General features: G+C 52.5%; 115 protein-coding genes and 8 pseudogenes (1 of these 123 only partly in view). 57 read left to right on the top strand and 66 right to left on the bottom strand.

Going from position 1 to position 112,872, the window contains the following annotated elements; genetic code table 11:
* The 3 genes from QZ280_RS08040 to QZ280_RS08030 all read left to right on the top strand — a co-directional run.
* Positions 1-685 carry the 3' portion of a PfkB family carbohydrate kinase gene (locus QZ280_RS08040; RefSeq protein WP_293442368.1) on the top strand. 209 nt of this gene lie to the left of the window's left edge, so the window shows 685 of its 894 coding nt (coding positions 210-894); the start codon falls outside the window, past its left edge; it ends in the stop codon at positions 683-685.
* Complete coding sequence (locus QZ280_RS08035) at positions 682-1,602, top strand: pseudouridine-5'-phosphate glycosidase (protein ID WP_293442365.1); 921 nt, start codon at positions 682-684, stop codon at positions 1,600-1,602. The genes QZ280_RS08040 and QZ280_RS08035 overlap by 4 nt, the downstream gene beginning before the upstream one ends.
* Before the next feature lie 69 nt (positions 1,603-1,671).
* Complete coding sequence (locus tag QZ280_RS08030; protein WP_293442362.1) at positions 1,672-2,346, top strand: DUF502 domain-containing protein; 675 nt, start codon at positions 1,672-1,674, stop codon at positions 2,344-2,346.
* 3 nt (positions 2,347-2,349) lie between these two features.
* Here the strand turns inward: QZ280_RS08030 and QZ280_RS08025 are convergent.
* Both QZ280_RS08025 and QZ280_RS08020 read right to left on the bottom strand, forming a co-directional pair.
* A pseudogene (locus QZ280_RS08025) lies at positions 2,350-3,348 on the bottom strand (patatin-like phospholipase family protein).
* A gap of 15 nt (positions 3,349-3,363) precedes the next feature.
* A pseudogene (locus QZ280_RS08020) lies at positions 3,364-4,847 on the bottom strand (helicase HerA-like domain-containing protein).
* 600 nt (positions 4,848-5,447) lie between these two features.
* On the opposite strand from QZ280_RS08020, the gene QZ280_RS08015 reads away from it, so the two are divergent.
* Positions 5,448-6,059 carry an invasion associated locus B family protein gene (locus QZ280_RS08015; RefSeq protein ID WP_293442359.1) on the top strand — a complete coding sequence of 204 codons (612 nt, stop codon included), beginning with the start codon at positions 5,448-5,450 and terminating at the stop codon, positions 6,057-6,059.
* A 55-nt stretch (positions 6,060-6,114) separates the two neighbouring features.
* On the opposite strand, the gene QZ280_RS08010 is transcribed toward QZ280_RS08015, so the two are convergent.
* The 4 genes from QZ280_RS08010 to QZ280_RS07995 form a co-directional block, all read right to left on the bottom strand.
* The gene (locus QZ280_RS08010; RefSeq protein ID WP_293442356.1) at positions 6,115-7,326 is read right to left on the bottom strand and encodes a beta-ketoacyl-[acyl-carrier-protein] synthase family protein; all 1,212 of its coding nucleotides are present in this window, start codon (positions 7,324-7,326) and stop codon (positions 6,115-6,117) included.
* Positions 7,323-7,580 carry a phosphopantetheine-binding protein gene (locus QZ280_RS08005; protein WP_293442353.1) on the bottom strand — a complete coding sequence of 86 codons (258 nt, stop codon included), beginning with the start codon at positions 7,578-7,580 and terminating at the stop codon, positions 7,323-7,325. Before QZ280_RS08005 ends, QZ280_RS08010 begins: the two co-directional genes overlap by 4 nt.
* Before the next feature lie 36 nt (positions 7,581-7,616).
* A complete protein-coding gene (gene lpxD, locus QZ280_RS08000) occupies positions 7,617-8,708 on the bottom strand; it encodes a UDP-3-O-(3-hydroxymyristoyl)glucosamine N-acyltransferase (RefSeq protein WP_293442350.1) in 1,092 nt (363 codons plus the stop codon).
* Positions 8,709-8,847: 139 nt separating this feature from the next.
* A complete protein-coding gene (locus tag QZ280_RS07995; RefSeq protein ID WP_293442473.1) occupies positions 8,848-10,458 on the bottom strand; it encodes a L,D-transpeptidase family protein in 1,611 nt (536 codons plus the stop codon).
* A gap of 356 nt (positions 10,459-10,814) precedes the next feature.
* Between QZ280_RS07995 and QZ280_RS07990 the strand changes: the two genes are divergently transcribed.
* On the top strand, positions 10,815-11,384 hold the full coding sequence (locus tag QZ280_RS07990) for a DUF882 domain-containing protein (RefSeq protein WP_293442347.1): 570 nt from the start codon (positions 10,815-10,817) through the stop codon (positions 11,382-11,384).
* Between the two features lie 59 nt (positions 11,385-11,443).
* On the opposite strand, the gene QZ280_RS07985 is transcribed toward QZ280_RS07990, so the two are convergent.
* A complete protein-coding gene (locus QZ280_RS07985; protein WP_293442344.1) occupies positions 11,444-12,193 on the bottom strand; it encodes a DUF3445 domain-containing protein in 750 nt (249 codons plus the stop codon).
* Positions 12,194-12,329: 136 nt separating this feature from the next.
* Here QZ280_RS07985 and dddP point away from each other — a divergent pair, with 136 nt between their 5' ends.
* On the top strand, positions 12,330-13,670 hold the full coding sequence (dddP, locus tag QZ280_RS07980) for a dimethylsulfonioproprionate lyase DddP (RefSeq protein WP_293442341.1): 1,341 nt from the start codon (positions 12,330-12,332) through the stop codon (positions 13,668-13,670).
* A 95-nt stretch (positions 13,671-13,765) separates the two neighbouring features.
* A pseudogene (locus QZ280_RS07975) lies at positions 13,766-14,970 on the top strand (alpha/beta fold hydrolase).
* 60 nt (positions 14,971-15,030) lie between these two features.
* On the opposite strand, the gene QZ280_RS07970 reads toward QZ280_RS07975, so the two are convergent.
* The 3 genes from QZ280_RS07970 to QZ280_RS07960 all read right to left on the bottom strand — a co-directional run bounded on the left by QZ280_RS07970 (position 15,031) and on the right by QZ280_RS07960 (position 16,472).
* Complete coding sequence (locus tag QZ280_RS07970) at positions 15,031-15,630, bottom strand: biotin transporter BioY (RefSeq protein WP_293442339.1); 600 nt, start codon at positions 15,628-15,630, stop codon at positions 15,031-15,033.
* A gap of 78 nt (positions 15,631-15,708) precedes the next feature.
* Positions 15,709-16,125: a DUF6314 family protein gene (locus QZ280_RS07965; RefSeq protein WP_293442336.1), complete on the bottom strand. Its 417-nt coding sequence runs from the start codon at positions 16,123-16,125 to the stop codon at positions 15,709-15,711.
* Positions 16,122-16,472, bottom strand: coding sequence for a hypothetical protein (locus tag QZ280_RS07960; protein WP_293442334.1), 351 nt, complete (start codon positions 16,470-16,472; stop codon positions 16,122-16,124). Before QZ280_RS07960 ends, QZ280_RS07965 begins: the two co-directional genes overlap by 4 nt.
* An 84-nt stretch (positions 16,473-16,556) precedes the next feature.
* On the opposite strand from QZ280_RS07960, the gene purB reads away from it, so the two are divergent.
* The 6 genes from purB to QZ280_RS07930 all read left to right on the top strand — a co-directional run bounded on the left by purB (position 16,557) and on the right by QZ280_RS07930 (position 20,274).
* Positions 16,557-17,858 carry an adenylosuccinate lyase gene (purB, locus tag QZ280_RS07955; RefSeq protein ID WP_293442331.1) on the top strand — a complete coding sequence of 434 codons (1,302 nt, stop codon included), beginning with the start codon at positions 16,557-16,559 and terminating at the stop codon, positions 17,856-17,858.
* Positions 17,859-17,904: 46 nt separating this feature from the next.
* The gene (locus QZ280_RS07950) at positions 17,905-18,081 is read left to right on the top strand and encodes a hypothetical protein (RefSeq protein ID WP_365734394.1); all 177 of its coding nucleotides are present in this window, start codon (positions 17,905-17,907) and stop codon (positions 18,079-18,081) included.
* A 68-nt stretch (positions 18,082-18,149) separates the two neighbouring features.
* Entirely contained in the window at positions 18,150-18,458 is a 309-nt protein-coding gene (locus tag QZ280_RS07945; RefSeq protein ID WP_293442470.1) for an SH3-like domain-containing protein, read from the top strand.
* Positions 18,433-18,750, top strand: a complete 318-nt coding sequence (locus QZ280_RS07940; protein WP_293442325.1) for an SH3-like domain-containing protein — start codon at positions 18,433-18,435, stop codon at positions 18,748-18,750. The genes QZ280_RS07945 and QZ280_RS07940 overlap by 26 nt, the downstream gene beginning before the upstream one ends.
* Entirely contained in the window at positions 18,740-19,381 is a 642-nt protein-coding gene (gene nthA / locus QZ280_RS07935) for a nitrile hydratase subunit alpha (RefSeq protein ID WP_293442322.1), read from the top strand. Before QZ280_RS07940 ends, nthA begins: the two co-directional genes overlap by 11 nt.
* Before the next feature lie 32 nt (positions 19,382-19,413).
* Positions 19,414-20,274, top strand: coding sequence for a lysophospholipid acyltransferase family protein (locus QZ280_RS07930; protein ID WP_293442319.1), 861 nt, complete (start codon positions 19,414-19,416; stop codon positions 20,272-20,274).
* Here QZ280_RS07930 and QZ280_RS07925 read toward each other — a convergent pair.
* Positions 20,271-20,960, bottom strand: coding sequence for a DUF1223 domain-containing protein (locus QZ280_RS07925; protein WP_293442316.1), 690 nt, complete (start codon positions 20,958-20,960; stop codon positions 20,271-20,273). The genes QZ280_RS07930 and QZ280_RS07925 overlap by 4 nt on opposite strands.
* Positions 20,961-21,184: 224 nt before the next feature.
* Here QZ280_RS07925 and acnA point away from each other — a divergent pair.
* Positions 21,185-23,835: pseudogene (acnA, locus tag QZ280_RS07920) on the top strand (aconitate hydratase AcnA).
* A 115-nt stretch (positions 23,836-23,950) separates the two neighbouring features.
* On the opposite strand, the gene QZ280_RS07915 reads toward acnA, so the two are convergent.
* The 14 genes from QZ280_RS07915 to QZ280_RS07850 all read right to left on the bottom strand — a co-directional run bounded on the left by QZ280_RS07915 (position 23,951) and on the right by QZ280_RS07850 (position 34,647).
* Positions 23,951-24,490, bottom strand: coding sequence for a DsbE family thiol:disulfide interchange protein (locus tag QZ280_RS07915; protein ID WP_293442313.1), 540 nt, complete (start codon positions 24,488-24,490; stop codon positions 23,951-23,953).
* On the bottom strand, positions 24,483-24,635 hold the full coding sequence (gene ccmD, locus QZ280_RS07910) for a heme exporter protein CcmD (protein ID WP_293442311.1): 153 nt from the start codon (positions 24,633-24,635) through the stop codon (positions 24,483-24,485). Before ccmD ends, QZ280_RS07915 begins: the two co-directional genes overlap by 8 nt.
* Positions 24,632-25,360, bottom strand: a complete 729-nt coding sequence (locus QZ280_RS07905) for a heme ABC transporter permease (RefSeq protein ID WP_293442308.1) — start codon at positions 25,358-25,360, stop codon at positions 24,632-24,634. Before QZ280_RS07905 ends, ccmD begins: the two co-directional genes overlap by 4 nt.
* Before the next feature lie 41 nt (positions 25,361-25,401).
* Positions 25,402-26,058, bottom strand: a complete 657-nt coding sequence (gene ccmB, locus QZ280_RS07900) for a heme exporter protein CcmB (RefSeq protein ID WP_293442305.1) — start codon at positions 26,056-26,058, stop codon at positions 25,402-25,404.
* Positions 26,055-26,672 carry a heme ABC exporter ATP-binding protein CcmA gene (ccmA, locus tag QZ280_RS07895; RefSeq protein ID WP_293442302.1) on the bottom strand — a complete coding sequence of 206 codons (618 nt, stop codon included), beginning with the start codon at positions 26,670-26,672 and terminating at the stop codon, positions 26,055-26,057. The genes ccmB and ccmA overlap by 4 nt, the downstream gene beginning before the upstream one ends.
* Entirely contained in the window at positions 26,672-27,031 is a 360-nt protein-coding gene (locus QZ280_RS07890) for an Mth938-like domain-containing protein (RefSeq protein ID WP_293442299.1), read from the bottom strand. Before QZ280_RS07890 ends, ccmA begins: the two co-directional genes overlap by 1 nt.
* Before the next feature lie 6 nt (positions 27,032-27,037).
* A complete protein-coding gene (locus tag QZ280_RS07885) occupies positions 27,038-27,790 on the bottom strand; it encodes a sulfite exporter TauE/SafE family protein (protein WP_293442296.1) in 753 nt (250 codons plus the stop codon).
* Complete coding sequence (gene secF, locus QZ280_RS07880) at positions 27,783-28,754, bottom strand: protein translocase subunit SecF (protein WP_293442293.1); 972 nt, start codon at positions 28,752-28,754, stop codon at positions 27,783-27,785. Before secF ends, QZ280_RS07885 begins: the two co-directional genes overlap by 8 nt.
* A 1-nt stretch (position 28,755) precedes the next feature.
* A complete protein-coding gene (gene secD / locus QZ280_RS07875) occupies positions 28,756-30,417 on the bottom strand; it encodes a protein translocase subunit SecD (protein ID WP_293442289.1) in 1,662 nt (553 codons plus the stop codon).
* Positions 30,418-30,457: 40 nt separating this feature from the next.
* Positions 30,458-30,745, bottom strand: a complete 288-nt coding sequence (gene yajC / locus QZ280_RS07870; protein ID WP_009830964.1) for a preprotein translocase subunit YajC — start codon at positions 30,743-30,745, stop codon at positions 30,458-30,460.
* A gap of 325 nt (positions 30,746-31,070) precedes the next feature.
* A complete protein-coding gene (locus QZ280_RS07865; RefSeq protein ID WP_293442285.1) occupies positions 31,071-31,763 on the bottom strand; it encodes a nitroreductase family protein in 693 nt (230 codons plus the stop codon).
* 3 nt (positions 31,764-31,766) lie between these two features.
* Positions 31,767-32,525, bottom strand: a complete 759-nt coding sequence (locus QZ280_RS07860) for an aspartate/glutamate racemase family protein (protein ID WP_293442282.1) — start codon at positions 32,523-32,525, stop codon at positions 31,767-31,769.
* Positions 32,522-33,661, bottom strand: a complete 1,140-nt coding sequence (locus tag QZ280_RS07855) for a Xaa-Pro peptidase family protein (RefSeq protein ID WP_293442280.1) — start codon at positions 33,659-33,661, stop codon at positions 32,522-32,524. Before QZ280_RS07855 ends, QZ280_RS07860 begins: the two co-directional genes overlap by 4 nt.
* Positions 33,661-34,647 (bottom strand): pyridoxal-phosphate dependent enzyme, encoded by a 987-nt coding sequence (locus QZ280_RS07850; protein ID WP_293442277.1) that lies wholly within the window; start codon positions 34,645-34,647, stop codon positions 33,661-33,663. Before QZ280_RS07850 ends, QZ280_RS07855 begins: the two co-directional genes overlap by 1 nt.
* 141 nt (positions 34,648-34,788) lie before the next feature.
* Between QZ280_RS07850 and purL the strand changes: the two genes are divergently transcribed.
* The 3 genes from purL (at position 34,789) to grxD (ending at position 37,813) form a co-directional block, all read left to right on the top strand.
* Positions 34,789-36,948, top strand: a complete 2,160-nt coding sequence (gene purL / locus QZ280_RS07845; protein ID WP_293442274.1) for a phosphoribosylformylglycinamidine synthase subunit PurL — start codon at positions 34,789-34,791, stop codon at positions 36,946-36,948.
* Between the two features lie 66 nt (positions 36,949-37,014).
* Positions 37,015-37,251: a BolA/IbaG family iron-sulfur metabolism protein gene (locus QZ280_RS07840; protein ID WP_293442271.1), complete on the top strand. Its 237-nt coding sequence runs from the start codon at positions 37,015-37,017 to the stop codon at positions 37,249-37,251.
* A 199-nt stretch (positions 37,252-37,450) separates the two neighbouring features.
* A complete protein-coding gene (grxD, locus tag QZ280_RS07835) occupies positions 37,451-37,813 on the top strand; it encodes a Grx4 family monothiol glutaredoxin (protein ID WP_293442269.1) in 363 nt (120 codons plus the stop codon).
* On the opposite strand, the gene QZ280_RS07830 is transcribed toward grxD, so the two are convergent.
* From QZ280_RS07830 to QZ280_RS07820, 3 genes are all read right to left on the bottom strand, one after another.
* Positions 37,810-38,655 carry a lysophospholipid acyltransferase family protein gene (locus tag QZ280_RS07830; RefSeq protein WP_293442266.1) on the bottom strand — a complete coding sequence of 282 codons (846 nt, stop codon included), beginning with the start codon at positions 38,653-38,655 and terminating at the stop codon, positions 37,810-37,812. The two genes, grxD and QZ280_RS07830, sit on opposite strands and share 4 nt — an antisense overlap.
* Complete coding sequence (locus tag QZ280_RS07825) at positions 38,652-39,422, bottom strand: GNAT family N-acetyltransferase (protein WP_293442263.1); 771 nt, start codon at positions 39,420-39,422, stop codon at positions 38,652-38,654. The genes QZ280_RS07830 and QZ280_RS07825 overlap by 4 nt, the downstream gene beginning before the upstream one ends.
* A gap of 151 nt (positions 39,423-39,573) precedes the next feature.
* Positions 39,574-39,759, bottom strand: coding sequence for a DUF3553 domain-containing protein (locus tag QZ280_RS07820; protein ID WP_293442260.1), 186 nt, complete (start codon positions 39,757-39,759; stop codon positions 39,574-39,576).
* A 131-nt stretch (positions 39,760-39,890) separates the two neighbouring features.
* Between QZ280_RS07820 and QZ280_RS07815 the strand changes: the two genes are divergently transcribed.
* Positions 39,891-40,196 carry a histidine phosphotransferase family protein gene (locus QZ280_RS07815; RefSeq protein ID WP_293442257.1) on the top strand — a complete coding sequence of 102 codons (306 nt, stop codon included), beginning with the start codon at positions 39,891-39,893 and terminating at the stop codon, positions 40,194-40,196.
* A 210-nt stretch (positions 40,197-40,406) separates the two neighbouring features.
* On the opposite strand, the gene QZ280_RS07810 is transcribed toward QZ280_RS07815, so the two are convergent.
* The 10 genes from QZ280_RS07810 to QZ280_RS07765 form a co-directional block, all read right to left on the bottom strand.
* Positions 40,407-41,672, bottom strand: coding sequence for a glutamate-5-semialdehyde dehydrogenase (locus QZ280_RS07810; RefSeq protein WP_293442254.1), 1,266 nt, complete (start codon positions 41,670-41,672; stop codon positions 40,407-40,409).
* A 15-nt stretch (positions 41,673-41,687) separates the two neighbouring features.
* Positions 41,688-42,788: a glutamate 5-kinase gene (proB, locus tag QZ280_RS07805; RefSeq protein ID WP_293442251.1), complete on the bottom strand. Its 1,101-nt coding sequence runs from the start codon at positions 42,786-42,788 to the stop codon at positions 41,688-41,690.
* A complete protein-coding gene (gene obgE, locus QZ280_RS07800) occupies positions 42,776-43,813 on the bottom strand; it encodes a GTPase ObgE (RefSeq protein ID WP_293442248.1) in 1,038 nt (345 codons plus the stop codon). The genes proB and obgE overlap by 13 nt, the downstream gene beginning before the upstream one ends.
* A 38-nt stretch (positions 43,814-43,851) precedes the next feature.
* A complete protein-coding gene (locus tag QZ280_RS07795) occupies positions 43,852-44,391 on the bottom strand; it encodes a GNAT family protein (protein ID WP_293442245.1) in 540 nt (179 codons plus the stop codon).
* On the bottom strand, positions 44,388-44,990 hold the full coding sequence (locus QZ280_RS07790) for a LysE family translocator (protein WP_293442242.1): 603 nt from the start codon (positions 44,988-44,990) through the stop codon (positions 44,388-44,390). Before QZ280_RS07790 ends, QZ280_RS07795 begins: the two co-directional genes overlap by 4 nt.
* Positions 44,987-45,493, bottom strand: a complete 507-nt coding sequence (locus QZ280_RS07785; protein WP_293442239.1) for a GNAT family N-acetyltransferase — start codon at positions 45,491-45,493, stop codon at positions 44,987-44,989. Before QZ280_RS07785 ends, QZ280_RS07790 begins: the two co-directional genes overlap by 4 nt.
* 74 nt (positions 45,494-45,567) lie before the next feature.
* Positions 45,568-45,837 carry a 50S ribosomal protein L27 gene (rpmA, locus tag QZ280_RS07780; RefSeq protein WP_293442237.1) on the bottom strand — a complete coding sequence of 90 codons (270 nt, stop codon included), beginning with the start codon at positions 45,835-45,837 and terminating at the stop codon, positions 45,568-45,570.
* An 11-nt stretch (positions 45,838-45,848) separates the two neighbouring features.
* A complete protein-coding gene (locus QZ280_RS07775; RefSeq protein ID WP_293442234.1) occupies positions 45,849-46,460 on the bottom strand; it encodes a 50S ribosomal protein L21 in 612 nt (203 codons plus the stop codon).
* A 513-nt stretch (positions 46,461-46,973) separates the two neighbouring features.
* Positions 46,974-47,375 carry a cell division protein ZapA gene (locus QZ280_RS07770; RefSeq protein WP_293442231.1) on the bottom strand — a complete coding sequence of 134 codons (402 nt, stop codon included), beginning with the start codon at positions 47,373-47,375 and terminating at the stop codon, positions 46,974-46,976.
* A complete protein-coding gene (locus QZ280_RS07765) occupies positions 47,368-47,925 on the bottom strand; it encodes a hypothetical protein (RefSeq protein WP_293442228.1) in 558 nt (185 codons plus the stop codon). The genes QZ280_RS07770 and QZ280_RS07765 overlap by 8 nt, the downstream gene beginning before the upstream one ends.
* A gap of 203 nt (positions 47,926-48,128) precedes the next feature.
* Between QZ280_RS07765 and tkt the strand changes: the two genes are divergently transcribed.
* From tkt to gap (QZ280_RS07740), 5 genes are all read left to right on the top strand, one after another.
* Entirely contained in the window at positions 48,129-50,153 is a 2,025-nt protein-coding gene (tkt, locus tag QZ280_RS07760) for a transketolase (protein ID WP_293442226.1), read from the top strand.
* Positions 50,154-50,189: 36 nt separating this feature from the next.
* Positions 50,190-51,293, top strand: coding sequence for a class I SAM-dependent RNA methyltransferase (locus QZ280_RS07755; RefSeq protein WP_293442223.1), 1,104 nt, complete (start codon positions 50,190-50,192; stop codon positions 51,291-51,293).
* Between the two features lie 275 nt (positions 51,294-51,568).
* Entirely contained in the window at positions 51,569-52,573 is a 1,005-nt protein-coding gene (gap, locus tag QZ280_RS07750) for a type I glyceraldehyde-3-phosphate dehydrogenase (RefSeq protein WP_293442220.1), read from the top strand.
* Between the two features lie 85 nt (positions 52,574-52,658).
* A complete protein-coding gene (locus tag QZ280_RS07745) occupies positions 52,659-52,802 on the top strand; it encodes a hypothetical protein (RefSeq protein ID WP_009828314.1) in 144 nt (47 codons plus the stop codon).
* Positions 52,803-52,896: 94 nt separating this feature from the next.
* Positions 52,897-53,898: a type I glyceraldehyde-3-phosphate dehydrogenase gene (gene gap / locus QZ280_RS07740; RefSeq protein ID WP_293442212.1), complete on the top strand. Its 1,002-nt coding sequence runs from the start codon at positions 52,897-52,899 to the stop codon at positions 53,896-53,898.
* A gap of 48 nt (positions 53,899-53,946) precedes the next feature.
* Here gap (QZ280_RS07740) and QZ280_RS07735 read toward each other — a convergent pair whose 3' ends face one another.
* Positions 53,947-54,936, bottom strand: a complete 990-nt coding sequence (locus tag QZ280_RS07735; protein WP_293442209.1) for a glyceraldehyde 3-phosphate dehydrogenase NAD-binding domain-containing protein — start codon at positions 54,934-54,936, stop codon at positions 53,947-53,949.
* A gap of 176 nt (positions 54,937-55,112) precedes the next feature.
* On the opposite strand from QZ280_RS07735, the gene QZ280_RS07730 reads away from it, so the two are divergent.
* From QZ280_RS07730 to QZ280_RS07720, 3 genes are read left to right on the top strand one after another with little or no spacing between them, the layout of a single operon-like run.
* Complete coding sequence (locus tag QZ280_RS07730) at positions 55,113-56,273, top strand: acyl-CoA dehydrogenase family protein (protein ID WP_293442206.1); 1,161 nt, start codon at positions 55,113-55,115, stop codon at positions 56,271-56,273.
* A gap of 3 nt (positions 56,274-56,276) precedes the next feature.
* Positions 56,277-58,319 carry an acetate--CoA ligase family protein gene (locus QZ280_RS07725; protein ID WP_293442204.1) on the top strand — a complete coding sequence of 681 codons (2,043 nt, stop codon included), beginning with the start codon at positions 56,277-56,279 and terminating at the stop codon, positions 58,317-58,319.
* Complete coding sequence (locus QZ280_RS07720; RefSeq protein ID WP_293442201.1) at positions 58,316-59,101, top strand: carnitinyl-CoA dehydratase; 786 nt, start codon at positions 58,316-58,318, stop codon at positions 59,099-59,101. Before QZ280_RS07725 ends, QZ280_RS07720 begins: the two co-directional genes overlap by 4 nt.
* Positions 59,102-59,284: 183 nt before the next feature.
* On the opposite strand, the pseudogene QZ280_RS07715 reads toward QZ280_RS07720, so the two are convergent.
* A pseudogene (locus QZ280_RS07715) lies at positions 59,285-59,389 on the bottom strand (IS5/IS1182 family transposase); the annotation flags it as partial.
* A 344-nt stretch (positions 59,390-59,733) separates the two neighbouring features.
* Between QZ280_RS07715 and QZ280_RS07710 the strand changes: the two are divergent.
* The 3 genes from QZ280_RS07710 to QZ280_RS07700 all read left to right on the top strand — a co-directional run bounded on the left by QZ280_RS07710 (position 59,734) and on the right by QZ280_RS07700 (position 62,767).
* Entirely contained in the window at positions 59,734-60,135 is a 402-nt protein-coding gene (locus QZ280_RS07710; RefSeq protein ID WP_293442199.1) for a hypothetical protein, read from the top strand.
* 637 nt (positions 60,136-60,772) lie between these two features.
* Positions 60,773-61,729 carry a LysR family transcriptional regulator gene (locus QZ280_RS07705; protein ID WP_293442196.1) on the top strand — a complete coding sequence of 319 codons (957 nt, stop codon included), beginning with the start codon at positions 60,773-60,775 and terminating at the stop codon, positions 61,727-61,729.
* Between the two features lie 33 nt (positions 61,730-61,762).
* Complete coding sequence (locus QZ280_RS07700; protein WP_293442193.1) at positions 61,763-62,767, top strand: Gfo/Idh/MocA family oxidoreductase; 1,005 nt, start codon at positions 61,763-61,765, stop codon at positions 62,765-62,767.
* Here the strand turns inward: QZ280_RS07700 and QZ280_RS07695 are convergent.
* Complete coding sequence (locus QZ280_RS07695; RefSeq protein ID WP_293442190.1) at positions 62,764-63,207, bottom strand: hypothetical protein; 444 nt, start codon at positions 63,205-63,207, stop codon at positions 62,764-62,766. The two genes, QZ280_RS07700 and QZ280_RS07695, sit on opposite strands and share 4 nt — an antisense overlap.
* 120 nt (positions 63,208-63,327) lie before the next feature.
* Between QZ280_RS07695 and QZ280_RS07690 the strand changes: the two genes are divergently transcribed.
* Positions 63,328-63,966: a glutathione S-transferase family protein gene (locus QZ280_RS07690; RefSeq protein WP_293442187.1), complete on the top strand. Its 639-nt coding sequence runs from the start codon at positions 63,328-63,330 to the stop codon at positions 63,964-63,966.
* Entirely contained in the window at positions 63,963-64,844 is an 882-nt protein-coding gene (locus QZ280_RS07685) for an MBL fold metallo-hydrolase (RefSeq protein WP_293442184.1), read from the top strand. Before QZ280_RS07690 ends, QZ280_RS07685 begins: the two co-directional genes overlap by 4 nt.
* Here the strand turns inward: QZ280_RS07685 and QZ280_RS07680 are convergent, their stop codons facing one another.
* Together QZ280_RS07680 and QZ280_RS07675 are read right to left on the bottom strand one after the other, a co-directional pair.
* The gene (locus QZ280_RS07680; protein ID WP_293442181.1) at positions 64,845-65,453 is read right to left on the bottom strand and encodes a glutathione S-transferase family protein; all 609 of its coding nucleotides are present in this window, start codon (positions 65,451-65,453) and stop codon (positions 64,845-64,847) included. It lies immediately after the preceding gene.
* Positions 65,450-66,406 carry a cyclase family protein gene (locus QZ280_RS07675; RefSeq protein WP_293442178.1) on the bottom strand — a complete coding sequence of 319 codons (957 nt, stop codon included), beginning with the start codon at positions 66,404-66,406 and terminating at the stop codon, positions 65,450-65,452. The genes QZ280_RS07680 and QZ280_RS07675 overlap by 4 nt, the downstream gene beginning before the upstream one ends.
* A gap of 132 nt (positions 66,407-66,538) precedes the next feature.
* Here QZ280_RS07675 and QZ280_RS07670 point away from each other — a divergent pair, with 132 nt between their 5' ends.
* Complete coding sequence (locus tag QZ280_RS07670) at positions 66,539-67,030, top strand: OsmC family protein (RefSeq protein WP_293442176.1); 492 nt, start codon at positions 66,539-66,541, stop codon at positions 67,028-67,030.
* Positions 67,031-67,039: 9 nt separating this feature from the next.
* Complete coding sequence (locus tag QZ280_RS07665; RefSeq protein ID WP_293442173.1) at positions 67,040-67,696, top strand: TetR/AcrR family transcriptional regulator; 657 nt, start codon at positions 67,040-67,042, stop codon at positions 67,694-67,696.
* Here the strand turns inward: QZ280_RS07665 and QZ280_RS07660 are convergent.
* Positions 67,693-68,214 carry a peroxiredoxin-like family protein gene (locus QZ280_RS07660; protein ID WP_293442169.1) on the bottom strand — a complete coding sequence of 174 codons (522 nt, stop codon included), beginning with the start codon at positions 68,212-68,214 and terminating at the stop codon, positions 67,693-67,695. The genes QZ280_RS07665 and QZ280_RS07660 overlap by 4 nt on opposite strands.
* 99 nt (positions 68,215-68,313) lie before the next feature.
* On the opposite strand from QZ280_RS07660, the gene QZ280_RS07655 reads away from it, so the two are divergent.
* Genes QZ280_RS07655 through QZ280_RS07645 form a run of 3 tightly spaced genes read left to right on the top strand, consistent with a single transcriptional unit; the run spans position 68,314 to position 71,983 of the window.
* Positions 68,314-69,135 (top strand): xanthine dehydrogenase family protein subunit M, encoded by an 822-nt coding sequence (locus QZ280_RS07655; protein ID WP_293442166.1) that lies wholly within the window; start codon positions 68,314-68,316, stop codon positions 69,133-69,135.
* Complete coding sequence (locus tag QZ280_RS07650; RefSeq protein ID WP_293442163.1) at positions 69,132-69,608, top strand: (2Fe-2S)-binding protein; 477 nt, start codon at positions 69,132-69,134, stop codon at positions 69,606-69,608. The genes QZ280_RS07655 and QZ280_RS07650 overlap by 4 nt, the downstream gene beginning before the upstream one ends.
* Positions 69,605-71,983 carry a xanthine dehydrogenase family protein molybdopterin-binding subunit gene (locus tag QZ280_RS07645; RefSeq protein WP_293442160.1) on the top strand — a complete coding sequence of 793 codons (2,379 nt, stop codon included), beginning with the start codon at positions 69,605-69,607 and terminating at the stop codon, positions 71,981-71,983. The genes QZ280_RS07650 and QZ280_RS07645 overlap by 4 nt, the downstream gene beginning before the upstream one ends.
* Positions 71,984-72,053: 70 nt before the next feature.
* Here the strand turns inward: QZ280_RS07645 and QZ280_RS07640 are convergent, their stop codons facing one another.
* Positions 72,054-73,121, bottom strand: coding sequence for a C4-dicarboxylate TRAP transporter substrate-binding protein (locus QZ280_RS07640; protein ID WP_293442157.1), 1,068 nt, complete (start codon positions 73,119-73,121; stop codon positions 72,054-72,056).
* 262 nt (positions 73,122-73,383) lie between these two features.
* Between QZ280_RS07640 and QZ280_RS07635 the strand changes: the two genes are divergently transcribed.
* The 6 genes from QZ280_RS07635 to QZ280_RS07610 all read left to right on the top strand — a co-directional run bounded on the left by QZ280_RS07635 (position 73,384) and on the right by QZ280_RS07610 (position 79,309).
* Positions 73,384-73,878, top strand: a complete 495-nt coding sequence (locus QZ280_RS07635) for a TRAP transporter small permease (RefSeq protein ID WP_293442154.1) — start codon at positions 73,384-73,386, stop codon at positions 73,876-73,878.
* Positions 73,879-73,889: 11 nt separating this feature from the next.
* Positions 73,890-75,209, top strand: a complete 1,320-nt coding sequence (locus QZ280_RS07630; RefSeq protein WP_293442151.1) for a TRAP transporter large permease — start codon at positions 73,890-73,892, stop codon at positions 75,207-75,209.
* 84 nt (positions 75,210-75,293) lie between these two features.
* Positions 75,294-76,385 carry an LLM class flavin-dependent oxidoreductase gene (locus QZ280_RS07625; RefSeq protein WP_293442148.1) on the top strand — a complete coding sequence of 364 codons (1,092 nt, stop codon included), beginning with the start codon at positions 75,294-75,296 and terminating at the stop codon, positions 76,383-76,385.
* On the top strand, positions 76,385-77,182 hold the full coding sequence (locus tag QZ280_RS07620) for an alpha/beta fold hydrolase (RefSeq protein WP_293442145.1): 798 nt from the start codon (positions 76,385-76,387) through the stop codon (positions 77,180-77,182). Before QZ280_RS07625 ends, QZ280_RS07620 begins: the two co-directional genes overlap by 1 nt.
* Positions 77,182-78,063, top strand: a complete 882-nt coding sequence (locus QZ280_RS07615; protein WP_293442142.1) for a polysaccharide deacetylase family protein — start codon at positions 77,182-77,184, stop codon at positions 78,061-78,063. Before QZ280_RS07620 ends, QZ280_RS07615 begins: the two co-directional genes overlap by 1 nt.
* A 73-nt stretch (positions 78,064-78,136) precedes the next feature.
* Positions 78,137-79,309 (top strand): FAD-dependent monooxygenase, encoded by a 1,173-nt coding sequence (locus QZ280_RS07610; RefSeq protein ID WP_293442139.1) that lies wholly within the window; start codon positions 78,137-78,139, stop codon positions 79,307-79,309.
* On the opposite strand, the gene QZ280_RS07605 is transcribed toward QZ280_RS07610, so the two are convergent.
* Together QZ280_RS07605 and QZ280_RS07600 are read right to left on the bottom strand one after the other, a co-directional pair.
* Entirely contained in the window at positions 79,306-79,833 is a 528-nt protein-coding gene (locus QZ280_RS07605; protein WP_293442136.1) for a carboxymuconolactone decarboxylase family protein, read from the bottom strand. The two genes, QZ280_RS07610 and QZ280_RS07605, sit on opposite strands and share 4 nt — an antisense overlap.
* A 47-nt stretch (positions 79,834-79,880) precedes the next feature.
* Positions 79,881-80,372 (bottom strand): flavin reductase family protein, encoded by a 492-nt coding sequence (locus tag QZ280_RS07600; protein ID WP_293442133.1) that lies wholly within the window; start codon positions 80,370-80,372, stop codon positions 79,881-79,883.
* Positions 80,373-80,598: 226 nt separating this feature from the next.
* Between QZ280_RS07600 and QZ280_RS07595 the strand changes: the two genes are divergently transcribed.
* The gene (locus tag QZ280_RS07595; protein ID WP_293442130.1) at positions 80,599-81,219 is read left to right on the top strand and encodes a glutathione S-transferase family protein; all 621 of its coding nucleotides are present in this window, start codon (positions 80,599-80,601) and stop codon (positions 81,217-81,219) included.
* Positions 81,220-81,613: 394 nt separating this feature from the next.
* On the opposite strand, the gene QZ280_RS07590 is transcribed toward QZ280_RS07595, so the two are convergent.
* The 3 genes from QZ280_RS07590 to QZ280_RS07580 form a co-directional block, all read right to left on the bottom strand.
* Positions 81,614-83,125, bottom strand: coding sequence for a tripartite tricarboxylate transporter permease (locus QZ280_RS07590; RefSeq protein ID WP_293442127.1), 1,512 nt, complete (start codon positions 83,123-83,125; stop codon positions 81,614-81,616).
* A gap of 1 nt (position 83,126) precedes the next feature.
* Positions 83,127-83,609 carry a tripartite tricarboxylate transporter TctB family protein gene (locus QZ280_RS07585; RefSeq protein ID WP_293442124.1) on the bottom strand — a complete coding sequence of 161 codons (483 nt, stop codon included), beginning with the start codon at positions 83,607-83,609 and terminating at the stop codon, positions 83,127-83,129.
* Between the two features lie 62 nt (positions 83,610-83,671).
* On the bottom strand, positions 83,672-84,658 hold the full coding sequence (locus QZ280_RS07580; RefSeq protein WP_293442121.1) for a tripartite tricarboxylate transporter substrate-binding protein: 987 nt from the start codon (positions 84,656-84,658) through the stop codon (positions 83,672-83,674).
* Between the two features lie 107 nt (positions 84,659-84,765).
* Here QZ280_RS07580 and QZ280_RS07575 point away from each other — a divergent pair, with 107 nt between their 5' ends.
* Genes QZ280_RS07575 through QZ280_RS07565 form a run of 3 tightly spaced genes read left to right on the top strand, consistent with a single transcriptional unit; the run spans position 84,766 to position 87,774 of the window.
* Positions 84,766-85,434: a response regulator transcription factor gene (locus QZ280_RS07575; RefSeq protein ID WP_293442119.1), complete on the top strand. Its 669-nt coding sequence runs from the start codon at positions 84,766-84,768 to the stop codon at positions 85,432-85,434.
* Positions 85,424-86,788 carry a sensor histidine kinase gene (locus tag QZ280_RS07570; protein WP_293442116.1) on the top strand — a complete coding sequence of 455 codons (1,365 nt, stop codon included), beginning with the start codon at positions 85,424-85,426 and terminating at the stop codon, positions 86,786-86,788. The genes QZ280_RS07575 and QZ280_RS07570 overlap by 11 nt, the downstream gene beginning before the upstream one ends.
* The gene (locus tag QZ280_RS07565) at positions 86,767-87,774 is read left to right on the top strand and encodes an extracellular solute-binding protein (protein WP_293442113.1); all 1,008 of its coding nucleotides are present in this window, start codon (positions 86,767-86,769) and stop codon (positions 87,772-87,774) included. Before QZ280_RS07570 ends, QZ280_RS07565 begins: the two co-directional genes overlap by 22 nt.
* 386 nt (positions 87,775-88,160) lie before the next feature.
* Here the strand turns inward: QZ280_RS07565 and QZ280_RS07560 are convergent, their stop codons facing one another.
* Positions 88,161-89,123 carry an alpha/beta hydrolase gene (locus QZ280_RS07560; protein WP_293442110.1) on the bottom strand — a complete coding sequence of 321 codons (963 nt, stop codon included), beginning with the start codon at positions 89,121-89,123 and terminating at the stop codon, positions 88,161-88,163.
* Positions 89,124-89,217: 94 nt separating this feature from the next.
* Here QZ280_RS07560 and QZ280_RS07555 point away from each other — a divergent pair, with 94 nt between their 5' ends.
* Complete coding sequence (locus tag QZ280_RS07555; protein WP_293442107.1) at positions 89,218-89,850, top strand: TetR/AcrR family transcriptional regulator; 633 nt, start codon at positions 89,218-89,220, stop codon at positions 89,848-89,850.
* A gap of 13 nt (positions 89,851-89,863) precedes the next feature.
* On the opposite strand, the pseudogene QZ280_RS07550 reads toward QZ280_RS07555, so the two are convergent.
* From QZ280_RS07550 to QZ280_RS07540, 3 genes and pseudogenes are all read right to left on the bottom strand, one after another.
* Positions 89,864-90,489: pseudogene (locus QZ280_RS07550) on the bottom strand (DsbA family oxidoreductase); the annotation flags it as partial.
* 177 nt (positions 90,490-90,666) lie between these two features.
* Positions 90,667-90,885, bottom strand: coding sequence for a hypothetical protein (locus tag QZ280_RS07545; RefSeq protein ID WP_293442104.1), 219 nt, complete (start codon positions 90,883-90,885; stop codon positions 90,667-90,669).
* A gap of 350 nt (positions 90,886-91,235) precedes the next feature.
* Positions 91,236-91,373 carry a hypothetical protein gene (locus tag QZ280_RS07540; protein ID WP_293442101.1) on the bottom strand — a complete coding sequence of 46 codons (138 nt, stop codon included), beginning with the start codon at positions 91,371-91,373 and terminating at the stop codon, positions 91,236-91,238.
* Between the two features lie 373 nt (positions 91,374-91,746).
* Here QZ280_RS07540 and QZ280_RS07535 point away from each other — a divergent pair, with 373 nt between their 5' ends.
* Complete coding sequence (locus QZ280_RS07535; protein ID WP_293442098.1) at positions 91,747-91,950, top strand: hypothetical protein; 204 nt, start codon at positions 91,747-91,749, stop codon at positions 91,948-91,950.
* A gap of 420 nt (positions 91,951-92,370) precedes the next feature.
* Here QZ280_RS07535 and QZ280_RS07530 read toward each other — a convergent pair.
* From QZ280_RS07530 to QZ280_RS07500, 8 genes and pseudogenes are all read right to left on the bottom strand, one after another.
* Positions 92,371-92,544, bottom strand: a pseudogene (locus QZ280_RS07530) (IS3 family transposase); the annotation flags it as partial.
* Positions 92,545-92,553: 9 nt separating this feature from the next.
* Positions 92,554-92,841, bottom strand: a pseudogene (locus tag QZ280_RS07525) (transposase); the annotation flags it as partial.
* The gene (locus QZ280_RS16305) at positions 92,786-93,226 is read right to left on the bottom strand and encodes an integrase core domain-containing protein (RefSeq protein ID WP_365734378.1); all 441 of its coding nucleotides are present in this window, start codon (positions 93,224-93,226) and stop codon (positions 92,786-92,788) included. The pseudogene QZ280_RS07525 and the gene QZ280_RS16305, both read right to left, overlap by 56 nt.
* Complete coding sequence (locus QZ280_RS07520) at positions 93,108-93,599, bottom strand: DDE-type integrase/transposase/recombinase (RefSeq protein ID WP_293442095.1); 492 nt, start codon at positions 93,597-93,599, stop codon at positions 93,108-93,110. The genes QZ280_RS16305 and QZ280_RS07520 overlap by 119 nt, the downstream gene beginning before the upstream one ends.
* A gap of 177 nt (positions 93,600-93,776) precedes the next feature.
* Complete coding sequence (locus QZ280_RS07515) at positions 93,777-94,031, bottom strand: transposase (RefSeq protein WP_293442468.1); 255 nt, start codon at positions 94,029-94,031, stop codon at positions 93,777-93,779.
* Between the two features lie 152 nt (positions 94,032-94,183).
* Complete coding sequence (locus QZ280_RS07510; protein WP_293442092.1) at positions 94,184-95,050, bottom strand: DMT family transporter; 867 nt, start codon at positions 95,048-95,050, stop codon at positions 94,184-94,186.
* A gap of 97 nt (positions 95,051-95,147) precedes the next feature.
* A complete protein-coding gene (locus QZ280_RS07505) occupies positions 95,148-96,047 on the bottom strand; it encodes a GTP-binding protein (protein WP_293442089.1) in 900 nt (299 codons plus the stop codon).
* Positions 96,040-97,680 carry an amidohydrolase gene (locus tag QZ280_RS07500; RefSeq protein WP_293442086.1) on the bottom strand — a complete coding sequence of 547 codons (1,641 nt, stop codon included), beginning with the start codon at positions 97,678-97,680 and terminating at the stop codon, positions 96,040-96,042. The genes QZ280_RS07505 and QZ280_RS07500 overlap by 8 nt, the downstream gene beginning before the upstream one ends.
* Before the next feature lie 203 nt (positions 97,681-97,883).
* Here QZ280_RS07500 and QZ280_RS07495 point away from each other — a divergent pair, with 203 nt between their 5' ends.
* The 6 genes from QZ280_RS07495 to QZ280_RS16300 all read left to right on the top strand — a co-directional run bounded on the left by QZ280_RS07495 (position 97,884) and on the right by QZ280_RS16300 (position 104,021).
* The gene (locus QZ280_RS07495) at positions 97,884-99,455 is read left to right on the top strand and encodes an ABC transporter substrate-binding protein (RefSeq protein WP_293442083.1); all 1,572 of its coding nucleotides are present in this window, start codon (positions 97,884-97,886) and stop codon (positions 99,453-99,455) included.
* Positions 99,456-99,543: 88 nt separating this feature from the next.
* Positions 99,544-100,521 (top strand): ABC transporter permease, encoded by a 978-nt coding sequence (locus QZ280_RS07490; RefSeq protein ID WP_293442080.1) that lies wholly within the window; start codon positions 99,544-99,546, stop codon positions 100,519-100,521.
* A complete protein-coding gene (locus QZ280_RS07485) occupies positions 100,518-101,396 on the top strand; it encodes an ABC transporter permease (RefSeq protein ID WP_293442077.1) in 879 nt (292 codons plus the stop codon). The genes QZ280_RS07490 and QZ280_RS07485 overlap by 4 nt, the downstream gene beginning before the upstream one ends.
* Positions 101,396-102,379: an ABC transporter ATP-binding protein gene (locus tag QZ280_RS07480; RefSeq protein ID WP_293442074.1), complete on the top strand. Its 984-nt coding sequence runs from the start codon at positions 101,396-101,398 to the stop codon at positions 102,377-102,379. Before QZ280_RS07485 ends, QZ280_RS07480 begins: the two co-directional genes overlap by 1 nt.
* A 1-nt stretch (position 102,380) precedes the next feature.
* Positions 102,381-103,352 (top strand): ABC transporter ATP-binding protein, encoded by a 972-nt coding sequence (locus QZ280_RS07475; RefSeq protein WP_293442071.1) that lies wholly within the window; start codon positions 102,381-102,383, stop codon positions 103,350-103,352.
* A gap of 297 nt (positions 103,353-103,649) precedes the next feature.
* Positions 103,650-104,021, top strand: a complete 372-nt coding sequence (locus QZ280_RS16300; protein WP_365734405.1) for a helix-turn-helix transcriptional regulator — start codon at positions 103,650-103,652, stop codon at positions 104,019-104,021.
* Positions 104,022-104,212: 191 nt separating this feature from the next.
* Here QZ280_RS16300 and QZ280_RS07470 read toward each other — a convergent pair whose 3' ends face one another.
* Entirely contained in the window at positions 104,213-104,458 is a 246-nt protein-coding gene (locus QZ280_RS07470; protein ID WP_293442069.1) for a hypothetical protein, read from the bottom strand.
* A gap of 223 nt (positions 104,459-104,681) precedes the next feature.
* On the opposite strand from QZ280_RS07470, the gene QZ280_RS07465 reads away from it, so the two are divergent.
* Positions 104,682-105,455 (top strand): SDR family oxidoreductase, encoded by a 774-nt coding sequence (locus QZ280_RS07465; RefSeq protein WP_293442066.1) that lies wholly within the window; start codon positions 104,682-104,684, stop codon positions 105,453-105,455.
* On the opposite strand, the gene QZ280_RS07460 is transcribed toward QZ280_RS07465, so the two are convergent.
* Positions 105,428-108,211 (bottom strand): AMP-binding protein, encoded by a 2,784-nt coding sequence (locus QZ280_RS07460; RefSeq protein WP_293442063.1) that lies wholly within the window; start codon positions 108,209-108,211, stop codon positions 105,428-105,430. The genes QZ280_RS07465 and QZ280_RS07460 overlap by 28 nt on opposite strands.
* A 252-nt stretch (positions 108,212-108,463) precedes the next feature.
* Here QZ280_RS07460 and QZ280_RS07455 point away from each other — a divergent pair, with 252 nt between their 5' ends.
* Both QZ280_RS07455 and QZ280_RS07450 read left to right on the top strand, forming a co-directional pair.
* Positions 108,464-109,762 carry an enolase C-terminal domain-like protein gene (locus QZ280_RS07455; protein ID WP_293442060.1) on the top strand — a complete coding sequence of 433 codons (1,299 nt, stop codon included), beginning with the start codon at positions 108,464-108,466 and terminating at the stop codon, positions 109,760-109,762.
* A gap of 1,136 nt (positions 109,763-110,898) precedes the next feature.
* Positions 110,899-111,531 carry a TetR/AcrR family transcriptional regulator gene (locus QZ280_RS07450; RefSeq protein ID WP_293442057.1) on the top strand — a complete coding sequence of 211 codons (633 nt, stop codon included), beginning with the start codon at positions 110,899-110,901 and terminating at the stop codon, positions 111,529-111,531.
* Here QZ280_RS07450 and QZ280_RS07445 read toward each other — a convergent pair.
* Both QZ280_RS07445 and QZ280_RS07440 read right to left on the bottom strand, forming a co-directional pair.
* Positions 111,528-112,172, bottom strand: a complete 645-nt coding sequence (locus tag QZ280_RS07445; protein WP_293442054.1) for a DsbA family oxidoreductase — start codon at positions 112,170-112,172, stop codon at positions 111,528-111,530. The two genes, QZ280_RS07450 and QZ280_RS07445, sit on opposite strands and share 4 nt — an antisense overlap.
* 17 nt (positions 112,173-112,189) lie before the next feature.
* On the bottom strand, positions 112,190-112,872 hold a 683-nt coding region (locus QZ280_RS07440; RefSeq protein WP_293442051.1), incomplete at its 5' end, for a DJ-1/PfpI family protein.

Raw genomic sequence — 112,872 nt, 5'->3', positions numbered from 1 at the left:
ACAGCTTATCTCTGAGGCATCTGGTCTTGGCTTGATTTGCACCCATATCTACCGCTCTGACGATTTGCCAACAGACCGATATATGGCTGTCGAGGGTGCGAATGGGATGATTGCCGCCATCGCAGATGCGCATTCGTTGGAAGCGGCGGGAGAAAAGATCCTGACCCCGTTGCACGATGGCACGCTTGGCAATGCAGATGCGCCTTACTCCGGGATGATAGCTCTTGATGGAAATCTGACGCTGGCCCTCTTGAGCAAGATCGCGAGTGATCCATTGTTCGCAGCAGCAGACTTGCGTGTTGCGCCTGCGTCTCCTGGCAAGGCCGAACGTTTACGCCCCTTTCTCGATCAAAGTCGTGCAACGATTTACGTGAACCTCGAGGAAGCGGAATTGCTGTGTCAAAGCGGTTTCGAGACCGCGACAGAGGCAGCAACCGCTTTGGTCACACGCGGGGCCGTGCGTGCCTTGGTTACTGATGGCGGCAAGCTTGCCGCAGAGGCAGATTCAAGTGGTGTACGCCACGCCTGCCCGCCTCAAGTTTTGATCGCGCGCGTTACGGGTGCAGGCGACACATTTATGGCCGCTCACATGAACGCAGAGCTGCGTGGCACCTCACCAAAAGATGCGCTAGAGCAGGCTTTACAAGCCGCTGCGCGCTACGTCTCAGGAGAAACAGCACATTGACCCAATCGCCCTTTGTCCGCTCACCCTCTGTCCAAGCCGCATTTGACGCCGGCACACCAATCGTGGCGCTTGAATCCACGATCATTACCCATGGCATGCCCTATCCGCAAAACCTTGAAATGGCGCGTAAAGTCGAAGCAACCGTGCGCGCAGGTGGCGCGGAACCTGCAACAATCGCGGTGATCGACGGCACCCTATTCGTTGGTTTAGAGGATGCACAATTGGAAACGCTGGCGCAAACCAAGGAGGCCGCAAAGCTGAGCCGCGCTGATATGGCCGTGTGCTTGGCAACGAGTGGCACCGGTACAACAACTGTGGCCGCGACGATGATTGCGGCGAGCTTGGCGGGCATTTCGGTCTTTGCCACAGGTGGCATTGGCGGGGTGCATCGCGGTGCAGAAGAAAGCTTTGATATCTCCGCTGATTTGCAAGAGTTGGCGCAAACCGCCGTGACTGTTGTGGCCGCGGGCGCAAAAGCGATTTTGGATGTCTCGAAAACCCTGGAAGTGCTCGAAACTTTGGGCGTACCAGTCATCGCCTACGGTCAAGACTGGGTACCCGGTTTTTGGTCAGCGCAAAGCATACATAAAGCGCCTTTGCGCCTCAACAGCGCATCCGAAATCGCAAAAGCGCATCTTACACGTGCAGCGCTTAGCTTGCCGGGCGGGCAATTGATTGGCAATCCAATTCCTCAGGACGCAGAAATTCCGCGCGCTGAAATGGAGCCTGTGATTGAGCGCGCACTACAAGACGCCGAAACCCATGGAATCATCGGAAAATCCGTCACGCCCTACCTGTTGCAACGAGTGTTCGAGCTGACTGAGGGCCGATCCCTGAGCGCGAATATTGCACTAGTGCTCAACAATGCAGCAGTTGCCACCCAAATTGCATGCGAAATGAAGAACAATCAGCCCTAAGACCACCCTCGCCCATTGCCCAAACGTCGATACACGCTTATTTAATCGTCAGATTCGTTTGGAATATTTATGAACACCCCCTTTGACGAAAAACCCCGCCGTCCCGGCCTTTTCGCATCTTTGCGCGCCAGCTTTCTGACGGGTTTAATTGTTATTGCGCCGGTTGGTCTTACGATCTGGCTGATCTGGTCGGTGATTGGCTGGATTGACAGCGTTGTTCTGCCGCTGGTCCCTTATGATTTCCAACCTGAAGAATACATCGGCATCAATCTGCGCGGCATCGGCGTTATCATCTTTTTGCTCTTCACGATTATTGTGGGATGGTTGGCCAAAGGTTTGTTGGGGCGCTCCCTGATCCGTGTAGCCGAGAACGTTGTACAGAACGTGCCAGTCGTGCGCTCGATCTATTCGGGCGTGAAACAGATCGCAGAAACCGTCTTTGCCCAGTCGGAGCGATCTTTTGAAAAGGCGTGCTTGTTTGAATATCCACGCAAGGGCATTTGGGCGATTGGATTTATCTCAACTACGGCCAAAGGCGAAGTTGCAGATCGAGCGAGCACCAGTGGGGACTTGGTCAGCGTGTTCGTTCCAACAACGCCAAACCCGACCTCCGGATTCTTACTATTTTTCCCCCGCGAAGACATTATGGAGCTGGAAATGAGCGTAGAAGATGCGGCGAAACTCGTGATTTCCGCTGGTCTGGTCTATCCGAACCCCAAAGATACGAGTCAGCCCAAGTCGTAACGACTAGCTAAACATCGCCTGCAAATCGACACTGCTGCGTTTGCCAACATCGGAGCAATGCGTGTCGAGAAAACTATCAGCGGCCGCTTGCCCTGCGCTTTTAAGCGCCGCCAAAACCGACGGGATTGCGACTGTTTTCGTGGCGACTGATGGTTAATTCATCAGCGTATCATCCGCAATCATATATACATTCACCCGCTTCATTGCACCTTGTTCTATCGGGCCTTCGCTGATCAGGCGTTGCACAAAAGAAATCGTTCGCAATTCGCGCAAGAGCGATGTGTTAAAGCCAATCTCATTAATCCTGTTCTGGATTTCTTGCGGTGTGCGTCGCACCTCATTGCGTTTCAACAGATTGATGTTGAAAGTCAAAATATTCTATGAATAGTATTTTTCAAACAGCCGTGGATTGCCCGTGTAACCGCCATCCCAATAGGGCTCGCCATCTATTTCAACGGTTCGAAACAGTGTCAGAAGACAGGCGGAGGCGAGCAAAGCATCAGGGCCAATCTCAGCACCTTGGAACACTTTCAACTTGCTGCTGCGCACGTTGGTGGAGCCGATGAACAAATCCGGTCCTTCAGGTGCGCAGACGTCACCATAATCCAAACCATCCACAATGGATTACAGCGGATGATTATAAAACAGTCCCGACGAATAGCGGATGTCATCCGATTAAACACATCCGCAAAAGCGTAGACAGGCGAAAGTTCCAATGCACGGCTCAACATCGCAGGTGAATACAGTTCTTGCTCGAACCATTGCCCCATACCTGCACTAGAGCTGCAAGCAACCTCAGCCCACAGCGCATCAAGGGAGGCGCACGCACCCTCAGAAGCGCCAGCCAGCATTCCTGACTTCAAGTCGGCCGCATTCAGCGCCCCCGCAGAGGTGCCGGAAGTGACGGCAATCTCAAGATATTCGTCCTGCAACAGACGATCGAGCACACCCCAAGTTAACGCCCCATGCGCCTCCCCCTTGCAAGGCGAGGTTAATACGCAGCTTTGTTGTGTTGGCTTATCTCGTTTTAAACAGGCCGCCCAGGCTGTCACGCACAATGCGTCGTCCTGTGGTGCCCTCAAGTTCTTTGATCACGAATTTCGCCATGGCACTGCCGAAACTATCGCTCTTGGCGCGCCCGCGACTTGTCGAGCGAGTCAGGCGGGTGCCATTGTATCGACGCGCGGATTTGTATTCAGGTTTCGCGATTTACATTCCTTCCTCTTTCGCTTCAGTCTATGCCGCAGCTTTCGCGGTCACGTCCGCACGCCCGCGCAGAATTTCATAGGCGGATTGACGATCTTCTTTAGCTTCATATTTGTCTGCAATATGCGATTTAGCGACAACTACAGCGCGCTCTGACTGCGAAATCGGCGCGAGTTTAGAGCTGGGTGGCCGGATCAGCGTGCGCTCCAATCCCCGGAATAACCTTCTTTTACACCATCGAGGTCACTGCCCCTCCCACGCCAACTTCGCGAATGGCGTCAGCGGTATTAAACAAAGGGTTGTCACGATAGGTTTCAGCCGCCTGCATGAATTGAGGGCGATCACGCGCCGTAACGCGCGCAATGCATGTTGAATGCGGTTGCCCAACTGACCAAGAATATCTTCAGGCACATCAGACGGGTTCTGCGTGACGAAATAGATGCCCACCCCTTTAGAGCGGATCAAACGTGCAACTTGCTCGACCTTATCAACCAAAGGCTTTGGCGGGCAATCAAGCAGCAAATGCGCTTCTTCAAAGAAGAAGAAAAGCTTGGCTTTGTCAGGAACACCAATTTCTGGTGATTCTTCAAATAATTCTGACAAGAGCCACAACAAGAACGTCGCATAAAGACGCGGCGGGCCCATCAACTTCTCAGAGGCCAGAATGTTAATCCATCCCCGCCCATCTGCGGTCGTGCTAATGATGTCGCTCAGCGCAAGCGCGGGTTCGCCAAACAGCTCTGCACCGCCTTGGTTTTCAAACACCAGAAAACGACGTCGAATAGCGCCGATAAAGCTCGCCAACACATTATCATAGCGCAGCGTCAGTTCTTCGCGCTGCTCGCCCAACCACACCAATAAAGCTTGCAAGTCTTTGAGATCAAGCAGTGGCATGCCTTGCTCGTCCGCGACGCGAAAGGCATTATAGACCACACCCTCTTGCGGTTCGCTGAGTTCGAGAAGACTCCAGACCAACAGCAGGCCCATTTCCGCAATCGTTGTACGTACGGGATGGCCTTGTTGGCCGAATAGATTCCAGAAGGTGACCGGAAAATTTGATAAAGGTAGTCGCTAAACCCGATCTTTTCCGCGCGTAACGTGAACGCCTCATGCAGATTGAAAGTATCGGTCCCTGCATGTGCGAGGCCAGATACAACGCCTTTAACCTCAGTTAGGAACACGGGCACCTCGGCGTTCGAAAAATTTTCTGCGAAAACCTAAAGCGTTACTGTCTTGCCCGTGTCCGTGGCACCAGAGATCAAATCGTGTCGATTGGCATATTCCAAGCTAAGCAATTGCTTTTCCGTTTAGCCCAGGCCGCCGCCACCAACAAAAATATGATGGTCCATTGCGTTTTCCTGCGAGCTACTAAAATTTTACTCTTTCTACCGTGTAGAAACGGAATGTTAATTTAATCATGTCAGAGTGCAATCGTCCGCAGCCTGTTGTTCATGTTGAGCGGACAGACTTCCTCCTTGTCAGACTGACCGCGTCCATTGTGGCGCGGTCTTTTTAATATAAACTCCCGCCTAAGAAGCGGGAACGTCAGCTTTGCAAACAAAGGTCGTGTTTACACACCGACGACATGCGACATTTTGTCGATTTCCTGTTGACGCTACTACCCCCCAGCCATAAGCTGTCCTCAATAAGTCGGTCAGTCCGACAGGGAGAAGAATAAGAAAGGAAGACCCGGAGAGGTCTTCCTTTTTTGTGTTCAATTGCGAGGCTGGATCGACCAATAATTGCACAGCCTGAGCGCTTGCTCCCACTTGCCAACCGCGCTGCTTTCGGCAAAATAAGCGCAAATTCGCTACTTAGATGGCCGCCAGGCACTGACAGTTCAATGTGCACGTGTTAGGCAATCAAAAAATACTAACCAACTCAGGATTGTTTTTATGATCACTCGTCTTTCTACCTTCGCTTTTGTCGCGTGTTTAGTCCTCTCAAATGGTGCATATGCCCAGAAAACAACGACCGAGGAAGAAACACCATTAACTGTGCCTTCTTCCGAGGGTGATTTGAATTTGGGTGAAGACACGTCCACGCCGCAGATAGGCCAGACCTACATCCGCGAGATTGAGCAAGATTGGGAGATCCAATGCATGCGTATCGAGAACGGCGAAAACGAGCCGTGCCAGATGTATCAGCTTTTGCAGAATGAAGCGGGCGACCCTGTCGCTGAGGTGAGCCTGTTCAAGCTCCCACAGGGTGGTCAAGCAGTAGCTGGTGCAACTGTGGTTGTTCCTTTGGAAACAGCCTTGCAAGCTCAGCTGCGCATCGCCGTTGATGGTGCGCAAAGCAAGCGCTACCCCTATTCTTTGTGCAATCAAGTCGGCTGTTTCGCGCGGATCGGATTGACCGAGAGCGATCTCAATGGCTTCAAAAAGGGCGCAAAAGCTGTCGTCACGATCGTTCCTTTTGTAGCACAGGATCAGCAGATCCAACTTGAGATGTCATTAAAAGGCTTCACTGCCAGCTACGACAAAACCACAGTTGCAGCGCAGTAATAGCGCCTCAGAAATCATCTCGAAAACGCGTCCTTCGCGGGCGCGTTTTTTGTGGTTAGTTGAATCTGCGCAATGCGAGGACGGCGTTCAATCCGCCAAACGCAAACGCATTACTGAGCGCCACATCAACAGATGTTTCGCGCGCAACGTTTGGAACTACATCAAGCGCGCATTCAGGATCAGCTTCCTCATACCCAATGGTCGGCGCAATAATCCCGTCGCGCACCGCCATGATACAGGCCAGCAGCTCAACCGCGCCTGTACCGCCAATCAAATGTCCGTGCATGGACTTGGTTGAACTGATCATCAAATCATCCGCGTGTGGGCCAAACACATCCGCCACGGCTGCGCATTCGGTTTTGTCGTTCGCCGCCGTGCCGGTGCCGTGAGCATTGATATACCCGACCTCTGATCGATCAATTCCCGCATCACTCAAGGCACCAGAAATCGCGCGTGCAGCCCCCTGCTTGGAAGGCATGACGATATCCGCCGCATCGGAGGACATTGCAAAACCCGCAACTTCGCAAAGGATCTCCGCACCGCGCGCTTTCGCGTGCTCCATGTCCTCAAACACAAAGATCCCTGCACCCTCACCCTGAACCATGCCATTGCGATTTGCGCTGAACGGACGACACGCGTCTTTCGACATGACGCGCAGTCCTTCCCAGGCTTTCACACCGCCAAAGCACAACATGCTCTCGGATCCACCGGTAATCATCACATCGGCCATACCCGTGCGGATCATCAAGAACGCTTGCGACATAGCATGGTTTGACGACGCGCAGGCGGTCGAAACAGTAAAGCTCGGCCCCTTTAGATTATGCTGCATCGAGACATGACTACAGGCCGCGTTGTTCATCAACTTTGGCACAACGAACGGATGCACACGGTTTTTACCGTCCTCATAGACGGAGCGGTAATTGTCGTCCCATGTGCTTACCCCACCACCAGCGGTACCAAGTACTACACCAGAGCGCACCGATAAACTGCCAGTAAATTCCAGTCCGGACTGCGCCACTGCTTCCTGCGCGGCGCACAGTGTGAACTGCGTGAAGCGGTCATAAAGCGTCATTTGCTGGCGATTAAAGATGCCTTCGGCCTCAAATCCTTTGACCTGCCCGCCAATCTGGATCGAGAGCCGCTCAACATCGCGAAACTCAAGCGGGCCAATGCCGCATTGGCCTTCGCGCATGGCCTCCATTGTCGCGGCCGCACTTTGGCCAAGCGCATTGATTGCGCCAGCGCCTGTTATAACGACCCGTCTCACGATTTTAAGGCGATTAGGCGCTCAATCCCTGCCACGATAGTATCGACGTTAGAGATATCAAAATCGCTATCATCAGGGGCGTTGGCATTAAACGGGATGGTCAGATCGAACTCTTCCTCAATCGCGAAGATGCTCTCCACCAGACCAAGGCTATCAATCCCAAGGCTCTCCAAAGTGCTTTCCCCCTTCACATCGCTGACCTCAAGCATGGCTTGCTCTGCTATAATGCTGAAAACTCTGTCACGAATGCTCATGGCCGTATCCTTTGTGCCAAATGCGTTGGTGTAGATTTAATCGCTGCCGGAAGTCTTGGAAACACCCTTTTGCAGACCTGCGACATCGGCGAAGAGACGCGGCAAGCGGCGCAAGAGTTTATGAATTTCGATTTGCTTGTCCATTTTGACCGCAGGATAGCCCAGCATCACGCGTCCCGCTGGCACGTTAGAGAGCACTTTGGTTGCCCCGCCCGTGATCACATTGTCACCCACAAACACGTTATCACTGACCCCCGTCTGACCACCAAGAACAACGTTGTTGCCAATTCGCGTAGAGCCGGCGACGCCCACTTGCGCGCAAATCATGCAGTCATTTCCGATGGTGACGTTATGGCCAATCTGTGCGAGGTTATCAAACTTGCAACCGTTGCCGATCACCGTATCGCGTACATTACCGCGATCCACGCAGGCGTTTGCACCCAATTCCACATCATCACCAATCCGCACAGAGCCCAGAGAATGAATGCGCACCCAGCTTTGCACGTTTAGATCACCTTGATCGCCAAGACTGCCCCTAACCCGCTCAACCGCGCCTTCTTCGGGGGTGACAAACGAAAACCCGTCGCCACCCACAACCGCACAGGGCTGCGCAATAAAGCGCGCGCCGATCCGCACGCGCGCGGCAATCTTGACGCCCTCACGCAGGAGTGCGTTTTCGCCGATCTGCGCGTCACGCCCTACAAAAACCTGTGCACCAATCCGACTTCCTGCACCGATGGACGCGCCCGCCTCAATCACGCTCAACGCGCCAATGCTTACGTTTTCCCCTAGCACCGCACTCTGATCAACAACCGCAGAAGGATGCACGCCCGCAGGCTCACTTGGTGCCGGGTCCATCATCGCGCTGAGACCTGCCATGGCAAATCGTGGACGTGGTGCGAGAATGGCTGCCTTCAAACCAAAACCTTGCCAATCCGCATCCGCGCACATCATCGCAGCCAGTGCGTGGCCATCCGGCAGCGTCTTGGCGAATTCGGGCTTCATCGCAAGGGCAAGCTGATCCGCATTTGCTTGCGCAGGCTCCGCGACGGAAGTTATGCTCAGCGACACATCTCCTACAGCAGTTGCATCCAAGGCCTGTGCGATTTGCGCAATCGTAAATGTCATCTGTGCCCTCACCCAATTCTTTCAAATGATGTAGGCGAAATCATAGGGCGAGGCAAACAGGCCAAGCAAAACACTGCTCCCAAGAATTGAAACAGCCGAGGTATCTCCGGCTTTCCCTTCATATTATATGCTTTGTAGATTAGCCGCCAACCGCGCGCAATTGCACGCCTGCTTTTGCCAACGCCGAAAAGATCTTCGCATCGCGCCCATAGATATCGCGACGGAAATTCGCAGAGCCATTCGCTGTCACAAACGCTGTACGATAGACAATGTGAACTGGAACAGGGTCATTCAGATCCACGCGGGTCTCAGCGCCCGTCGAAAGCTTGGACTGGAAGAGGCCTTTGGGATCACTCGTTTGCTTGGCCAATAGCGCATAGGCAAACTCAAACGGTTGATGCAGTCGGATACACCCGTGAGAGTAGGCACGCACTTCGCGGCTGAACAGGTTTTTCGCAGGCGTATCATGCAAATAGATGTTGTGACGGTTCGGGAACATGAACTTCACAAGTCCAAGTGCATTGCTATTACTTGGTGGTTGCTTGATGCTAAACGGGAAGGTTTCCGCAGAATATTCGCCAAAGTTTGCCGCAGAACGTGAAACGGTTAGACCACGACTATCAACAATGCGCAAATGGCCAACCGCGTTTGGGTCCTTCTTCAAAAGCGGCAAATACTCTTTGGTTGCAATGGAGCGCGGGACGTTCCATGTTGGGTTAATCACCAAGAACTCCATCACGTCGGAGAATTCAGGGCTACGGCGATCGCTTTGGTTCTTGCCAATAACGGAACGTGTTTTGAACGTCTCTTTACCATGATCAATGATCGCTGCGGAAAAATCGGTCAGATTGACCCAAACATGACGCTTGCCACGGGGACGGTTCATCCAACGCTCACGTTCCATTGCGACCATGATCGCCTGAAGATGCGATTCAATCGGGCGGTTGATTTCGCCCATTGTGCGGGGACCAGCCACCCCATCAGGGTTCAAACCACGTGAGAGTTGAAATTGCTGAATCGCAGATTGCATCGCTGCATCATAGGTTTGTGAGGAAGAGCGCTTCAAATAGCCCATCGCCTGCAAACGGTTACGCAAAATGACCACCGCGTTGCCTGATTGATCGGGTTTCAAAGACTTCGCGGAGACCTTTTGCCCCCAACCGCCTTTGGCTAACTGCCGCTCCATCATCAGCTTTGTCTTCATCAAACGCGCATATTCAGGCGCTTTTGGTGCCAGAGCTTGGAAGAACCGTTTAGGCGATGATTTGGTGAAATTCGTAAGGTAAGACACACGATCGCGCAGCGGCACTTGGCGTACGATTTCACGATCCACTTTGGACGGGGTCAAAACACCAGTCTGAAGATCGCGGGAATATTGAAGGAAAATCCGGCTCATCTCGACCTCTACAGCGCCACGGTCGCGTGGGCTGCGCGCTTGTTTGAGCAAAGTTTGCAGCTGCTGGGGATTATATCGGCTGACCGGCAAACCATGATCAGCCGCATTGCTGACAGCATTCAACAGTGCCTCGCGACGCTTGCGATCCTTGCCACTGCGCCCCGTCCAAATCGATTTGTACTTATTCGCCTGATAAAACGCGGCAATACCTTTGTCTTTGGCCGCGGCTTCAGCGACCGCTTGTTTAAAGGCCGCAACCTGAGCGTCCGCAGGTGTTGCGACAAAGTTAGTAAGCGTAAGTGCGATCGCCGCAAGCAATGCGCGACCTGAAAAAACTCTTTGGCTGCGAGGCATCTGCATCGTTGTCCCCCGAAAAATATACTGAACATGACGCCCGGTCAGAGCGCGTATAATCATGTGCCGTAGTCCCGCATCAACACCATATCTGTCCATTCACATTTGCGATGGGACGCACAAAATCCGCTGTGTGGTGCACCTCTGCACCGCCAATTAAGACAGAGCCGCCGAGATAAGTGATATATTTACAAAATTGAGCAAAAAAATGCCGAAATTGGTTGTCAATTTGCACTCCGAAAAATCGAGTCTTGGTTGGCGATTCGAAACGTGCCATAAGGCGGCAACTGCGGGGATAAATAGGCAGAGTATCCGTAACATCGGGTGCGAACAGGTAAGAACGGGACGAAATAGTTATGGCAAACGAATTGAGTACCGGCGTCACGCGCCGCGGTCTGCTTCGTGCATTTGCAGCCACAGCAGTTGTTGCAACTCCGACCTACGGCAATGCCGCTGGCTTTTTACGGGGAGGCGGCGATATTCGTCGGATCAAGATGTATTCTGGCCGAACAGGCGAGCGCATCGACATGATTTATTGGGTCGAAGGCAAGTATATCAAAGAAGCAGTCCAGGAAGTGCACCACTTCATGCGCGATTGGCGCACCAATGACGTGAAATTCATCGATCTGCGCACAATTGATGTGATGGCAGCGGCCCACAACCTGCTGGATTCGAATGAGCCTTACTTGCTGCTCTCTGGCTATCGCAGCCCAAAAACAAACAATATGCTGCGGTCTCGTTCCAAGGGTGTTGCGAAAAACTCCTTGCATATGAAGGGCCAAGCCGCTGATTTGCGTTTGTCCTCACGGTCGGTGAGCCAAGTGTCCCGCGCTGCGGCCGCGTGTAAAGGTGGCGGTGTTGGTCGCTACTCAGGATCCAATTTTGTTCACATGGATTGCGGACCAGTCCGCGTTTGGGGCCGCTAAACCCGCCTCTTCATTCAATAAACGATTCAAGCTCGGTCAAATGACTGGGCTTTTTTAGTTCAAGAACTTTCGCCGATCTCACGCTGATCAATCACATAGGTGTGGATCGAAAAAATGACCGCCTTCGAATTTGGCAATCTCACCAACACTTGACGCTCTGAACGCAGGAAATCATTTACTGTGCTGGGATCGTACTCGCTGTAGTCCTTCTCCAAACGCGGCTGATACAATGTCGCACCGGAATAGGCACGATTGAAGCGCCACAAAGGCCGCCCCACCTGTACGCCATCAAACAAGCGCTGCACGCGGCGGCGTACGTTTTCGTCATATTCATCAACGGGTTGGTGAATACGTCCCATCGGTTTTCCGATCTTCTCGCTCAGCGTCCAATGCGCGGGAAAGCATAGGATCGCGGCACTTAGGATATGCTCGTCTGACCCATCCGGTCGCTCCAAAATGCAGATGTCCTCTTGGATCAAATGGCCAATCACGATCAACGGCTCGCCGTTCAGATCAACACTTCGCCCATCAGGGCAAAGCATGTGATCGCCGACGCGCGTGAACCCCTCAAGGGTTTGAACCTGCGCAATAATCGCCTCAAACGCCTCATCAACAGCCGGCTCGCTGCTGTCAATCGTTGCGTGCACGTCGCCGCGCTGCTCGCCTATCAGCCTTATCCGCTCACGCATTTGCGCAGCATAGGCGGCATCAACACGCAACCAATCGCTCATCTCCAGCGGCTGTATCCCCGGCAAAGCGCGCATCACCTGCATCTCTTCAGGCAGATCTTTTTGGCAAATCTCGCTCATACCAATCCTGTTAGCAAAGCCGCCCCGCCCCGTCACCTGCCGAGTGGTGTTCAAAAACGACGCTTTCCAACGTCGCAGGCATGCATGCCAGCCGCCGAAACCCTTCGCATGATGAAGCGAACCGGAGGGCCAACACTTGAACCAGCACTACCGCGACGCGCGCAAGATTGATCCAAACCAAGGCGCGACCCTTGGCGATGGCACCCCCAATGACAACAACCGAATCGAAATTGGCCCAACGCAATTAGCCTTTGATGAATGGCGCGCGGCAGGGTTGGAGCTGCCCAATCTCGCACGCATGCGGGAGTATCGCTGGAAACGTCTAACTCAACATATCGTGGATCGCGGCTATGGCGGGCTGTTGATGTTTGACCCGCTCAACATTCGCTACGCCACCGACAGCACAAATATGCAGCTTTGGAACACCCACAACCCATTTCGCGCAGTGCTGCTTTGTGCAGATGGCTATATGGTGATTTGGGACTACAAAAACTCGCCTTTCCTCAGCGAATTCAATCCGTTGGTGCGTGAGCAACGCTCTGGTGCTGATTTGTTTTACTTTGATCGCGGTGACAAAGTGGATGTCGCAGCCGACGTTCTATCCAACGAAATTCGTGTGCTAATAGAAGAGCATGGCGGCAACAACAAACGCCTTGCCGTAGATAAGATCATGCTGCACGGCTTGCGCAGCCTTGAAGCGCAAGGCTTTGAGATCATGAATGGCGAGGAGGTTACCGAAAAGTCCCGCGCGATCAAAGGTCCAGATGAAATTCTCGCGATGCGTTGTGCCAATCATGCCTGTGAAACCGCCTGCGTCGAAATGGAGACCTTCGCGCGCGAAAATGTTCCCAATGGTACAACGTCAGAAGATGACATCTGGGCAGTCTTGCATGCAGAAAACATCAAACGCGGCGGTGAATGGATCGAAACCCGCCTGCTCGCCTCTGGTCAGCGCACGAATCCGTGGTTCCAAGAATGCGGCCCACGTATCACACAAAACAATGAGATCATCGCTTTTGATACGGATTTGATTGGTTCATACGGGATCTGCATCGATATCTCGCGCACATGGTGGATCGGTGATCAAAAGCCGCGCCAAGACATGATCGACTGCATGCGCCACTCGCATGACTTTATCATGCACAATATGTCCCGGCTCAAGCCCGGTGTAATGATCCCCGATCTGATTGATCAATGTATGGAACACCCTGCCAAATACAAAGCCCAGCAATATGGTTGCATGATGCATGGGGTTGGCCTGTGTGATGAATGGCCGCTGATTGCCCATAAAGATCACTATGTTCCGGGATCTTTCGAGTACCCGCTCAAAGCCGGCATGGTGCTTTGCGTTGAGGCGGCATGTGGTGAAGTTGGTGGCGATTTTTCGGTCAAGCTGGAGGATCAGGTGCTGATCACCGAAGATGGATTTGAGAATTTGACCAGATATCCTTTCGATCCGGTCTTGATGGGCGAATAACGCGTTCGATCACCTCCGCGCGACACTGTTGTAACACATTTTTCCTTTGGCACACAAAAGCCCCACCCTAGGAGCCAGCACTAGGATTCTGCCCCATGCCCACTGAACGCCTGACCTTCCCCGGCCATTCCGGCCACGACCTTGCCGCGCGGCTTGATATGCCGGACGGGCCCCATTTGGCGACCGCGCTGTTTGCCCATTGCTTTACATGTTCGAAAGATATTCCCGCCGCGCGCCGCATCGCACGGCGTCTTGCAAATTAGGGCATCGCCGTTTTGCGTTTTGATTTCACAGGTTTGGGCCATTCCCAGGGGGAGTTCGCCAACACGACTTTCTCCTCAAACGTGAATGACTTGAAAGCGGCCTCAGCCATGCTTGCACAGCGTGGCATGTCCCCAAGCCTGCTCATCGGGCACTCGCTGGGCGGGGCTGCAGTGCTGAAACTCGCGCCAGAGCTTGAAGGGATCAAGGCCGTCGTCACCCTTGGTGCGCCTTATAATCCATGGCACGTGACCCATAATTTTGGTGGTGCTTTGGATGAAATCGCAGCCAATGGCAAAGCAAGCGTGAATCTTGGTGTGCGCCCCGTTACTATCGGGCAAAGTTTTGTTGAGGATGTGAGCGCCGCGAATTTGAGGGATGCCATCACCGCTTCAAAAGCCGCGTTGCTAGTGATGCATGCACCGCTTGATACGCTTGTTGGCGTCGAAAATGCGACAAATATCTTTGTTGCTGCTCAGCATCCCAAAAGCTTTGTGACGCTAGATGATGCGGATCATCTCATAACCAACCCCGACGACGCCTGTTATGCTGCAAGTGTGATTGCGTCCTGGAGCACACGCTATCTTAAGCTGGCGCGTCCTGCGCCGCCGATCGGCACACCCGAAGGGGTCGTGCGCGTGCGAGCGGCCGATCCCCGCGGATTTTTGCAAGATGTCTATGGCGGCTCAAACCACCACACGCTTGCCGATGGGCCACTTGCCTATGGCGGAACCAATCGCGGTATGTCGCCTTATGGGTTCTTATCGGCGGCCCTTGGAGCATGCACATCCATGACGTCTCGCATGTATGCTCGCGCAAAGGATGACCATTGAAAGACGTGTCTGTCGATGTAAGCCACGACAAAGTACACGCGCAAGACAGCGGGACTTTGGACAAGTTAGATGCGTTCAAGCGAGTGATCACGCTTACCGGCACTCTGGACGATGCTCAACGCAAACGATCGCTAGAGATCGCAGATAAATGCGCTGTTCACAAAACATTAGAGCGTAGCTCTGAAGTGGTGACTGAACTTTCTTAAAAAGATAAAGGGCGCTGCAATCCCTGCAACGCCCTTTCCAGATTACTTTAAGGGGATAGCTTAACCGCGTGCACGGCCTACCATTTTCCATGCCAATGGCAGGATAATCCCGGCCATTACTAACTTTAGAACATCGCCCAGCAAGAAAGGTGTCAAACCCCACTGTAAGATCGGCTTGTCCCAGCCATAAAGCATGCCCAGCCAGATCAGGCCCGGCACATAGATCAAGACGTTGCCCAGCAACATCGCACCCGCCATTTTAGGCGCGGAGCGATCCCAACCAGCGCGGGCCAATGTACCAAGCGCAAGAACCGCCAGAACGTAGCCAACAAGATAGCCGCCTGTGCCGCCCATCATGTAGGTCAGGCCAAAGTTCTCTGCGGACGAGCCTGCAAAAATGTCAAAGCCAAGCGCACCGATCAACATGTAGCCAAGAATAGTCACAAGACCCAAACGCGCCCCGTAGGCCGCGCCCATCGTGAGTACTGCGAAGGTGCCCATGGTCATCGGGACCGGAAACATCGGAACTTTGATTTTCGCGGCAATCGCGAGGAAAGCGATGCCCGCCATGACCAAAACGGCCTTCTTCAAAAGCAGCTGCGTGCCCTCTTGTGGCGCGAGCACCTCGCTTAAAACTTTGTTGTTCAGAGACACGTTCATCTTTTTCTCCAGTCAAATTGAGTTGCAGCATATGTTCTTGGCTCTTCGCCAAGTGCAAGTGCAAAACCTCTTTTCGATCTATTGTGCCAAAGAATACTGCGTCTTCAAGACGTATTTCTTTTTTGGCCCGACCACGGACCAGGTTGAGCGCCAGCGCGGCCAGTCGGAGAAATCATAGGCAACGTCATATTGGTCAGGATCACACCAATGCGCGGCTTGCGCCGTTGCTTGCAATTCCAACCGATGGAAAAACCGCCCGTCTTCAAAAAAGAGATCAACGCTGGATTCTTGTGCGCGCCAAAGATAGCGGCGCTCTGCAACCATCGGCTTGGCACCTTGCATCTGCAAGTGCCCAGTCTCCGCATAAAGCCAGCAATCGCCCTGGTTTGATATCTCAGCACGGCCTGAAAACGTCGCCGTTTGATATGTCAACGCATCCTCAATGACACGCGACACTTGCCACTGGCCCAAAAAATCTTGCGGTTCCAATGTCATTTGCGGATGCATCCATCCGTGATGTCACCATGTTTTCCCGTAAAGCGAATGTGATCGCCTGCACGAAGCACCCAGTAACAATCCCAAAGATCGCGCGGCGGCCATTGGCTACAATATTGATTACCCTCGACGCGCCAATTGCCCCAACTGTCTGCCCCAGCGTTATAAAGCGTCTTCCCGCTCGCTCGGAAGTCTTGCCAAGCAAAAGCATAGTCCAAGGTTATTCCAGTCAATACTTTCTCGATTTCTACGCCATTCAATTCTTGCCAACCCTTTTCCTGATCTGCTGAGCAAAAATTCGCAAGCGCGAGAAGCATGGCAGCACCAAATAGGCCAAAAAGTCTCATATCGCGCTCCTTGCTTGAACCAAAATCAACACCAGACTAAGAGAGCGCAACTTCAGCTGAAAGTCATGAAAAGGACAATCGCGCATGATCCCTCGTTATTCCCGCCCCGATATGGTCGCTATTTGGTCGCCAAAAAGCAAATTCCGCATTTGGTATGAGATCGAAGCCCATGCTTGCGACGCTATGGCTGACCTCGGTGTGATCCCGCGCGAAAACGCGCAAGCAGTGTGGAAAGCCAAAGACGTCGAATTCGATGTGGCCCGCATTGACGAGATTGAAGCAGTCACCAAACACGACGTGATCGCTTTCCTTACACATCTGTCCGAGCATGTGGGCTCCGAGGAAGCGCGCTTTGTGCATCAGGGAATGACCAGTTCCGACGTCCTCGATACCTGCTTTAACGTGCAGCTTGTGCGCGCAGCAGATATTTTGATTGAAGACACCAAAGGCCTGCTTGCAGCGTTGAAACGGCGCGCGCTTGAACATAAAAACACCATCCGCATCGGTCGCAGCCACGGTATTCACGCAGAACCGACAACAATGGGTCTCACCTTCGCGCGGTTTTATGCGGAAATGGATCGCAATCTTACCCGCTTGAAGGCCGCACGCGACGAGATTTCGACAGGTGCAATTTCCGGCGCTGTCGGCACATTCGCCAACATTGACCCTGCGGTTGAGGAACATGTTTGCGCGCAGCTTGGCCTCTCGCCAGAGCCTATTTCGACGCAAGTAATCCCACGTGATCGCCATGCCGCGTTCTTTGCTGCCCTTGGTGTTGTGGCCTCCTCGATTGAGAATGTATCGACCGAAATTCGCCACATGCAGCGCACCGAAGTGCTTGAGGCGGCTGAATTTTTCTCAATGGGTCAAAAGGGCTCTTCTGCGATGCCTCATAAGAAGAACCCGGTGCTGACAGAAAATCTCACAGGCCTTGCACGTCTTGTGCGTATGACTGTGGTGCCTGCGATGGAAAACGTTGCCCTCTGGCATGAGCGCGATATCTCGCACAGCTCGGTCGAGCGTAACATTGGCCCGGACGCGACCATCACGCTAGATTTCGCCCTCGCACGTCTGACCTCTGTGATTGATAAGCTTTTGGTTTATCCTGACAATATGATGGCGAACATGAACAAGTTCCCAGGTCTTGTGATGAGCCAGCGCGTCCTATTGGCCCTCACCCAAGCAGGTACAAGCCGCGAAGACGCCTATCGATTGGTGCAACGCAACGCCTTGAAAGTCTGGGAAACGGGCTGCGATTTCAAAGAGGAATTGCTGGCCGATGAGGAAGTCGTTACCGCGCTCGGCGCTGAACAAATTGAAGCTAATTTCGATCTTGGATATCACACCAAGCATGTGGACACGATTTTCAAACGCGTGTTTGGCTAAGGTTGGAGTACATGAATCAGTTGGCTGGGCAAACATTTCTGGCCGCATGGCCGATCAACTGAGAGAAGCTATTGAAGAGCGCGGCACAGTTGGCGAAGAAGACGGTAAAATCGTCATGGCTGAGGTGGTTGCAGGCCTGCGCGATCTCGCTCAAAGTGCGGAAATATTGATAATAGAAAGCGTCGAGCCACAGTCCATGTTATCTGCTGAGCGATCGCCCTAGACAGAAGATTTATGCTTTGTTAGCGTTTCGGTATGGATACACAAACCGATGGCCGTAGATGGCATGATATGGGCGGGCAAGACGCCGGACCCATCTCTGACGATCAGCATGATTTTTCGCTTTGGGAGAAACGTGTCGACGCTTTGATGATTTTGTGCAGCGGCAAAGGGTATTTCACCGTCGATGGCCTACGGCGCGTTTTGGAAGACATGGGCGAAGAGGCCTTTGAGACTATGAGCTACTATGAGCGCTGGATTGCCTCCATCAACCAAAACCTGATCGAAAGTAGCGCATATACGACCGAAGAACTAGCTACCAAAATGGCCGAGGTCGAAGCACGCGGCACAACATATGGGGACGCAAGCCTTGGTAAATGATCCATTTGCAGTTGGCACAAGTGTGCGCATTCGCCCTTTTATGCCCCCGGGCCATGTCAGAGCACCCGTCTATTTGCGCGGCAAAACTGGTACGATCGAGCGCGCAATTGCGCCATTCAAAAACCCAGAGCAACTCGCCTACGGCTTGCCTGCCAAAGAACACATGCTCTACCGCGTGCGATTTCGTGCTGGCGATGTTTGGGACAAGGATGCAGAAAACCCTGACGATATGATCGAAGCTGAAATTTACGCACATTGGATCGAGAAAATGGACCAGTCCCATGCCGCATGATCATCACGACCATGTGTCCCCCTCTGGCCATCCCTACCGCGCTGACGACGACACGCCGCTAAGCTATTGGCAGACCATGGAAATTGCCGTTCGCGAACTATTGGTTGAAAAAGACATCACCACCGCAGAGGAAATCAACACTCAAATCGACGCGATGGATGCGAGATCCCCAGCCATTGGCGCAGCTCTCGTTGCGCGCGCTTGGTGTGATCCTGAGTTCAAGACACAACTTCTCGCCGATGCTTCTGCCGCAAGCCGTGAAATGGGCTTTGATATCGGACCGATGCACTTGATCGCGCTTGAGAACACAGCCGACACTCATAACATTGTCGTCTGTACCCTGTGTTCTTGCTATCCGCGCAATCTGCTGGGTCTGCCGCCGGATTGGTATAAATCGCGCGCCTATCGATCGCGCACTGTCAAAGAACCGCGCAAAGTGCTGTCAGAATTTGGGGTCAACTTACCAAATAGTATGCCCATTCGGGTCCACGACAGCACCGCAGATATGCGCTACTTTGTCATTCCCATGCGCCCTGATGGCACCGAAGATCTGTCACAAGACGCCCTTGCCGCATTGGTCACACGGGATTCGATGATCGGAACAGGTATCGCAACTGCGCCAATCACTTGAGCCTTTTGGCCAAGCCCAGTAAAGCGCTCTCTATGAAACGCGTTTCTCAATATATCACTAATCTTTTTCTGCGTGGCTTGATTGGTCTTGCGCTTAGCCTGCCTTACACGACGCGAGTGCGCTTGATGGGCTGGTTAGTTCAAAATATCGTCTCGCCACTTGCAGGCTATCCCAAACGCATTCGCGCGAACCTTGCTCATGTTCTGCCTGACCTAAACGACCAAGACATTGCGCAGCTTTGCAAAGATGTGCCCAATAATGCGGGCCGCACTTTGATCGAACTTTATTCAGGCGAAGATTTTGTTGCGCGCGCCATACAATCAAAAATCACTGGCCCAGGGTATACAGCGCTGAAACAAGCGCGTGCTGAGGGTCGTCCAGTCATCCTCGTCACTGGTCACTTCGGCAATTATGACGTCAGCCGAGCAGCTTTGATTGCCAAAGGCCACAACATGGGCGCGCTCTATCGGCGTATGTCCAACCCGTATTTTAACGAACACTACGTCAAATCAATCTCGACCATTGGCACCCCGATGTTTGAACAGGGTCGAAAGGGCATGTCGCAAATGGTCCGTCATATCAAGTCGGGTTCTGTACTAGGTATTTTGACCGATTTACACGCTTATGGCGGCAGCAAGCTCAACTTTTTCGACAAACCTGCAGTCACGTCATTGATCACTGCAGAGCTTGCATTGAAATACAATGCTGCCCTGATCCCGATCTACGCCATTCGGCAAGAGAACGGGTTAGATTTTGAAATTACAGTGCAGGCCGAAATTCCACACAGCGATGCAGAGGCCATGACACAGGCGGTAAACGACGGTCTAGAAGTCTTGATCCGCGAGAATATGCACCAATGGTTCTGGATTCACCGTCGCTGGAAGAACACTTAGTTCAAGGCAGCCGCCGCTTCGATTGGCCCATGATCCGCGCGTTGGATCAGCACTATAATCGGACCCTTCCCAGCGTTTTCCGCGAATGACAAAGGCGCTTGGCCATCCCACTTCTTAACAGTTTTGAAGTCAGACACGACGTTGACATAAGTGATCGTTCTACCCGCGTTCTCACCCCGCTTAATCGCAGACGTCCGCTTGCTCGTGTAGCTCACAAATTTCACTTCGTATTTTGCGGGACGTCGCGCAGTTGCAGCAATCGTGATCTTCCCGCCCGTGCGCACAGCTTTCATCACAACATCTTTCTGCGATCTTGAGTGCTTTGCAATCATGTCAGCCACATCCATCGGATGCGTGCCTATAACCGAATCCTCGCCTGCAATTATCATTTGCGGCGTATACACAGTGCGACGACCACCCGCTGCCGCATAAGAGCGTTGACGCGCAGCATTCTCAGGACGGCCGAATTCATCCTTCCAGCCGATATAATCCCAATAATCCACATGCATGGACAATGCGATCACATCGCTGCGCGCTGAAAGTTTGTGCATCAGCGAGTCCGCGGGCGGGCACGAAGAACAACCCTGTGAAGTAAACAATTCAATAACAACAGGCTGGTATTGCGCATAAGCAGTCCCAGAAAGACCGATCCAAAGTGCAGCAATGAGTTTTGATAGCTTTTTCATAAGGATCGATTCGTATAATTCGTTGCGTTAGATCCTAGATAGAAGCAATGCATTGAAATGACTAATCACCCTTTTGCGAGAGATGCGCGAGCATCCGTAACACTCTGGCTTCAATTTTCCGCAATTTCAGTGTGCAATAGTATACACTGCTTTTGTTTGCGCTGCCATTATAGGGCAATTTGCGCCCAAAATCATTCGAATTTGGACCCAAAAAAGAGACAGATATGCCCATCACAGTCGGTAAGGACACCAGAAACACCTGCAAGGATCTCAAGGTTGGCAGCGCATCCGTCGCTTATTATTCCATCCCAGCCGCAACAGACGCGGGCCTTGGCGATTTCACCAACTTGCCCGCCGCGCTTAAAGTGGTGCTTGAAAACAGGTTGCGCTTTGAAGATGGCAAGACGATTTGCGTTGACGACATCAAGACGTTCGCCGAATGGGGTGCGAAAGGCGGCAAGAGCCCACGCGAGATTGCGTGTAGCCCTGCCCGCGTTTTGATCCAGTATTTCAAGGGTGTTCCAACTGTTGTTGACCTCGCGGCGATGCGCTTAAGTCACTCGGCGGTAACCCACAAAAGATTAACCCGCTGAACCCTGTTGATCTGGTCATCGACCACTCTGTAATGGTTGACGAATTCGGCAACCCACGCGCCTTCAAAATGAACGTGGATCGCGAGTATGAGCGCAACATGGAGCGTTACACATTCCTAAAGTGGGGTCAGTCTGCCTTCTCTAACTTCCGCGTTGTGCCTCCGGACACAGGCATTTGCTACCAAGTGAACCTTGAGTATCTCAGCCAAACGGTTTGGACTGACGTTAACCAGAACGATGATGAAGTTGCCTACCCTGACACGCTTGTAGGCACAGACAGCCTCGCGACCATGGTGAACGGTGCAGCTGTTCTCGGTTGGAACGTTGGCGGGATCGAGGCGGAAGCGTCCATGCTCAGCCAACCGATTTCCATGTTGATCCCAGAAGTCATCGGCTTCGAACTGATGGGCACAATGATGGAAGACACGACAGGAACGGACCTTGTTCCTATGATCGTTGAGATACTGCGCGAAAAAGGCGCCGTTGGTAGGTTTGTTAAATTCTACGGCAAAGGCCTCGACTCGCTACCGCTCGCGGATGGTGCGACGATTGCGAACATGGCGCCGGAGTATGTCGCGACCTGTGGTTTCTTCCCAATTGACGGCGAAACACTGCGTTACTTGCGTACAACAGGCCGCGACAAGGACCGCATTGCATTGGTTGAAGCATACGCAAAAGAGAACGGTTTCTGGCGCGGCGACGACTATGCACCGAACTACACGGACACATTGAGCTTCGACATGGGCATAATCGTTCCTGCGATTTCGGGTCCCAAAGGTCCACAAGACTATGTGGCGTTGACAGGCGTCAAAGGAAGCGTTCCGCAAAGAAATGGAAGAGACCTTCAAGCGTCCAATGGGAAAAGAAGTCGAAGTCGCTGGCCAAGGTTTTTCGATGGAGAGAGGCAAAGTTGTCATCGCCTCCATCACGTCTTCCACCAACACATTCAACCCATACGTGATGATCGGCGCGGGTCTTGTAGCCCGCAAAGCGGTTGCTTTGGGTCTGAACCGCAAGCCTTGGGTGAAAACATCCCTTGCTCCCGGTTCTCAAGTGGCGACCGCCTATTTTGAGACGGCGGAGCTTCAGGACGATCTGTATGCTCGGCTTTAGCCTTGTTGTATATAGCTGCACGACCTGCATCGGCAACTCCGGCCCGCTTCAGGAAGATCTGAACAAAATCATCCATGAGGGCGATCTCGTTGCAACATCGGTTCTCTCTGGAAACCGCAACTTGAAGGTCGCGTCAGCTCAGATGTGCGCGCAAACTACCTCGCCTCACCGCCCCTTGTTGTGACGTATGCGATTGCGGGTACTATGGACATCAACCTCGCAACTGATCCAATCGCACAGACTGCGGATGGCAAAGGCGTTTACTTGAAAGACATCTGGCCCTCGACGCAAGAAGTCGCGGAGTTGGTCGAGCAGACGGTCACTCGCGAAGCGTTCCAGACGATTTATGCGGACGTATTCAAAGGCGACGAAAAGTGGCAGGGCATTGGCATCACCGAAGCCGAGACCAATAATTGGCCACCGGCATCGACCTACATCCAGAACCCACCCTACTTCTAAGGTATGAGCAAAGAGCCAGGCAAGATTACCTACATTGATGGTGCAAAAGTTCTGGCGCTGTTGGGGGATATGATCACAACGGACCATATCTCTCCTGCTGATACTTTCGTTGAAAGCTTTCCTGCGGGTCAGTATTTGACGAGTCACCAAGTGCTAGTGCGCGAGTTCAACTCCTACGGCTCGCGCCTTGGTAAACACGAAGTCATAATGCGCGGCACATTCGCCAACATTCGTATCAAGAACTTAATGCTCAATGGTGTTGATGTTGCGCAAACCTCGATCTTTGACACGGCAATAGCCCATCAGGAAGCGGGCACGCCACTGGTTGTCTTTGGTGGTGAGTAGTACGCGCGGGATCATCCCGTGACTGGGCCGCCAAAGGTACAGCGCTTTTGGATATGAAGGCTGTGATCGCGGAAAGCTTTGAGCGTATTCACCGCTTCGACCTTGTTGGTATGGGGGTGATCCCATTAGAGTTCACGGGTGGCGACAGCCGTAAATCGCTTGGCCTTACGGGTGATGAGAGCGTGTCTATCTCTGGTCTCGATACGATTAAGCCTTTGCAAGAGGTGCCTTGCACGATCACAATGGTGGATGGATCTGTCAAAGAGATCACGTTGAAGTGCCGCATCGATACCGCGATCGAGATCGAATATATCGAGCACGGTGGCGTGTTGCACTACGTTCTGCGCGACCTCGCGGCTGCGTAGAACGTGCAAAAAGAGTGTTGGGAAGGGGGCTGCTTCTGAACGGCTCTTTTTTTAATAGAGCGCTGCGTTTTTTGAGAGTGTAGATGAGTTTAAAGAACGAGATAATGCGGCGGAATTATTTGCCTAAAGCTTTGTTCAATTCTGGCAGGAAACGCTGCTCATAGTCGCTGCCAATCAACGGGCCTGCGAAACGGTATAGCACTGTACCGTCTTCATCGAGGATGAAGGTTTCTGGCGGGGCTGTTACGCCCCAATCAATCGCAGTGCGCCCTTGTGGATCAAACGCCACTACTTTGAACGGATCACCATCGTCTCGAAGGTATTTCGACGCCGCGAGAGCCGTGTCTTTGAAATTGACACCAATGATCGGGTACGACTCTGCAAGTTCGAGCAGTTTGGCATGCTCGGCACGGCAAGGTGGGCACCAGCTGGCCCAGAAATTTACCAATGTGACCTCACCATTTGCCAAGTCGGCTTGGGTCACGGGCGCGAAACCTTCTAATTCGGAAGCAGTTTCAATCTGTGGCGCAGGTTGGCCGACAAAGACAGATTCTAATTCGTCTTTCCCCTCACGGTACATGCCGGCGTAAAACAAGGCAGCTAGGCTGAGGAAAATCGCCGGTGGCGCGATCATTAAAGGGGATATCTTAGCCATTGCGGCGCTTCTCCACCTCTTCAAGTGCGGCTTTGGCGCGGCGTGATTGCCAAACGCTGAGCACAACAATACCAATCAGCAACACAATGGAGGCAGCATAGGCGCTCAGCACCGCATCCGCATATTTTCCAAGATCCGGCATCATCCCATGCGCTCCCGTGCGAGAAGGGCCGATGTGCGGCGCGCGCGGATTTCTGTGCGCGTGCGTAGCAAAACCAGCACCACGAATAAAAGTACAAAGCCCGCGATACAAAACAGCAAAGGTTGGTAGAACACATCCGCCACGTTCTTTTCTTTATCAAGCGAAAGAGACGCGCCTTGGTGCAGGCCTTGGTTCCAGAAATTAACCGCGTAGCGCGACAAGATCGCAAAGACTGAGCCAACCAGACACAGGATCGAGGTGAGGTCAGCTGCTGTATCATTGTCTTCAATCGCCGCCCAAAGCGCGATGTAGCCAAGATAGAACAGGAATAAGATTAGGAATGAGGTCAGGCGCGGATCCCATGCCCACCATGTGCCCCACATGGGTTGTCCCCAGATCGCACCTGTGACGAGCGCGATCAAAGTCATCACTACGCCAATCGGGGCCGCCGCTTTGGCCGCGAGCGCGCTGACATGATGACGCCGGATGATCCAAACGAGCGAGGTCACTAACATCATCATCCAAACGTTGATTGCCATCAGCGCAGACGGCACGTGCAGATAGATTATTTTCACAGTAGAGCCTTGGCGAAAATCATCAGGTGTATAGAAAAACCCCCAGACAAGGCCAATCACAAGACAGATCCCCGACAGCCAAGCCGCCCACGGCAAAATGCGACCCGAAAGGGCCATGAATTTCACCGGATTTGCGTATTCCCATAAAGACATATTGCTGATGTATCCCTTAGGCGTGACGGCTTCAATTCACTTTAACGAATGTTTACGCGCAATACTGCGGCAGAGGCAAAAGGTAGCAGTGCAATCACCCCGGATGTTATCCCCGCAAGCATGAATAAGGGCGTCGATGTCTCAAGCCCCTGTGCGCCGCGCCGCGCCGCTTCTGCGCCGTAGATCAAGGTCGGCACGTACAGCGGCAGCACCAGAAGTGACAATAGCAAGCCGCCGCGCTTGATGCCTACAGTAATTGCCGCACCGAAGGTCCCAATCACGCTTAGCGCAGGCGTTCCAAGGAGCAGTGACAAGACAAGCGGTACATATCCCGCGCTCGGCAGGTTCAAGAGCAGTGCAAAAAACGGCGCGGCAATGACCAAAGGCAGTCCTGTTGTCAGCCAATGCGCCAATGCTTTGATGCTCACAGCCGCCTCCATCGGGAGCGGAGCGCAGGCAAGCAAATCGAGCGTGCCATCCTCCCAGTCCAGCGCGAGGATTCGATCAAGCGACAAAAGGCAGGCCAACAAAGCACCAAGCCACAAAATGCCGGGTGCGATTTCAGACAGAAGCTCACTTTGCGGGCCAACGCCAAACGGCACCAGCACTGTAACTATCAAAAAGAACGCGAGACCAAGGCCAAAGCCACCCCCTGCCCTAATCGCAAGCCGTAGATCGCGAATAAGGAGCGCTTTCACAAGAACCCCTCCATCGCATCATCGACCGAAATCGGCACGCGCGCTTTAAAAGGCGCGACGTCCAAAATGTCAGCGTCCAGACCCAGGTCAATATGCGTTGCAATCAGCGCGAGACCGCCGGCTTCAAGATGCGCGCAAATCGCAGCTGCGAACATCGCAACCGCATCAACGTCCAAAGAAACCGTCGGCTCATCCAAAACCCAGATCGGGCGTGCAGAAACTAAGAGGCGCGCAAGCCCAAGGCGACGTTTTTGCCCCGCAGACAGCGCACCCGCGGGACGCAGCGCCAGCGGTTGCAATGCAAAGGCATCCAAAGCGCCATTGATATCGCCTGTGCCGAAAACGGCAGCCCAGAATTCCAAATTCTCTCGCACAGTGAGGGCCTGCTTGATGCCATCTGAATGAGCCGCGTAAGCGATGCTGTCTTCAGGCGTATCAATCGAACCGTTCAACGATGGTTGCAGCCCTGCAATCGCACGTAGAAGCGTAGTTTTGCCGATCCCATTAGGGCCACGCAGGATCAGTGCAGTTCCTGCCTCAACGCGAAAGGTGAGGCCTTCAAGCACCGCGATACCACCACGGGCAACGCCTAAATCTTGAACCGCCAGATGCACTACTTTGTGACCGGAAGCAGGGCCGCAGCAACGCGTCTGCCATCATTGATCAACACATTGTATGTGCGGCACGCGGCCGGTGAATTCATCGCCTCTGCACCAAGGCTCGCGTCGTCCAGCTTCTGGCGAAACTCTTTCGGAAGATACGCCACCTCATCCCCCGTCCCGATGAAAATCACATCGATCTCGCCTGCCATCGCAATCAAACTGTCCGCATCTTCATAGCCGCCCCAAGGGCGCGCGCCTGTCGCGGTGACGATCATCGGCGCTTCAATCACTTCGCCTGCGATTCGAAAAAAACCAGGGCCATAGCCTTCAACAGGCTTGGCGTCGTCAAACTCGATTTCAGTCATGCGCATGTTGCGTCACCCCCAGATTGGTAGCCCCCGCACCGCGGAGATGCCGATGATGATATAAGCCACTCTCCTGTAGAGCGTCTCGCGCGCGGGGTCAAAGAGCGCGGTGCCCATCACCGTGCCAAGTGCAACGCAAGGCACTAGGATCAAGCCTAGAATGATCGCTTGCGTGACCAGCAAACCTTGGAGGCCCATAACCACAAAAATGATCACATCAAAGCCCAGCAAAAACAGCATGATCGTCGCGCGAATTGTGCTCGGCGCATGTGAGCTGGCCATATAGAACAAAATGACCGGTGGCGCTGCTAATCCGGCCGCACCGCCAAGCAAGCCACCACCCGCCCCGACACCATATACATTGGCTGGCGTTAGTCGCCCCGAATAGCGCAGGCCAAGCACAAGAAAAGCAAGCAAGAATAGTGTCGCGATGGAGACGACATAGCGAAACATATCAGCGTCAAAGCGACTAAGCAGCCAAACGCCTAAAACAGTTGTAACCGCTGCCGCTGCGATAAGCCGTTTCAAATCGGGCCAATCCGCTTCGCGTATCGCGCGCGGCACCGCTGGCAATGGGCCAATTAAATCCATCACCACCAACGTCAAAATCGCCGAAACCGGATCAAGAAATTGCCCAACAACAGGGAGATAGATCATCGCGGTGCCAAATCCCGCAAAGCCACGCACTGTGCCTGCAAGCAAAGCCGCAAGGCAAATCCAAATCAGCCCTTCGGTTTGAAGGACTGATGTCAGAAAATCAGGCATCAATATTCGCAAATTGCGTGCCCGCGTTGGCGTCTGGCTTGTTGGTCCAGTCGCGCTTAACGCCAAGGAACAGCAGGATCGCGGAGGCCACAAAAATGGAGCTATACGTTCCTACGATTACACCCCAGATCATCGCAAAGACGAAGCCACGGATCACATCCCCACCCAACACGAACAACGCAATCAGCGCCAAAAGCGTGGTGACAGAGGTCATGAACGTCCGGCTCAGTGTTTCATTGATAGATATGTTGAGAAGCTCTTTGAGGTCTTTCTTCTTATACTTGCGCAGATTTTCACGCACGCGGTCAAACACAACCACCGTATCATTGAGCGAGTAGCCAACAATCGTCAGTAAAGCTGCGATAATCGCAAGGTCGAATTTGATCTGGAGCGCTGAGAAAATGCCAATTGTGAGGATAACATCGTGCACCAATGCGGCCACTGCGCCCAAGGCAAACTGCCACTCGAATCGCAGCCAGATGTAGATCAATACCGCCGCAATTGCGAGGATCACCGCAATTGCCGCTGTCTGGATCAATTCGCCAGACACCTTTGGGCCAACGGATTCGACGGAAACGAATTTGATATCAGGGGCAATGACTTGCAGGGCAGTTTGCACCTCGGCGATGAGGTCAGACTTAACAGCTTCTTGGCCTTCTTGCGTCTCGATACGCACCATTGCGACGTTTTGATCTGCTTCAAACGTGGGATCAAACACCTCTGAGATTGAGATATCTCCTAGCCCTAACGGTGCCATCGCATCGCGGTAAGCACCAACGTCTATTGGCGTCGTGCTTTCGGTGCGGATTGTTGTGCCGCCTTTGAAATCAATACCGTAGTTCAGGCCCTGATAGAGGAAGGACGCAAACCCGACGACCATCAGCACCAAAGAGAGCCCGATCCACATTTTAGAACGCGAGAAGAAATCAAATTTTGTGTCTTGTTTGACCAGTCTTAGGCGCATCTCACACCTCCAGTGTTTTGGGGCGTTTACGTTCAAACCACATCACAACAATCAAACGCGTGACGAAGATGGCGGTAAAGACCGATGTGAGAATGCCAAAGCCAAGCGTGATCGCAAAGCCGCGCACAGGGCCGGAGCCCATAACGAAGAGGATCACGGCCGTGATAAACGTAGTAAAGTTCGCGTCAATAATCGCGCTCAGCGCTTTTTCATACCCGAGATCAATCGCACGCGCGGGTCCTTTTGACGACTTCAGCTCTTCGCGGATCCGCTCAAACACCAGCACATTGGCGTCCACTGCCATACCGATGGTCAAAACGATGCCCGCAATACCCGGCAAGGTAAGCGTCGCACCCACCATGCTGAGCAATCCAAAGATCAGACCAACGTTGATGATAAGTGCTATATTGGCGAAAATGCCGAATGTGCCGTAGCTTAGGAACATAAAAATCAGCACAGCCGCAAAGGCGACGATGCAGGCCACTTGCCCCGCCTTGATACTGTCCGCGCCCAGCTCTGGTCCGATGGTGCGTTCTTCAAGAAATTCTAGCCCCGCAGGCAGGGCACCCGCACGCAACAGAACCGCGAGATTGGTTGATTCTTCGACGGTAAAGTTCCCCGTGATGATACCAGACCCACCTGGAATGTGGCTTTGGATCACGGGCGCAGAAATCACTTCGCTATCAAGAACAATCGCAAAGGGACTGCCGATATTTTCGGCTGTGTAGTCGCCAAACTTGCGCGCCCCTGTCGGATTAAATCGAAAATTGACTGCAGGACGTCCGTTTTGATCAAAGGCTGGCTGCGCATCAACCAATTCTTCACCGGTCACAACAGGCGCGGATTCGAGCGTGTAAAATGCGCCCTCTTCATCCAAGGACGGAACAATTTCATTGCCCAGACCCGCACTCGCATCAGGGTCCGAACCGCGACCCACAACAGGTTGAAAGGTCAATTGCGCGGTTGTTCCGATGATCGCTTTCAGTTCTGCAGCAGAGCCTATGCCCGGCACTTGGATCAAAATGCGGTCCGTGCCTTGGCGCTGGATCGTTGGCTCACGCGTGCCCACCTCATCGATACGGCGGCGAATGATTTCAAGAGACTGCTGCATCGTGCGCTCATCCGTGGCGCGTTTTTCAGCCTCTGACAGGCGGATGGTGAGAACGCCATCATCACTGCTGACTTCGATGTCGGACGCTCCAACACCGGAGAGCGACACAACCTGTTGTGCGAGACCACGCACGACTTCCGAGGCGCGCGCTGTGCCCTCAGGTTCGGAAATACGCACTTTTAATTCGTCGCCAGCAGAGGGCTGCAAACGGATCGTGCCAATTGTCGCGCGCTCTGGACGCAACGCATCGCGCACTTCGGGCCAGAAAGCTTTCATGCGCGCAGAATAGACGTCCTGCACTTTGACTTCGGCCAGCAGATGCGCTCCCCCACGCAAATCCAAGCCCAAGTTTACAAGGCCAGAGGGCAAGTAGCCCGGCCATTGCCCCGCCATTGCATCGCGTTCCGGTGAATTGCCAGACACTTCGATTGCGGCGAGTGCATCGTTTTGCTGTTCAACTTTGGAGTAAAAGGCATTCGGAAGCGCCAGTAGCAATCCGAGCGCACAAACCGCCCAAATAACCACCCGTTTCCACAGGTCAATTTGCAACATCTGTCAGGCCTTTCACACCATCCAGCCGCAGCGCGTTCGTTTACGCGGAGGCAGGCTCTGTTTTGTTGATCACATTGGTGATCGTGGACTGAACAACGCGGACTTTCACGCCTTCTGCCAGCTCGACCTCGATCTCGTTGTCATCTTTGACCTTGGTGACTTTACCAATGAGCCCGCCCTGCGTGATCACCTGATCCCCGCGTCGCAGCGCTTCCACCATTTTCTGGTGCTCTTTCAGCTTTTTCTGCTGAGGGCGGATAAGCAGGAAATACATGATCGCGAAGATCAAAATAAGCGGAACGAATTGGCCGAGTGCGCCAGCATCCATGTGGAATATCCTTTTTGAAATTGGCTTGTCGCGCAAGCACGTCTAAATTTGGCCAGAACCTATGATCACTCACAGAGCTTTGCAATGGCCTGCGAACAGGTTTGAGACATTCCAACAACTGTAGCTATGCGGTCACTGCATAGCGGACATGCTGCACTTGCAGCATTTTCTGCCTTGATAACGAGCACTGCGCACATTATTTAAGCTACACGAGGATGACGATGGTGCTGAGGTACCTAGCCCTTGTACCTCCCTGTTGGACTTCGGCCGAGCTTATGCTCGGCCTTTTTTTTGGCCAATCGTGATTTGCTTACATCCCTTATTTTCAATCATAAATCGACATGATTTTAGCTAAGGGCTTTTTCATCTTTGCAACACCGGGCACTGTTGCGTCCTCGGACGGATGACCAACCGCTAGAATCATCACGGGTTTCTCCGACGCAGGCCGTCCAAGCAGCCCGTTCAAGAACTTCATCGGATTCGGCGTGTGGGTGAGGCAAGTCAGCCCTGCATGATGCAATGCAGAAATCAAAAAGCCCGTTGCAATGCCCACACTTTCAGGCACGTAATAGTTTTTGTAGCGCGTGCCATCGTCAAACTCGCCCCAGCGCTGCGCAAAAATCACGATCAACCACGGCGCAATATCCAAATGCGGTTTATGTGCATCCGTGCCAATCGGTTCCAACGCTTTGATCCATTCATCGTTGCACCCACCCGAATAGAACTTTTTTTCCTCTTCCTCAGAGGCCAGTCGGATTTGATGCTTCACCTTTGCATTTGAAATTGCAACAAAATGCCATGGCTGATGATTGGCCCCCGATGGCGCAGAGCCTGCAGCCGTTATCGCCGCATCAATCACCTCTTGGGACACAGGTGCGTCACAAAAATCGCGCACGGAGTGGCGTTTTTGCATGTAAGCAAGGTGGTCCTGAACTGCGCTCAAGCTCTCCTGCTCCGACAGGTCCACCCGATCTGGCAAATCCGTTGCGGAATAGTCAAGTTTCTCGCGCGAAAACATGGTTCATTCTCCTTCGTCAAATTGGGCTTGCCAAAGAGCGGAGTTTCTTTGTTTCGCTTGGGTCCCCGCCAAACCCATAAGGTGCCAGAAGAAGGCTTGATTGGACGAGAGTGCTGGTTTGCGAATGCCCCCTTCGACATCTTTCAGGATTTCAATCGTGCGCAGGTTCGTGCAGCTCATAAACACAGCCTCCGCGCCCTTGTCTTTCCCGAGCATAATCGCAGCATCGCGAATAGAGGCCGGATCAATCCGCGCAACCTTCGTTTCAACTGGTTCATTGAACGTCCCAAATACAGGCGTTTCAATACCTTGCGCACTTAAAGCACTGCGCAGACTTTCACTAACCACTTCGGTGTAGGGTGTTAAAAGCGCAAGCTTGCTGATGCCAAGTGCCGAGCAGGCTGCGACAAGTGCCGTGACAGGGTTGGTCACATGCGCCGTGCTGCAACCCATCTCTATCATTTCAGCGACACGATCTGAGCCAATGACACTCGATGCAGACGTGCATCCATATCCCACAACATCGAAATCCACCGTCTTTGGCAAAAGCCCCGCAGCACGCGGTAAATCAGCCTCCATCGCGGCAAGGCTGTCGTTCGATACTTCCGACGCACTTGGAATACGCGACACGAACGTTGCGATGTCATCGTCTGGTAAGACCCGCCGTAATTCCGCCTCCATCGTCTCATCAGATTGCAAGACGATCAAACCAATCCGCCCGTCCGTGCCGATTTGCGGCGCAAGTGTATAGGGCAAACTCATGTATCAAGTCGCATCACTTGCGCAGAAGGTGCAGGAGACAAACGTTCCCATCCCGTATTCGTCACCACATAGTCATCCTCATGCACCATAAGGCCAGCACCACCTGACACGGACACAGCGGGTTCTAATGTGATCACCATGCCCGCCTCCAACACCGTGTGATCATCCACAATGAACGACAACCCTTCGGTCAATTGCAAGCCAAGCCCATGCCCCAAACGCCCCGCACTTTGGCCCCCTGCACCACCTGTGCAGACTTTATCCATCGCGTGGAAGATGTCGGCAGCTGTCGCGCCTGCTTTAAGCACGGCTTCGCCTGCTAGGGTCGCTTCCATCAGCTTGTCATACGCGCGCGCAATCGAGTTGCTTGGCGTGCCAACACTAAAGTTGCGATCAAAATCACTGAAATAGCCGTTACGAATGAGGCCTGTGTCCAACATCAAGACCTCGCCCACTGCCAACGGATCATCACTGGCAGTAGAGATCACATCATCATAGCCATCGTGGCCTTTGCCACCAGAAAGATAGGGCACCCAATCGGCACCCTCCTCCAAGCAGAGAATTTGAAACCCACGAAACACATCACTCAACGACGACCCTGCGCGCGCTTTTTCGGGGACGCGCGCAAAAGCACGTCCGGCGATCTGGCAAGCCTCGCGTATCGCATCCACTTCGCGCGGCGATTTCACCATCCGCGCAGCGCGCATGACCTGCATGTCAGTGCCAATCTCGATCTCTTCGCGCAGCTTGATCCAATCGCCAAGTGGCATCCTCAAATGGCTCTCGATCCCATGCGGTGTGCCAATGCGACCCGCACCTGCCACCTCGCGCAAGCAATCGCGCAGAAGCGAGATGCCATCGTCCTGATAATCAGGCGCAGACCATGTTCGGATGTCCTCAACAACAGAGCGCGACATCAGTTCAGCGCCAATCGACGGGATCACAGCGATGGGCAGTCCATTTATGGGCAAAACCAGGAACCAAGGGCGAGTCGGGCTTTCCCAAAACCGCGTAAGATAGCCGGTGAGGTAGCGAATATCCGCCTCTTGCGTCAGCAATAACGCCGACAGGTCGTGCGCGACCATGCGGGTTTGCACACCTTTGATCCTTGTCAGGAATTCAGCCCTGTCGAACATTAGGCACCCTCGCTCAAGATACACAAAACACTGGCGTCACTTGGTAGGTCACTTAGTAATGCCGCCGCTACCCCAGCCGCGCCTGACGTACTGGAGGCAAGGGCGACGTCAGCGAGCTTGGGCAACACAGCAAAAGCTTCCTCTTCAGAAATCAATACAATTTCATCTGCATCGTGCGAGAGCCCCTTGAGTGCGATAAGCGACGCTTCTTTGCAATCGAGCCGTCCCATGTCCGAGACTGGTCCGCTGGCGGGTACGAAGGCCCCTGCTTTGATCGAATCGTAAATGGCGGGTGCGAATTCAGGCTCGACCACCGTGATCTTCGGCCCGTCACCCCAAACATCGCGGAACAAGGCGGCGCATGCACCCGCCAATCCGCCAACGCCTGCTTGCAAAAAGATATGTGTCGGTTCTTCCATTTGCTCTGTGCATTCTGCGGCCATCGCAAGATAACCTTCCATCAAGCGCTGCGGCAGATCGAAATACCCATCCCACGAGCTGTCAGAAAGCAAGGTCCAACCGTTGTCTTTAGCCGCTTTCTGCGCGCCTGCCATGCTCGCTTCGTAGTCGTCACCCTCGATGACAACGTCAGCGCCCTTTTCACGCAAACGATCCGCAAAATCGCTTGGCACGGTCTTGGCCAAATAAATGACAGCCTTAGCACCAAACACCTTGGCACCTGCGGCCACCGATATACCGTGGTTGCCCGCACTCGCCGTTATATACGTGCGCCCATCAAGCGTGCCGTGCTGGGATTCGTGCGCGATCACGTAGGCCGCCCCTAAAGCTTTGAAACTGCCCAAGCCCATGCGCCCGCGTTCATCTTTGATGTGCAGGCCAAGCGCGCTCACCATTGGCGTCACGCTATGTACTGGGCAGCGATCAAGCAGCGCGCGCGACGCGTCGGCATTGACCGAAGGCACAGGCGCAGTCTCTAGCCCAACGCTGATCCCCTGCCTGCGATATGTGTTTTGCAAAACCTGCATGAGATCCCCCCTAAGAATGTGTGCCACATCATTGCAAAAACCGCGCTGCGTCAACGTCTGAAAAGCCCTGCTTGTCGCATTGCCCCTAGAGCGTTTAGCCAGTAAGACACGCACAAATGGACGTTTTGGGGACCAAACCAGATGCAAGAGCCTACTATCACCACCGATCTCATCGCCTCTCACGGGCTAAAACCAGATGAATATAAGGTGATTTTAGAGATCATAGGACGCGAACCAAGCTTCACCGAACTCGGTATTTTTTCCGCCATGTGGAACGAGCATTGTTCTTATAAATCCTCCAAGAAATGGCTGCGCACGCTACCAACAGAAGGTCCTCAGGTCATTTGCGGCCCCGGTGAAAACGCGGGCATTGTCGACATCGGAGACGGCCAAGCGGTTGTTTTCAAAATGGAAAGCCACAATCACCCTTCCTACATTGAACCCTACCAAGGTGCTGCGACAGGCGTGGGTGGCATTCTGCGCGATGTGTTCACCATGGGCGCCCGCCCAATTGCAGCAATGAATTCGCTTAGCTTTGGTGAGACATCTCACTCTAAAACCCGTCAGTTGGTAAACGGTGTGGTTGAAGGTGTTGGTGGATATGGCAACTGCTTTGGCGTCCCAACTGTCGGTGGTGAAGTGCGCTTTGATCCCGCCTACAACGGCAATTGCCTTGTGAACGCTTTCGCAGCGGGTCTCGCGGATACAGACAAGATTTTTTATTCAGCAGCTTCTGGCGTCGGCATGCCTGTGGTCTATCTTGGTGCAAAGACGGGCCGTGATGGCGTTGGCGGCGCGACCATGGCTTCGGCTGAATTCGACGACACAATTGAGGACAAACGTCCCACAGTCCAAGTAGGTGATCCCTTCACTGAAAAGCGCCTCATGGAAGCCACGCTAGAGTTGATGCAAACTGGTGCAGTGATTTCGATCCAAGATATGGGTGCTGCGGGCCTAACCTGCTCTGCGGTGGAAATGGGCGACAAAGGCGGGCTTGGCGTACGCCTTGATCTTGAATGCTTGCCAGTGCGTGAGACTAATATGACGGCATATGAGATGATGCTTTCGGAATCTCAGGAACGCATGCTGATGGTTCTCAAGCCCGAGTTTGAAGTAGAGGCTAAAGCCGTGTTCGACAAATGGGATCTGGATTTCGCAATCGTCGGTAAAACGATTGAGGAAGACCGCTTTTTGATCGTACACAACGGTGAGGTAAAAGCGGATCTGCCCTTGAGCAAACTCGCCTCTTCCGCGCCAGAATATGATCGTCCTTGGGTGGCGACACCCGCTGCTGAAACACTGAGCGATGTGCCGCAAATTGATCCGATTGATGCTATAAAAACAATACTGAGCAGTCCGAATTACGCCTCCAAGCGGTGGGTGTATGAGCAATATGACAGCCAGGTCATGGGTGATACCATCCGTATTCCAGGTGCAGGCGCGGGCATTGTGCGCGTACATGGCACGCCAAAGGCGCTCGCCTTCACCTCCGATGTGACGCCTCGCTATGTTATGGCGAATCCTGTTGAGGGTGGGAAACAAGCGGTGGCCGAAGCTTACCGCAACTTGACAGCTGTCGGCGCGAAGCCCTTGGCGACAACAGACAATATGAACTTTGGCAATCCTGAAAAACCCGAAATCATGGGCCAATTTGTTGGCGCAATTGATGGGATTGGCCAAGCGGTCAAAGCACTGGATATGCCCATCGTGTCGGGCAACGTCTCGCTTTATAATGAAACCGATGGCACAGGCATTCTACCTACCCCGACGATTGGCGCGGTTGGTTTGCTGGCCTCTGAAGACGAATTGATCATAGGTGATGTGCGCGACGGCCATGTCGCGATCTTGATTGGGGAAACCACGGGGCACTTGGGCCAATCTGCACTGCTCGCAGAAGTGTTCAATCGCGCTGATGGCGACGCCCCCCATGTTGATTTGGCCGCTGAATCCAAGCACGGCGATTTCATCCGCGACAACCGCGAATGGATCAAAGGCTGCACGGACCTCTCTGATGGTGGTCTTGCATTGGCCGCCTTTGAAATGGCTGCGACTGCTAACGTAGGGCTGACACTTGATAGTGCGGACACGCCCGGATTGTTTGGCGAAGACCAAGCCCGTTACCTAATCGCGTGCAACTTCGATCAAGCAGAAGCGCTTATGGGGGCTGCGACGAAAGCAGATATCCCCATAGCCTTCGTTGGCAAATTTGGCGGAGATGATGTGACGTTTGGTGGCTCTTCCGCGCCACTTGCAGAGTTGATTGCCGCCTCAGAGGAGGTATTTCCGAGCTTGTTTGCCTAAACGCCTCTTGCTCAACCCCCGTCCCACTTCTACATCTTACGCGAAGAGATTTTGAAAGGCACAGAAATGGCAATCACAGCGCAAGAGATTGAAACGCTTTTGAATGACGCTTTCCCTGAGGGGCAAGTGACGGTGCAAGGCGACGACGGTCAGCACTTTGCGGCTGAAGTGATCGATGCTTCTTTCAAAGGTAAGAACCGCGTGCAGCAACAACGCTCTGTCTATGCGGCCTTGAAGGGCAAAATGGACGGCAGTAACGGCGAATTGCACGCGTTGGCTTTGACGACAAAAGTCCCAAGTTAAGGAAAGTACCTTGCACAGGACTTGGAAAATTCTTCTTAATATTTTCCGTCCGCACAAGCATGATGCAGCCAACCCGCCATTGGGCACGGAAGCCACAGACCTCAAAATTATCAACCGCGTCAACGCTGAGAACGATAGATTAAACAAGCTAAATGATAGCTATCGCCACCGTTAAAACGACACATTAAGGAAATCAGAAATGAGCGATATTAAAGAAGCCATCCAAACAACCGTCACTGACAACGCTGTTGTGTTGTTCATGAAGGGCACAAAAGAGATGCCACAATGCGGGTTTTCATCCCGTGTGGCGGGTGTGTTGAACTACATGGGCGTTGAATTTGCGGACGTAAACGTGCTCGCAGATGAAAACATGCGCCAGGGCATTAAGGATTTCTCTGACTGGCCAACGGTCCCACAGCTCTACGTCAAAGGCGAGTTTGTTGGCGGCTGCGATATCATCACGGAAATGACGCTGTCGGGCGAGTTGGACACTCTTTTTGACGAGAATTCCGTCACTTATGACAAAGACGCGGCGGACAAAATCCGAGAATCAAACGGCTAATCCACAGCCTCATATTTAGCGATATGATGCCCGCTGCGCACTGCGGCTTCGCAGGCTAGCGCCATAGATTTACGACTGTCCGCCTCGGCCACGCGCAGAGGCGGATGATAAATCACCTCAACCTTCCCCGCTTTGCGCACCGCAAGTGTCTTTATCAAATGCGGGAAGAAATCCATCGCGCCCCACCACCCGTAAAAACGTGCCTCTTCGCCGGATGGCGCGAAATAGTTCACCGTAACAGGTTGAACCCAAAGAATATCTTTCAATTCAGGCGTAAAGAATGCCGCAAATAGCGTTGATTTGAATGGCAGCACTCGCCTCCCATCGGTCGATGTGCCCTCTGGAAAAAACAGCAGTTTGTGTCCTGCATTCAAACGCCCTTCAAACACCTCTTTTTGCGCGCGCGCTTTGCGCGGGTTGCGCTCGATGAACACCGTGCCCGTCGCTTTCGCTAATACGCCAATGCCAGGCCAACGCGCCACCTCGGACTTGGAGACAAAATACACGCGCTTCGCCGCGTTGAGTGCAAAAATATCAAGCCAAGAGCTGTGATTGGCAACTACCGCCCCCGCGTCCTGCATTTGAGTGCCCTTGACCGAGAATGGCATCCCCATCAAGCGAAACGCATTGCGACAGACAAATTGGGTAATGAAAGGCGTCATCGGACGACCCAGTCCAAAAATTGGCCGTTCTATCAAACGTAACAGCAACAAAAGGATCAGACATCCAAACACAAGAAAAAGGATTGGAACCGCTCGCATCACAAAGCGGAGCCATCCCATGAGCCCAATTGTGCTTAGATCGACTGTATCGTCGTTATCTGGGGCCCACGTCGGTGTCATCGTGCATGCTCCTTTGTGTAAAGCCTGCGTATCTTATCGCTCGTTTTGTTAACGTCCAAGACAAGGCACACATCGGTAGTGTTAAACCTGTGATCTACGTGCGCCCCGCCGCCGACACCGCCACCTAGCCGCAAATAAGCTTTGATCAAAGAGGGCATCTGCGTTATCGCGCTTTTGCGATCTATGTCATCGCTAGTATTTCCAGAAAAGACAGCACGCGGATGACGCGCGATAGGGCGAATACCCACAGGACAAAGATGGTTCTTTTGCAATAACGTCAGAGGCTTATGGAGGCATTCGATATCGGTGCCTCGAAAGCTGGCGGTGCCAAACAGAATGTCAAATTTTTCTTGCAACACATACCCCGCCAAAGCGGACCAGAGATGATACATCGCCATACCGCCACGATAGTCTTTGTGCAAACACGAGCGCCCAAGCTCCAAGAGCCGCAATCCCGACACTGTCAGCGCATCAATGTTAAATTCAGCCTCTGAGTAAAAGCCGCCTGCCCGCGCTGCCCCCTCATTATCAAGTAGCCGATACACACCGACCACTTGCTGCGAAACCGTCCCACCGCGTGCACGATCCAAAAGCAGCATATGACGCGCAAAACGATCAAAGCGGTCTTTTTCTAAACGGGTGTCATGCTCAACCAGATCGCCGTCGCCGCCAAGTTCATCCACAAAAACATCATATCGCAGTGCTTGAGCGGCACTTAGGTCTTCATCAGAGCGCGCGAAAACTATGTCGAAATGTGGCTCAGACATGCGAGGCGTGTTCCTGAATTTGTGTGCGCAAGCACTCGGACCGAGGTCTAGACGAAAAATAGAGCAAGGCACATCACGAATTTAAGAAACACTGAACTCATTCTTGACGTGTTTTAATGCAACTAAAGATTGATTTACAGAAAATTAACCTTCATCTCCCACCAAAGACAGGCACAAGAGCCACTCGAGAGCTATCGATAACAATTTTTCCAATTTCACGAAAATTCACGGTCACCCGACCATCGATCACAGATTGCACCTGTCCTAAGCCCCACTCTCTTTCACTGGGGTGGCGCACGATCATGCCGGGTTCGAGGAATGCATTCAAATCAGTCATAATCACAAGGCTCTGAGGACACTCTATTGGGTGAACATAAGCTATAATTTTCCGCTTTGGTAGGCGCGTGCATCTGTCCTGATCTGATCAGGCCAACTGGCGCGATTAACAATGGCACGGAACTCCTTTCCATGTCTGGCGCGTCTCAAAGTCCCGAAATAGAACTGATTGCACAAAGTGTAGACGCAGCGAATGCACGAATCTGCTTCTTTAGAATCGCATACGGCGCAACAAGCACCGAACAGTTCCTTGGACGCTCTGAAATAACGAGTATTTTGCGAGATTTTATAAAAGGAACGCGATTGGTACTCAATTGGCATCCGCTGGAAGATGTGACGCGCAGTGAGGTGCAATTGGTGTTCTTAGCCATCCAGTGTGCGGAACAAGCGCTTCCTTATGGTGGTCACGCTGAGGTCAAGCGCCTAAGAGGACGCTAGTCGCTCGCGCTGAGCGGCGAACGTATCAGCCTTGATCAAGATCTTTGGGACTCTTTGGCAGGCACTTCGGAGTTTAAACCCGAGGCCTACCGAGAGACGATTCCAGCGCATGTACAATTTTTGCTCTTGCCCATGCATGCGCGTGACTTGAGTCGCACGCCGAGCTACGCTCAGAGCGAAGCTGAGGTCACCTTGCTCGTTTGAAAGCCACTACGCACGCGTCGCGCCATCACCTTCGACAAGGTATTTGAAGCTTGTCAATTGCGCGCCACCAACAGGTCCGCGCGCGTGCATCTTGCCTGTTGCGATGCCAATTTCAGCCCCCATGCCAAACTCCCCACCATCCGCAAACTGGGTGGAGGCATTGCGCATCAAAATCGCACTATCAAGCTGACTAAAGAACTGCGCTGCGGCGCGATCATCCTCTGTCATGATGCAATCGGTATGGTTCGAACCAAACGTGCGGATATGCGCAATCGCTGCATCGCAATCATCGACAACTTTAACAGCGATAATCATATCCAAAAATTCTTGGCCAAAATCATCCGCAGTGGCGGGCGTGGTGCCCTTAATCTCTGCCAATGCGCCCTCTGCGCGCACCTCGACACCAGCATCCATCAACGCGCGCACAAGATCTTGGCCGATCGTATCCACAACGTCCTTATGGATCAGCAAACACTCCGCTGACCCGCAAATCCCTGTGCGGCGGGTCTTGGCGTTCAGCACCACGTCCAGCGTCTTGGCCGGATCCGCTGCCGCATCCACATAGATATGCACGATACCCTCAAGATGCGCGAACACAGGCACGCGCGCTTCGCGTTGCACGAGGCCCACAAGACCCTTGCCCCCGCGCGGCACAATTACATCAATCGTGTCAGTCATAGTCAGCATTTCTTGCACAGCCGCGCGATCACGCGTTGGCACCAGTTGAATGCTGTCCGCAGGCAGTCCCGCTTTCACCGCACCATCGACCATTGCTGCGTGGATCGCACCGGAGCTATGAAAGCTCTCAGAACCGCCGCGCAAGATCACCGCATTGCCGGACTTGAGACACAAAGCTCCCGCGTCCGCCGTCACATTAGGGCGGCTTTCATAGATGACGCCGATAACACCCAAAGGGGTGCGCACGCGGCGAATGTTCAAACCGGACGGCATATCCCATTGCGCAAGTAGTTCCCCAACAGGATCAGCCTGTTCCGCCACTGCGCGCAGCCCGTCAACGATCCCTTGGATGCGCTCTTCGTCGAGCATCAAACGGTCCATCATCGCATCAGAAAGGCCTTTGTTGCGTCCATATTCCAAATCGAGGAGGTTCGCAGCAACAATCGCGTCACGGGTCTTCCAAACTGCTTCCGCAGCACCGATCAAAGCAGCATGTTTGCGCTCTGCACTGGCGCTCGCAAGTACGGCAGAGGCGGCTTTCGCGCGCGCACCTATGTCGGCCATCAAGGCCGGAATATCTTCAAAAACTTTCATCACTGCCTCCGAGTTCTAAATTGCCATATCATCTCTGTGAATAAGGGCTGCACGTCCCGCATACCCTAGAATATCTTCAATTTCAGTGCTGCGATGACCCTTGATCTCGTCAGCTTCAACACTGGTGTAACGGGTCAGCCCATAACCCAATGTGTGCCCGTCCGGCCCTTCAATCGCAATACTATCGCCGCGCTCAAATTGACCGATGACTGCGACAACCCCCGCAGGCAGCAAGGATTTACCCGCCGTGAGCGCTTTGGCCGCCCCCGCATCCAAACGCACGGCACCGCGTGGCTTCATCGCGAATATCCACGCTTTGCGCGCCAAATGGGGATCCGTTTGCGCAACAAATCGCGTAGCCTTCGCCCCCGCTTCTAATGCCTGGATCGGGCGCAAGACCGAGCCTTCGGAAATGATCATCGCACAGCCTGCAGCCATCGCAGTTTTGGCCGCCATCACCTTTGTTTTCATGCCGCCTTTGGACAGGCCTGACGTCGGATCACCCGCCATCTCTTCGATCTCTGGCGTGATTGCGTCCACGGTTTCAAAGCGGGTCGCGGCAGGGTCCAGCATAGGGTTCGCGGTATAAAGGCCATCGACGTCCGAGAGCAAAATCAAATGATCCGCACCCACTGTAACGGCCACTTGCGCAGCTAAACGATCATTGTCGCCAAAGCGGATTTCATCCGTCGCTACAGTGTCGTTTTCATTGACGATTGGCACCGCGCCAAGAGTCAAAAGCTGCTCAAGCGTCGCGCGGGAATTGAGATAGCGTCGTCTGTTGGCGCTGTCTTCTAACGTCACAAGCACTTGTGCGGCGGTGATCTTATACGGAGCCAGCGCTTCCTCATAGGCGCGCGCGAGGCGAATCTGCCCAACAGCCGCCGCCGCTTGGCTTTGCTCAAGGGCGAGCGCAGTATTTCGTAATCCAAGCGCACCGCGCCCCAAGGCGATAGAGCCTGAGGAGACTAAGACGACGTTTACCCCGCGCGCGCGCAACATTGCGACATCTTCCGCGAGCCCCGTCAACCAATCTGCGCGCAAGCGACCATTCTCGACCAACAGCGCCGAGCCGATCTTGATCACAACGCGTTTGGCACTCCTTAGGGTTGCCACGGCGTATCCTCCGCCTCGCCCAAATGTGCGCGCAGGCGATTGTCATCAATCTCTGCTCGCAAGGCGCGCAGCACGTCTGTCGTGCCCAACTTAGCAGCCCCTGACATTTCCATAACAGGACTACCGGATGCCTCTTCCAATGCGGCTTTCGCTTCTGCGCGCATCTCTGCATCAAGCGCGTCGACTTTGTTGAGCACAGTGACGCGCGGCTTTTCGGCCAGCTCTCCACCGTAAGCTTCAAGCTCACCAATGATGGTGTTGTAGTCATCCGCGATGTTTTCAGACGTCCCATCAATCAAATGCAACAAGACTGCGCATCGTTCCACATGGCCCAAGAAACGTACGCCAAGACCGACGCCTTCATGTGCGCCCTCAATAAGGCCAGGGATGTCAGCGACAACAAATTCAACGTTATCAACGCCAACCACGCCGAGGTTCGGGTGCAATGTGGTGAACGGATAATCTGCAATCTTTGGTCGAGCATTTGATGTCGCTGCCAAGAACGTGGATTTGCCAGCGTTCGGCAGACCCAAAAGGCCCACATCTGCAATGAGTTTTAGGCGTAGCCAGATCGTACGCTCCACCCCTTCCTGACCAGGGTTGGCGCGACGCGGTGCTTGATTGGTCGCAGATTTAAAATGCAGGTTTCCAAAACCGCCATTGCCACCTTTGGCGATCAAAACCCGCTGACCCAGATCGGTCATATCCGCGATGACCGTTTCCTGATCTTCGTCCATGATCTCAGTACCAACAGGTACGCGCAGAATTATATCATCACCATCTTTACCCGTACGGCCCTGCCCCATACCCGGCTGACCGCTTTTGGCAAAGAAATGCTGCTGATACCGAAAATCGATCAGCGTGTTCAAACCATCTACAGTTTCAACCCAAACAGAGCCACCACAGCCACCGTCGCCGCCATTTGGGCCACCGTATTCAATAAATTTCTCACGGCGAAAGCTGACAGATCCGCCACCGCCGCCGCCACTACGAATGTAAACTTTGGCCAGATCGAGAAATTTCATGTCAGTGCTTTCTGTTGCTTACCGCGCGGTCTACGCGCTTAACCGAGTTTGCGCAAATAGGTCCATGTGGCCAGATTCGCCGCGCGCGCGACAACATAGGTCTCCGCATCGCCAATATAGTCGAACCCAACGTTTGTGAGCACTTTGGCAGAGGCGGGATTGTCCTGAAAAATCGATGCAAAGAACGTCTTGTTCCCCAGTGGATTCGCATTTATGGGTTCGGCAACCGCATCAGAGGCTGCGCCCGTGTTCCAATAGGCAGGCGAAACCCATCCCTTCAATTCCGCTTGATCCTCATCCAACCGATTAAGCGCGATAAGGCCGATCAGATCCGGTCCGTCTTGCGCGCTAAGATCGAGCGCCCAGATCTCTTGCTGATGCACACCATCACCTGCGCGTGCAATGAGCGCCTCTGTGGTGCCAGAAGGCAAAGGATGAGGAATGTTGCTGGTCATTTTGGCAACGCGCGCATCGCTAGTATAGAGCTCAATCAGGCCCACATCCACAGTTTTCAGTGGGCGGAGCATCAAAGTGTCGCCGTCAATCACAGTTAGCGGGAATTTTGTCATCGCATTCATGCTGTTGCGCCTCCAAACAAAACGAAAAGGACAGACGCGACTGTAAGCGCGGCTAAGGTCCACATAAGATAGGTTTCCGCCCGCGTGCCCGCGACAGATTGTGCAATTTTGTGACCTGCAAAAGTCCAAATTGGGTGCAACACGATCTGGCATCCCAATAGACACGCAGCGATAATTGCCGTTGCTTCAAGCGTTGGTGTGCCAGGGGAGACGAAAGCCGTAAAGCCACCCACAATCATTGCCCATGCTTTGGGATTAAGCGGATGCACGATCAACCCCGCAGCGAAACCCGGCGCTTTTGCTTCAGATTGCGTGTTGAGGCGCAAGTTGGCGACCTTCCAAGCAAGCCAAATGATATAGGCGGCCGAAATGTATTTAAGGGCAACGAACAGAATCGGCACGCTCTCAGCCAAGCTCATCAAGCCAAATCCAATGGGCCAGATGATAAGCTGCTTGCCAAGCGCGACACCGGCGACAAATGGAAGGGCGGCCTTGAACCCAAAGCGCGCGCCAGTAGCCATAAGCGCCATGTTAGCGGGACCGGGCGTACCCACTTGCGAAGCAGCAAAAATTAGGAAAAGCCCAAAATTAACGCTCATGATGTGTGTCCTTCCCATCGAGAGCTATCTAAAATCATCCGTTGGATGCTGACAGCTCTCATCACGTTTGACGTCGCTTGAATGACTTCGGCTTCTTGAAACCCTAGTTTATCCACAACGCTACACGATGCGATATTCTCCAAATGATATCCCAAAATCAAACTAGGATGATCCTCTATGAAATAATCACTCAAGACAACGTTGGCGGCTTCAGGCATATAACCTTGGCCCCAGAACGGTTTGCCCAACCAATAACCAAGTTGCGCACCGTAAGAGATGCAGCCCATGAAAACATTGTCGCAGCAAATCGCAGAATACACTTCCACGCCTTGCGAAGTAACGCAGCTGACGAAATCTTTAGCGTCAGCGCATAAATACGACCAAGGTACAAGCGTCAGCCATTTGTCAACTTTCACATTATTGATAATCGCGAAAAGAGTATCAGCGTCCATTATTTCAATATGACGCAACACAAGGCGATCAGTTTCAATGTGAGGTGTCATTGACCAAGCCTCCAAAAGAAAAAGGATCGGCGTTTCCACCGATCCCTTGAATGTCATAGCAATTTAGAAACGGCTTATTCAGCGGCCTCCGCGACCGGGAGAACCGAAATAAATGTACGGCCTTTAAGGCCCTTGTGGAACTTAACCGCACCGTCTGTCACAGCAAAGATCGTGTGATCTTTACCAAGACCAACGCCCTCGCCCGGCCAGAACTTTGTGCCACGCTGACGAACTATGATGTTACCCGCGATTGCCGCTTGGCCACCGTAGAGTTTTACACCAAGACGGCGACCCGCTGAGTCACGACCATTGCGGGATGAGCCGCCTGCTTTTTTATGTGCCATCTGGTCTCTCCTTAGCCTTTAGCCAAAGTGCTGGCCTGTTCGACCCACTCAGCTTTCACTTTCACTGCGTCAAAAGTATCAACATCAATTGCAGCAATTTGCTTATACGTTGTGATGCCAGCCTCGTTCAGCTTTTTCACTGCCGCGGGACCTACACCGGTGATCGCAGTAAGATCGTCAGATCCTGCGGAAGTTGGCGCTGTTGTTGCCTTTACTGCAGCCTTCTTAGGCGCAGAATTCGGGGCAGTTTCACCACCACCAGAAACAGCCCCTGCACCAATCGCAGCTTTCACGCCGGACCTGTCGCCACCGGACGCAAGGATGTCACCAATACGTACCAAAGTCAGCTTCTGACGGTGACCTTTTGTACGCTGGGAGCCGTGCTTACGACGACGTTTGACGAAGTTGATAACTTTTTCGCCTTTGATCTGGTCCACGACCTCGGCCTGAACGGCAGCGCCGTCAACCATAGGTGCGCCGACGACAGTCTTGTCGCCGCCCAGCATCAGGATTTCGTTGAATTGTACGGTTTCACCCGCATCAGCCGCTAGCTTTTCCACTCGTAGCATATCGCCAGACTGGACCTTATATTGCTTGCCGCCGGTTTTCATTACCGCGAACATATTTGTTCTTCCTTGTCTTCCGCGTTTCTAGGGTCCCGTTCCCGGCGTTTCTAAGGGGATCTCACCCTACCCATAAACAGCGTGCACCGTATGTGCGTCATTAAAATGCATCCACAAACGGGAATCCCAGCGCAGATTAGGGGCTTATGTGATGTAAGTAGTGGGCTGTCAAGGCGAAGCTGGCGCAGATTTGATCTCTAAATCGAAGACGATGATGCCATCTGCTCCACCTTCGCAGATCGTGCACAGATTCGCATCGGGTACGAGGTATTCAAGGTGCTCTTCATACCGGGCGAGAGCGCCTTTGTCAGTAAAGCGGATCACAAACGATCGGTATAGTCAGTCGATTTGCTTTCGAAATCACGATTAGGACCAGATTCGAAACTAAGAATGCCATAAAGTGACATGCTCAGGTTTGACAACCGCTCAAAAACCTCAGCTCTCTCGGAAGTGCTCACACGCGGCAAGACATTGCAAAAGACGGCATGAAGGATCACCCTAAGGACCCCAACCCTATGACGCCGCCTGCCCTTTTTCTTCGATCGCAGCGGCGAGCGATTCTGCACGCGCGGCGATTTCAGCCAAGGTCTCGCTGATGTGGCTTGGAATAACAGGCACTTCTACTTTTTCATGCGCACGTGCCGGTTTGTTTTGAAGCGCGGTCAATTCGCTTCGCACGGCTGCGAGTTCTTTTTCTAGCCCACGTGCTTTGTCTTCCGTCGCAGCAGTTTTATCGGCAAGCATCAAACCGGCCATCAACAACATCCGTGGTTCTGGAATGCGGCCTATTTGGCTCGCCAAAGTTTGCGCTTCCGTATCGAGGATGCCCGCCGCCGAATGCAAGTACTTCTCTTCACCTTCTTGGCAGGCCACTTCGAATTGACGTCCACCGATGGAAATTACGACTTCAGGCATCAGAGCTCCCCTTTGCATCGTCAGCTTTCGCCGCATCTTGCGCTGCGCGTTTCACCAAGGGTTCAAGCGCTGCAAGTACCGCATCTGCCTGAGCCATTTCTACCGAGCGTGTCGCGCGCAAAGTTTCTAGTTCTGCAAGCATCGCTTTATTGATCAAATGTGGCTCGTTCAAACCCTGCTCTAAGGCGTCGCGTAATCCGAGGTTCGATTGACGCAAATCTTCAGCAGCGCGGCGCAGGCGCTGCAGTTCACTATCCAGCTTGGCCGTGGTCCGTTTTTGCTCTGCTGCTTGAATGTCCACTGCAGAAGCATGGCGATCCGCCGTGTCGCGCACAGACTTCATTCGCTCTTCCAATTGCGCATTCGCCAACTTTTCGTCGTTTAGCGCTTTTTCAAGCTCGTCCACGCGTGCGGCGGTGACGTCCAACGACGCTTGCATTTCAGCCGGATAAGAACCCTCAGGCGCAGGGGGCGCTAGTCCGTCCAGTCCAGTTCCAATTCGATCCAGCGCCGCAGTGATCCGGCGCTCGAGCTCGGTGATGTCGCTCATCGTGCTCTCCCTCGTCTTTCAAAACTTGGCCACATGTCTCACGCGAATCGCTTCTTTGTGCGGCTTTTCTTAACTTTAGCCAAAGGCAAAGCGAAATACTCCCCCCCTTTTAACCCAGACACTTATGCAGCGCGCTTGATCTTTGCCCATAGCTTGATATGCAACGCGCGAACGCTCACTGCTTCTCACAAAGGACGACCCTTTTGGATATTGCTGCTCTCCGCTCCGCCAATCCTGATCACTGGAACAAAGCCACCGCTATTCGCGCGCTGACCTTGGACGCGATCCATGCCGCCAATTCAGGCCACTCAGGTATGCCGATGGGCATGGCTGATGTTGCGACTGTGCTGTTTGAAAAGCACATGAAGTTTGACGCGAGCGCGCCGCTTTGGGCAGATCGCGATCGCTTTATACTGTCTGCGGGTCATGGCTCTATGCTGCTTTATTCCCTGCTCTATCTTGTGGGCGACGCACAGATCACTTTGGATCAGGTGAAGAACTTCCGTCAAAAGGGCGCGTTGACAGCGGGTCATCCCGAGAATTTCCTTGCAGATGCCATTGAGACAACGACAGGCCCATTGGGCCAAGGCATTGCCAATTCTGTCGGTTTTGCGATGGCCGAAGAAATCCAACGTGCTCGCTTTGGCAAGAAAGTTGTCGATCACTATACATATGTGATCGCGGGTGACGGTTGCTTGATGGAAGGTGTCAGCCAAGAGGCGATCGGCATTGCAGGACGTCACGAGCTGGGCAAACTGATCGTACTTTGGGACAACAACAACATCACCATCGATGGCACGGTTGAGTTGTCTGATCGTACAGATCAAATGATGCGTTTTAAGGCCTCCGGCTGGCACGTTCAGGAAATTGACGGCCATAATCCTGAAGAAATTGACGCAGCGATCACAGCCGCGAAGAAGTCCAAAAAGCCGTCGATGATTGCATGTAAAACACACATCGCACTGGGCCACGCGGCGCAAGATACCTCCAAAGGCCACGGCGCATTGACAGATGACTCGCAAATGGCGGACGCCAAGGCGCTTTACGGTTGGACCTCAGGTCCATTCGAAGTACCAAGCAAAATCAAATCCACTTGGGAGGCCATCGGTGCACGCGGCGCATCCGAGCATGCCGCTTGGAAAGAGCGTTTCGCAAGTATTCCAAACAACAAACAGGCAGAGTTCACACGCGCCTACGATCTGGAAACGCCGAAAAAACTGGCCGCGACGATCAAAGCTTTTAAAAAACAGGTTACAGAGAGCGCGCCAAAGGTGGCAACGCGAAAAGCTTCCGAGATGACGCTGCAAGTGATCAACCCGATAATGCAAGAAACTGTTGGTGGATCTGCGGACCTTACAGGCTCCAATAACACTAGGACCGGTGATATGGGCGTGTTCGACACAGACAACCGAGAGGGTCGCTATGTGTATTGGGGTATTCGCGAGCATGGCATGTCGTCTGCAATGAACGGCATGGCGCTGCACGGCGGCATTCGTCCTTATGGTGGCACATTCATGTGTTTCACCGATTATGCGCGACCTGCGATGCGTCTTGCGGCTTTGTCCAAGATCCCGACCGTCTTCGTGATGACCCACGACAGCATTGGTTTGGGTGAAGATGGCCCAACGCATCAACCTGTAGAACACCTAGCAATTTCGCGCAGCACTCCAAACACTTATGTGTTCCGCCCCGCGGATACGGTCGAAACCGCGGAAAGCTGGGAAGTCGCGCTGACAAGCAAAACGACGCCATCTGTTCTGGCACTTTCACGTCAAAACCTTCCAACCGTGCGCCTAGAGCATAAGACAAAGAACCTTTCCGCACAGGGTGGCTACGTGCTGGCCGATGCGGATGGCAAGCGTCAGGCAATCATCATGGCCTCCGGTTCCGAGGTCGAAATCGCCCTAGCCGCGCGTGATCTGTTGCAAGCTGACGGCATCGGTACGCGCGTAGTTTCTATGCCCTGCATGGAACTTTTCGCCGAGCAAGATGCATCCTACCGTAAGCGCGTTCTACCGGGCGGCCCTGTACGTGTTGCTGTCGAAGCAGGTGTTCGTATGGGCTGGGATCAATGGCTCTTAGGCGAGCGTGGCCGCGAGGCGAAAGCTGATTTCGTTGGGATGGACAGCTTTGGTGCCTCGGCTCCTGCAGATGAACTTTATGAGCATTTCGACATCACAGTAGCGGCGACCGCTGCGAAAGTGAAATCGCTATTGGGGCTTAGCTAAGGTGCCCTGCGTGCTGCAGCACGCAGGGCACATCACATGAAACCCTTTGAAATCTTCTGCGCCTGCCCTCCGGGACTAGAGCACTACCTTCACACCGAAGCACTTGAAGAAGGCTTCAAAGGCGCAGAAATAGCAGCCGGAGGAATCACATTTATGGGTCTTTGGCCCAACGTGATGCGCGCCAATTTGAAACTGCGCGGGGCGTCGCGAGTGCTCGCACGTTTTGCCAGCTTTCGCAGCTTCAACCTCAGCCAGCTCGAAAAACAGACCCGCACACTAGAATGGAGTACGCTGCTGCTGGCGAATACTCCCTTTCGCGTTGACGTCACCACACGCAAATCGAAGATCTACCATGCGGGAGCCGCGAAAGAGCGCATAGAAAAGGCAATAAACGAACATGTAGGCACCACAATCGCCGACAACCCCATCAAAATCATGGTCCGCATTGACGATAACCTGTGCACTTTTTCCATCGATACATCCGGCGACCCGCTCCACCAGCGCGGTCATAAAGAAGCGGTCGGAAAAGCCCCTATGCGCGAAACCCTTGCCGCCCTTTTTCTGCGCGCCAGTGGCTTTGACGGCACCGAACCTGTGCTCGACCCCATGTGTGGATCTGGCACGTTCGTCCTGGAAGCCGCTGAAATCGCGTGCAATCTCAAACCAGGCCGCTCGCGTGGCTTCGCCTTCGAGCGCCTGGCAACCTTTATGCCTGACCGTTGGGCCGAATTACGCAGCGATCTAACACCAACCGAAACAAATATTCACTTCCATGGATCGGATCGCAACGCAGGCGCAATTTCCAACGCAGAAGCCAACGCGGCCCGCGCAGGCGTCGCGCAGAACTGCAGTTTCACTGAAGCTGCTATCAGCGATCTACAACGCCCCGATGGCCCACCCGGTTTGATTATCCTCAACCCACCTTACGGTGCCCGTATTGGCGATAAGAAACAACTCTACGCGCTCTACGGCGCGCTCGGCAGCACGCTGAAGGCCCGCTTCAAAGGTTGGCGTGTAGCGATCATCACAACCGATAGCGACCTCGCGCGCACCTCTAGCTTGCCTTTCAACGAAACCAGCGCCCCAATCCCGCACGGCGGCCTTAAAGTACGCCTACACCAAACAAAAGCACTGAGCTAACCCAGTCATCTTGCCTTTAAACTCTGGGGGTTTGGAGGCTGACCCCAGCTATTCCGATCATGAAATGATTGGAATTCAAAAGCCCCGAATCAAATCTGCTCGTATAGCAAACTGTTACCGCAATCATTTCTGAAACCCTCAAACCCGTTAGCGCAACCACTCATAAACACTCCAAGTTTATCGCTAACACATTGCCAATATTCACCTTTTTCTTTGGCTCCTCGCCCGCCAGCCCGCTATACCTCCCCCAACGACAGCGTCTGCAGGAGACCACTATGACCGTAACTTTAGGCATCAACGGCTTTGGGCGCATCGGACGCTCCACACTCGCCCATATCGCGGAAGCTGCGCGCAATGATGTCCAAGTAGTCAAGATCAACGCAACAGGGCCAATTGAAACCAGCGCACATTTGCTGCGTTACGACAGCGTGCACGGCCGCTTCCCTGGCGATGTAAAAGTCTCAGGCAACACCATGGATCTGGGGCGCGGCCCGATGGAAATGTTCTCGACCTACGACCCGCAAGAGCTTGATTGGAGCGGTTGCGACGTTGTCCTCGAATGCACAGGCAAGTTCAATGACGGCGAAAAAGCCGCCGTTCATATAGAACGTGGTGCGAAATCCGTCCTCATCTCTGCCCCCGCAAAAAACGTGCAACGCACGGTCGTTTACGGCGTGAACCACCGCGATATGATCGCTGGTGAAACAATGATCTCTAACGGGTCCTGCACGACCAACTGTCTCGCTCCCCTCGCGAAAGTCTTGGACGAAGCTATCGGTATCGAGCGGGGCATTATGACGACCATCCATTCCTACACAGGCGATCAGCCGATGTTGGATCGCCGCCACTACGATCTGTACCGTGCGCGCGCCGCTGCAATGGCCATGATCCCCACCTCGACAGGAGCAGCCAAAGCTTTGGGCGAAGTGCTTCCAAACCTCAAAGGCAAGCTTGATGGCACCTCTATGCGCGTGCCGACACCCAACGTCTCCGCGGTTGATTTGACCTTTGAAGCAAAACAAAATGTCACCGTCGCAGATGTGAATGAAGTCGTAGAAGAAGCAGCGGGAGGCCACATGGGTGCAGTGTTGTCCTATGATCCAGAACCAAAAGTTTCGATCGATTTCAACCACACAGAGCACAGCTGTATCTTTGCGCCGGATCAAACCAAAGTTGTTGGTGGCCGTACCGTGCGGGTTTTGGCATGGTATGACAATGAATGGGGCTTTTCAGCCCGCATGGCCGATGTTGCGGCTACTTTGGGTCGCTTGAACCACTAGGACACACGCAGACCTGACAATGGTCCCTTGGTTTTTCGAACTGGCTGGCGCATCTTGACGCGAGCCAATCAGATTGAGCAAGAGCATGACAAACACTATCGCCATTTGCCTCGGGGTTTTGATTGTGGCTGGCCTGATTGCCGACGCGATTTGGGCCGATTGGGCAAACCTTGTCTTTCTTTTCAAAAAATTTACGGCTTTTACCGAATGGATGGCATTCTGGCGCTAGTTTGGTCACTTCGGTGCTCCGCCTCTTGACTTTATCTTGCATTTACAATTGTTAGCGCTAACGAAATCGCACTTATTAAAGATGGGACCTGAGCATGGCTGTAAAAGTAGCAATTAACGGATTTGGACGCATCGGCCGCAATGTTTTGCGCGCTATCATCGAAAGTGGTCGCACAGACATTGAAGTTATCGCGATCAACGATCTTGGCCCCGTAGCGACCAACGCGCATCTTCTGCAATACGATAGTGTGCATGGCCGTTTCCCTGCAAAAGTGACGCATGACGACTCCTCCATTGATGTCGGTCGCGGACCGATTGCGGTCACCGCGATCCGCAATCCAGCGGATCTGCCTTGGCCAGATGTCGATATCGTGATGGAATGCACAGGCATCTTTACGGATAAAGAAAAAGCCGAGGTACACTTAGAGAACGGCGCAAGCCGCGTGCTGATCTCTGCCCCCTCAAAAGGTGCGGATAAAACAATTGTTTACGGCGTGAACAGCGACACGTTGACGGGCGAGGATCTGATTGTCTCCAACGCATCCTGCACCACAAACTGCCTCGCCCCAGTTGCCAGCGTGTTGAACGCAGCCTTTGGTATCAAACGCGGGTTCATGACGACCGTACACAGCTACACAGGCGATCAACCAGCGCTCGATACAATGCACTCCGATCTCTACCGCGCGCGCGCCGCCGCGATGAGCATGATCCCAACCTCCACAGGTGCCGCCAAGGCCGTCGGCCTCGTGCTGCCAGAGCTTGCGGGCAAGCTTGACGGCGTCGCAATCCGTGTGCCGACGCCAAACGTTTCCGCTGTTGATCTGACGTTTGAAACCGCGCGCGATGTGACTGTGGAGGAAATCAACGCCGCGATTAAGGTCGCAGCTGATGGGCCCCTCATGGGCGTTTTGGAGCACAATGAGAACAAGCTTGTCTCCATGGATTTCAACCACGACCCGCACAGCTCCATCTTTGCTGCGGATCAAACCAAGGTTATGGACGGCAACTTGTGCCGCATTCTGGCTTGGTATGACAATGAATGGGGCTTCTCAAACCGCATGGCAGATACGGCCGTTGCGATGGGCAAATTCCTGTAATTTAGAGAAAATAGACTGCGGGGGTAGCGTGATTCCTCCCCCGCAGCGCTATCTCTGCGCCATGCGCTGCGCGAGCTCTAACATACGCATCGAAAAGCCCCACTCGTTGTCGTACCAGCCGAACACCCGAAGCAATCCACCGATTGACACGGATAGTTCTGGCCCAACCAACACCAAAGACTCTGGTCTCATCCGCAGATCTGAGGAGACCAGCGGTTGTTCGGTCCATCCAAGAATGTTGCTCGACGCCTCTTTTAGATAGGTGCGCACCATATCCGTTGTGACACTTGCGCGGGTCTGCACGGTCAGGTCAATCGCAGACACACTGGCAGTAGGCACACGAATGGCGCGGGCCTCAATACGACCTGCAAGATGCGGCAGAACCTCTCCACACAAACGCTGCGCACTTGTGCTAGTGGGCACCATCGACAAAGCCGCCGCGCGGCTGCGCGCAAAATCGGCACCGGGTTTGTCCACAGTTGGCTGACTGCCCGTGTAACAATGAACCGTCGTCATGTGACCGCTTTCGACACCATACGCCTCATCCAGAACCCGCAACAAAGGAGCCAGTGCGTTGGTGGTGCAAGAGGCGTTTGACACAATCTTCGCCACACCCAATTCATGATCATTGGCCCCCAAGACAATTGTTTTGTCTGCGGTATCCGACGGGCCAGAAATCAATACCGCACCCGCGCCCGCATCCATGCCACGGGTGGCAATCGCGCGGTTTCCTGCAAGCCCTGTGCACTCCAAAACGACGTCAACGTTGGACAAATCAAGCGTACTCAGGTCTTGCGTATGACGAAAATCTATCGGCGCGCCGTCCAATATCAAACAACCCGCGTCATACGAGACCGACCCACTAAAGCGTCCGAAAACGCTATCATATTCAAAGAGATAGGCACAGACATCCAAAGGTTGGATGTCATTGATTAAGACCAACTCAAAGGGCAAATCGGTGCCGCGTAGAATGCGCAGAATGGATCGGCCAATGCGGCCAAACCCATTTAAAGCGATGCGTGTTTTTCTATCTGTCATGGGGTGAGTGTTGCCGCAAAGCCCGTCGCAATCCAAGCGAACAATTGTACCAGTCAACGGATGGCTTCACACTCTCTTACAGTCTCCGTCGCAAACAGACCTTGCGTGTCGCTGTAAAACAGGCAATCCAAACGCCTCTGAGGCGTTCTCAGATCACAACACATCGGAGCAAAGCAATGCAGTTCGGCCTAAGTGAAGAGCAAACGATGATCGTCGATACGGTCCGGAGTTTTGTTGAAAATGAAATCTATCCTTTTGAAAACGAAGTCGAACAAAGCGGTCAGGTTCGCGATGAATTGGCCCAAGATCTAAAACAAAAGGTCATTGATCTCGGCTTTTACGCCTGCAACTTTCCTGAGGAGGTCGGTGGTGCTGGCCTGTCTCATCTCGATTTCACGCTCGTTGAACGCGAGTTGGGTCGCGGATCCATGGCGCTGACGCATTTCTTTGGACGCCCCCAAAATATTTTGATGGCCTGCGAAGGCGATCAGCGCGAACGCTATCTACTTCCTGCAGTGCGCGGCGAGAAAATGGATGCCCTCGCGATGACGGAACCCGAAGCCGGCTCTGACGTGCGTGGGATGAAATGTAGCGCGATCTGCGATGGTGGTGATTGGGTGATCAATGGCTCGAAACATTTCATTTCTGGCGGGGAGCACGCTGATTTTTTTATTGTTTTCGTGGCAACAGGCGAAGATCAAACGCCAAAAGGCCCCAAGAAACGCATCACGGCTTTCTTGGTGGATCGCGGCACTCCAGGATTTGACGCGCGCGAAGGTTATAAATCGGTGTCGCATCGAGGCTACAAGAACTACGTGCTCGATTTCACCAATTGCCGCCTGCCCGATGCGCAGGTTCTAGGCGAGGTGGATGGCGGCTTCGCAGTCATGAACGAATGGCTTTATGCGACGCGTTTGACAGTGGCTGCGTTCAGCGTTGGTCGCGCGCGTCGCTGTTTTGAGTATGCCCTGAACTATGCGGCTGAGCGGAAGCAATTCGGGCAACAAATCAGCAAATTCCAAGGAGTTAGCTTTCAAATCGCCGATATAATCACTGAAATTGATGCGGCCGATTGGCTGACTCTTTCTGGCGCATGGCGGCTGGATCAAGGCCTGCCTGCCAACCGCGAGATCGCGAGCGCCAAGCTCTATGCCACCGAGATGTTGGCACGTGTCACCGATACAACGCTTCAAATTCATGGCGGCATGGGCTTGATGGATGACTACCCGATAGAACGCTTCTGGCGCGATGCACGGGTTGAACGCATTTGGGATGGTACCAGTGAAATCCAGCGCCATATCATCAGCCGCGATCTGTTTAGACCACTAGGTGCCTAAGACATGGCGGCTGCCCCTGACAAGTTAGATCGCTTACTCCGTCCGCGCTCGATCGCGGTTATAGGTGGCGGCGCGTGGTGCAGCAATGTGATCACGACCTGTCAGAACATCGGTTTCAAAGGCGACATTTGGCCTGTTCACCCCACAAAGCAAAAGATTGAGGGCCACAAAGCCTATGCGCACATCAAAGATCTGCCGACGGCCCCAGACGCGAGCTTTATCGGTGTGAACCGACACGCAACTATCGACTGCCTGTCCTCTTTATCAGAACGCGGCGCGGGCGGTGCCGTGTGTTTCGCATCCGGCTTTGCTGAAGCCAGCGCAGAGCTGGACGATGGCGCAAATCTCCAAGCAGCCTTATTGCAAGCAGCAGGAGACATGCCGTTCTTAGGGCCAAACTGTTACGGCTTTCTTAATTACCTCGATGGCGCAGCACTTTGGCCCGATCAGCATGGTGGAGAAGCCGTGGACAGTGGCGTCGCAATCATCACGCAAAGTTCCAACATCGCGATCAATTTGACGATGCAAAACCGCGCTGTACCACTAGCCTATGTCGTAACTGCAGGTAATCAAGCTCAGGTTGATCTCGCCGAGATTGGAATGTCGATCCTGCGTGATCCGCGCGTAACGGTACTTGGAATTCATATAGAAGGCATAAATGATATCAGAAGGTTGGAAGATCTTTCTAATCTGTCAAACGAGCTTAGTAAGCCAATTTGCGCACTGAAAGTCGGGCGATCAGATCAAGCACAGCTTGCCTCCGTTTCGCACACTGCATCGCTTGCAGGCAGCCACACTGGCGCCACAGCCCTTTTGGAGCGCTTGGGCATAGCGCAACCCACCGATCTGGCGACCTTCCTTGAGTTACTGAAGATTTTTCATGTCGCTGGGCCTCTTCGATCAAACGCTATTGCCTCTGCCTCGTGTTCGGGCGGCGAAGCGAGCTTGATGGCGGATCTTGGGATCGCTCATAAAGTTAGTTTCCCAACACTTTCATCCAAGCAATCGAGCACCCTTCGGCAGGCTCTAGGCCCGAAAGTAGCGCTCGCTAATCCGTTGGACTACCATACTTACATCTGGCCCGACTGTGATGCGATGGCTCAAACATTTACCGCCTTGTTTGATGCAGATCTCGCGATGGGCCTTGTAGTACTTGATCTGCCGCGCAGTGACCGCTGCTCCGTTAGCGATTGGGACATCGCCTTGGAGGCTGTCGTGCGCACTGCAAAAGCGTCATCAATTCCTGTCGGTGTCATTGCATCATTGCCTGATACAATGCCGGAAAAAACCGCAAAAAGCATGATGGATCAAGGTGTTACCCCTTTCTGTGGCATGGATCGCGCCCTGCACGCGATCAGCCTTGCCCAAAAATATAACGTAGATGCAGCACCGATATTGCTTCCCAAAACTCCAATCAACATCAAGACCTTGTCGGAAAATGACGCAAAAGCCGGCCTTGCGCGTTTCGGCCTGCCTACTCCCAATAGCCATGTCGGCATACATGAGGACGATATCGTCGCTAAGGCCACAAAGCTAAGGCCCCCTTGGGTGCTCAAAGGGCTGGGTAATGCACATAAATCCGAAGTAGGTGCTGTAAAGATCGGCATCAGGGATGAACTATCTTTGCGCGCAGATCTTAAAAACATGAAGAGCGATGCGTATCTTATTGAGGAAATGGTACAAAACCCAATAATCGAATTGCTACTTGCAGTCACACTAGACCCGGTGCACGGGTATGTTCTAACGCTTGGCGCGGGGGGCACACAAACCGAGCTTCTGCAAGATACCGCGTCACTGATACTACCAGTCGATGAAGCAATGGTGGATAGCACGTTGAGCAAACTGAGATGCGCCCCTCTGCTTGATGGATATCGCGGGGCACAACCCATTGATCGTAAATCACTTTGGCACGCAATTGTCGCTGTGCAAAATTACGTCATTGCGCATCACGGCCAAGTGCAAGAGATTGAGATTAATCCACTTATCTGCACGCATACCAAGGCAATAGCCGTCGATGCGCTTATTGTTCAAGGAGACGCCCCATGACCGACACCCCGATCCAAACACATAAGGATGGTCATGTATTGGAGGTCACCCTTGCGCGCGGTAAAGCCAATGCGATTGATCTCGCCACGAGCCGGATAATGGGACAAATTTTCAAAGACTTCCGTGACGATCCCAACCTTCGTGTTGCGATCATCACGGGTGCGGGTGAGAAGTTTTTTTGCCCTGGCTGGGATCTAAAAGCAGCCGCTGATGGCGATTCTGTAGATGGCGATTACGGCGTCGGGGGCTTTGGCGGCTTACAAGAACTGCCGCACCTGAACAAACCCGTTATTGCAGCAATCAACGGAATCTGCTGCGGTGGCGGGCTTGAGCTCGCTCTGAGCGCGGATATTATTCTAGCAGCGGATCATGCAAGCTTTGCGCTACCCGAAATCCGCTCTGGCACGGTTGCAGATGCCGCGAGTTTGAAACTCCCCAAGCGTATCCCCTATCATATAGCGATGGAAATGCTGCTCACTGGCCGATGGCTCGATACCGAAGAAGCTGCGCGCTGGGGAATAATCAACCATGTCTATCCAGCAAGTGATTTGATGTCGGAAGCCAGAAAATTAGCGAATCTGCTCGCGTCCGGGCCGCCGCTTGTCTACGCTGCAATCAAAGAAGTCGTGCGCGAAGCGGAGGATATGAAGTTTCAAGACGCTTTGAACAAGATCACAAAGAGTCAATTCAAAACAGTTGAGGCGTTATACACCTCCGAAGATCAACTAGAAGGGGCCCGCGCGTTTTCTGAAAAGCGTGACCCTGTTTGGAAAGGACGGTAAGGACGCTTCACCAAAGGCTCTGTTTGAAAGGCTCTGCCCAGCAGACATCCACCTGCGGCAGCTTACAACAATTTGCTAGAAGCTTTGACTAGGGTCAGGGCACATAACCAGAATATGACTGTCGCGGCGAGAGCGATTATATAGCGTCTTCGGCGGTCCATACTCTGCGGGTGCATCAAATCACCTTAAACCATTGCGATTAATGAAAATCATGCCGCTCAACACACGTCTGTCATCCACATGAGCACGATCTCGGCTCTTTGGAAAGTAAGGCCGGAGACGCTCCAACTGCGCCTTCGTAAGTCAGTATAAATTGCTCATCATATCTCCCAAAATTGGAGATCGTGAACCATAGCAGCTCGGCAAGATCAATCAGCTTATGCAAAACCGCAGATGAGGTACCTTCATCGCTCGAAGACTTCCGATGCCTTGAAGAAACCGATAGCGTGCGCTCTTTCCGTCTCGCAAAAAAGGGGCTGTTCGCTTTGCCGGCCTATGCAGCTAATGCACATACTGATATGCATCGTGACGAAGGGATCATTCGAAAATATTCGCTGTGTGGCGATCCGTCTGAAAGACATCATTATTAGATAGCCGTGAAACAAGTTGCACCCTCAAGGGGCGGCTCAGACTTGATGCACAATGTTGTGGCAACGGGCGATCGTTTAGAGATTGACGCGCCGCGCAACAACTGCCCGTTGAATGAAACTGCCCCGCATACGCTGTTGTTCGCAGGTGGCAATGGGATCACCTCAATCATCACAATGGTGGGTCGCTTTCAGAAGCTTGGTCAGTCTTTCCAACTTCACTATTTCTCGCGTTCAGCGGGCCATACTGCATTTCGCGAGCGCTTGGCGCTAGGCGCATATGCAGACAACGTCTTTTTCTACAAAGGCTATGATATAGTGCAAACGCAAAATGCGCTGCATGATGCGCTGGACCACTCGACCAACGGTGAGCATTTTTACGTCTGTGGACCTAGCCCTTTATGGACACCGCCGAAAAGCGCGCGCGCCAGAACCCGTTCACCTTGAACGTTTTTAGCCAATCCATCGTTCTCAGGCGAACCAACAAAAGGGTTTCAAGTCAAGCTCGCACGCAACGGTGTGACACTAGATGTTGGCTAAGACGAGACCATTCTCGAAGTGTTGGATACCTACGGTATTATCTTACAAGCTAGGCGTTTATGGGACATGTGTTAGAAATGTAATTGATTGAAAAGCGGATCACAGGGACAGTTTATAAACTGCAAAACAACACGCACAGGGCGACCAGATGTGTGTCTGCGTCTCGCGTGTGAAGGATAAAACACTTATGCTTGATCTTTGATGCTTATGGGCAGTGTAACAGGCTTAGCGAAAGCAAAAAACGCACTGCGCGAAACTCAAACCATCATTGAAAACTAAACGATAGGTTAATTCACCCAACGATCATACAATGCATTGACCTACTGCCCTCCAACGACAGAGGTCATCGCCTTGGTGGACCAAAGGCCAATCGCTTCGATTTTAGAATTCTAAAGCAGCGCTGCTTTACAAACAAAGCTTCGAAGAGATGGAGCCATCACACGTAAGAGTTAGAAAAATCAACGCAATAACTACACAAAAGGTTTTGCAATTCGTTTTCGTGATCCTATTGTTATTAGAATATTATAATTTTCAATGGATCGAAATGGCATTTCCTCGCATAAAAATCCGCGCATTACAGGCATTTGTCGCAGTTTACGAAGAGCAATCGTTTAGCCGCGCCGCCCTGCGGGAGAACACGACGCAGTCGGGCATGTCGACGCAAGTAAAGAGCTTAGAAGATGTTTTAGGAACTCAACTTTTAATCCGCGAGCGCAAAAAATTTCGTCTCACCCCAGAAGGGGAAATTATGTATCGCGAAGGTCAGAGTATCCTAAAATCTCTAATGTCGATAGAGCAGTCTGTGCGCGAAATGCACAGACGTGTAGGAGGTTTGGTGCGGATTGGGATGATCCCTGCACTGACGAGATCCATTTTGATCCCCGCATTGGATCAGTTCAATGCAGAATTTCCTGACGTCGAACTCTCGTTGCTTGAAGAATATAGCCATTCCTTAATGCGGCGCGTCTTGGACGGTGAACTCGACTTTGCGATGGTGCCTTCGACAGAATTACCCGCAGGTTTAACAGGTCGCTTTATAGGCCATGACCGTGAAATGCTGGTGTCGAGCGCGGCGAATGCCATCGGACATAAGCACTTGTCTGAACTCCCTCTGAGCGCGTTGTCGGGCAAACGTTTGATTGTGCCATCTCGTCTGAATGTGAGGCGCAAAAGCATCGATACATTGCTCAACACCCATAACATCCAGATCGCGGAGACCTTGGAAATGGACGGGATGCTGGCAACGCTAGAGATGGTGGCCGCAACCGATTGGATCGCCATGTTGCCCAGTGCGATCTGCTTTCCTGACAAAGACGGCAGCATTCGGCACCTCAATCCGATCAAGGACCCTCCTATCGGTTTGGATTATATCTTGGTCGAAAAAGCTGAGTCTGCTCCACCGCGCGCTGCCCAGCTGTTAGCTCAATGCTTAACCCAGCACTTGAGCGACGTTCTGAACGAGTGGTCCAAAGAATTCGATATGCTGGTGCCGAAATCTTAGGTTAGGGTGATGCGAACACGAAGGGATCGCAGGATGATTGGAACAGCACTTATCGGCTTTGGATGGTGGGGCCAGCACATCGCGCGCCGTCTGAAAGATCATCCAGACTTCGATCTTCGCGGCATCGTCGAACCAGCGCAGGACCTTCATGCCCAAATCGAAGATCTTGGCTTAGGAGTTGCAAAAAGCTACGAAGCAGCGCTGAGCGATCCGAGCGTGCAAGCAGTCATACTCACGTCTCCGAACGATTTGCATGACAGTCAAATCCTTGAAGCAGTCGCCGCTGGCAAACATGTTTTTTGCGAAAAACCATTATCGCTAAACGCCAAAGGCGCGCTTGCAAGTATCGAAGCGTGCCGCAACGCTGGCCTTGTATTGGGCATAGGCCATGAGCGCCGCTTTGAGCCTGCGATTTTAGCGTTGCGGGAGATGCTTGACCAACAAGCACTTGGCGCGATTATGCACACCGAGTTGGCGTTTAGCCATGACAAGTTGAAAGGGCTCACTTCAGACAGTTGGCGCACGACCAAGGCTTTTGCCCCCGCCGCAGGTATGACCCAAATGGGCATACATTTGACTGACCTTCTTATTGCGTTTTACGGGCCTGTCGCATCCCTTCATGCATTCACAGCCGATCGCAGCTTAGGTTGGGAAACAGGCGATGTGGTCACAGTGCAATTGCAATTTGAGGCAGGGATGACGGCGACGTTGCAGGCAATTTTACATACGCCACACTTCATCAGAACGCACGTGTTCGGTTCTGATATGTGGGTGGAAATCCGCAACTCAACACATCCAGATACGCCTGGCGGCACAGCCACGATGGAGCGGTATCGCGCGTTTGAGGACACAGAGACGCAAGTGTTTGACTGGACGGATAGTGTAACAGCCAACCTTGAAGCCTTCGGTGCAGCGATACGAGGTGAAGCGCCCTATCCTTATTCGGACTTCGAGCTTTTGCATAACATCGAAGTGCTTGATGCGATCATACTGTCCGCAGAGACTGGAGAAGCTGTTCAGCTTAACGCATCACCTTAAGCGAGGCGGAATTCAGCGGGAATTTCCAAAGGAGGGTTCGTCCCATCCATGAATTCAACAGTCGTAAACGCAAGATCCGTATCGCCAGTGTTCTCAAGCGAATGCATCATGTAATCCCCTGTTCCGTAGTGGAAATGTTTGGTCTCGCCTACGGTATATTCTGCATCTGTTACTTCACCCGAGGAAAAATAATTGCGCGCGTTACCAGCGCTTAATACCGACCAGAAATAGGGATTCACATGGCGATGAAACGCGCAACGCGCACCCGCAGGCAGGTGCAAATGCCACACACGCACGCGGTGTGTCTCGGATACGAGCACACTGCCGACGCAGCCATTGTCATGGCTTTTCAGCATTTCCTCATAAAGCCCTTCAGGCCAATGCGCGAAGGCCGCTGGATCAGGATTGGTCGCAATGTGATGGGGACCGTGCGTGCTCATGTCTCATCTCCTCATCTAGGTCAAACTACCCTATCAAAACCTGCACTTGCTATAAACGCAATAGAAACCGATGCTGTGTTTGACCACAGGTATTACGAACCTCGCATCAAAGGGCGCACGATGATTGATCTCTACACTTGGACCACGCCGAACGGGCGCAAGGTGTCTATCCTGCTCGAAGAGCTGGGCATCCCCTACAAAGCTCACGCAATCGACATTTCTAAGGACGAACAATTCGCGCCTGACTTTTTAAAGATAGCACCCAATAATCGCATACCCGCAATCGTCGATCAGGAGACTGGTACGCATCTGATGGAGACAGGCGCGATCATGCTCTACCTTGCTGACAAGCACAAAAGGTTCCAATGCGAGGGTGACGAATACTGGCGCATGGTGGAATGGCTGATGTGGCAAATGGGTGGTTTGGGTCCGATGTTGGGACAGGTTCACCATTTCGTGAAGTACAACAAAGGCAAATCAGAGTACGGCGAGCAGCGTTATTCAACAGAGGCGCGTCGTTTGTATGGTGTTTTGAACAGACATTTGTACAAGCGCGACTATATCGCGGGTGACGGCGCGGGCATGTATTCTATTGCAGACATGGCCTGCTGGCCTTGGGTGTCACGTTTCGAGTGGCAAGAGATCGATCTCAACGACTTCCCAAACGTGCGCGATTGGTATGCGCGTATCGCGAAACGTCCAGCCGTGCAAGCGGGTTACTCAGTCCCGAAATTCACAACAGAGGTGCCAATGCCATGAGTGCAAAAAACGAGACGTATAAATCGAGCATCCATCGTTTCACTTTGGGCGAAGCAGTAGTGAGCACAATCCAAGACGGCGCTCATATTCGTGAACCGATCAATCCGCCTTTTGCGCTCGACAAGTCCGATGAAGAGATCGCACAAATTGCAGCGCGCAATAACCTTCCTTCGCATGGATTTGAAAGTGGCTATACCCCAACGATTATTCGCATTGGTGGCCAGACTGTCCTATTTGATACTGGCTTCGCGCCCCGTGGTCTCGACGAAGCAGCTGGCCACTTGCGCCGACGCTTAGCCCATGCAGGCTACGCGCCTGAAGACATCGACATCGTTGCCTTCACGCATTGCCATCCCGATCATATCCTTGGTGTAATGGATGGGGATAAACCAACCTATCCAAATGCGCGCTATGTTATTGGACGCAAAGAATTTGAAGCATGGTCCAGCGGCGAGGGCATTCCAGAGCAACGCGCAGGGACGCGTGACATTTTCCTCAAGCTGATCCCGCCGTTGACGGATCGCATGACATTTCTTGAAGACGGCGACAGTGTCGTTTCCGGCCTCACGGCTGAAGCAGCCTTTGGGCACTCACCCGGTCATATGATGTATCGTCTAGAAAGCGCGGGTAAGTCGCTGTTGGTTTGGGGCGATGTTACCAATCATTTCGTTTTTTCGCTGCAATATCCTAATAGTCTTGTCGGCTATGACGATGATAAGGATATGGCGATTGCAACGCGAAACCGCGTACTTGATATGGTCGCCACCGATGGTCTTTTGGTCAGTGGCTTTCACATGCCGTTCCCATCGCTTGGATACGTAGAACGCACGCAGGACAGCTATCGCTGGACCCCAGCAAGCTATCAAACGCGGATGTAGTCACTCCGTCACGCGCAACTCCTCAAAGGATGTCGCAACCCATTTGCGGTATCCTGCGCGCGCCGCAATGTTGGCGTGCCATTCGTCGACCTTCGGGAAATCGTCCAAAATTGTCGGGTGCAAATCCATGATGCGGTGAAACAAACTGCCGATAGCGATATCTGCCATCGAAAAACCTTCACCAGCCAAATAAGTGCGCCCGTCAGCCAGACCCGTTTTAAGAATGCCCAAACCCGCGTAAAGCGCTTTGATATGCTTTTCCAACGTCGCTTTGTCCTGCTCTGCTTTGCGCATACGCACTTGTTGCCAGAACAGCCCAAGAAACGGAGGTTGCAACGTGGTAGAGCCAAATTCCATCCACATATCCGCGACAGGGCTTACCTGCTCTCTCGCCAGATAGCGCAATATCACGTGGCTTTCCCAAAGCGTAACATCGCCGTCTTGCAAAACAGGGACGCGACGCACGGGTGTCAGTGCGGCAAACTCAGGATCATCGTTTCCGCCGAATATGCCCCCAACAATCTTGTGCTCATAGGGACGCCCGCTCTCTTCCAAAGCCCAAAGCACTTTCTGCACATTGACCGAACTCGCGCGTCCCCAAAGGATCATTTGATCGCTTGAGGGTTGATCGGTGATCCAGCAGCCCCCGGAATATGAAGCGGTGGCGCGGTGAAGAAAAACTCATACACCCCATCTTCCGCACAATCCTCACCGAGGTCTTTGAGGTAGAAAATCTCGCCCATAGAAATGCCGATAGATGGGATAACCACCCAGTGCCATGGCTGATTAGCTTCTTCGGATTCGTTCGGGCGCACTTCGCAGCCCCATGTGTCCGAGCAGATCGCCGCGATGTCGTGTTTCTTGATCCAATGCGCTGTTTCAAACGAAAGCCCTGGTGCATCGCCACCCGCATATCCTGTCCAATCCTCCGCCGCGAGACAGCGTTCTTGATGTCCAGTACGCACAATCACGAAGTCACCTTTACGTATATCGACACCTTGCGCGGCCGCGCATCGATCAAGGTCGTCATTGGTGATCGGGTAGCCGTCATCCAAGCTGTCGACACCTTTCCAACGCGCGACATCAAGAAGAACGCCGCGCCCAACCATCTTGTCGCGCACATTTTCAATCCCGAGGTTCTTGGCACCATTTACCGTCACATCAGTCGCCGGAAATCCGTTGTACATCTTGTCATCAAGGAAAATGTGGCACAGAGCATCCCACTGCGTACTGCCCTGACAAGGCAAGTTGATCGCATCATCAGCATAGCGCAAATAGGCTTTGCCATCGCCGTCTTGCTCACCCGTGACAGCATCCGTTCCCGTCGCCAGCATCTGATGAATCATGTTCCAACGCCCACCGAACAAACCCGATTGAATCTTCTCCTTGAGGTCCAGACCCAGCGCAAATGTCTTACCTTTTTTGATCAAACGACCCGCTGCAACCACATCCTCAGGCGTCACGTTATTCAACGTCCCAATCTGATCATCGTCCCCCCAACGTCCCCAATTGGAAAGCTCTTTGGCGGTGTCGTAAATATCCTGTCGCGTAAGCTTAGTCATGTGTCTATCCTCGGTGTGCATTGCTTATTTATCGAATGACAAATTAAATTTGCACATGAGTCAATGGACTTGCCACACCTTGGGTCTCGTGATTTTATCAAACGATAATTTAGATTAGGGATATCAGACGTCATGGCCGATCCAGAAATGAAGACATTTGACATCATCTTTGAAGGCACGGGGACCATGTCTGGAAAGATGCGCAACGACGTTAAAGTTCATTTTGAAACAATGAACGAGACCTATGACCTCGCAACTGACGAAGGTCCGTTTCACGGTGGGGATGCGACCGCTCCGCCCCCGCTTGCTCTGTTCACAGCTGCGCTGACTGGGTGCATCATGACCCAGATCAGAGCCTTTTCAAAACGTATGAAAATCCCGATTGGACAAGTTACAGTCAACGCGCGTTTGCATTGGCGGGGTGAGCAAATGGGGCGCGATCCTTACACGACAGCGCCGGTTGGTTTTGATCTGGATATCGATTTTGACAGCCCTGCGAACAAAGACGATCAGATGCGCTTGATGGCCGCCGCCAAGAAGGGCTGTTTTATTGAAACCACCTTAATGCAAGGGCTCGAAGTGGGGCACAGGCTTCAAATTGACGGCGATTGGCACAATGCATAGACGGCCCGAATGACACAGCCTGACACAGCCCCCAATGAGCCCCCAAAGCCTAAAAGACTCTCATCCGAAGCCCGACGTCAGGACTTCATCAATCAGGCAATTGAGTTCTTTGCGGAAGAAGGCTTTGAGAGTTCAACCCGCGGCTTGGCCAAGAAACTAGGCGTCACGCAGCCACTTTTGTATCGCTATTTCCCGTCCAAGAGTGATCTGATCTCTGAGGTCTATGACGCCGTTTACGTCAAACGCTGGCAACCAGAGTGGGAGCCTCTTTTGCGCGATCGATCACGTCCTTTGGCAGATCGTTTGAATACGTTTTATAACGTCTACACTAACGCGATTTTTAATCGTGAATGGATGCGGATATTCCTGTTCTCAGGCCTCAAGGGTGTCGATATCAATCGCCGCTACATGCAACTTGTACGACAGCGCATTCTGGAACCCATCCTGATTGAAGCGCGTGTTGAGTTTGGGCTGCCAGACATTCCGCCGAAAGACTGCGAAGTTGAATTCGTGTGGGTCATGCACGGCGGCATCTTTTATTATGGCGTGCGCGATTTGATTTATGAAAGCGCGATCTCCACCGACAAAGAACGCGTGATCGCTGATGCAATCACAGCGTTCATGGCCGGTTTAGAAATCAAATTGAACCGACCTTACCAAACTTAAGCAGTTGTCCCGCGTGCCGGATAGCTGTTGCCCATCGCGAATTGAACTTTAGACAGCAGGAATTCCACGTCAGGACGTGACCACGGCATGTTTGAGATATCAATCAGGTATAAACGTCCATCCGGGCGAACCCAAAACAAACCTGGCTCAGCAAACTGTGGAATTTCAGCGTCTTTGAAGGCTGTCGACAGATAAAGCCCCCAATTGCGCACATCCTCGGCTGTTGCGTCGTATGCGATATCGAGGTTCCCAAGCTCCCACTCCGATTTGGTTTGTGTTGCGCGGTCTTCGGGATCCATAGACACAGCAATGACGTTGACGCCAGCGTCTGCCGCCATATCGGTCAGATTGTTCAGCTTGCTCAGGTACATTTTGCAAACAGGACAATGCAAGCCACGATAGAAGATCACCATCGTGAAGTTCTTCGGGTTTTGATCGGCAAGAGACCAAATTCCGCCGCCAACCAAAGGCAATGAAAGTGCTGGTGCTTGGCTGTCTGGCATTAGTTTCTGGATCATTGATTTGCTTCCTCACTTGATCCTTATTTATAACTCGATAACTTAGCGTGTAAGTGGCGTAAAGGGATGGAGCACGAATCCACCTGGCGAGGAGACAACATGAAAGCACCTGACTTTGACTATCTACTTCCAGCAAGTTTAGATGCTGCCCTTGCGATGCTCGCCGAACATGGCGGCGAAGCAATGCCGCTTGCGGGTGGGCAAAGCTTGATGCCAATGATGAATTTTCGAGTGGCAGCGCCAGAGGTTTTGATCGACCTAGCCAATCTGAGCGAGCTGCGCGGTATTTCAATTGAAGGCGATACGATAAGAATAGGTGCAATGACGCGCTATGCCGAGTTGATGGCTGATGCAGATGTACAAAAACATATCCCAATCTTTGGCCTCGCTCTGCCCCATATTGCCCATGACGCGATCCGTAATCGTGGCACGATTGGCGGCTCCATTGCACTTGCGGATCCTGCCGCAGAAATGCCCGCTCTTCTGCGCGCGCTCAATGCAATCGTCGAAGCCGAAGGACCAGATGGCACACGCATGATCAATGCAGATGATTTCTTTCTTGGCATGTTCGAAACAGCTTTGGATGGTGAACTCATCAAAGCCCTTCACATCCCGGTGGCAACATCCGAGCAACGTTTCGGCTTTCATGAACTCACGCAAAGACACGGCGATTACGCCCTCGCGGGGGTTGCAGTTGTTCAGACGTCAAATACATATCGCGCGGCCTTCTTCGGGGTGGCCGATCGCGCAACGCGCGTGCCAGACCTTGAACAGGCACTTGAACAACAGGACGATATGGCCTCTGTTCTTGAGCATCTCGGCAACATCGATTTCACCGATGATCTCAAAGCCAATCACACGACCCGTCAACGGCTTGCAGGGGTTGCGCTGAAACGCGCGCTGAAAGGAATGACAGTATGAGCCGTTCCATAGATATCAGCCTGCGCGTCAATGGCGAAGATGTGCGCGCAACAGTTCCATCGCGCCTAAACCTCGTCGACTTTTTACGCGAAGAGTTGTCGCTGACAGGTAGCCATGTTGGCTGTGAACACGGTGTATGCGGCGCATGTACATTGACCGTTGACGGCGACACCGTACGCGGGTGCTTGATGCTTGCAGCGCAAGCTGACGGAAAAGATGTCATCACGATTGAGGGTCTTGCGGAAAACGGCCAAAGTGCGCAGCTACAGGCGGCTTTTACTAAACACAATGCCTTGCAATGTGGCTTTTGCACTCCCGGAATGCTCGCCAGCGCGATTGGATATGTGAACGCAGGCGGCATCGCGGATCGCGAAGCCATCCGTCAGCATATCTCTGGCAATTACTGCCGATGCACCGGCTATCAATCCATCGTTAACGCGATTTGCGATGTGATCGAGGAGAAAAGCGTATGACCGGTCCTGCCCATATTTTTGATAAGCCAAATCGCTACATCGGCAAACCTGAGCCTCGCGCAGACGCGGCGCGTTTGCTGCAAGGTCGTGGGAGCTACGTTGATGACCAAAAGCTACCACGCATGGTTCATGCTGCTTTCGTGCGCTCCCCGCATGCGCATGCGAAGATCCTCTCAATTGATACGGAAGATGCACGCGCAGCAAAAGGTGTGATCGCGGTGTACTCTGGCGAAGACCTCGCTGCGCATGTCACGCCTTATGTCGGCACATTGACCCATTTGGCAGGACTGCGTTCCATGCCACAGCACCCTCTAGCAATGGAAGTCGCGCGTTGGCAAGGCGAACCTGTAGTGATGGTCGTCGCAACTTCGCGCGCTTTGGCAGAGGATGCCTGCGAGCTTGTTTATGTAGATTTCGACGAGCTTCCTGCAGCCGTCGATTCCGAAACGGCCCTTGATCTAGAAGCCCCCGTCATTCATCCCGAGTTAGGAAACAACCTGGCATGGGAACGTGACATGGTTGCGGGCGATATTGACGCAGCCTTTGCAACCCCGGGTGTGCATGTGGTGGAGCGCGAATTCCGCTTTGGCCGCCATACTGGTGTTACCTTGGAATCGCGTGGCACGGTATGTGACTATGATCCCTCAGAAAACCAACTGACCGTCTATTACTCTGGCCAGGCGCCGCACATGATGCAGGTGATTTTCTCCAAACACCTCGACCTGCCCGAAGAAAACATACGTGTTATTTCCAATGACGTTGGCGGCTCTTTCGGGATAAAGATCCACACATATGGCGATGAAATCGCAACAGCCGCAGCTGCCAAACTGCTCAAACGCCCAGTAAAATTCATCGCCGATCGATTCGAGAGTTTCGTTACAGACATCCACGCCCGCGATCATATTGTGAAAGCAAAGATGGGGGTTACCGAAGCGGGAACAATCGTTGGTATCGATTTTGATGATCTCACAGGGATCGGCCCGTTTTCGATGTATCCGCGTACGTCTGCGATTGAATGCAACCAAGTTCTGAACCTCACAGGCGCGCCCTATGTTATGGAAAATTACCGCGCCAAGGGCCGCGTGGTGTTTCAAAACAAAACGCTCATGTGCCAATATCGCGCCGTTGGGCACCCTATTGCGATGGCGATTGCGGATGGCTTACTGGAGGATGCCGCGCGCAAAATTGGGATGGACCCTGTTGCGCTGCGCGAGATCAATCTGATGGCTGACGATAGTTATCCACGCAGCTCTGCGACGGGGATGAAACTGGATGACCTCAGTCACAAACGCGCGCTGCGCAAACTGACCGAGCTGATGGATTATGATGCCCTGCGCGATGAGCGAACCGAAGCGCGCAAAAATGGTATCTATCGCGGCATCGGCTTTGTTTCGATGGTCGAGGTCACCAACCCCAGCCCTATGTTTTATGGCATCGGCGGCGCGCCGATTGCATCGCAAGATGGTGCCACCGTGCGTCTTGATGCGGGTGGCGCGTTGCATGTGTCCTCGTCGATCACCGAGCAGGGCCAAGGCACCAATGCAATCCTCGCCCAAATCGCAGCGGGCGTGTTTGGTGTTGATCTGAACCGCGTGAAAGTCACCACAGGCGACACCGCAACCACGCCATACGGCGGCGGCACATGGGCCTCTCGCGGCGCAGGGATTGGTGGCGAAGCGATGTTGCAAGCGGCACAAGCCCTCAAAGACCAAGTGCTCGAGGTCGCAGGCGTGATGTTGCAAACGGGTGTTGAAACGCTCGACATTCAAGGCGGTGCAGTCACGGATTTGAACGGCACTATCCGCCTGCCTTTGGCCGATCTCGCACGCACAGTGTATTATCGCGGCAATGAATTGCCTAATGATCTAAATCCCGAACTCGTTGCGACCCGCCATTACCGCGTCACAGACTTTCCATTCGTGTTCACCAATGGCGCGATGGCCGCGCATGTGGAAGTTGATATCGAAACGGGCTTCGTCAAAGTGCTGCATTTCTGGGCCGTTGAAGACTGTGGCCGCGTTATAAACCCCTTGCTGGTGGATGAGCAGATCAGAGGCGGCGTTGTCCAAGGCATTGGCGGCGCGCTTTATGAAGAGTGCCATTATTCACCCGATGGTCAGTTTCTCAACGCGACCATGGCTGACTACATGGTCCCCATGGCAAGCGAAATGCCAGACATCACGATTGCGCATATCGAGACACCAACGAAGACATCTGTGCTCGGGGCAAAAGGCGCGGGTGAGGCTGGGACAGGCGGTGCGCCTGCTGCGATCTTGAACGCTGTAAACGATGCCTTGTCCCCTATGGGTGCAAGCATTTGGCAAATGCCGATGACGCCAGAGCGTATTTTGACAGCGCTTGATCAAGCTGACTAAAGTCAACATTGCATAGAAAAAGGCGCGCTACGAATTGAGCGCGCCTTTCTCTAGTTTTACGATGCGTCGGTTATTGGACGGCGTAGGCTACCGGCCACTCAACGCCTGCGGCTTCTGCTGCGGCGAGATAGGCTTTCAAAACTTCGCTGCCTGGCATGCCGCGGCTGTCTGCTTCAGCAGCTTGTTGCTGTGGGAAACCAACGAGCGATTCCGCCCAGCCTGCACGTGCTTCAGCAGGCAACGACTTCACGTTCGCACCAGCTGCTACCAAGCCGTCAAGACCCCGCTTTTGTGCAGCATTCAAGGAGTCACCTGACTGTGCCTCATATGCGGCACCGACCTCACGGATGATCGCTTGAACATCTTCAGGCAAACTTGCCATTGTGCGGCTGTTCATCGTCAACGCATTCACAGGCATCGCTCCGAAACCAACTAATGTATAGTTCGGTGCTGGCTCGTGGAACTTGAAGCCAAGGTAGGCGGAAGGGAACATCAGCCAGCCATTGTAAACGCCCGTCTGAAGCGACAGATAGCCATCTGGCAATGTGGATTGAACGGGGATCGCGCCCGCGAACTCAAGCCATGGTAGGTTAGGACCCGCGCCGCCAACTTTGACGCCTTTCAAGTCTGCAACTGTGTCCCATGGGTCCGTCGTGCCCAAGTGATAGTTGTCCCAACCATGCAGGCCCAACAGCTCTTGCTTGTATTCACTTTTGAATTGCTCTTCGAGCCACGGAACGTCGTTGTAGACCGAGCGCACAGCCGTTATCGCTTGCGCCGAATCTTCTGATCCGAAGGGTGCATAATAAGGGAAGTTGTGCAGGAACAGTTTAGCAGGCTCAAAACACATGCAGAAAGCGCCGATGTCTAGGATGCCGTTTTGAACCGCTTCCAATGTTTCTGCGACACCCGCGATTGCGCCACCATATCCTTCGACGAATTCGATCTCGTGATCTGTTTCAGCGGCAACGCGGCGCACCACTTCTGGCACGAAAAACTTTGCAGTATCAGTTACATATACGGCTGGACCATTCGGATGGCCAGAGCCAACACGCAGCGTAAATGTGTCCGCGGCAAGTGGTGCTGTCATAGCAGTAATCGCGAGAGCCCCTAGGCTGAGGGTGACTGTTTTTTTCATTAAGGTTCCTCCCAGAACATGCGGTTTTGACCGCTCTTCAAGCACTGTTCGCCAAACAAGTCGGCTTATTTATCAGTTGCTAACTAACCCAATCTCTGCACATCGCGTCGCGGTGGTCAAGAAGCTCTGCGGCCAATTTCAGCATTATTTATCACTCGCTAAATAAGCGCTTGATCCCCCCGCCCCATCGGGTAGCGTTCATGGAGTTGGCATTAATTGCGTCGGGGAGGGCAAAATGAAGACACATATTAGGGGCGCTCGAATGTTGCATATTTTTTCAGCATTCTGGACGCTCGCTCTCGCATTTCTCATTTTTGGCGACGTGATTGGCCGAATATTCCTAACGCGGCCTATTCCGGGCACCAAGGAAATCCTGCAAAACTCTATCGTGACGATCACGTTCTTGCAGATCCCACTGGCGATCTACTCAGGCTCAATGTTGCGCACGACGATCCTTTCAGATGCAGTGCCACCAACTATGCGTCGCATCCTCCGCACATTCGCATCCCTCCTGGGATTTGCTCTTTTCCTCGCGTTGATATGGGGAACGATCCCCTCGTTCTATGATGCCTACCGCATTGGCGAATACGAGGGAGAAGGATCGCTACGCGTACCCACTTGGCCCGTGCGCGGCGCAATTGCTGCGATGTCTGCCTTTGGTGCGTTTGCCTACGCCCACATGATTTGGCTCGATTGGCGCGGCGAATTGGTCCTTGAAAATGAAGCGCCTGGCGCGCTGCTAAAGCTTGAAGATTAGGAGCGCACGACATGGGTGGTGATATTGTAGTAATGATGCTCGGCGTGCTGATTGTGTTGATCCTGCTTGGGGTTCACATTGGCGTCGCTCTTGCACTATGTTCCGGCGTGGGTGTCTACATCATGTTTCGTGGCAACACGGAAGCAGCTCTCGCGATTATGTCCAATACTGCATACGAGGCAATTCGAAAGGACGTGTTCGCGGTGATCCCTCTCTTTGTCTTGATGGGAGATTTTGTATGGCGAAGCGGGGCCGCTGGCGATTTATACCGCATTTGTGATCGCACTCTGCGCCGCCTGCCCGGCCGTCTCGCTATTGCGACAATCGCGGGTAACACTGTGTTCGCGGCTGTTACAGGCGTTTCCATCGCATCCGCAGCTGCGTTTAGCCGGATTGCCTACCCTGAGATGATGAAACTTGGCTACAAGCAAAGCTTTGCGCTCGGTGCTGTTGCTGGCTCTGCGTGCCTTGGTATGCTGATCCCACCATCAGTTTTGCTGATCGTTTGGGCGATCCTGACAGAGATGTCCGTTGGTGCGCTGTTTGTTGCTGGCATCATTCCTGGGATGGTGCTGGCGCTCTTGTTTTCCGGCTATGTGATCATCGCCGCAAAGGTGAACCCCGAGATTGCACCACCATATGACAAGCCATTGACAGAACCTACACCCGCGGAAAAACGCTCTGAACTCATCGGTGGCCTCGGGATTCTAGCGCTGATTATGGTCGTCATTGGCGGTATCTGGCTTGGCTGGTTCACACCGACCGAAGCCGCTGCGTTTGGCGTTATCTGTGCGCTGATTATTGGCGTCATCAAAGGTATGCGCATGGACGATATTATCCAGAGCCTTTACCAGGCAGGGCGCACAACTGCGCCCATCATGTTCCTGTTGATCGCAGCGCAAATGTATTCTCGCCTTCTCGCACTTGGGGGCGGCGTAAACTACATCCAAGGTATCTTTATCGATAGTCAGCTTTCGCCATTTATGCTGATCATACTGATGGCCTTTATCTGGTTAATCCTTGGTATGCTGATCGACAGCATTTCGATCATTCTTCTTACCGTGCCAATCTTCGCCCCACTCGCGATGTCGATGGGCTACGATCCGATTGCGTTCGCAATCTTTGGTATTTTGGTCATCGAAGCTGGCCTTTTATCGCCGCCTTTCGGACTTTTGGTCTATACTGTGAGGGGCTCCGTCCCCGACCCAACGGCGACGTTGAAAAAGATCTTCATCGGATCCGCACCATATTTTGTGTTGATCTTGGTCGCAGCTTTCCTCGTGCTCGCCTTCCCGATCTTGGCGACGCTTCTCCCAAAAGCTCTTATCTGATTTAGTGATATTCAGATGTGGTTTTTATAATTTTCCCCAATGCGCACTGCGCACTAGGTTTGGGGTAACTTGATGGAGACGAACATGGAACTTGGATTTTTCACAATGCCGATCCACCCTGTTGGGAAAGATTGGCGCACCTCATTGCACGAAGATCGCGCGGCTTTCTTGCTCGCGGATGAGCTGGGCTTTGTAGAGGCTTATGTAGGCGAGCACACGACGGATGCTGCAGAAAACATCACCCATTGCATCAGCTTCATCGCTTGGATCGCGGCGGCGACGAAACAAATTAACTTGGGCACAGGTACGGTTAATTTGCCCAATACACACCCTGCCGCAATCGCAGGTCAAGTTGCGATGCTCGATCATATGCTCGATGGACGCTTCATTTTCGGCATTTCACCGGGCGGTTTGGCAACAGATGCGGAAGCATTTGGGAGCCTGCACGCAGATCGCCCCGCGATGTTTCTTGAGGGCATCAACCATATCCTGAAAATCTGGGAATCCGAAGCCCCCTACAACATCAAAGGCGAATTCTGGAACATTTCGACCGAGACTCAAATGGAACTCTCCATTGGCCAAGGCATGATGACCAAGCCGTTGCAACGTCCGCATCCACCTATCGTTGTGACAGCTGTTGCACCGTTTTCTAAAGGTGTGACCGAAGCTGCTGCGCGCGGATGGGATCCGATTTCCGCGAACTTCCTTCTAAAGAAATGGGCCAAAACTCATTGGCCAAAATACGTAGAGGGTTGCGAGCGTGCGGGTCGCACAGCGGACCCTGCGAACTGGCGTGTGGCAAAATCCATTTTCGTCGCGGACGATATGGCAACAGCAAAAGAATATGCGCTCGGACCGCAAAGTCCTTATCGTTACTACTACTCGCAGTTGCTGACCAAAATGAAAAAGCATGGTCGCACAAACCTGTTTAAAGCCGACCAGAGCATGACCGATGATGAGGTCACACTCGACGGTGTTCTTGAGGACTGCGTGATATGGGGCACACCCGACAAAGTGGCGGATGACCTGCTCGCCTTGCGCGAAGACGTTGGTGACTTTGGTAAGCTGCTTTATGCAGGTAAAGACTGGACCGATGTGGAACTTGGACGCAACTCGATGATCAAATTGGCAGAGAAAACGATGCCGATCGTCAACGCTGCAATCGGCAAATCGTAGTGAGCGCGCGTGTCGAGATAAAGCGCGGGGACGTCACGCTTTCTGCTTTCGCCACTGGACGGAAAGATGGGCCAGCGATCTTGCTGTCGAACTCGCTGGGTGCGGGTCTTGATATGTGGGCACCGCAAAGAACCATGCTTGAAGCGCACTACCATGTCATCGGCTACGACACACGCGGTCATGGACAATCGAGCACCCCTGAGGGCGACTATAGTTTCGACGACCTCACTGCCGATGCGATTGCAGTGCTTGATCATTTTGATATCGAAAAGGCAGACTACATTGGTCTGTCTTTGGGCGGTATGACAGGTCTCGGTCTCGGGCTTGATTATGCAGAACGCTTCGACAAAATTGTTTGCGCCTGCGCGCGCGCAGACAATCCCGCGCCCTTTGTCAGCAGTTGGGATGATCGCATCGCGGCGATAACCAATGGTGGCATACTAGCGATTTGGAATGGTACGGTTGAGCGCTGGCTAACGCCTGATTTCCTAAGCGCCAATGGGGATCTTGTCGCGAATCTCGCGCACGATTTCGCACAGACAACGGTCGCCGGCTACACTGGCTGCGCACGTGCTTTACAAACGCTCGACTACAAGCACCGATTGGGCGACATTAAAGTGTCCACACTCTTTATCTCAGGCGCGGATGACTTCGGCGCGCCTAAAGCTGAAATGGAGAGCATGTCCACCGCAACACCCAACGCGCACTACGTAAACATCCCTGATTGCGCACATATTGCTAACCTTAACCAAGCAGATGCATTCAACGCAGCCTTAAAGCAGTTTTTGGAGTTCTAATGCGCCTTACAGATCGTCTGCCTTACCAAGCCATCGTGGATCGTCCCAAGCTGACTTTACCCGATGGCAAAAGGCTTGCGGTTTGGGTCATTGTGAATGTCGAGGATTGGGGCATCGAAGGCCCTATGCCACGTACGGTTTTGCCACCGCCCATGGGCAAGCCCTTACTGCCGGATGTTCCTAATTGGTCCTGGCATGAATACGGTATGCGCTCTGGCTTTTGGCGCCAATACCAAGCCCTAACCTCGCGCGAAATTCCAACGACTTTAGCGATTAACGGAAACGTTTGTAACAGCTACCCGCGCGTCGCCCTAGCCGGGCTTGAGGCAGGTTGGGAGTTTATGGGTCACGGGCATTTACAAGGTCCTATGCACAAATTGAGCGATCAACGCGCCGCGATCCACCAAGCGATGGACACAATTGAGGCTTTCACTGGAACGCGCCCTACGTCTTGGGAAAGCCCGGGGCTGACTGAGACAGAGGAAACCCTTGATCTGCTCCGCGAAGCAGGCGTGAAATATGTGGCCGACTGGGTGCTTGATGATCTTCCGCAAGAGGTGGATACGCCGCACGGGGTGATCACCACCGTTCCCTACACTGTGGAAATGAACGACATCGCGGTTTACGCGCTTCAACAACACAGCTCTGATGAATTCCTGCGCCGCGGACGTGATCAGTTTGATCGTCTTTATGCAGAAAGCGCAGACAATACGCGTGTCATGGCGATTTCGATCCATCCCTATGTGACGGGTGTGCCGCACCGTATTCGTTATCTTGAAGAACTGCTCGATTATGTCGGTAGCCACGAGGGTGTTGCGTGGATGACCGCCAGTGAAATCGGCGACTGGTACACGAAAGAAATGAACACGCTTTCTGGGTGATCCACTTCAAACGACCTTGATCCTGTGCGAACCATGCTATTTATAAGTTGATAAATAAGCATGGAGCGACCCTGTGATCAAATGTGCAATTGTCAGTGGTGGCTCTATCGGTGGGCTTTTCGCTGCGGCAGCCTTGATAAAAGCAGGGTGGCACGTTGATGTTTACGAGCGCACCGACGTCGAGCTTTCCGGTCGTGGCGCAGGCATCGTAACGCACGACGCCTTGATAAAAGCGCTGCGCGCAGTAGGCGCTGATCTGACAGACCTTGGCGTTCAAGTACACGACCGTGTGGCATTTCGCAAAAACGGAGAACGCGTTGCGACGTTACCGTTTGCACAAGTCGTGACCTCTTGGGACCGCATCCACCAAATGCTGCGGCGCTTGATCCCTGAAGGCTCATATCATCTTGGAGCGCACATCACGGACTATACACAAACAGCCAACGACGTAACGGCCCTCTTAAGCGATGGCACGACGCGCACCGCTGATTTACTCGTTGGCGCTGATGGGTTTCGCTCTGCCATTCGTGCACAGATGCTGCCTGAGGTCACACCGCAATACGCGGGCTATGTTGTATGGCGTGCGCTGGCGCATGAGCGAGATATTCCAAAGGATGTACACGCTGAACTCTTTGAGCATTTCGCTTTCTTCACCCCTGCACAAAGCCAGATTATCGGTTACCCGATTGCGGGGCCAAACAATGATCTGCGCGAAGGGCATAGGCGCTATAATTTCGTGTGGTACTCCCCTGCCCCAGCGGTTGTGTTGCGCAATATGTTGACGGATGAAACAGGTCAGCATCATCCGATTTCAATCCCGCCTCCGTTGGTTCGCGGCGACCTTTTACAAGGGATGTTCGCGCGCGCAAAGGATTTGCTTCCAGCGGCATTTGTTGAGATCTTAAACCACTCGGAACGCCCTTTTTTCACTCCAATCTATGATCATCATTCTACAGCTATGTACGATGGCCGCGTTGCTTTGTCAGGCGATGCCGCATGCGTCGCAAGACCTCATGTCGGGATGGGTGTCACCAAAGCCGCTGAAGATGCATTGTGCTTGGCGCAGCATGCTGAGACATCACTCGAGACCTACTCTTCCCTACGCGTTCCAGCCTCTTTGCGCGCACACATGCAAGCGCGAGAATTAGGATCATGGATGATGGAGCCAGACCTAAACAACGCTGATGGATCTTTGCACCGCCACATTCAGAAAATCATGGAAAGGACCGCTGCGGCAGTGGCTTAGACTGAGAAATAGCGACTCAATCCCAAGTCCAACGCGGGCAAGTTAGGACCTTCGCCGTCAGGCACATCAAACACATTGATCGTCATCGAGATCAAAGTGTAGTACCCGCAAATGCCGACCAAATCGACGCATGCTTGCTGCCCTAGAAGGGTCAAAGCCTTGTCATATGTCACGTCGCTTACGTTCTTCAGCAAATGCAATTCCACCGCGAAATCAAAGACAGCCTGCATTTCTGCGTCGCCAAAGGCATAGCGTTTTGCCTTGGAAATCGCATCTACTGCATCGCGCGACAGACCTGCTTCTATTGCAATCGGAGCATGATGCGACCACTCAAAACCTGACGACCAATACCGCGCCGTCACCAAGATCGCGAGTTCTGACAAGACCTGCGGCAAAACGCTATCATAGCGCGCATATTGACCCAAAGCCTGTGCTTGTTTAGCGAGCCCCGGGCTTTGCAGCCAAACTCTAAGGGGTCCAACAACCGCGCCACGCGGGCCATTGACAATATCATCATGAATCACTTTTTGGTCCGCTGAAAGCGCGCCTTCGTCTAGCTTTGGGTGCCGATTCATAAGGGTGCAGACGTCTGCATCTGACCACGATAGAAGATCAACGCGTCGCCCTCTTTATGGTCAAAGCCTAAGATTTCACCGACAACGATTATATGATCACCACCATCATGTATTGCATGGGCGTGGCACGCAAAATGCGCAATCGCATCATTGAGGCGCGGCGCTTGCACCAATGACTCTGTTAGATCAACGCCTGCGCACTTATCTTCTAGAGGTTTTGCAAACTGCCATGCGAGATCAGCCAGTTCAGTGGACAAAACATTTACAACAAATGGCGCACCTTCTGTGAACAAACGCGCGCTTGCTTGTTCTTTGCCAATCGAGAACAAGCATAAAGCAGGCGACATGCTGAGCGATGTAAAGGATCCAACGGTGACACCGGTTGGCTTTCCTGCCTCATCCAACATGCTGACAACAGTAACGCCTGTTGGCAGGCACCCGAAGGCGTTGCGAAGCTCACGTGGGTCAATCATTGGTGCATCCAACATTTTTGTCATCTCCTTGAAGCGCCCTTTGCTTTGGGCCTTGATCCAGAGGTAGTGCGTGAACCCTATCAGTCAAAATGATAATAATTCATATTTAGTATACTTATTTTATAATACTTTGACTGTGCTGCTGTTATTTCTGTTTGATAGTAGCGCGCGCCTGGCTTAATTATCGAGCGATAACAACACATCACCCAAAACATTTGAATTGGGCATAGGGAGACGAACAATGACGACACTGTGTTACGCGAAAAAGACCTGCTCGATAGGCATCCACGTCCTTATGGAAGAAGTCGGCCTGCCTTATGATCTCAAGATCGTAGACTTCTCTAAAGGCGAACAAAAGACACCTGAATACAAGGCGTTAAACCCTAAAGGCAAAGTGGCGGCACTTGTGCGTGACGATGGCAGTGTTCTAACAGAATATGCAGCAATTGCGATGTGGCTGGCGATGACCAACCCTGACAAAAAGCTTGTACCCACCGATCCTGAAGGTCTCGCACGCACAATCGAAGCGATGGATTTCATTGTTGGTACGGTTCACATGTTGTCATGGCGCTTGTTCCGTCGCCCTGATGCTTATTCAGATAGCGCAGACGTGCACGAACAACTGCGCGAACGTGGGATGAACGCGATGCTTGCTGCGTTCGATGTCATCGACGAGCAATTGGCTGGCAAAGACTATCTGATGGGCGATTTCTCCATTGCCGATACAGCGCTTTATTACACGCAGTATTGGGCGGTCGATGTGGCTGGCTGGAAACTGCCGCCGAATGTGCAGGCTCATTACGAACGCATGAAAACACGTCCTTCTGTTCAGGCTTCTCGTGAGCTGGAGGGCGTCGCATAAACACTCTCTTCGCCGCGCCGTTCACTTCAGTCTGAACGGCGCAGCGGCAAGAGCTTTTTTTGGGGGGGGGCTACGATGCTTTGTTGCACAATTCAGATGATATGTAGGGCTCCCCTGGTTGGAGAAGTAAGATCCGCAAATGGATATACTTCAACCGCTCTACTAACTACGAAGTAGCCCTAAGTGTGATATTGTTTTTGTGCAACGTGCACTCACGTTATAATAGTTGCCGTAGGAGCGCAGTTTCGCATGTCACGCCGCAGCCAGAAAATCAGCCCCTTACTCCAAGCGCATGAAACTTTTGTTGTGAACAACGATCAAGAAAGCTAGATCGTTTCTTGCCTTGAGCATGCCTATGATTGCCTTCAACTAGCTGATAAGAGGAGGCAATCGATCAATCTCCATCTGCGACCCCTTCCGCGCGTAGCCGTGCGCGACGTGCTCTGAAGCTAGGTAGGACTATTAAGATCGCAGCGATGATCAGCAAACCAAGCGTCATGGGACGCTCCCAGATAAACGAAATACCATCGAACAGCTGCATGGAACGCGCAAAATTATCTTCCAACATTCCACCCAGAATAAATCCAATGAGCAGCGGCGCGAGTGGGTAATCCGAAAACTTCAAAGCAGTTGCACAGACACCAAACCCAACGAGAATGAGCAATTCTGTTGCATTGTTCTGTCCAATGTAGGCCCCCATCAACGTGAAAAATAAGATGAACGGGATGAGGAAATTGCGCGGGATTGACAGGATTTTGGCAATGTAGGGAATGAGTGGCAGGTTGAGGATAAGCAAAACCAGATTGCCAATAAACATCGACATGATCACGGCCCAGAAAATCTGTGGCTCATCAATCATCAAACGAGGACCGGGTGAGATATTGAGCGCGATGAGCGCGCCCAAGAGGATCGCAGTCGTACCAGATCCGGGGATGCCCAAAGTTAGCAAAGGAACAAAGGATCCCGTGCAGGCCGCGTTGTTGGCTGTTTCAGGCGCGGCGAGACCTTTAATCGAGCCTTTGCCAAACTCCTCCTGCTCTTCGTTGCTCGCTAAATTGCGTTCAACTGCGTAACCCAGAAAACTGGCGATCGTTGCGCCTGCGCCGGGCAAGACCCCGATGAAGAACCCTTGTAGCGATTGGCGACCAATGACTGGCGCGATGGTGCGTGCCTCTTTGCCTGTAATGCGCAAGTCTTTGATTTCAAGACCTGCGCTGCCCGCCTCTTTGGGTTTTAGCACTAAGAAAAGCGCTTCAGGCAAGGCGAACATTGCCATGGCAAGCGTAATAAAGCCAAATCCAGTTTGTAGATCCATGATGCCACCAGTGAAGCGCGGCAGGCTGAACAAAGTGCCCTCGCCCACCGTCGCCATGATCAATCCGAAAACTGTCATCAAAATCGCCTTGGCGACTTGGCCTGTTCCTGCGAAGGCCGCGATTGCGGAAAGCCCAACGACCATTAATGCAAAATACTCGGCGGAATGGAATAACAAAGCTACAGAAGACAGCATGGGTGCAAAGATCATCAACAAGATCGCGCCGATTGTGCCGCCAACAAAACTTGCGATTGCGGCAATCGTCAACGCTTTTCCTGCTTTGCCCTTCTTGGTCATCGGATAGCCATCAAAGCTGGATGCAACAGTGCCAGCAACCCCCGGCGCGTTCAGCAAGATCGATGAAGTCGAACCGCCAAAGATCGCGCCGTAATAGACGCCTGCGAGCAAGATGAGCGCAGCAGACGGGTCGCCCATCGAGATCGCGACAGGGATCATGATTGCAATGATCGACATTGGGCCGAGGCCAGGAAGCATCCCGATGAATGTACCGATCAAACAGCCAGCAATTACCATTGCGAGGTTTTGAAATGACATGGCCGTTTGCAGACCGATGAGAAGTCCTTCTAACATATCAACCTCCTAGAAAACCGGGCAGCGGTCGCATGTAGATTCCCAAAACCTGTTGCACCAGATACCAAACGGTCATTGTGTTGATGATTGCGATGGACGCCATCAGGATCCACTTCCGCTCGCCTAGAACAAATGCGCCAAAGAATAGGAATGATGTTGTGGAAATGATGAACCCAACTGGACGCAAACAGATTGCATAAGCCACCATCAGGCAAAGCAGGACTATCGCTTGGCCGAGTTTGTATTCGTGCAATCGGCGATAGTCTATTTCAGGCTCCTTGGCTTCGGATTTCTCGATGCCGAGCAAAATCACGAGGCTCGCACCAATTGCGAGAACAGATAGCGCTTTGGGGAACGTACTAGGCCAGATCGGGTTGCGTTTCATAAATGGTGCGAGATTTGCATCCATCGTAAACCAAGCCGTATATCCATAGACCAGGCATATGCCCAAAAATATAAGTGCTATCCAGCGATCCAGCGCCATGGTCAATCCCCTGTAAATAAATGGGCAGAGCCGTTTCCAGCTCTGCCCGAATGGTTTTTCGTTTAGAGGAAGCCTAGTTTCTTCATCAGATCGCCGATAACTTTTTCTTGGTCCTCAAGGAACGCTTTGAAATCATCGCCAGGGTTGTGGATGTTGACCCAACCATTGCGCGCGCGCACGGCTTCCCAATCGTCAGTTTCGTACATTTTGGCAATCGCGTCCTGATACGCAGCGGTCTTTTCCGCTGACAGCCCCGGTGCGCCAAAGAAACCACGCCAGTTCACAAAACTCATGTCGATGCCTTGTTCTTTCATGGTCATCGCGTCTGCCGCCGCGCCTACGCGCTCGTCAGATGTGACGCCGATAATCTTAACTTCACCTGCATTCGCAAGGTCAACTGCCTCAGAAAAGCCAGTTGAAAGCGCTGCGATTTCGCCTGACAAAAGAGCCGCCATCGCTTTGCCGCCCGCATCGTACGGAATGTATTTCACGTTCAACGCATCTTTGCCCGCCGCTTCCATTGTCATTGCAGCGACAAGGTGGTCCATGCCGCCCGGAACAGAACCGCCGCCGATTGCTGTGCCAGATGGATCCACGTCGTAGGCCGCGATCAAATCAGCCATCGAATTTACGGGGCTGTCCTTGTTCACGACCATCGCTGCGTAGTCACCGATTGTGCCAGCAACAAGCGTCAGATCGCGGAAGCTTTGTGGGAAAACACCTGTGAGCGAACGAATAACGATTGGGGTCGAGTTGACCATCAATGTGCCTTGGTTGCTCTCTGCATTCTCGATCAAGAAGCCGATGGCCTTGCCACCACCACCACCGGACATGTTCTCGTAGGATGCGCTACCAACAAGACCCGCTGCCGTTAGTGCTTCGCCAGTACCACGCGCGGTTCCGTCCCAGCCGCCACCGGGGCCACCTGGAATCAAGAAGTGGATGCTGTCGACCACTTGATGGCCGCCCGCTTGCACGCTTGATGTGAAACCAACCGCAGCAACTGCCGCGGCGATAAGGGCTCTGCGGCCCAGATTAAAGGTCATCATGTTATTTCTCCCATTTGACAACTGCCCGCACTGCGGCTCAGTTGTGTTCAGACGATCACAAGAACCTGACACTGACCTGACACCCTGTAAAAAAGCTTTGACCTCATATGAAATTCCTTCTCGTTGAAGACAATCAAGAGCTGGCAGATGCGATTTCATCAAGGATGCGTCTGGATGGGCATGTTATTGAACATGCTGCAAATTTGGCCGATGCCAAGGCTTTTGTTGACGTCGGCGAATACGATTTGATTCTACTCGACATCATGCTGCCCGATGGGGATGGGCGAGACTTTCTAAAGGCGCATCGTGCCAGCAATCACGACACGCCAGTGATCGTTTTGACTGCACGCTCTCAGGTATCTGATCGAATCGGCTCGCTTGATTTAGGGGCAGATGACTACCTCACAAAACCGTTCGATCACGCCGAACTTGAAGCACGATGCCGTGCGGTTCTGCGCCGCAAAACTGGAAAGACGAAGACTATCATCGAGTTGGGCGGTGTCGTTTTCGATCCGCTTGCAGGGCGGCTTTCAGTGAATACCGAAACCGTCAATTTGCGAAACCGTGAATTGCGCCTTTTCGAGTTGTTGGTCAATTCGCCGGGGCAGGTATTTTCGAAGCAAAAGCTCTCTGATCGGCTTTTCTCTTATGATGACGATGTGTCCGAGAACGCAATCGAAGTCTATATCGGCCGTCTCAGAAAGCACCTTGAGAACTCACGTTTGAAGATTGTCACACTTCGCGGTCTTGGATATCGGCTTGATCATGTCCTCTGATTTGTCGACCTCTGTCTCACTTCGCAACCGACTGGTTTTGATCCTTATTGGCGGTGCTGCGATCCTTGCACTCTTGCTGTTTTTTGCGATCCGCAATTACGCAACTCAAGTTGCGCAGCAAGGCCAGGACAACATAATTTCTGCTTCGGTTACATCGATTTTGGACGCCGCAGCTATTCGCGATGGGATTGTCGAGGTCGACTTCCCGTATGCTTCATTTTCGATGCTCAGCACCGCATTTGATGATCAAATTTTCTATGCAATTTATCAGGACGACATATTTTTGTCCGGGTATGAACGGCTCGCCATCGCCAGAGTCGCGGCGCGCGAAACTGATTTCAAAACTGTCGACTATCTGGGCAGCCAAGTTCGTGTTGTGACGGCAAGCCGGACGTTGATTGGTAAAGACAAGCGCACACAGGTTCGCGTCGCATTGGCACAAACACAAGACGCGCTGTCTGGAACTTTGACGCAGATCTCGCGAAACGCAGCTGTCTTTGGCGCAAGTTTTTTTGCATTGGCAACATTGCTTTCATTCTGGGCAACATCAAACACAATTGGACAGTTGAACCGCCTTACCAATTCGGTGACCCGCCGTGGACCACAAGATCTAAGCCCCTTTCACAAACCTGTCCCTTCGGAAATGTTGCCACTTGTGACATCGTTGAATTCTCTGATGTCGCGGCTTGATCACTCTCTTAAACAATCCGAAGACTTCATCGCAGAGGCTGCGCACCGTGTCCGCACTCCACTTGCAACCGTACGCTCTTACGCAGAAGCGACGTTGCAAAGAGTGGATAAGGAAGAGAATAGGCAAGCGATGCGCTCGATGGTGCGCGCTATTGATGAAAGTTCGCGCGCCGCTGGGCAATTGTTGGATCATGCGATGATCACCTTTCGAGCTGATCACCTTGAACTGCAAGATGTTGATCTATCCGCCTTGGTTCACGATTTGGTTGAACGTTTGAAGCCAATAGCCGAAATGAAAGACCTAACGCTTCGTCTGCATAGCGACACACAGGTGCCCTACAAGGGAGATGCGATTTTGCTGCAAAACGCAGTGCGCAATCTACTCGACAATGCGTTAAAGTATTCCCCGAGCGAAGGCGTTATAGACATCCAAGTGACGGCCAAGCCCAACATAGAAATCCGCGTTTATGATAGTGGTAAAGGGTTCCCAAAAGACGAGCTTGATACATTGGCCACGCGGTTCAAACGTGGCTTGAACGCTGAAGGAACAATCGGGTCGGGTCTTGGTCTCACAATTGCAATGGATGTCGCTGTGGCGCACAAAGGAATGTTGCGCCTTTCAAACAAAGCGGAAGGCGGCGCATGCGCATCATTGTTACTTTAGTAATTTGGATGCTTCCACAACTGGTGCTCGCTCAAGCTTGGGAAGATCGCCGAGTGTTCGAAAATGAAAGTGCGGAGCAAACGCTGCGGATTATTTCAAGCACTGATACTGCGCTGTTTGCCCCGATTATCGAGGATTTTCTCAGCAAAAATACGGGTGTTTCTGTTGAATACCTAGTGAATGGAACGGCTAAAATAGATCAGATCTTCAGAGCGGACCCAGACAAATTTGATTTGCTCATTTCTAGCGCAATGGATCTACAACTTAAAACTGCAAACGATGGATTGGCGCTACGCTTAAGCGACGTAGCGCATCCATCTTGGGCGCAGTGGCGACAAAGCCTGTTTGCCTTCACCTCTGAACCCGCAGCAATTGTTGTGAACAAAGCAGCTTTTGCAGATCATCAGTTACCGCGATCCCGTCAGGAATTGATCGAAGTTTTGCGCGCACGGCCTGATGTGTTCAGAGGGCGTGTTGGCACATATGATGTGCGCCAATCCGGCTTGGGTTATCTCTTTGCAACGCAGGACGCACGCGCATCGGAAACCTTTTGGCGGTTGATGGAAGTCATGGGGGCTTTGGATATTCGACTTTACTGTTGTTCGGGTGACATGATCGATGATCTCTCCGATGGCACCATCGCAGTCGCCTATAATGTCCTTGGCAGCTACGCGAGTGTGCGCGTTGAAAACGAAGATCAGATCGAGGTTATTCTGCCATCCGATTTCCCAACTACGATGATGCGCACAGCCCTCGTTTCAAACGATGCACCACATCCCAAGGCCGCAACGGAATTTGTGCAACATTTGATCAGATTACAATCAGATCACCCTAAGGGCGTTTTCTTGCTGCCCTCTTTAAAAACCCAAGACAGCGATGTTGACCGCGCGACGATTCCACTTGAGCCTGCTCTTATGACATTCCTCGACAATCTCAAAAGGCGCAGATTCATTGAAGAATGGGAAAATGCGGTGATTCAGAAATAAATTACTAAATCCTTCCTTCAGATCGAATCTTTACTGTTAAGTATTTTCAACAAGATGCCTTTTGTTAACCAAATACTCAAACAACTCCAGATGCTGCGCTTGCCGCGAATGTCTGCTAAGCGCGCTGCAACCGCAGCATTTCGAAGCTGTTTCCAAAGGCGGCTCAAGGCCGTACTTGTCACGGCGGTTCTACCTATCGGACAGAATGCTGCGGCCGATCTAATGGCGGCAAAGAGCCGTTCTTGTCGGCAAAATGCTAAGCCAAAATCGTTGTGACTTCGCGTCAGCGTAATTTAGGCTGATCACCTATGATGCTACGAAGCGGAGAACGGCTGGAATGAGCCCTTTGTAACGGATGCTGTAACTTGCGCGAAGGTCAGCTTTGCTTAACCAAAATCATAACCTCCATTTACCCACGCCAAGACGGTTTTGGTAAGTTTATCGCTATCGTCTTGATAGAAGAAATGGCCGCAATTCTTGAAGATGGTCAATCTGCTCTTGGGGAGCCGCGCATGCAGCCGTTCGGCGTTGCCTGCCGTTAGGAACGCATCATGTTCGCCCCACATCACGTGTACTGGCACATTCAACGTCGCAAGGTGTGGATCGATGTCTTTGCACCCTCCTGGGTAGCCGTTAAACCATTTCGTAACCGGACCAATACGGCCAGAATATGAGGCGACGTAGTCAGAAACCTCAGCGCAGGACGGGCTATACTTCAAATACCCCAATTGGTTTGCACCTCCAATAAAAGCAGGCGCGCCGGTCATTGTGAAGACAAATCGCCAGAATATAGAACCGATCATCTTTCGGACGAGGCTACCATCTGCGGATGGCTGCACGCTTGGTCCTGCGCCAATCATGATGCTTTTGGCTTTGTGGTCACGGTGCATGACGTAGTGAAGCGCCACGGGCATCCCGACATCAGGGGCCACAATATGAACGTCAGTCAGTCCAAGCTTTGCAATGAATTTATGCAAAAACGCGCTTTGTGCGGCAAAAGTCATATAGCTTATGTTGCCCTGGCTTTGCCCGAACCCTGGCAAGTCGAGCGCAACCAAATTTGTGGAAGGGGAGAGAGATGACCATGTTGTATCGTAACAAAGGATGCTTTGTGGAAGCGGGCTGAGGAATAGAACAGTTGGACCGTCTGCTTTGCCTCCAGTCGCATAGCGAATTTTGAGACCATCCAATTGCATGAATTCGGGCTTCATTGTGAAGTTCGCCAGATCATGATTAATCTTGCCTGCACCCTTGCTGCGTTTTGATCGAAGCTTGTAAAATTCTGGCGTAATCATCATTAAGCTGGCCGCGTTTAGGCGACCGAGCATTCCAATGGGATCTTTTGACATGGTGTATCCTTCGGGGCTGGCAGTCTCACGATTCGCAATGTAACTAGAGGTACGAAAAAGCCTGGTCAATTATAAAATACCCATGAGTACGATAATGAATAAAGACCCCACACCGAAACGAGGTCGCCCAAAGACATTGGATCGAGATCAGATCTTGCAGACGGCATTGCTGGCGTATTGGTCTAGCGGACCAACGAACGTCTCGATCAGCGACATTTGCAGCATGACGGGCGCGTCCAAACCGGGTGTTTATCGTGAGTTTGGAAGTGATGACGGGTTGAAAAAGAGCGTTCTGGAAACCTATTATGACCTAGCAGTTCAACCCTTGATCGACATTCTTGAGAAAAATCAGTCGACCAATGAAACAACCGACGCCGTCATCGATTTCATGACGCAAGATCGCGAACAACTGGGTATTCCGCAGGGATGTTTGTTTGTCATGATGCGCGCGCACGCGCAGCACCTTGGACCGTCCACCTTCGAGGCACTGCAAGATGTGCGCCGCTATCTTTTTGGCGCTTATGAAGCATGGATCGAGCGTTCCAAATCTCGCGGTGAATTCGCGAATATTCCCACCGACATTGCGGCCCAATTTATAGATGCACAGCACGGCGGTGCAATGCGGATGCAGCGCGAAGGCATGCCCAATGATTCCATCGCAGGTGTGCTTGGCACAGCATTCCGCGTACTCGTTTCGGACGAGAGGTCCGGCGCACGGATGAATTAGGCCGTGAGTTGCGCAGGATGCTTTTGAAGTTGTCCACGCCTTGCGCGCCCGTGACAAAATGTTGGCTATCAAAGACAACGGCGGGCACACCGCTGATCCCCTGCTTATTCCAAAATTGCTGTTCCTGACGCACCGTATCTGCATATCTTTGGTGCTCCAGAACGGCCTTAGCCTCGACGCGACCCAAACCGATTTCGCCTACGATTTAGACCAACACGGCACCATCAGAAAAGTTCCGCCCATCGGTAAATGTGCGGTGAACAATGCCTGTTTAAGGTCGTTCTTACGGCTCAGTTCGTTTGCCCAATGCAGCAGCTGATGGGTGTTGTATGTGTTGTGCATCCGAAAACCATCGGCGAAATTGAAATCGAACCCGAGCTCCTTACCACGCGCCGCCATCATCTCACGATTGGCTGCGGATTGCTCAGGTGTTATTCCGTATTTCTCAGCTAGATGTTCGCCGATATCCTAACCTTCGGGCGGCATGTTGGGGTTTAGCTCAAACGGATGCCAATGGATCTCATAATTCACATCGCGTGCCTCTAGGACTGCAGCAAGTTGGCGATATCCGATGATGCACCAAGGGCAGATCACGTCAGAGACAATATCAATATGAAGTGGAGATTTTGTGTCAGTCATGAAGTGCGCCTTTGGGCTTAAGAGTTCGCCTCGGTAAGTTTTTGCAGCGTCGTTGCCGCCAGTCTGCCGAAATCATTTGCAGCTTGCGGGCTTGCTCCTAGCACAAGTCGGCGGTCAACGTGGGCCGAATTGTCCACTTTTTTGTTAATGGTTGCCACACCAAGCGCTGTTAGTTTTTCACACACACCACGGCATCAGCCCAGGCAAGTAACCAATCATTGGTGTCTGCTTGTCTAACGCATCAGGGAACACGGTTATTTTGTAACCGTCATAAAAGAACCCCGCGTCGCTTTTCTTAGCCAACAAAGCGGCGGGACCGTGGCACAGCGCAAGACAGACAACTGGAACACGTAAAAGCCCAAGCGAGAAGATAGTCAAAGATATCAAACGGGCCACCCACATACACTATTCATCTGAAGAGAAGATCCGGATCGTGCTAGACGGCCTGTGCGGGGAAGATAGCATTTCTGAGCTGTGCCACCGTGAAGGCACCTCACAGCCCATTTAGCGGACACTTCCGACCCATGTCACCGCCCCATCCAGACGGACGCACTCGGACATCCCTCTAAAGGTGTGCCCAGCTGTCCGGTGGGGACAATTGGCGATGCGGTGGGTGCTCAAAACCACGTAGACTGGTCGCTACACTAGGAATAGAGCTGAGGGTAACACCGAGATCCGAAAAGGGCGAACTAAACCAGTTGATACGTGTTATCCCCCCTTATACCACAGTCTCTGCATACGGCTCTCTAGCGTACCTCATGGGTGGTTGTTTCATCACTGATTGCCAGGATCAGATCAGCAATCGTGAAGCTAAATTCATGACCACAGGCACTGCACGTGAGGTCCATACTTGTGTCAGATACACCCGATAGCTTTGTGTTCATGGGGTAAGCCTAAGACGTCAGAATTACATATGCCTTCGCAAGTGAGGCAAAGGTTATGACTGTTATTAGGATCTTGTTGGCTGTCATCGTGTTTTCAACAATCTCAGTACCCGCAGTTCTGATAGATTTTGTTAATGTATTCAAGGGTCGCCCGCTTGATGTCTTTGACGATCTTCTCGCCAGAGCTCTTCGGTGTCTTTCTCATCGTCCACTCCTCAGTGATTACGATGAGCCAGAAACACTTCCTTAGAAAATAACGCTATTTGGCCCCGTAGGCGCTGACGTCAGACAAGCAATAAGTACCCTCGCCAAGCAGTTGAAATAAAACACAACCACTAATTTCTGAAGTTTTCAATAGAGCAAAGGAGATCATTTGACAGGCACGCACACTTTCAGTTACGAACAGGAAAAGAACAAATTCGGCGAAGCCAACATGATTAAATCTCTCTCAACGTTAGTGCTCATAGTTGCGTTAACTGGTTGTGGCACCACAGGTGGAATTTTGAATGGTACGGGTGTTGTCTTGGAAGGCATCGCAACTGACCTACAGGGTGCAGCAGGCGTTCTCGACTACTAACAATGGGAGCAGCTAGAGAACAGCCCTGAGGCACACGCAGTTTCTCTTTTCAAAAAAAAAATAGATAGGTTGGTTCTGCCTTAACGCTTGAGAGCTTCAATATCATGTCCAATCGACGTGAGAAATTGCTTCCCTAAGGCCCTCCAACGCCAGATCGTCTGAATAGGTCTCAAAGGTCATGCCACCCACTTCATGCCCCATAAGTCGAGCGGATACGTTTACGTTGGCGTTCTCTAGCTAAGTGTCAAAGCCTTTACGGAACGAGTGGAAGACGTAGTCCTCACCATACACCTGCTGCTTCTTAGCCTACTAAACCTCTTGCCGATAGCATTAGACCTGTCACCATTGACCGCCGTCAGAATTTTTGGAACCAAGAGCGGCGTAAATAAAGAGAGAGTTTGGCTCTTCTGGTTGGTTTCATTATGCGGCGCGCTGTTTGTGATGCAAGCGACGCGCTTCGAGTGTCTTTCGTTTGATCCTTTCTCGTTGTTGTAGAATGGCTTTGTCACGGCCGAAGTAAACGTCAGACGGCGTAAGGTTGTTGATGCTCTCGTGGTGGTGCTGATGGTTGTAGTGATCGACGAATGCCTCGATCCCCACTTACCGCAGGCTCGCGGCTGTACGATGTGTCTTGAGGTAGGCCGCGTTGATTGAGATAGTTTTGTTGTCAGAAGCTTGCTCAGCCAGCCCCATCAAGATCTGGGCAAATACGCCCATATCACTCCAGCGCTTCCAGCAATTATATAGCGTCTTCGGCGGCCTATACCCAGCAGGCGCATCACACCAACTTCACCCATTGCAATTAATGAAAATAATGCCACTCAACAAACGCCTGTCATCCACCCGAGCACAACCTCGGCTCTTTAGAAAAGAAGGTCGGAGACGCTCCATTTACGCCTCCGTCAGCCATCATATGTTGTTCATGACATCCCCCAGAAACTGGGGGCCTTGAATCATCGCCACTAATTTGTTGTTTCATTAATAAGACTTCTGGCACAGGAAGTCGCATGCCGAGCGCATGGCGGTGCCTAATGTAATTGAATTCCTTGAGCCAAGTATTGATCACAAGCTGAGCCTGTTTAACGCTGTGGAACCACTCAACGTTTGGGACTTCATGGCGAAGAATGCCGTTAAATCGTTCGTTGTAACCGTTTTTCTCAAGGGCTTCCCAGATAGATTTGGATCGGTTTGACACCAACCTTTCTGAGCCAGTCCTGAAGTTGTTCAGCAACAAACTCGCTGCAGTTATCTGATCGAATAAATTCGGGTTTCCCATACTTCATCAGCAGCCAATGCATGACCTCCAAAACATCATCTGATTTCATCTTGCCTTGCACCTCAACACAATGTGCTTGGCGGGTAAACTCATCCAAAACGGTCAGCATTTTATAGCTGCGTCTGTTGCTCAGCTTGTCATGGACAAAATTAATTGCCCAAACGTGGTCGGGATCTTTGGGGCGCAGGCGGATGACTGAGCTGTCTTTATGGTAAAGCCGCCGCCGCTTTTTATGTCGTTCAGGCAGCTTCAGCCCTTCTTCGCACCACAAACGCTCAACTTTCTTGCGATTAATACGCCAGCCTTCGATCCGCAGCAGCTCGGCTATTTTACGATACCCGTACCGCTCATATTTCTTTGCCAAACGGATCATTGCCAAGCGCAATGTGCCATCATCTTAAGCTCACTTCGTAATGCAAGATCGAACGCGACACGCCCAAAACTGTGCAGGTGCGCCTCTCCGAAGCATCCAGCTTTTGACGGGTATGGATCACAGTCCGAGGCAACCCATCAACCGTCAGGCCTTGGGCTTTAAATAATCACGTCTTTCCTAGAGGATCAGCTTGTCGAGCTGAAGGTCGGCGACAATCTTTTTCAACCGCTCTTTCTCCTTCTTCAGCGCCTTCATCTCAGAAAGCTGAGGTCGTCCCAGCTCCCCGAACTTCTTGCGCCAATAATAGTAGGTCTTGTCAGAAATGACTGCTTTGCAGCACGCGCTCACAACATCCAAATCATCGTGCAAATGCACATCGATCTCGCGCAATATCTTCAGTGCACCCTCATCTGAATACCGTTTACGTGCGATTCTTCAAAACTCCATTGGTTCATAAATAATGGCACAGTTTTAGGGAGCCAAGACACGGGGGGATTTGCCCTTTGGTTTTTTTCATTTGCCCCATCTGTCCACTGAAAGTCCTGAGTTGGGAAAGTTACCAAAATTTTGCGCGCATTTTTACGCTAACGCAAAGTGATCAAAGACACACCCAAAACAACGAGCACCGAAACACCAAGGTGGCGCAAACCGACGGTCTCCACTCGAAATAACAATACATTAAAGGCGAGTGCCCAAAGCGGAACAAGCGACGCTATTGGTGCGACAAGCAAGACGTCACCCAAGGAAATCGCCCAATTCAGCGACAAGATCCCGCAAGTTATCAATAGGCCAGTGACACAGAACCATTTTCTACCTTTTGTCGCGATCCGGCGTTCTTTGCGGTTCGCTGGCAGGGACGACACCAAGAAGATTACAACGAGCGATACGCTCGCTTGTACCATGGTTGCAAAGATCGGGCTTGGAATTTCGAGCATTCCAAGTTTGGTAAAAGGTTGAGTTATCCCACGCGCTAAGGAGGCTCCGAGGGGTAAAGCCAAAGCCCAAATAGGCCAATCGCGGGGCATTTTCTGCGTTCCAATCGTTGAATAGATCATTGCAAAAACAATTAACCCAAGGCCCAGACCGGCCTGAAAGTTAAACACTTCACCCAATATAAATATAGCGGGGATGACCGCAAATACTGGCGCAAGACCACCCAGAGCTGACGTGAGGGTTGGACCCAATCTTTGCACGGAGAAAATTTGCATTGTTTGGCTAGTTGCGGGAAAGAGAATGCCGGTGATCACGAATATCCAGACGATTGGATCGCTGAACCAGCCATAATCAACAAAGAAAGGGGATACTAACCATAAACATATAGTCATTGTTCCAATCGAATACCGAGCACCGGTGAGGCCGTCAGTGTCAGCAAGGCCGCGTTGCTGCGCAAAAACAGTAAGCGCAAAGAACGCGCCTGCAATGAGGGCAAACAGCGCTGCGACAATGTTCATTTCAATACCTTTGAGCGGGTTGTCTGACAGGCCCGCGCTGCATTAGGTCGTTTGTTTGCCCTGATGCGGAGCAAAAGAGTATCGTAAAGCGGATTGGTCATAGGGCCTCTTTAGCAATCGCGCGGATCAGATCGCCGTCAAACTGCCCTTTGAGCCCAATACAAATAATTCCTAAAGGCGCATTCGCAGGTGCATTCGTAATCTCAAACCGCCGACCCACAATATGCAACGCCTTCAAAGCGCCTGTTTCATCTACAAAAAATCCCTTTGCGCGTGCGACATGCATTCTGTCATGCGTCAGTTTAATGGCGAGCGTTACGCCGTTCAAAGGATTATGACATGCCAGCGCAATGCTCTCAAACAACCCATCCGCGTGACCCATTTGATGGCTTTCGCGAGAGTTTACACCAAGGCCAAGCACCATATCAATTGGTGCTTTTCCATGCGCTGCGACTAAAGACCGTGCATTCGGAGCCAGCGTAGTTAGCCATGTTTCGAGCCGCTCAACATGTGTGGCGTCCACAAGGTCGACTTTGTTGATCAGAGTCAAATCAGAGTCTGCCAATTGCCGTGTGATCGTGTCGCCAATGTATTCATCTATCGCCGCGTCTTGGATCGTTTCTGCATCGACCATCACAACCGTGCCATCCGGTTTAAAACCATCAAGTAAGCTGACAGAGGCCACAATCGCCGAAGGAATTGCCACACCAGAGCATTCAATCACCACTTGATCTGGGCGTACGCTGAATTCTGAGAGGTTCATCAAAGCAGCGCTCAGGTCTGAACCAAAAGAGCAGCAAATGCAGCCACCCGCGATGGAAATCAAATCGTCGCCCTGCGCTTCGATCAAGTCCTCATCAATCGGGAGTGCGCCAAACTCATTGACCAATACTGCAAGTTTGCGCCCGTTCGATGTGCGCAACAAATGGTTCACCAACGTCGTTTTACCCGCACCCAAGTAACCACCAATAATAGTAACGGGTAATGTCTCAGGCATCAGCAGCGGCGAACACGCGTCCCCCTTGAACAGTGCCCCACACCTCAACGTCTTTCAGCTTTTCAGGCTCGGCTTCACGGGGATCACTTTCCAAAACGGCGAAGTCAGCGCGCTTACCGACCTCGATGGAACCGATTTGACCATCCATATGCAACGTATGCGCAGCGCCCATTGTGACCGCCCAAAGGGCTTCATCCACAGTGATTTTCTCATGCTCGCCCTGCGTGCGGCCTGACGCGGTCAAGCGATTCACAGAGCACCAGGCTGTGAACAACGGACCAAGCGGCGTGACCGGTGCATCCGAATGAATTGTCATCGGCACACCACAATCAAGCGCCGTGCGTGTTGCGTTCATGCGCAGCGCGCGATCCGGACCAACTGTGAGGCGGTAATGCTCATCTCCCCAATAGAAATGATGGTTCGCAAACAAGTTCACGCTCATCTTCAGCGCTGCCATCTTCTTGAATTGGGCGCGATCTGCGAGCTGACAGTGTTGCAAAACAAAACGATGGTCATTTGAGGGAACTTTTTTCAATGCAAGTTCCAGCTTCTCAATGGCAAGCTGTGTTGCTTGATCACCGTTGGTATGCGTGTGCACCTGAATGCCTTCAGCAAGGGCAAGTTCATAGATTTCCTGCATCTGCTCGGGCGAGATATACCACAAACCGTTAGGCGCGCCGTTGTGATATCCGGGCCAGCGCATCCGAGCAGAGAAACCTTGGATTGATCCGTCTGCGACGACCTTTATTCTACCCAGTGATAAGCGATCGGTTGAAAGTTTCTTAAGACGCGCGACCTCTGGGATCAATTCCTTTGGCGGTAAGCCAAGGAAAAATCGCAATGGCACGACGCAGGCTGGAAAGTTCGGCTCGCCCGTAACGCGCAACATGGTTTCCACGGCATCTGGCTCTAGACGCGCCGCAAGGTCGGTGACTGTGGTCACACCTGTGCGCACGCAAAGTCGCGCGAAATCACGCAGACCCCGCTCATCACTATCGGTCATGGAGCGGTTCAGACCCACATGCTCACCCACAGGTGTCATGGCATCTGGACCTTTCAGCTCACCCATCGGCATGCCGTCACTCCCAAGCGAAATACCCGGGTGATTTACACCGCTTTTCATCAAACCGGCGAGTTCCAGCGCTTTGGTATTCACATAAAGAATGTGGCCGGACGCATTCATCACACCAATCGGTCGCGTTGCAGAAACGCTATCAAGCTGCGCGCGCGTGATCGGTTTGTTATCAAGGTAAATCGGATCAAGCTGCCAGCCTGTAAGAGGCGCGTCGGGATTTTCGAGCAAGGATTCAGCGGCCGAAAGTGATGCCAACACATCTTCAATGCTTTTGTTGCCCTTCCATGTCTTTCCGTAGGGATCCATGCGGTCAAAATAACCACAATAGACATAGCGCCAAAGCGTGCCTTCCATTGTATGCGCATGCCCTTCAACGAGACCGGGAAAAAGCACCATGTCTGCAAAGCGCTCATCGAGTTCATAATCGCCCCATGTTGCTATTTCTTCGAGGGAGCCAACCGCCAAAATGCGCCCTTCACGAATCGCTACGTGGCTCGCTTCCGGTTTCTGAGGGTTCATCGTCACAATTTTTCTTGCAGAGAAAACAGTCGTCTTCATAGGAATCCCTCATAGGTAACGCAGGTTATTTTCTTCAGCGTAAGCCGGATTTATTTGCGTGCAAACAAATTTCTCAATTCGATGAAGTTTGTTGCATCGCTCAAAAAGATTCCGAAATTTGTTGCTCTGAGGGGAACTCGCCGTTTAGGCTGATCCCAGAATAAGCAAGCCTGCCAACAGGTTCTATAAACAAGGGAGTTAAAATGAAATACTCAATCAAAGGCATTGTCGCAAGCGTCGCGCTATCCGCGGTCATGGCGACGGGCGTGATTGCCGAAGGGCACAAGACAGGCGGCACGCTTGTCACTGTGCTTGGTAGCAACGTCCGTAATCTCAACTCTGCGGTTCAATCTGGGATCGTCACGGGCTATCCAGGCGCACAGCTTTTCGCTTCGCCCATGCGCTATGATGAAAACTGGGAACCACAGCCTTATCTTGCCGAAAGCTGGAATGTTTCAGACGATGGTCTGACGGTAACGTTGAACTTGGTGAAAAACGCCAAATTCCACGACGGTGCGCCGATCACATCAGAGGACATTGCATTTTCTGTCGAAGTGATCAAAGCGAACCATCCGTTCAAATCCATGTTTGCGCCAGTCGAGAGCGTCGATACGCCAGACGCGCACACGGCGGTTTTGAACCTCAGCAAACCGCACCCGGCGTTGATGCTTGCGATGTCTGGTCAACTTATGTCGATCATCCCCAAGCATATCTACGGCGATGGCGAAATCACTGATGTAAAAACCCACCCGCGCAACAACGAAAATGTTGTAGGCTCTGGTCCGTTCAAGCTCGTTGAGTTCAAGAATGGTGAGCACGTCATCCTTGAGCGTTTCGACGACTTCTTCATCGAAGGTCGTCCTTATCTTGATCGCGTTGTCATGCGTATTATTACCGATCCGGCAGCGCGCGCGATTGCGTACGAGAACGGCGAAATCCACATGGGCGCTTTTGAATCGCTTCCACGGATCATCAATCGCTTGAAGAAAGTGGACACTCTCACGGTGACGCCAGACGGCTACGGTGCGATCGGTCCGATTGACTGGCTCGCGATGAACACTGCAAAAGGTCCGTTGTCTGACGTGCGCGTGCGCAAAGCGATCGCTTACGCGGTGGACAAAAACTTCATCCACAAAGCGCTTATGCAGGGCACAGCTTCTGACAGCACATCGGGCATTCACCCAGATAGCCCCTTTTATGTGGCGCAAGATGGTTATGATGTTGATCTCGAAAAGTCGGCAGTCTTGCTCGATGAAGCAGGTTTCCCTGTCAAAGATGGCTCACGCATGTCGCTGACCATCGATTTCGGCTGGCCCGGCGTGAAGCCGCAGGTTGAATACGTCAAAGCGGCTTTGAAAAAGGTGAACATTGACGTTGAAGTGCGCGCCTCTGCTGACTTCCCAACTTGGGCAAAGAAGATGGGGACAGGCGATTTTGATATGTCTTGGGACACAGTCTTTAACTGGGGCGATCCGGTTATTGGTGTGCACCGCACCTACGACAGTACGAATATCCTCAAAGGTGTTTGGTCTAACACGCAAAGCTATTCCAACGCGCGTGTAGATGAGTTGATGGCGATGGCCGCTGTTGAAACAGATATTGAAAAGCGCAAAGCGCTTTATACAGAGTTTCAGGAAATCATCGCAGATGAGCTTCCAGTGTATCACACCAATACTCTGCCCTATCACACGGTCTTTAATGACAAAGTGAAGAATGCTCCGATGGGCATTTGGGGTACGTCCACGCCAATCGATACTGTTTGGCTCGACGAGTAAACACATCTTTCAGGGCGCAGCCTGCGTTGCGCTCTGATCTCTTTCTAGCGAACTGCTGACAATTTTCCGTTCAAATTCAGGGGCCAACATGCAGGTTTTGCAAAGTTTCGCGATCCGTGCAGGATATGCAGTGATCTTGTTAGTTGCAGTCTTAGTTCTGAACTTCTCTATGATGCATCTCGCGCCCGGTGACGTTGCTGATACGATAAGCCAAAGCATGGGCGGTGCAGATCAGGAATTACTCGATCAAATCCGCGCAGATTATGGGCTGGATCAACCCTTCTACATTCAGCTAGGACACTATATTGGCGGTGTCTTGCAGTTTGATCTGGGTTTTTCGTTCTTTTATAATCAGCCCGTGACCGAATTAATCCTTCAGCGTTTGCCCGCAACGCTCCTTCTCGTAATCACTGCACAACTTCTGGCACTGTTTATTGGTGTGATTATGGGGGTCATATCAGCACGAAAGCCCAACGGTATCCTAAGCCATTTCGTAACTTTCCTTGCGCTCTTTGGCTACGCAGCACCTGTATTCTGGACCGGTATTTTGTTGCTCATCGCTTTTTCACTGAAGGTACAATGGTTTCCAGTCGCAGGCATGCAAGATGTTACGATTGAGGGCGGATTCTGGGCCCACTTTATCGATGTTGCACGCCATATGGCGCTTCCCGTTGTCACGCTCGGGTCCCTTTTCCTTGCGCTCTACTCGCGTTTGGCACGCGCCACGATGATGGAAACGCTCGGGTCTGATTTTGTGCGCACGGCCAAAGCCAAAGGGCTCTCCACAAATCAAGTTGTTTATAAACACGCGCTAAAAAATTCACTGTCCCCGGTAATCACCCTTGCGGGTTTGCAGTTTTCGGCGGTGATTTCCGGCGCGGTTTTGGTTGAAGCGGTCTTTAGCTGGCCGGGTCTTGGAACTTTAGCATTCCAATCCATCATTGCGCGCGACACGCCAACCATCCTTGGCATTCTGTTCTTTTCTGCATTGGTCGTTATTGTTGGCAACTTATTGACGGACCTTGCTTTGCGGCTCGTTGATCCGCGTGTAGGGGGCAAAGGATGAGCCTGATCGATCCGCAAGATACACTATTATTAGCACGATCACCCTTGTCAGAGGCTTGGCAGATGTTTCGTGGCAACACTGCTGCGATGTTTGCGCTGATCGTTCTCGGGCTCATCATGCTCTGCGCCATTTTAGGACCTTGGATTTATCCAACTGACCCTTTTGACATGGTATGGGCACCGTTTTCACCACCAGGCGTCGATGGTTTCCTTCTAGGCACTGATTATTTAGGACGCGACCTTTTGGCAGCACTAATCCATGGTTCGCGCGTGTCTATCGTTATTGGCCTCGCCGCGGCGAGCGTCTCTATCGTGATTGGTGTGACTGTTGGGGCATTGGCTGGGTTTTACCTCGGCTGGGTCGAAGAGCTATTGATGCGCATTACTGAATTTTTCCAAGTGTTGCCAACTCTGCTATTTTCTATGGTGATTGTCGCACTCTTTGGCGCGTCACTGCCCATGATCACACTTGCCATCGGTGTAGTCAGCTGGACAGCGGTTGCGCGTGTAACACGTTCCGAGTTTTTGCGCATAAGAGAGTTAGAGTATGTCATGGCCTCACGCGCATCCGGAGCCACGAACAGCAAACTAATGTTTCGCGTAATCCTGCCCAACGCATTGCCACCTATTATCGTGCAAGCTGCGCTGATGGTGGGCTCAGCGATCTTGTTTGAAGCAGGTCTGTCCTTTCTTGGATTGACTGATCCGAACGTCGTCAGTTGGGGACAAGTCATTGGCTCGAACCGCCAATATATTCTTGATGCGAGCTACACTGTCACCATTCCCGGCCTCGCTATTTTTGTGACCGTATTGTGCATCTCCCTTGTTGGTGATGGTCTCAATGACGCGCTCAACCCTAAACTGAGGTCGCGCTAATGGCTTTGCTCAGTGTCAAAAACCTACAGATCGAGATTAAAACACGCGCAGGGGTCGCACCCGTCATTGATGATCTTTCGTTTGACCTTGAAGCCGGCGAAAGCCTGAGTTTTGTAGGTGAATCGGGCTGTGGTAAGTCAATGACCGCACTCGCGCTTATGGGGCTTTTGCCCGAAGGTGTCGGAAGTGTTGCAGCTGGCTCTATTACATTTGACGGCGAAGAGCTGACCACAGCAACCGAAACGCGTTTGCGCGAAATACGCGGAAATGACATTTCGATGATCTTCCAAGAGCCGATGACGTCGCTTAATCCGCTCTTCACGATTGGTGAGCAAATTGCTGAAGTGCTGCGCGCGCATCAAAATTTATCACGTAAAGCGGCTTGGAACCAAGCGATTGAACTGCTTGATGCGGTGCGTATCCCCAATGCGAAGGCACGGGTGAACGACTATCCGTTCCAAATGTCGGGGGGCCAACGCCAGCGCGTTATGATCGCAATTGCGCTTGCCTGTCAGCCAAAAATACTGATCGCAGATGAACCAACCACAGCCCTGGATGTTACGGTACAAGCCCAGATTTTTGATTTGTTGCAAGACATGCGACGTCAAACTGACAGCTCTATTATTCTCATCACACACGATATGGGGGCCGTTGCTGAAATGGCCGAACGCATGATTGTGATGTATGCGGGGCGCAAAGCCGAGCTTGGCCCAGTCGAGGATGTTATAGCGAATCCGCGTCACCCTTATACGGCAGGTCTGATTTCTTGCGTGCCACATATCCTCTCCACGCTCACAGAAGAACGCGAAAAATTGGTTGAGGTACCTGGCATTGTTCCCCCGCTTAACGACTTTGGGAAAGACAGCTGTTTGTTCGCGTCTCGCTGCCAACAGGCCCAAGCGCAATGCTTGGAGGCACGCCCGCCAGAAATAGAGTTCGGACCAGAGCATCAATCCGCCTGCTGGCGTGCGCAGGAGTTGTGAGATGAGCGATAACACCCTTTTAAACGTTGAAGACCTCGTAGTCCGTTTCGCCGTGAAACGCAGCCGCGGTTTTGGTAAGAACGCATACCTTCATGCAGTCGACAACGTGAATTTTAGTGTAAAACGTGGAGAAACGCTGGCGATCGTTGGTGAATCAGGTTCGGGAAAGACAACCGCTGCGCTTGCTGTTGCGCGCCTTGTGAAAAGCTATCAAGGCAAGGTGGAGCTTAATGGGACCGACCTTCTGCACTTAAGTGATGAAGACTTGCGACAAGCGCGGGCAAAGGTGCAGTTCATTTTTCAGGATCCATATTCATCGCTCAACCCGCGTTTGCGTGCCAGCGATATTGTGCGTGAACCGATGGATAGTCTCGGCAACATGACCGAGACGGAAAAATCCGACCGCATCGATTTTCTGTTTGAAGCCGTAGGTCTGCGGCCAGAACAGCAACGCTTGTTCCCGCATCAATTTTCCGGTGGTCAAAGGCAACGTATTGGAATTGCGCGCGCTTTGGCGACGCAGCCCGATGTCATTATTTGTGATGAACCTGTCTCTGCGCTTGATGTCGCTGTGCAAGCGCAAATCCTAAACTTGCTGCGTAAGCTGCAGAAAGACTTTGGCCTAACTTATCTGTTCATCAGTCATGACCTAGGTGTCGTGCAGCACATGTGTGACTCCATTGCGGTGATGTATATGGGAAAAATCGTCGAATACGGCCCGCGCCTTGATATCTTCAACGTACCGCAACATCCTTATACGCAAGCCCTGCTGTCTGCCGTACCCTCTGTTGACAAAGCGCGTCGTGCCAAGAGCAGGCGCATTTTGATTTCGGGTGACCCGCCTGACCCCGTCAATTTGCCGGATGGGTGTCGCTTTGCAAATCGTTGCTCCACTGCAAAGGATATTTGCCGCCGCGACCAACCAAAACTCGACAATGGCGTCGCCTGTCATTTCCCGGGTGCAAAGCTTTAAAGCATGTTTCACAAATCCGGTAATCAGTTCACTAAAACTGAATGGGGTTCGATCGCCGCTGGTATGGTGACTAACACAAAATGGCTTTGTTGCACGCTCCATGGACCGTTTGTTTGATGAGGTCGCCGAATGGCTTGAAACATCAGAGAAGAGTGAAACCTGTATGCGGGAGGCACTGGCTGCTGTTGCCTCAGATGATGAGGACACTTCAGCCGTCAAGATGTCTCCACAGCTCCAACATCGGCTAAGAGGCGCGTTAAACGCTGCAGGCTTCAAGAGTACGTTGAAAACCAAAACATTCCACGCAACATCCTAAAAGCGCGCCGTTTCATCGAAGAAAATCTTGGGAATGATGCAATCGACATCAATGTGATCGCAAATCAGGCGTCCGTGACACCACAGCATTTAATCACATCGTTCAAAAAGCACATCGGAACGACGCCTTCACGCTATCTTTGGCAGATGCGGGCAAACAGGGCACGGCAATTACTGATACACACGCAATATAGCCAGTCAGAAATTGCCCACCGCTGCGGGTATAACAGCCTGCCACATTACTCGCGTAGTATCAAAAACCTGTTTGGAATGACCCCGGCTCAATTGCGGCGCGACATGGGCTTCACACAACCAAGTGACTCCGACGACTCCGTCCGCGACTTGGTCTTTTGACGGTGCTTTTCCCGGATCTTTTTTGCCATATTGTGTCGGTTCAAAAATCCACGGCTTTCCAAACCAAATCCAAGAACTGTGGTCACAGAGCGTTACCGAATTTCTCCTCGATGTCCGCTTAGTGAGCACTGCCGCTATACATGCGAGCTGCAGCATCAAGCAGATTGGGCTCTCAACGGCCATTCTCTGCTTCACGTATGAATATCCGCTCTAGAATAATAGTCTCCACTCATACTGATAGTCATGGACAAAGCAGACCTCAGCGCAGGCAGAGCCAAGTCCGCTGTAGGCAGCGCCACCGCTGGCAGGTACAAAAAGCTTTCGGGTGACGCATTCGAGACGATGTCGATCCCGATTTGTTGTGCCAGGGATGCATCGATCAAACTTTGTGCAATTTCACCTGCGCTCGCGACACCCATGTAAACGGCAACCCACATTCCTGGTCCCAGGGAGGTTATCCAATCAGATCGTTTACCAACATCCGCGGTCTGCCCCAAGGGCGACCAAAAGCTGGTGATCCCAATCTGAATGCGATCACGTTCACATGTTTTGTGTGATCGCTCACAAAGCGGGTCGACGTTAGGTAACGATTGCCAGTGCATCCATGCGAGATTTGACGTAGTGGAAAGAAACCCCAGATCGTAACTAAGGTACTTCAGAATGACATCAGGCAATAAGACGGCAATCATTACAGGTGGTTTGTCGGGTATGGGGCTGGCCACTGCGCGTCGGCTGGCGACCGACGGAACGACAGTCGTTGTTGGGGCGCGTAGTGCGTCCGATCGCAACCGTGTGCGCGACGTACTTGGTACTGACGCGAACCGCATTCATGCATCCGTTCTTGACGTGCGGTCGCGCGCCAGCGTCGATGCATTTGTCGCAGGCGTCGCCGAAGCGCACGGTAGCGTCGATATTCTAGTCAATGCCGCCGGTGTCTATGATGAAGCCCCTGTTATCAATCATTCCGAACGGATTTGGGAAGATCATATAGATACAAACCTTAGCGGAACATTCCGAATGATCCGCGCTGCAATGCCCCATATGAAACATGTTGGTTGGGGGCGGATCATCAATATCGCCTCAGTTGCTGCGCACAATGGCATGGTCAACAACGCGGCCTACTGTGCGTCCAAGGCAGGGCTTTTGGGACTGGGTCGCTGTGTCAGCCTTGAGGGCGCACCGCATGGCATTACATGTGTGTCGATTAGTCCAACGTGGGTCGAAACCGAGATGCTCAAAAGGTTCATTAATGCCGATATGCAGTCCACCGGGCAGAGCTTGGAACAGGTCCGCGCAGAATACGCCAAATCAAACCCGCAAAACCAGCTTGTTCAACCGTCCGAAGTTGCAGAGTTGGCCGCATTTTTGGCCAGTGATGCGGCCCGCGCTTTGACAATGGAAGATTTTCAGATCAACGCAGGGTCGCTTTGGTAGGCACCTGCGCGGCGAGCCAACAAGGCATCACTATCACTGATATCTTCGAACGGAAGGCTGCTGATCCGCTCCCATGTAGTGCGGGCGGCGATGTTCACAAAGGTTGCATCAGCGCGCAAAGTGTCGGGGAAATCCGCAATGACTTTGGCGATCCCCGGCTCAAGCGCAACCTTTGCCAGCCAATCTTTTGCTGGTAGCGCACTTGCGTCGTCAGGCACTATACATTTGTCGGCTATAAGATTGTAAATAGGCGCATCAGGTGCGGTGACCGGGCCCAACAAGAATGCCGCGGTGGCGTTCACTTCGGTCATTGGAAATTCTAAAGATCGCGGCATGTTTCCAGCGCAAAATGACGCGGCAAGGATAATCTCATAGATGTCACGTGGGTTGGGCGCATCCAGATCATAAAGGGACGGCAGACGCACGATGGCGGACGAAACACCTGACGTCCGTATTGCGACCTCTGCTGCGATCTTGGCCGCTCCGTAGCCTGTGCAGTCCGGCCAAACGATTGCAGGGGCCTCGGGCCATGGTCCGCCACGATCAGGAAAGACGGCACTGGACGAGGTAAACCGTAAGTCAGCCTCCGCGTCACGACAAAAGGTCAAAACAGTTTGGATACCACGGGCCGACCAATCCAACATTTCCTCACGTCCGATGGCGAGGTTCACCATCGCCGCGCAGTGAACAACCTTTGTGACGGACCTGGACAAGGATTCATATGCGTCTTGTCCCAGTGCGAACCAGGACGCGTCCAGCGTGCCGTGGACGATGACATAGCGTTCCGGCGCAACTCCGTGCGCCCGCGCCACATCTGTCAGCCGGTCACGGGCCCCGCGATTTTTATTCCTTACAAGACAATAGATGACTTCATCGGACGGTAAATCACGTGCCGCTTTAGCAAGGACGCGCCCCCCCAAGAACCCTGTCGCTCCAGTCAAGAGAATACCCGGGCGTGCGAAGTCTTCTGCAGGGGCCGGTGCATCAGCTTCTTGGGTCATAAGCTGGTCAAGCCGGTGCAGCGGTACATTCATCGCAAGATCAAAGTCAATTGGAAGACCATATACTTTTTCAAGTTCCAGCATCAGGTTCACACACATCAGCGAGTCCCCCCCTTGATCGTGAAAACTTAGCGCGGGATCTATCTGTGACGATGCGCAAGACATAGCCTTGGCGGTGGCGGCAATCACGGCATCCACTGGAGCGTTGGATACCTGAGTGTCCACCTCCACCGGCGGCAGGGCGCGCAAATTCGCTTTGCCTGACACAGGATGCAGCGGCAGAGCATCCATCTGCACAAGGAATGACGGCACGCAATAGGCGGGCAAAACAGCGCGCAGATCTGCCGCAAGTGCGCTTGGTATGGCGTTGGTACCAGCCACAAGCGCCCAGTTTTCGGCATTGCGCTGCGCTTGCGCGGCATCTGTTGCAAAATAAAACACCAGACTCTGACCTCGTGCGCCGACCTCGGTTACCCAAGGGGCGGCACTAGAAAATGACAGCTTGTCACGCATGGTATCCGTCAACTCTTTGGTCTGGATCGAAAAACCGCGCAGCTTCAACATATGGGCAATACGCCCCTCTATATGCAGTGCACCGGTGTCATCCACCCACGCCTGGTCACCAGTATCATAAAGCCGTGTCTCGCGCCCTTCGATTGTCAGTTTGCGAAATCTTAGGCGGGTCTCTTCGGGCCTGTTCACGTATCCTGGCCCCAACATCCTCGGTCCCTCAAAATGCAGCAGCCCTGACACCCCCTTCGGGCAAAGCACGTCGTCGTGATCCAAGATTACAGCGCGCAGATGATCCATCGGAATACCAACCGACGCCGGAGCATCCCCAGCAGGTTCCGTTAACTGCGACATGCAGACATCGTGCGTTTCGCAGATACTATAGAGATTCCACACGGCGACGCTTGGTAACTTGGCCAATGAGGCAATGATAAGGTCATCACTCACCACTTCTCCGTTCAGAACAACGCGTGTTAGTGGCAGAATCGCTGCCTTGCCTGCATCCAGCGCATTGAGAAACGTGTCGTAGTACGATGGCGTGAACAGCATCTCGTTAATGTCGTGTGTAATCAGAAAATCAGCCAGTTTGCCGGGAGCGAACAAGGTGCTAGCACTCGGAAACCACAAACTCGCGCCCTTGCGTAGGGGCCGAAACATCTCCCAAATTGCGAAGATGTAGATGCCGACGCGCATATCAGGGCCATAAGGTGTAAACGCGTCGCGCCATTCATACGACAGATAGGCCGCGTCTTGAGCAACCGGAATGCACTTTGGTCGACCTGTCGTACCAGATGTCGCCACAAGGTAGATCGGATCATCCGGTGCGACCGGGCAAGCGCGCAGCGGTTCATATGGTGTTGGCGCATCATTCAACAGGTCGCTGGCATCGACCGTGGCACAACTGTTCGGCAAATCACCGGGCGCGGCTTCTTCACAGGTAACAATCAGGCTAACGTCAAGTTCCGAAACGATGTTATGCAACACCATTTGCGGCATCGCGGGATCAAGGTGAACAAATGGACGGCCATTGATCACACAGGCCACAGCACTGGCGCCCATTGCGACGCCCGGTGAGCCAAAAATACCAACGACTTGCTGTGTCGTCATATACGCGCCTAGTTTCGACACGTATTGCCCAAGCCTGCGGTAGGTTATTGTTCTGCCCTGACCGGACATGGCAGGCAAATCTGCAAACTCGGAGATGGCGCGAACAATCTCTGCGGCAACTGTCTGGGGTGAAGTCATAAAATCGGCCTCTGTTTTTCGAACACTTAACAGAATTAGGGTTGCTGTCAGACTAATGATTGCAAGCATCAGATTGAAGGGCAATCAAAAATCTATGCTCTCAATATTTGCCGCCACTCAGCCAGAGCAGCGGCACGCTTTCACTTAAAATTGATGCGTGAATAGAGATGGCGCTTCCCGCCACCACCACGCAGCCAATCTAACCTCACACCCAGCCCCTGTTGCATCACTAGCTGGACATCTTGGGCTAACGTGCAGGAAGACAACGCCGCGCTTCACCTTGCGTCGGTCGGCCAAGCGGCCGGGCAACTACTTGCCCAGCACCTGATGCAACCCCATGTGAAGTCGGTCACCATCGGAACCGGCAGCGCCCTGCGGGCAGCTATTGAAGCCATGCCTCTCGTTCCACAACCTGAATTAGCAATCTATCCAGCGACAGGGTGTCTATCACAAGATCTGCAATCATCGGCCCTTGAGGCATTGACCTTAATCGAAAGACGGACCGGCGCGCGCGCGCATCAAATACCAGCACCCTTTATGCCGTCGACATCAACCCAAGCCGTCGAATTCCCCGCGCTCAGACCGATTAAACAACTCCTCGAAAGCGCGGCCAAATCAGAATTGATGGTTACGAGCCTTCAGAAAGTCTCTGCCAAATCTGGGCTCATCGACGACGGTTTGGTGAGCGCCACGCAAGTTGGCTCGTTACTTGAGTTTGGCGCTATCGTTGAGCTATTCGGAACTTTCTTTAATGCTCAAGGTCAACCTATTTCGAACCAATCCGCACCAAAGGCAATCAGTTTAGACCGTGACGTGCTTTTCTCACAGATCGAGCAAAAAAAGTGTCGCACAATAGTCGTTGCGGCTGAGCAAGAGCGCGACAAGATACGAACTGAGATGGAACAGTACCGAGCCGCTGGCTGCAAATACCTCGAGCTCAGGGTGGGTATCCAACCAGAAAAAGATATCGAACTCATCCGTTTTGCAGCCGAAACTGCTAAACCCAGAGAAGTAGTTTACGCAGACGCAAATTGCCGATGGACGCTTTTGGAAGCAATGAAAGTTGCACAGGCAATTGATGATCTAGACGTCATGATTGAACAACCGTGCTTTACTTACGAAGACCGTCTGCATGTGCGTGCAAACACGAACTTATCTATGAAGCTTGACGAACTCGTGACCGATCAGTTCATTGCTGAGCGGATAACTCGAGACCGGGCTGCCAACGTTGCCTGCGTGAAGATTGCTCGCATCGGTGGGCTGACAAAGGCCCGCAGAATACGCTATATTTTCGTGGATCAAGGCGTAAAGGTCGTCACCGAATGCATGATGGGTGGCGAGATAATATCTGCGGCGGTAGCACATTTTGCAGCGTCCACTACTGCGGAACTTTTGTTCAACACGACCGACTTGCATGCGTACAATAAGGAATCGACGGGTTCACCAGCGCCGCCGACATCCGATGGTCGGTTGTATTGCCACAACACTCCCGGACTTGGTGTCGAGCCTGATTTCAAGAGTCTAGGTGATCCCGTAGCTGTCTACGAGTAAAGAGAGCAGTGATAGCTACCGGATAGTTTCGATGAGTATTCAAACCGGAATTCCACACCGAGGACGTTAGTGACTGCCGCAAAATCTGTCGACATGGGCTCTCAACGGTCATTAGCTGATTCAGGTATGAGTGTCCGCTCTAGAATAACGGTATCCACACACACTAATCGTCATGCACAAAGCACAACATAACTCAGGCGGGGCCAAATCCGCAATATGGAAACGTTATCGCTGTCAGGTTCACAACGCTTCCTAGTGACGCATATGACGCTTTTTTATTGCACTCTATATTCAGAACCGTATTTCCTAATAGTTATGTTTTTAGCCATACGGCAAGGCTACGAACCACCCTGCACGGCTCAAGCTCTCAGGTTAGCTTTGGCTATTGTAGTAATCGACGCAGGTCCTTATCTGACGATCGAAATCGCGGCGCTGGCCTCGATACACGAACAAGGTTCTTGCCGCGTCTACCCTAGTCTCTCCAAATGGCGTTGCTTGGTATCACTCCACGCTTAACTATGGAGGCGGACCACTTCAAAGGCGTAAGCTAAAACCAACAACACGCACCCGCGCCTACGCATGCATGCGCGGCATAGACTTTGCGTAAAAATGGATGTCCAGTTGTTCGGTGGGAGAGATAGGCGTTGGAGGGCGTCTTGCAACGCCCTGCGCTTGCTCATAGCTTGGTTGGCTAGATAGAGTATTCTAAACACGGTTTAGATCGCACGGGATCAAAATTTCTTACGATTAATTGGAACTGCTTTTCTTCTTTTTAAGAAAGCGAATGGTAGCTAAGAAAATAAAAAATAGAAATGCTGCAGGTATTAAAAAAACCGGAAATAAAACAACATAATAAACTGTAAATATGCCAGCCCCAGTGACGCTAGAGCTAATCTCACTAAGAAACACAAATAAGAAGCCGACAATGTAAATGAGCAGAGCAAGAAAGAGACAAAGACCAAAGTCTCCAATATAGCTATTCGGAAAAAACAATTTTTTTATAAATTTACTCATAAGGTAATGTTAGACTAAAGTATTTGATTGCGCCACTGAGCTTTGTTGCACCATAGGTTGATGGGATTTACTGTATGAGTCCAGCGTGTCCGTCGTCACATAAAATACCCTTGAGTACAATAATGAGCGAAAAACCTAATTCTGCACGGGGTCGTCCAAAAACGCTGGACCGAGATCGGGTTTTGCAAACGGCATTGATGGCCTATTGGTCCAAGGGGCCAACGAACGTCTCAATCAGCGACATTTGCGGTGTGACGGGTGCGTCCAAGCCCGGGGTGTATCGGGAGTTTGGCAGTGATGACGGACTGAAAAAGAGTGTGCTCGACACGTATCACAGTCTTGCGGTTCAACCCTTGATCGACATTCTTGAGAAAGATCAGTCGACCACGGACACCATCGACGCGTTGATCGGTTTCATGACCCAAGACCACATGGCCCTTGGCATTCCGCAGGGATGTTTGTTTGTCATGATGCGCGCACAATCCCAGCAACTCGGGCCGTCCACCTGCGAGAAACTGCATGAGGTACGCCGCGATCTTCTTGGCGCTTACAAAGCATGGATCGAACGCGCGAAATCGCGCGGTGAATTTGCGGATACTCCCTCCGACATTGCAGCACTATTTGTTGATGCACAGCACGGCAGTGCCATGTGGATGCAACGCGAGGGTGTCGCCAATGACACTATTGCAAGCGTGCTTGAAACAGCGCTGGGAGTGCTTGCTGCCGGAGAGAAGGCTGGCGCAACGGCCCGCTAGGTCGTGAGCTGCGCGAGGATACTTTTGAAGTTATCGACGCCCTGCGCGCCAGTAAACAGATGCTGCCGATCAAAGACCACGGCGGGCACCCCGTTGATCCCCTGCTGAATCCAGAACTGCTGCTCTTGACGCACGGCATCTGCAAACCTTTGATCGTCAAGAACGGCTTGTCCCTCAACCCGGTCCAGACCGATTTTCCCTGCGATTTTGACCAAGACTGTATCATCAGACAGGTTCCGCCCATGGGTGAAATGCGCGGTGAACAGCGCCTGCTTGAGGTCGTTCTTACGGCTCTGCTCGTTCGCCCAATGCAGCAACTGATGCGTGTTGAACGTGTTGTGCACGCGAAAGGCATCGGCAAAGTTGAAGTCGAACCCAAGCTCTTTGCCGCGCGCTGTCATCATCGCATGGTTCGCTGCTGATTGTTCCGGCGTCGTTCCGTATTTCTCGACCAAATGTTCACCGATGTCCTGCCCTTCGGGCGGCATGTTCGGGTTCAGTTCAAACGGATGCCAGTGGATTTCGTGATCCACATCGCTTGCCTCCAAAGCCGTCGCAAGTTGGCGATACGCGATGATGCACCAAGGGCACATCACGTCCGAGACAATATCAATACGCAGCGGGAATTTTGTATCGTTCATGATGTGTGCCTTTTACTTTAAGAGTTCGCGTCGGTGCGTTTTAGCAACGTCGTTGCCGCCAGTCTGCCGAAATCATTTGCAGCTTGCGGGCTTGCGCCTGTTACAAGGCGGCGGTCAACCTGGACCGAGTTGTCGGCCTTATTGTTAATGGTCTCCACGCCAAGCGCTGTCAGTTTTTCACAGACCCACCATGGCATCGGCCCAGGCAAGTAGCCGATGATCGGCGTTTGCTTGTCTACTGCATCAGGGAACACAGTGATCTTATAGCCGTCATACAAGAAACCTGCGTCGTTTTTGGTAGCCAGAAACGCGGCCGGACCGTGACATAAGGCAAGGGTGTGAAGCCCCGTGTTATGCGCCCAATGCAGCACTTTCCCAAGGTCGGCATTGTCGGGCAATCCCAGCATTGCACCGTGGCCACCGGGAATGAATACAGCCGCATAAGGCGCATCGTCTGTCATGGAGTTTGCGGCGAAAACGGCAAGGCTACCGGGGTTTTGGAACGTGTCGGCAAACTCGCTGTACAGTTTTTGGATGTCCGCGTCGTCTGCGGGCATTGCCCATTCCTCGATCGCGACGGGCCCGCCTGTAGGCGTGACTACATCAATCTCGAAGCCTGCATTCATCAGATGCAGCATAGGCAGTCCCATCTCGACGGGGTGGTTTCCGGTCGAGAATTTCTTGCCATTGGCCATCGTCA

The organism is Planktotalea sp. (assembly GCF_018607995.1).
GTDB lineage: Bacteria > Pseudomonadota > Alphaproteobacteria > Rhodobacterales > Rhodobacteraceae > Planktotalea.
The sequence above is the reverse complement of the archived record's forward strand: the minus strand, read 5'-3'. Positions and strand labels throughout refer to the sequence as shown.

Bases quoted from the DNA above. Each gene is read 5' to 3' on its own strand.
- QZ280_RS07985 (WP_293442344.1), bottom strand. From the start codon at position 12,193: ATGAGCGAGATTTGCCAAAAAGATCTGCCTGAAGAGATGCAGGTGATG.
- QZ280_RS07945 (WP_293442470.1), top strand. From the start codon at position 18,150: ATGGGCGGGCAAGACGCCGGACCCATCTCTGACGATCAGCATGATTTT.
- QZ280_RS07940 (WP_293442325.1), top strand. From the start codon at position 18,433: ATGGGGACGCAAGCCTTGGTAAATGATCCATTTGCAGTTGGCACAAGT.
- QZ280_RS07480 (WP_293442074.1), top strand. From the start codon at position 101,396: ATGGCTTTGCTCAGTGTCAAAAACCTACAGATCGAGATTAAAACACGC.
- nthA (WP_293442322.1), top strand. From the start codon at position 18,740: ATGCCGCATGATCATCACGACCATGTGTCCCCCTCTGGCCATCCCTAC.
- QZ280_RS07495 (WP_293442083.1), top strand. From the start codon at position 97,884: ATGAAATACTCAATCAAAGGCATTGTCGCAAGCGTCGCGCTATCCGCG.
- QZ280_RS07645 (WP_293442160.1), top strand. From the start codon at position 69,605: ATGACCGGTCCTGCCCATATTTTTGATAAGCCAAATCGCTACATCGGC.
- QZ280_RS08005 (WP_293442353.1), bottom strand. From the start codon at position 7,580: ATGAGCATTCGTGACAGAGTTTTCAGCATTATAGCAGAGCAAGCCATG.
- QZ280_RS07755 (WP_293442223.1), top strand. From the start codon at position 50,190: ATGAAACCCTTTGAAATCTTCTGCGCCTGCCCTCCGGGACTAGAGCAC.
- QZ280_RS07915 (WP_293442313.1), bottom strand. From the start codon at position 24,490: ATGGCTAAGATATCCCCTTTAATGATCGCGCCACCGGCGATTTTCCTC.
- QZ280_RS07465 (WP_293442066.1), top strand. From the start codon at position 104,682: ATGACATCAGGCAATAAGACGGCAATCATTACAGGTGGTTTGTCGGGT.
- ccmD (WP_293442311.1), bottom strand. From the start codon at position 24,635: ATGATGCCGGATCTTGGAAAATATGCGGATGCGGTGCTGAGCGCCTAT.
- QZ280_RS07500 (WP_293442086.1), bottom strand. From the start codon at position 97,680: ATGAAGACGACTGTTTTCTCTGCAAGAAAAATTGTGACGATGAACCCT.
- QZ280_RS07860 (WP_293442282.1), bottom strand. From the start codon at position 32,525: ATGAGTTTGCCCTATACACTTGCGCCGCAAATCGGCACGGACGGGCGG.
- QZ280_RS07770 (WP_293442231.1), bottom strand. From the start codon at position 47,375: ATGCCTGAAGTCGTAATTTCCATCGGTGGACGTCAATTCGAAGTGGCC.
- QZ280_RS07470 (WP_293442069.1), bottom strand. From the start codon at position 104,458: ATGTGGGTTGCCGTTTACATGGGTGTCGCGAGCGCAGGTGAAATTGCA.
- QZ280_RS07670 (WP_293442176.1), top strand. From the start codon at position 66,539: ATGGCCGATCCAGAAATGAAGACATTTGACATCATCTTTGAAGGCACG.
- QZ280_RS16305 (WP_365734378.1), bottom strand. From the start codon at position 93,226: ATGGGAAACCCGAATTTATTCGATCAGATAACTGCAGCGAGTTTGTTG.
- QZ280_RS07575 (WP_293442119.1), top strand. From the start codon at position 84,766: ATGAAATTCCTTCTCGTTGAAGACAATCAAGAGCTGGCAGATGCGATT.
- secF (WP_293442293.1), bottom strand. From the start codon at position 28,754: ATGCGCCTAAGACTGGTCAAACAAGACACAAAATTTGATTTCTTCTCG.
- QZ280_RS07660 (WP_293442169.1), bottom strand. From the start codon at position 68,214: ATGATCCAGAAACTAATGCCAGACAGCCAAGCACCAGCACTTTCATTG.
- QZ280_RS07475 (WP_293442071.1), top strand. From the start codon at position 102,381: ATGAGCGATAACACCCTTTTAAACGTTGAAGACCTCGTAGTCCGTTTC.
- yajC (WP_009830964.1), bottom strand. From the start codon at position 30,745: ATGGATGCTGGCGCACTCGGCCAATTCGTTCCGCTTATTTTGATCTTC.
- QZ280_RS07540 (WP_293442101.1), bottom strand. From the start codon at position 91,373: ATGAACACAAAGCTATCGGGTGTATCTGACACAAGTATGGACCTCACG.
- QZ280_RS07795 (WP_293442245.1), bottom strand. From the start codon at position 44,391: ATGAATGCGATGACAAAATTCCCGCTAACTGTGATTGACGGCGACACT.
- QZ280_RS07990 (WP_293442347.1), top strand. From the start codon at position 10,815: ATGGCAAACGAATTGAGTACCGGCGTCACGCGCCGCGGTCTGCTTCGT.
- secD (WP_293442289.1), bottom strand. From the start codon at position 30,417: ATGTTGCAAATTGACCTGTGGAAACGGGTGGTTATTTGGGCGGTTTGT.
- QZ280_RS07930 (WP_293442319.1), top strand. From the start codon at position 19,414: ATGAAACGCGTTTCTCAATATATCACTAATCTTTTTCTGCGTGGCTTG.
- QZ280_RS07565 (WP_293442113.1), top strand. From the start codon at position 86,767: ATGCGCATCATTGTTACTTTAGTAATTTGGATGCTTCCACAACTGGTG.
- QZ280_RS07450 (WP_293442057.1), top strand. From the start codon at position 110,899: ATGAGCGAAAAACCTAATTCTGCACGGGGTCGTCCAAAAACGCTGGAC.
- QZ280_RS07730 (WP_293442206.1), top strand. From the start codon at position 55,113: ATGCAGTTCGGCCTAAGTGAAGAGCAAACGATGATCGTCGATACGGTC.
- QZ280_RS07960 (WP_293442334.1), bottom strand. From the start codon at position 16,472: ATGAGACTTTTTGGCCTATTTGGTGCTGCCATGCTTCTCGCGCTTGCG.
- QZ280_RS07635 (WP_293442154.1), top strand. From the start codon at position 73,384: ATGTTGCATATTTTTTCAGCATTCTGGACGCTCGCTCTCGCATTTCTC.
- QZ280_RS07570 (WP_293442116.1), top strand. From the start codon at position 85,424: ATGTCCTCTGATTTGTCGACCTCTGTCTCACTTCGCAACCGACTGGTT.
- QZ280_RS07560 (WP_293442110.1), bottom strand. From the start codon at position 89,123: ATGTCAAAAGATCCCATTGGAATGCTCGGTCGCCTAAACGCGGCCAGC.
- QZ280_RS07855 (WP_293442280.1), bottom strand. From the start codon at position 33,661: ATGTTCGACAGGGCTGAATTCCTGACAAGGATCAAAGGTGTGCAAACC.
- QZ280_RS07995 (WP_293442473.1), bottom strand. From the start codon at position 10,458: ATGCCTCGCAGCCAAAGAGTTTTTTCAGGTCGCGCATTGCTTGCGGCG.
- QZ280_RS07485 (WP_293442077.1), top strand. From the start codon at position 100,518: ATGAGCCTGATCGATCCGCAAGATACACTATTATTAGCACGATCACCC.
- QZ280_RS07590 (WP_293442127.1), bottom strand. From the start codon at position 83,125: ATGTTAGAAGGACTTCTCATCGGTCTGCAAACGGCCATGTCATTTCAA.
- QZ280_RS07625 (WP_293442148.1), top strand. From the start codon at position 75,294: ATGGAACTTGGATTTTTCACAATGCCGATCCACCCTGTTGGGAAAGAT.
- QZ280_RS07600 (WP_293442133.1), bottom strand. From the start codon at position 80,372: ATGTTGGATGCACCAATGATTGACCCACGTGAGCTTCGCAACGCCTTC.
- QZ280_RS07765 (WP_293442228.1), bottom strand. From the start codon at position 47,925: ATGAGCGACATCACCGAGCTCGAGCGCCGGATCACTGCGGCGCTGGAT.
- grxD (WP_293442269.1), top strand. From the start codon at position 37,451: ATGAGCGATATTAAAGAAGCCATCCAAACAACCGTCACTGACAACGCT.
- QZ280_RS07840 (WP_293442271.1), top strand. From the start codon at position 37,015: ATGGCAATCACAGCGCAAGAGATTGAAACGCTTTTGAATGACGCTTTC.
- QZ280_RS07510 (WP_293442092.1), bottom strand. From the start codon at position 95,050: ATGAACATTGTCGCAGCGCTGTTTGCCCTCATTGCAGGCGCGTTCTTT.
- QZ280_RS07950 (WP_365734394.1), top strand. From the start codon at position 17,905: ATGGCCGATCAACTGAGAGAAGCTATTGAAGAGCGCGGCACAGTTGGC.
- QZ280_RS07830 (WP_293442266.1), bottom strand. From the start codon at position 38,655: ATGACACCGACGTGGGCCCCAGATAACGACGATACAGTCGATCTAAGC.
- QZ280_RS07675 (WP_293442178.1), bottom strand. From the start codon at position 66,406: ATGACTAAGCTTACGCGACAGGATATTTACGACACCGCCAAAGAGCTT.
- QZ280_RS07850 (WP_293442277.1), bottom strand. From the start codon at position 34,647: ATGCAGGTTTTGCAAAACACATATCGCAGGCAGGGGATCAGCGTTGGG.
- QZ280_RS07970 (WP_293442339.1), bottom strand. From the start codon at position 15,630: ATGAACGTGTCTCTGAACAACAAAGTTTTAAGCGAGGTGCTCGCGCCA.
- QZ280_RS07885 (WP_293442296.1), bottom strand. From the start codon at position 27,790: ATGCCTGATTTTCTGACATCAGTCCTTCAAACCGAAGGGCTGATTTGG.
- QZ280_RS07890 (WP_293442299.1), bottom strand. From the start codon at position 27,031: ATGCGCATGACTGAAATCGAGTTTGACGACGCCAAGCCTGTTGAAGGC.
- QZ280_RS07775 (WP_293442234.1), bottom strand. From the start codon at position 46,460: ATGTTCGCGGTAATGAAAACCGGCGGCAAGCAATATAAGGTCCAGTCT.
- QZ280_RS07555 (WP_293442107.1), top strand. From the start codon at position 89,218: ATGAATAAAGACCCCACACCGAAACGAGGTCGCCCAAAGACATTGGAT.
- QZ280_RS07520 (WP_293442095.1), bottom strand. From the start codon at position 93,599: ATGATCCGTTTGGCAAAGAAATATGAGCGGTACGGGTATCGTAAAATA.
- rpmA (WP_293442237.1), bottom strand. From the start codon at position 45,837: ATGGCACATAAAAAAGCAGGCGGCTCATCCCGCAATGGTCGTGACTCA.
- QZ280_RS07700 (WP_293442193.1), top strand. From the start codon at position 61,763: ATGATTGGAACAGCACTTATCGGCTTTGGATGGTGGGGCCAGCACATC.
- QZ280_RS07505 (WP_293442089.1), bottom strand. From the start codon at position 96,047: ATGCCTGAGACATTACCCGTTACTATTATTGGTGGTTACTTGGGTGCG.
- QZ280_RS07630 (WP_293442151.1), top strand. From the start codon at position 73,890: ATGGGTGGTGATATTGTAGTAATGATGCTCGGCGTGCTGATTGTGTTG.
- QZ280_RS07650 (WP_293442163.1), top strand. From the start codon at position 69,132: ATGAGCCGTTCCATAGATATCAGCCTGCGCGTCAATGGCGAAGATGTG.
- QZ280_RS07925 (WP_293442316.1), bottom strand. From the start codon at position 20,960: ATGAAAAAGCTATCAAAACTCATTGCTGCACTTTGGATCGGTCTTTCT.
- gap (WP_293442220.1), top strand. From the start codon at position 51,569: ATGACCGTAACTTTAGGCATCAACGGCTTTGGGCGCATCGGACGCTCC.
- QZ280_RS07595 (WP_293442130.1), top strand. From the start codon at position 80,599: ATGACGACACTGTGTTACGCGAAAAAGACCTGCTCGATAGGCATCCAC.
- QZ280_RS07695 (WP_293442190.1), bottom strand. From the start codon at position 63,207: ATGAGCACGCACGGTCCCCATCACATTGCGACCAATCCTGATCCAGCG.
- QZ280_RS07490 (WP_293442080.1), top strand. From the start codon at position 99,544: ATGCAGGTTTTGCAAAGTTTCGCGATCCGTGCAGGATATGCAGTGATC.
- QZ280_RS07640 (WP_293442157.1), bottom strand. From the start codon at position 73,121: ATGAAAAAAACAGTCACCCTCAGCCTAGGGGCTCTCGCGATTACTGCT.
- QZ280_RS07825 (WP_293442263.1), bottom strand. From the start codon at position 39,422: ATGTCTGAGCCACATTTCGACATAGTTTTCGCGCGCTCTGATGAAGAC.
- QZ280_RS07785 (WP_293442239.1), bottom strand. From the start codon at position 45,493: ATGACACCTCACATTGAAACTGATCGCCTTGTGTTGCGTCATATTGAA.
- QZ280_RS07655 (WP_293442166.1), top strand. From the start codon at position 68,314: ATGAAAGCACCTGACTTTGACTATCTACTTCCAGCAAGTTTAGATGCT.
- QZ280_RS07665 (WP_293442173.1), top strand. From the start codon at position 67,040: ATGACACAGCCTGACACAGCCCCCAATGAGCCCCCAAAGCCTAAAAGA.
- purL (WP_293442274.1), top strand. From the start codon at position 34,789: ATGCAAGAGCCTACTATCACCACCGATCTCATCGCCTCTCACGGGCTA.
- purB (WP_293442331.1), top strand. From the start codon at position 16,557: ATGATCCCTCGTTATTCCCGCCCCGATATGGTCGCTATTTGGTCGCCA.
- QZ280_RS07735 (WP_293442209.1), bottom strand. From the start codon at position 54,936: ATGACAGATAGAAAAACACGCATCGCTTTAAATGGGTTTGGCCGCATT.
- gap (WP_293442212.1), top strand. From the start codon at position 52,897: ATGGCTGTAAAAGTAGCAATTAACGGATTTGGACGCATCGGCCGCAAT.
- QZ280_RS07680 (WP_293442181.1), bottom strand. From the start codon at position 65,453: ATGATCCTTTGGGGACGCGCGAGTTCGGTCAATGTGCAGAAAGTGCTT.
- QZ280_RS07445 (WP_293442054.1), bottom strand. From the start codon at position 112,172: ATGAACGATACAAAATTCCCGCTGCGTATTGATATTGTCTCGGACGTG.
- QZ280_RS07815 (WP_293442257.1), top strand. From the start codon at position 39,891: ATGTCTGGCGCGTCTCAAAGTCCCGAAATAGAACTGATTGCACAAAGT.
- lpxD (WP_293442350.1), bottom strand. From the start codon at position 8,708: ATGACATTTACGATTGCGCAAATCGCACAGGCCTTGGATGCAACTGCT.
- QZ280_RS07705 (WP_293442196.1), top strand. From the start codon at position 60,773: ATGGCATTTCCTCGCATAAAAATCCGCGCATTACAGGCATTTGTCGCA.
- QZ280_RS07685 (WP_293442184.1), top strand. From the start codon at position 63,963: ATGAGTGCAAAAAACGAGACGTATAAATCGAGCATCCATCGTTTCACT.
- obgE (WP_293442248.1), bottom strand. From the start codon at position 43,813: ATGAAATTTCTCGATCTGGCCAAAGTTTACATTCGTAGTGGCGGCGGC.
- QZ280_RS07725 (WP_293442204.1), top strand. From the start codon at position 56,277: ATGGCGGCTGCCCCTGACAAGTTAGATCGCTTACTCCGTCCGCGCTCG.
- QZ280_RS07820 (WP_293442260.1), bottom strand. From the start codon at position 39,759: ATGACTGATTTGAATGCATTCCTCGAACCCGGCATGATCGTGCGCCAC.
- QZ280_RS08030 (WP_293442362.1), top strand. From the start codon at position 1,672: ATGAACACCCCCTTTGACGAAAAACCCCGCCGTCCCGGCCTTTTCGCA.
- QZ280_RS08015 (WP_293442359.1), top strand. From the start codon at position 5,448: ATGATCACTCGTCTTTCTACCTTCGCTTTTGTCGCGTGTTTAGTCCTC.
- QZ280_RS07810 (WP_293442254.1), bottom strand. From the start codon at position 41,672: ATGAAAGTTTTTGAAGATATTCCGGCCTTGATGGCCGACATAGGTGCG.
- QZ280_RS07965 (WP_293442336.1), bottom strand. From the start codon at position 16,125: ATGACATTGGAACCGCAAGATTTTTTGGGCCAGTGGCAAGTGTCGCGT.
- QZ280_RS07690 (WP_293442187.1), top strand. From the start codon at position 63,328: ATGATTGATCTCTACACTTGGACCACGCCGAACGGGCGCAAGGTGTCT.
- QZ280_RS07905 (WP_293442308.1), bottom strand. From the start codon at position 25,360: ATGTCTTTATGGGAATACGCAAATCCGGTGAAATTCATGGCCCTTTCG.
- QZ280_RS07460 (WP_293442063.1), bottom strand. From the start codon at position 108,211: ATGACTTCACCCCAGACAGTTGCCGCAGAGATTGTTCGCGCCATCTCC.
- QZ280_RS07615 (WP_293442142.1), top strand. From the start codon at position 77,182: ATGCGCCTTACAGATCGTCTGCCTTACCAAGCCATCGTGGATCGTCCC.
- QZ280_RS07585 (WP_293442124.1), bottom strand. From the start codon at position 83,609: ATGGCGCTGGATCGCTGGATAGCACTTATATTTTTGGGCATATGCCTG.
- QZ280_RS07865 (WP_293442285.1), bottom strand. From the start codon at position 31,763: ATGTTTTCGCGCGAGAAACTTGACTATTCCGCAACGGATTTGCCAGAT.
- QZ280_RS07720 (WP_293442201.1), top strand. From the start codon at position 58,316: ATGACCGACACCCCGATCCAAACACATAAGGATGGTCATGTATTGGAG.
- QZ280_RS07580 (WP_293442121.1), bottom strand. From the start codon at position 84,658: ATGATGACCTTTAATCTGGGCCGCAGAGCCCTTATCGCCGCGGCAGTT.
- QZ280_RS07790 (WP_293442242.1), bottom strand. From the start codon at position 44,990: ATGAGCGTTAATTTTGGGCTTTTCCTAATTTTTGCTGCTTCGCAAGTG.
- QZ280_RS07745 (WP_009828314.1), top strand. From the start codon at position 52,659: ATGACAAACACTATCGCCATTTGCCTCGGGGTTTTGATTGTGGCTGGC.